97 protein-coding genes and 1 pseudogene (1 of these 98 running past the window's edge) are annotated in these 115,343 nt (G+C 34.1%); 34 read left to right on the top strand and 64 right to left on the bottom strand.

Features of this window, described 5'->3' with window-relative positions:
• Window positions 1-263: 263 nt before the first annotated feature.
• On the bottom strand, window positions 264-866 hold the full coding sequence (locus BUB82_RS04740; protein ID WP_073192462.1) for a lipoprotein signal peptidase: 603 nt from the start codon (window positions 864-866) through the stop codon (window positions 264-266).
• A gap of 58 nt (window positions 867-924) precedes the next feature.
• Window positions 925-1,872: a 2-hydroxyacid dehydrogenase gene (locus BUB82_RS04745; RefSeq protein WP_073192463.1), complete on the bottom strand. Its 948-nt coding sequence runs from the start codon at window positions 1,870-1,872 to the stop codon at window positions 925-927.
• Between the two features lie 223 nt (window positions 1,873-2,095).
• Between BUB82_RS04745 and BUB82_RS04750 the strand changes: the two genes are divergently transcribed.
• On the top strand, window positions 2,096-4,432 hold the full coding sequence (locus BUB82_RS04750) for a T9SS type B sorting domain-containing protein (protein ID WP_073192464.1): 2,337 nt from the start codon (window positions 2,096-2,098) through the stop codon (window positions 4,430-4,432).
• A 109-nt stretch (window positions 4,433-4,541) separates the two neighbouring features.
• Complete coding sequence (lysS, locus tag BUB82_RS04755; RefSeq protein ID WP_073192465.1) at window positions 4,542-6,233, top strand: lysine--tRNA ligase; 1,692 nt, start codon at window positions 4,542-4,544, stop codon at window positions 6,231-6,233.
• On the opposite strand, the gene recO is transcribed toward lysS, so the two are convergent.
• The 4 genes from recO to gdhA form a co-directional block, all read right to left on the bottom strand.
• Window positions 6,230-6,946: a DNA repair protein RecO gene (gene recO / locus BUB82_RS04760; protein ID WP_073192466.1), complete on the bottom strand. Its 717-nt coding sequence runs from the start codon at window positions 6,944-6,946 to the stop codon at window positions 6,230-6,232. The genes lysS and recO overlap by 4 nt on opposite strands.
• Complete coding sequence (porZ, locus tag BUB82_RS11875; protein WP_234949759.1) at window positions 6,946-7,752, bottom strand: type IX secretion system anionic LPS delivery protein PorZ; 807 nt, start codon at window positions 7,750-7,752, stop codon at window positions 6,946-6,948. The genes recO and porZ (BUB82_RS11875) overlap by 1 nt, the downstream gene beginning before the upstream one ends.
• Window positions 7,709-9,244, bottom strand: a complete 1,536-nt coding sequence (gene porZ / locus BUB82_RS04765; RefSeq protein WP_234949760.1) for a type IX secretion system anionic LPS delivery protein PorZ — start codon at window positions 9,242-9,244, stop codon at window positions 7,709-7,711. The genes porZ (BUB82_RS11875) and porZ (BUB82_RS04765) overlap by 44 nt, the downstream gene beginning before the upstream one ends.
• A gap of 84 nt (window positions 9,245-9,328) precedes the next feature.
• The gene (gene gdhA / locus BUB82_RS04770; protein WP_073192467.1) at window positions 9,329-10,678 is read right to left on the bottom strand and encodes an NADP-specific glutamate dehydrogenase; all 1,350 of its coding nucleotides are present in this window, start codon (window positions 10,676-10,678) and stop codon (window positions 9,329-9,331) included.
• Between the two features lie 182 nt (window positions 10,679-10,860).
• Here gdhA and BUB82_RS04775 point away from each other — a divergent pair, with 182 nt between their 5' ends.
• From BUB82_RS04775 to BUB82_RS04785, 3 genes are all read left to right on the top strand, one after another.
• Window positions 10,861-11,631 carry a THC0290_0291 family protein gene (locus BUB82_RS04775; RefSeq protein ID WP_073192468.1) on the top strand — a complete coding sequence of 257 codons (771 nt, stop codon included), beginning with the start codon at window positions 10,861-10,863 and terminating at the stop codon, window positions 11,629-11,631.
• 238 nt (window positions 11,632-11,869) lie between these two features.
• Window positions 11,870-16,210, top strand: coding sequence for a PA14 domain-containing protein (locus BUB82_RS04780; RefSeq protein WP_073192469.1), 4,341 nt, complete (start codon window positions 11,870-11,872; stop codon window positions 16,208-16,210).
• Between the two features lie 81 nt (window positions 16,211-16,291).
• Entirely contained in the window at window positions 16,292-18,784 is a 2,493-nt protein-coding gene (locus tag BUB82_RS04785; protein ID WP_073192470.1) for a zinc-dependent metalloprotease, read from the top strand.
• Window positions 18,785-18,861: 77 nt separating this feature from the next.
• Here BUB82_RS04785 and BUB82_RS04790 read toward each other — a convergent pair whose 3' ends face one another.
• Both BUB82_RS04790 and BUB82_RS04795 read right to left on the bottom strand, forming a co-directional pair.
• Window positions 18,862-19,578: a phenylalanine-4-hydroxylase gene (locus BUB82_RS04790; RefSeq protein WP_234949761.1), complete on the bottom strand. Its 717-nt coding sequence runs from the start codon at window positions 19,576-19,578 to the stop codon at window positions 18,862-18,864.
• 189 nt (window positions 19,579-19,767) lie between these two features.
• Window positions 19,768-21,009 (bottom strand): serine hydrolase domain-containing protein, encoded by a 1,242-nt coding sequence (locus BUB82_RS04795; protein WP_073192472.1) that lies wholly within the window; start codon window positions 21,007-21,009, stop codon window positions 19,768-19,770.
• 148 nt (window positions 21,010-21,157) lie between these two features.
• Here BUB82_RS04795 and serS point away from each other — a divergent pair, with 148 nt between their 5' ends.
• A complete protein-coding gene (gene serS / locus BUB82_RS04800; protein WP_073192473.1) occupies window positions 21,158-22,429 on the top strand; it encodes a serine--tRNA ligase in 1,272 nt (423 codons plus the stop codon).
• Window positions 22,430-22,737: 308 nt separating this feature from the next.
• Here serS and BUB82_RS04805 read toward each other — a convergent pair whose 3' ends face one another.
• Complete coding sequence (locus BUB82_RS04805) at window positions 22,738-23,406, bottom strand: hypothetical protein (RefSeq protein WP_073192474.1); 669 nt, start codon at window positions 23,404-23,406, stop codon at window positions 22,738-22,740.
• Between the two features lie 407 nt (window positions 23,407-23,813).
• On the opposite strand from BUB82_RS04805, the gene BUB82_RS04810 reads away from it, so the two are divergent.
• Window positions 23,814-24,152, top strand: a complete 339-nt coding sequence (locus BUB82_RS04810) for a single-stranded DNA-binding protein (RefSeq protein WP_073192475.1) — start codon at window positions 23,814-23,816, stop codon at window positions 24,150-24,152.
• A gap of 66 nt (window positions 24,153-24,218) precedes the next feature.
• Here the strand turns inward: BUB82_RS04810 and BUB82_RS04815 are convergent, their stop codons facing one another.
• From BUB82_RS04815 to trpS, 17 genes are all read right to left on the bottom strand, one after another.
• Window positions 24,219-25,226, bottom strand: a complete 1,008-nt coding sequence (locus tag BUB82_RS04815) for a LacI family DNA-binding transcriptional regulator (RefSeq protein ID WP_073192476.1) — start codon at window positions 25,224-25,226, stop codon at window positions 24,219-24,221.
• 178 nt (window positions 25,227-25,404) lie between these two features.
• Complete coding sequence (locus BUB82_RS04820; RefSeq protein ID WP_073192477.1) at window positions 25,405-26,745, bottom strand: T9SS type A sorting domain-containing protein; 1,341 nt, start codon at window positions 26,743-26,745, stop codon at window positions 25,405-25,407.
• A gap of 221 nt (window positions 26,746-26,966) precedes the next feature.
• Window positions 26,967-27,887, bottom strand: a complete 921-nt coding sequence (locus tag BUB82_RS04825; protein ID WP_073192478.1) for a glycoside hydrolase family 17 protein — start codon at window positions 27,885-27,887, stop codon at window positions 26,967-26,969.
• Window positions 27,888-27,890: 3 nt separating this feature from the next.
• The gene (locus BUB82_RS04830) at window positions 27,891-30,389 is read right to left on the bottom strand and encodes an MFS transporter (RefSeq protein ID WP_073192479.1); all 2,499 of its coding nucleotides are present in this window, start codon (window positions 30,387-30,389) and stop codon (window positions 27,891-27,893) included.
• Window positions 30,390-30,400: 11 nt separating this feature from the next.
• Window positions 30,401-31,906 (bottom strand): glycoside hydrolase family 30 protein, encoded by a 1,506-nt coding sequence (locus tag BUB82_RS04835; protein WP_083574476.1) that lies wholly within the window; start codon window positions 31,904-31,906, stop codon window positions 30,401-30,403.
• Window positions 31,907-31,930: 24 nt separating this feature from the next.
• Entirely contained in the window at window positions 31,931-33,214 is a 1,284-nt protein-coding gene (locus tag BUB82_RS04840; RefSeq protein WP_073192481.1) for a glycosyl hydrolase family 17 protein, read from the bottom strand.
• Between the two features lie 9 nt (window positions 33,215-33,223).
• Window positions 33,224-36,676, bottom strand: a complete 3,453-nt coding sequence (locus tag BUB82_RS04845) for a hypothetical protein (RefSeq protein ID WP_073192712.1) — start codon at window positions 36,674-36,676, stop codon at window positions 33,224-33,226.
• 91 nt (window positions 36,677-36,767) lie between these two features.
• A complete protein-coding gene (locus BUB82_RS04850; RefSeq protein ID WP_073192713.1) occupies window positions 36,768-37,580 on the bottom strand; it encodes a glycoside hydrolase family 16 protein in 813 nt (270 codons plus the stop codon).
• A 10-nt stretch (window positions 37,581-37,590) separates the two neighbouring features.
• Window positions 37,591-39,534: an Ig-like domain-containing protein gene (locus BUB82_RS04855; protein WP_073192482.1), complete on the bottom strand. Its 1,944-nt coding sequence runs from the start codon at window positions 39,532-39,534 to the stop codon at window positions 37,591-37,593.
• Window positions 39,535-39,540: 6 nt separating this feature from the next.
• Window positions 39,541-42,717, bottom strand: a complete 3,177-nt coding sequence (locus tag BUB82_RS04860) for a glycoside hydrolase 5 family protein (protein ID WP_073192483.1) — start codon at window positions 42,715-42,717, stop codon at window positions 39,541-39,543.
• A gap of 454 nt (window positions 42,718-43,171) precedes the next feature.
• Window positions 43,172-45,967, bottom strand: coding sequence for a helix-turn-helix and ligand-binding sensor domain-containing protein (locus BUB82_RS04865; RefSeq protein WP_073192484.1), 2,796 nt, complete (start codon window positions 45,965-45,967; stop codon window positions 43,172-43,174).
• 176 nt (window positions 45,968-46,143) lie between these two features.
• A complete protein-coding gene (locus BUB82_RS04870) occupies window positions 46,144-46,704 on the bottom strand; it encodes a hypothetical protein (RefSeq protein ID WP_073192485.1) in 561 nt (186 codons plus the stop codon).
• 61 nt (window positions 46,705-46,765) lie between these two features.
• Window positions 46,766-48,028, bottom strand: coding sequence for a hypothetical protein (locus BUB82_RS04875; RefSeq protein ID WP_394331617.1), 1,263 nt, complete (start codon window positions 48,026-48,028; stop codon window positions 46,766-46,768).
• Window positions 48,029-48,039: 11 nt separating this feature from the next.
• Window positions 48,040-48,606, bottom strand: coding sequence for a YceI family protein (locus tag BUB82_RS04880; RefSeq protein WP_073192486.1), 567 nt, complete (start codon window positions 48,604-48,606; stop codon window positions 48,040-48,042).
• Window positions 48,607-48,807: 201 nt separating this feature from the next.
• Window positions 48,808-49,164 (bottom strand): DUF2237 family protein, encoded by a 357-nt coding sequence (locus BUB82_RS04885; protein WP_073192487.1) that lies wholly within the window; start codon window positions 49,162-49,164, stop codon window positions 48,808-48,810.
• 64 nt (window positions 49,165-49,228) lie between these two features.
• Window positions 49,229-50,086: an aldo/keto reductase gene (locus tag BUB82_RS04890; RefSeq protein WP_073192488.1), complete on the bottom strand. Its 858-nt coding sequence runs from the start codon at window positions 50,084-50,086 to the stop codon at window positions 49,229-49,231.
• 1 nt (window position 50,087) lies between these two features.
• The gene (gene trpS, locus BUB82_RS04895) at window positions 50,088-51,056 is read right to left on the bottom strand and encodes a tryptophan--tRNA ligase (RefSeq protein WP_073192489.1); all 969 of its coding nucleotides are present in this window, start codon (window positions 51,054-51,056) and stop codon (window positions 50,088-50,090) included.
• 76 nt (window positions 51,057-51,132) lie between these two features.
• On the opposite strand from trpS, the gene BUB82_RS04900 reads away from it, so the two are divergent.
• Entirely contained in the window at window positions 51,133-51,870 is a 738-nt protein-coding gene (locus BUB82_RS04900) for a lysophospholipid acyltransferase family protein (RefSeq protein WP_073192490.1), read from the top strand.
• A gap of 17 nt (window positions 51,871-51,887) precedes the next feature.
• Here BUB82_RS04900 and BUB82_RS04905 read toward each other — a convergent pair whose 3' ends face one another.
• On the bottom strand, window positions 51,888-52,553 hold the full coding sequence (locus BUB82_RS04905) for a hypothetical protein (protein WP_073192491.1): 666 nt from the start codon (window positions 52,551-52,553) through the stop codon (window positions 51,888-51,890).
• A gap of 81 nt (window positions 52,554-52,634) precedes the next feature.
• On the opposite strand from BUB82_RS04905, the gene BUB82_RS04910 reads away from it, so the two are divergent.
• The gene (locus BUB82_RS04910; protein ID WP_073192492.1) at window positions 52,635-53,498 is read left to right on the top strand and encodes a GIN domain-containing protein; all 864 of its coding nucleotides are present in this window, start codon (window positions 52,635-52,637) and stop codon (window positions 53,496-53,498) included.
• A gap of 1 nt (window position 53,499) precedes the next feature.
• On the opposite strand, the gene BUB82_RS04915 is transcribed toward BUB82_RS04910, so the two are convergent.
• From BUB82_RS04915 to pdeM, 3 genes are all read right to left on the bottom strand, one after another.
• On the bottom strand, window positions 53,500-54,261 hold the full coding sequence (locus BUB82_RS04915; RefSeq protein WP_073192493.1) for a YebC/PmpR family DNA-binding transcriptional regulator: 762 nt from the start codon (window positions 54,259-54,261) through the stop codon (window positions 53,500-53,502).
• Between the two features lie 53 nt (window positions 54,262-54,314).
• Window positions 54,315-55,355 carry a ferredoxin--NADP reductase gene (locus BUB82_RS04920; protein WP_073192494.1) on the bottom strand — a complete coding sequence of 347 codons (1,041 nt, stop codon included), beginning with the start codon at window positions 55,353-55,355 and terminating at the stop codon, window positions 54,315-54,317.
• Window positions 55,356-55,416: 61 nt separating this feature from the next.
• Window positions 55,417-56,049 carry a ligase-associated DNA damage response endonuclease PdeM gene (gene pdeM, locus BUB82_RS04925; RefSeq protein WP_073192495.1) on the bottom strand — a complete coding sequence of 211 codons (633 nt, stop codon included), beginning with the start codon at window positions 56,047-56,049 and terminating at the stop codon, window positions 55,417-55,419.
• Between the two features lie 114 nt (window positions 56,050-56,163).
• Between pdeM and BUB82_RS04930 the strand changes: the two genes are divergently transcribed.
• Genes BUB82_RS04930 through pncA form a run of 3 tightly spaced genes read left to right on the top strand, consistent with a single transcriptional unit; the run spans window position 56,164 to window position 60,603 of the window.
• Window positions 56,164-58,554: a tetratricopeptide repeat-containing sensor histidine kinase gene (locus tag BUB82_RS04930; protein WP_073192496.1), complete on the top strand. Its 2,391-nt coding sequence runs from the start codon at window positions 56,164-56,166 to the stop codon at window positions 58,552-58,554.
• A gap of 49 nt (window positions 58,555-58,603) precedes the next feature.
• Window positions 58,604-60,007: a nicotinate phosphoribosyltransferase gene (locus BUB82_RS04935; protein ID WP_073192497.1), complete on the top strand. Its 1,404-nt coding sequence runs from the start codon at window positions 58,604-58,606 to the stop codon at window positions 60,005-60,007.
• Window positions 60,008-60,009: 2 nt separating this feature from the next.
• Entirely contained in the window at window positions 60,010-60,603 is a 594-nt protein-coding gene (gene pncA, locus BUB82_RS04940; protein WP_073192498.1) for a bifunctional nicotinamidase/pyrazinamidase, read from the top strand.
• A 2-nt stretch (window positions 60,604-60,605) separates the two neighbouring features.
• Here pncA and BUB82_RS04945 read toward each other — a convergent pair whose 3' ends face one another.
• The 3 genes from BUB82_RS04945 to BUB82_RS04955 form a co-directional block, all read right to left on the bottom strand.
• Complete coding sequence (locus tag BUB82_RS04945) at window positions 60,606-63,038, bottom strand: ligase-associated DNA damage response DEXH box helicase (RefSeq protein WP_073192499.1); 2,433 nt, start codon at window positions 63,036-63,038, stop codon at window positions 60,606-60,608.
• Between the two features lie 78 nt (window positions 63,039-63,116).
• Entirely contained in the window at window positions 63,117-63,842 is a 726-nt protein-coding gene (locus BUB82_RS04950; RefSeq protein WP_073192500.1) for a hypothetical protein, read from the bottom strand.
• A gap of 47 nt (window positions 63,843-63,889) precedes the next feature.
• Window positions 63,890-64,504: a DNA-3-methyladenine glycosylase gene (locus BUB82_RS04955; RefSeq protein ID WP_073192501.1), complete on the bottom strand. Its 615-nt coding sequence runs from the start codon at window positions 64,502-64,504 to the stop codon at window positions 63,890-63,892.
• 43 nt (window positions 64,505-64,547) lie between these two features.
• Here BUB82_RS04955 and BUB82_RS04960 point away from each other — a divergent pair, with 43 nt between their 5' ends.
• Together BUB82_RS04960 and BUB82_RS04965 are read left to right on the top strand one after the other, a co-directional pair.
• Window positions 64,548-65,075 carry a CIA30 family protein gene (locus BUB82_RS04960; protein ID WP_073192715.1) on the top strand — a complete coding sequence of 176 codons (528 nt, stop codon included), beginning with the start codon at window positions 64,548-64,550 and terminating at the stop codon, window positions 65,073-65,075.
• Between the two features lie 51 nt (window positions 65,076-65,126).
• A complete protein-coding gene (locus tag BUB82_RS04965; protein ID WP_073192502.1) occupies window positions 65,127-66,272 on the top strand; it encodes a cystathionine gamma-synthase in 1,146 nt (381 codons plus the stop codon).
• 31 nt (window positions 66,273-66,303) lie between these two features.
• Here BUB82_RS04965 and BUB82_RS04970 read toward each other — a convergent pair whose 3' ends face one another.
• Window positions 66,304-66,723, bottom strand: a complete 420-nt coding sequence (locus BUB82_RS04970) for a CBS domain-containing protein (RefSeq protein ID WP_073192503.1) — start codon at window positions 66,721-66,723, stop codon at window positions 66,304-66,306.
• A gap of 186 nt (window positions 66,724-66,909) precedes the next feature.
• Between BUB82_RS04970 and BUB82_RS04975 the strand changes: the two genes are divergently transcribed.
• The 3 genes from BUB82_RS04975 to BUB82_RS04985 all read left to right on the top strand — a co-directional run bounded on the left by BUB82_RS04975 (window position 66,910) and on the right by BUB82_RS04985 (window position 70,180).
• Window positions 66,910-68,712 carry a GNAT family N-acyltransferase gene (locus BUB82_RS04975; RefSeq protein ID WP_073192504.1) on the top strand — a complete coding sequence of 601 codons (1,803 nt, stop codon included), beginning with the start codon at window positions 66,910-66,912 and terminating at the stop codon, window positions 68,710-68,712.
• 1 nt (window position 68,713) lies between these two features.
• On the top strand, window positions 68,714-69,109 hold the full coding sequence (locus BUB82_RS04980) for an HIT family protein (protein WP_073192505.1): 396 nt from the start codon (window positions 68,714-68,716) through the stop codon (window positions 69,107-69,109).
• Between the two features lie 72 nt (window positions 69,110-69,181).
• On the top strand, window positions 69,182-70,180 hold the full coding sequence (locus tag BUB82_RS04985; protein ID WP_073192506.1) for a ligase-associated DNA damage response exonuclease: 999 nt from the start codon (window positions 69,182-69,184) through the stop codon (window positions 70,178-70,180).
• A 91-nt stretch (window positions 70,181-70,271) separates the two neighbouring features.
• Here the strand turns inward: BUB82_RS04985 and BUB82_RS04990 are convergent, their stop codons facing one another.
• From BUB82_RS04990 to BUB82_RS05010, 5 genes are all read right to left on the bottom strand, one after another.
• Window positions 70,272-70,607: a hypothetical protein gene (locus BUB82_RS04990; protein WP_073192507.1), complete on the bottom strand. Its 336-nt coding sequence runs from the start codon at window positions 70,605-70,607 to the stop codon at window positions 70,272-70,274.
• A gap of 317 nt (window positions 70,608-70,924) precedes the next feature.
• Complete coding sequence (locus BUB82_RS04995; protein ID WP_073192508.1) at window positions 70,925-71,497, bottom strand: hypothetical protein; 573 nt, start codon at window positions 71,495-71,497, stop codon at window positions 70,925-70,927.
• A gap of 58 nt (window positions 71,498-71,555) precedes the next feature.
• Window positions 71,556-73,862: a penicillin-binding protein 1A gene (locus BUB82_RS05000; protein WP_234949762.1), complete on the bottom strand. Its 2,307-nt coding sequence runs from the start codon at window positions 73,860-73,862 to the stop codon at window positions 71,556-71,558.
• Entirely contained in the window at window positions 73,852-74,355 is a 504-nt protein-coding gene (locus BUB82_RS05005) for a gliding motility lipoprotein GldH (RefSeq protein WP_073192510.1), read from the bottom strand. The genes BUB82_RS05000 and BUB82_RS05005 overlap by 11 nt, the downstream gene beginning before the upstream one ends.
• Complete coding sequence (locus BUB82_RS05010) at window positions 74,336-75,517, bottom strand: PSP1 domain-containing protein (protein ID WP_073192511.1); 1,182 nt, start codon at window positions 75,515-75,517, stop codon at window positions 74,336-74,338. The genes BUB82_RS05005 and BUB82_RS05010 overlap by 20 nt, the downstream gene beginning before the upstream one ends.
• Window positions 75,518-75,692: 175 nt before the next feature.
• On the opposite strand from BUB82_RS05010, the gene BUB82_RS05015 reads away from it, so the two are divergent.
• Both BUB82_RS05015 and bioB read left to right on the top strand, forming a co-directional pair.
• Complete coding sequence (locus BUB82_RS05015) at window positions 75,693-76,844, top strand: beta-ketoacyl synthase N-terminal-like domain-containing protein (RefSeq protein ID WP_073192512.1); 1,152 nt, start codon at window positions 75,693-75,695, stop codon at window positions 76,842-76,844.
• Window positions 76,845-76,911: 67 nt separating this feature from the next.
• Entirely contained in the window at window positions 76,912-78,000 is a 1,089-nt protein-coding gene (bioB, locus tag BUB82_RS05020; RefSeq protein WP_073192513.1) for a biotin synthase BioB, read from the top strand.
• A gap of 56 nt (window positions 78,001-78,056) precedes the next feature.
• Here bioB and BUB82_RS05025 read toward each other — a convergent pair whose 3' ends face one another.
• The 3 genes from BUB82_RS05025 to BUB82_RS05035 form a co-directional block, all read right to left on the bottom strand.
• The gene (locus tag BUB82_RS05025) at window positions 78,057-78,530 is read right to left on the bottom strand and encodes a regulatory protein RecX (protein ID WP_073192514.1); all 474 of its coding nucleotides are present in this window, start codon (window positions 78,528-78,530) and stop codon (window positions 78,057-78,059) included.
• Between the two features lie 65 nt (window positions 78,531-78,595).
• Window positions 78,596-80,137, bottom strand: coding sequence for an Rne/Rng family ribonuclease (locus BUB82_RS05030; protein ID WP_073192515.1), 1,542 nt, complete (start codon window positions 80,135-80,137; stop codon window positions 78,596-78,598).
• A gap of 254 nt (window positions 80,138-80,391) precedes the next feature.
• Window positions 80,392-80,682: an HU family DNA-binding protein gene (locus tag BUB82_RS05035; protein WP_073192516.1), complete on the bottom strand. Its 291-nt coding sequence runs from the start codon at window positions 80,680-80,682 to the stop codon at window positions 80,392-80,394.
• Between the two features lie 129 nt (window positions 80,683-80,811).
• Here BUB82_RS05035 and mutY point away from each other — a divergent pair, with 129 nt between their 5' ends.
• The 5 genes from mutY to BUB82_RS05060 all read left to right on the top strand — a co-directional run bounded on the left by mutY (window position 80,812) and on the right by BUB82_RS05060 (window position 85,409).
• Entirely contained in the window at window positions 80,812-81,870 is a 1,059-nt protein-coding gene (gene mutY / locus BUB82_RS05040; protein ID WP_073192517.1) for an A/G-specific adenine glycosylase, read from the top strand.
• 37 nt (window positions 81,871-81,907) lie between these two features.
• Complete coding sequence (ssb, locus tag BUB82_RS05045; protein ID WP_073192518.1) at window positions 81,908-82,354, top strand: single-stranded DNA-binding protein; 447 nt, start codon at window positions 81,908-81,910, stop codon at window positions 82,352-82,354.
• Between the two features lie 18 nt (window positions 82,355-82,372).
• Window positions 82,373-83,704 carry a gliding motility-associated protein GldE gene (locus tag BUB82_RS05050; RefSeq protein WP_073192519.1) on the top strand — a complete coding sequence of 444 codons (1,332 nt, stop codon included), beginning with the start codon at window positions 82,373-82,375 and terminating at the stop codon, window positions 83,702-83,704.
• The gene (gene gldD, locus BUB82_RS05055) at window positions 83,697-84,257 is read left to right on the top strand and encodes a gliding motility lipoprotein GldD (RefSeq protein ID WP_449421151.1); all 561 of its coding nucleotides are present in this window, start codon (window positions 83,697-83,699) and stop codon (window positions 84,255-84,257) included. The genes BUB82_RS05050 and gldD overlap by 8 nt, the downstream gene beginning before the upstream one ends.
• A 261-nt stretch (window positions 84,258-84,518) precedes the next feature.
• Window positions 84,519-85,409: a DMT family transporter gene (locus BUB82_RS05060; protein WP_073192520.1), complete on the top strand. Its 891-nt coding sequence runs from the start codon at window positions 84,519-84,521 to the stop codon at window positions 85,407-85,409.
• Window positions 85,410-85,462: 53 nt separating this feature from the next.
• On the opposite strand, the gene BUB82_RS05065 is transcribed toward BUB82_RS05060, so the two are convergent.
• Together BUB82_RS05065 and BUB82_RS05070 are read right to left on the bottom strand one after the other, a co-directional pair.
• Window positions 85,463-87,526, bottom strand: a complete 2,064-nt coding sequence (locus BUB82_RS05065; protein ID WP_073192521.1) for a M16 family metallopeptidase — start codon at window positions 87,524-87,526, stop codon at window positions 85,463-85,465.
• Between the two features lie 5 nt (window positions 87,527-87,531).
• The gene (locus BUB82_RS05070) at window positions 87,532-88,860 is read right to left on the bottom strand and encodes a M16 family metallopeptidase (protein WP_073192522.1); all 1,329 of its coding nucleotides are present in this window, start codon (window positions 88,858-88,860) and stop codon (window positions 87,532-87,534) included.
• A gap of 176 nt (window positions 88,861-89,036) precedes the next feature.
• Here BUB82_RS05070 and BUB82_RS05075 point away from each other — a divergent pair, with 176 nt between their 5' ends.
• From BUB82_RS05075 to rpmA, 3 genes are all read left to right on the top strand, one after another.
• A complete protein-coding gene (locus BUB82_RS05075; protein WP_073192523.1) occupies window positions 89,037-89,483 on the top strand; it encodes a DUF4199 family protein in 447 nt (148 codons plus the stop codon).
• A 63-nt stretch (window positions 89,484-89,546) separates the two neighbouring features.
• Window positions 89,547-90,047 carry a 50S ribosomal protein L21 gene (gene rplU, locus BUB82_RS05080; RefSeq protein WP_073192524.1) on the top strand — a complete coding sequence of 167 codons (501 nt, stop codon included), beginning with the start codon at window positions 89,547-89,549 and terminating at the stop codon, window positions 90,045-90,047.
• Window positions 90,048-90,063: 16 nt separating this feature from the next.
• Complete coding sequence (rpmA, locus tag BUB82_RS05085) at window positions 90,064-90,324, top strand: 50S ribosomal protein L27 (protein ID WP_073192525.1); 261 nt, start codon at window positions 90,064-90,066, stop codon at window positions 90,322-90,324.
• 76 nt (window positions 90,325-90,400) lie between these two features.
• Here the strand turns inward: rpmA and BUB82_RS05090 are convergent, their stop codons facing one another.
• From BUB82_RS05090 to recA, 7 genes are read right to left on the bottom strand one after another with little or no spacing between them, the layout of a single operon-like run.
• Window positions 90,401-90,838 (bottom strand): hypothetical protein, encoded by a 438-nt coding sequence (locus tag BUB82_RS05090; protein WP_073192526.1) that lies wholly within the window; start codon window positions 90,836-90,838, stop codon window positions 90,401-90,403.
• A gap of 18 nt (window positions 90,839-90,856) precedes the next feature.
• Window positions 90,857-91,363, bottom strand: coding sequence for an acyl-CoA thioesterase (locus BUB82_RS05095; protein ID WP_073192527.1), 507 nt, complete (start codon window positions 91,361-91,363; stop codon window positions 90,857-90,859).
• Window positions 91,364-91,417: 54 nt separating this feature from the next.
• Complete coding sequence (locus tag BUB82_RS05100; protein WP_073192528.1) at window positions 91,418-92,362, bottom strand: HU domain-containing protein; 945 nt, start codon at window positions 92,360-92,362, stop codon at window positions 91,418-91,420.
• A 53-nt stretch (window positions 92,363-92,415) separates the two neighbouring features.
• The gene (locus BUB82_RS05105; protein ID WP_073192529.1) at window positions 92,416-93,657 is read right to left on the bottom strand and encodes a hypothetical protein; all 1,242 of its coding nucleotides are present in this window, start codon (window positions 93,655-93,657) and stop codon (window positions 92,416-92,418) included.
• Window positions 93,657-94,202, bottom strand: a complete 546-nt coding sequence (locus BUB82_RS05110) for an RNA polymerase sigma factor (protein WP_073192530.1) — start codon at window positions 94,200-94,202, stop codon at window positions 93,657-93,659. Before BUB82_RS05110 ends, BUB82_RS05105 begins: the two co-directional genes overlap by 1 nt.
• 3 nt (window positions 94,203-94,205) lie before the next feature.
• Window positions 94,206-94,616, bottom strand: a complete 411-nt coding sequence (locus BUB82_RS05115; protein ID WP_073192531.1) for a hypothetical protein — start codon at window positions 94,614-94,616, stop codon at window positions 94,206-94,208.
• A gap of 49 nt (window positions 94,617-94,665) precedes the next feature.
• A complete protein-coding gene (gene recA, locus BUB82_RS05120; protein WP_073192532.1) occupies window positions 94,666-95,688 on the bottom strand; it encodes a recombinase RecA in 1,023 nt (340 codons plus the stop codon).
• 325 nt (window positions 95,689-96,013) lie between these two features.
• Between recA and trhO the strand changes: the two genes are divergently transcribed.
• On the top strand, window positions 96,014-97,069 hold the full coding sequence (gene trhO, locus BUB82_RS05125; protein ID WP_073192533.1) for an oxygen-dependent tRNA uridine(34) hydroxylase TrhO: 1,056 nt from the start codon (window positions 96,014-96,016) through the stop codon (window positions 97,067-97,069).
• Window positions 97,070-97,074: 5 nt separating this feature from the next.
• Here trhO and rfbD read toward each other — a convergent pair whose 3' ends face one another.
• From rfbD to BUB82_RS05160, 7 genes are read right to left on the bottom strand one after another with little or no spacing between them, the layout of a single operon-like run.
• Window positions 97,075-97,923, bottom strand: coding sequence for a dTDP-4-dehydrorhamnose reductase (gene rfbD / locus BUB82_RS05130; protein ID WP_073192534.1), 849 nt, complete (start codon window positions 97,921-97,923; stop codon window positions 97,075-97,077).
• Window positions 97,920-98,474, bottom strand: a complete 555-nt coding sequence (gene rfbC / locus BUB82_RS05135; protein ID WP_073192535.1) for a dTDP-4-dehydrorhamnose 3,5-epimerase — start codon at window positions 98,472-98,474, stop codon at window positions 97,920-97,922. Before rfbC ends, rfbD begins: the two co-directional genes overlap by 4 nt.
• Window positions 98,471-99,484: a dTDP-glucose 4,6-dehydratase gene (rfbB, locus tag BUB82_RS05140; protein ID WP_073192536.1), complete on the bottom strand. Its 1,014-nt coding sequence runs from the start codon at window positions 99,482-99,484 to the stop codon at window positions 98,471-98,473. The genes rfbC and rfbB overlap by 4 nt, the downstream gene beginning before the upstream one ends.
• Window positions 99,477-100,451: a hypothetical protein gene (locus BUB82_RS05145; protein WP_073192537.1), complete on the bottom strand. Its 975-nt coding sequence runs from the start codon at window positions 100,449-100,451 to the stop codon at window positions 99,477-99,479. The genes rfbB and BUB82_RS05145 overlap by 8 nt, the downstream gene beginning before the upstream one ends.
• Window positions 100,435-102,132 carry a DUF6909 family protein gene (locus tag BUB82_RS05150; RefSeq protein ID WP_073192538.1) on the bottom strand — a complete coding sequence of 566 codons (1,698 nt, stop codon included), beginning with the start codon at window positions 102,130-102,132 and terminating at the stop codon, window positions 100,435-100,437. Before BUB82_RS05150 ends, BUB82_RS05145 begins: the two co-directional genes overlap by 17 nt.
• 31 nt (window positions 102,133-102,163) lie before the next feature.
• On the bottom strand, window positions 102,164-103,654 hold the full coding sequence (locus tag BUB82_RS05155) for a GH3 auxin-responsive promoter family protein (protein ID WP_073192539.1): 1,491 nt from the start codon (window positions 103,652-103,654) through the stop codon (window positions 102,164-102,166).
• Between the two features lie 3 nt (window positions 103,655-103,657).
• On the bottom strand, window positions 103,658-104,530 hold the full coding sequence (locus tag BUB82_RS05160; RefSeq protein ID WP_073192540.1) for a M23 family metallopeptidase: 873 nt from the start codon (window positions 104,528-104,530) through the stop codon (window positions 103,658-103,660).
• A gap of 118 nt (window positions 104,531-104,648) precedes the next feature.
• Between BUB82_RS05160 and BUB82_RS05165 the strand changes: the two genes are divergently transcribed.
• The gene (locus BUB82_RS05165; protein WP_073192541.1) at window positions 104,649-104,849 is read left to right on the top strand and encodes a Sec-independent protein translocase subunit TatA/TatB; all 201 of its coding nucleotides are present in this window, start codon (window positions 104,649-104,651) and stop codon (window positions 104,847-104,849) included.
• A 37-nt stretch (window positions 104,850-104,886) separates the two neighbouring features.
• On the opposite strand, the gene BUB82_RS05170 is transcribed toward BUB82_RS05165, so the two are convergent.
• Window positions 104,887-105,651 carry a UDP-2,3-diacylglucosamine diphosphatase gene (locus BUB82_RS05170; protein ID WP_073192542.1) on the bottom strand — a complete coding sequence of 255 codons (765 nt, stop codon included), beginning with the start codon at window positions 105,649-105,651 and terminating at the stop codon, window positions 104,887-104,889.
• Between the two features lie 120 nt (window positions 105,652-105,771).
• On the opposite strand from BUB82_RS05170, the pseudogene BUB82_RS11940 reads away from it, so the two are divergent.
• Window positions 105,772-106,436 (top strand): annotated as a pseudogene (locus tag BUB82_RS11940) (head GIN domain-containing protein).
• Here the strand turns inward: BUB82_RS11940 and BUB82_RS05185 are convergent.
• Window positions 106,423-107,340: a DUF6427 family protein gene (locus BUB82_RS05185; RefSeq protein WP_073192544.1), complete on the bottom strand. Its 918-nt coding sequence runs from the start codon at window positions 107,338-107,340 to the stop codon at window positions 106,423-106,425. The pseudogene BUB82_RS11940 and the gene BUB82_RS05185 sit on opposite strands and share 14 nt — an antisense overlap.
• Before the next feature lie 44 nt (window positions 107,341-107,384).
• On the opposite strand from BUB82_RS05185, the gene BUB82_RS05190 reads away from it, so the two are divergent.
• The gene (locus BUB82_RS05190; RefSeq protein ID WP_073192545.1) at window positions 107,385-107,633 is read left to right on the top strand and encodes a DUF6341 family protein; all 249 of its coding nucleotides are present in this window, start codon (window positions 107,385-107,387) and stop codon (window positions 107,631-107,633) included.
• On the opposite strand, the gene purD is transcribed toward BUB82_RS05190, so the two are convergent.
• Window positions 107,625-108,905, bottom strand: coding sequence for a phosphoribosylamine--glycine ligase (purD, locus tag BUB82_RS05195; protein ID WP_073192546.1), 1,281 nt, complete (start codon window positions 108,903-108,905; stop codon window positions 107,625-107,627). The genes BUB82_RS05190 and purD overlap by 9 nt on opposite strands.
• Before the next feature lie 76 nt (window positions 108,906-108,981).
• Between purD and BUB82_RS05200 the strand changes: the two genes are divergently transcribed.
• From BUB82_RS05200 to BUB82_RS05210, 3 genes are read left to right on the top strand one after another with little or no spacing between them, the layout of a single operon-like run.
• On the top strand, window positions 108,982-110,301 hold the full coding sequence (locus BUB82_RS05200) for a phenylacetate--CoA ligase family protein (protein ID WP_073192547.1): 1,320 nt from the start codon (window positions 108,982-108,984) through the stop codon (window positions 110,299-110,301).
• Window positions 110,294-111,391, top strand: coding sequence for a non-hydrolyzing UDP-N-acetylglucosamine 2-epimerase (gene wecB, locus BUB82_RS05205; protein WP_073192548.1), 1,098 nt, complete (start codon window positions 110,294-110,296; stop codon window positions 111,389-111,391). The genes BUB82_RS05200 and wecB overlap by 8 nt, the downstream gene beginning before the upstream one ends.
• Window positions 111,381-112,580 (top strand): glycosyltransferase family 4 protein, encoded by a 1,200-nt coding sequence (locus BUB82_RS05210; RefSeq protein ID WP_073192549.1) that lies wholly within the window; start codon window positions 111,381-111,383, stop codon window positions 112,578-112,580. The genes wecB and BUB82_RS05210 overlap by 11 nt, the downstream gene beginning before the upstream one ends.
• A 157-nt stretch (window positions 112,581-112,737) precedes the next feature.
• Here the strand turns inward: BUB82_RS05210 and BUB82_RS05215 are convergent, their stop codons facing one another.
• The 3 genes from BUB82_RS05215 to BUB82_RS05225 all read right to left on the bottom strand — a co-directional run.
• Window positions 112,738-114,084, bottom strand: a complete 1,347-nt coding sequence (locus BUB82_RS05215) for an exopolysaccharide biosynthesis polyprenyl glycosylphosphotransferase (RefSeq protein WP_073192550.1) — start codon at window positions 114,082-114,084, stop codon at window positions 112,738-112,740.
• Window positions 114,084-115,070 carry a UDP-glucuronic acid decarboxylase family protein gene (locus BUB82_RS05220; protein WP_073192551.1) on the bottom strand — a complete coding sequence of 329 codons (987 nt, stop codon included), beginning with the start codon at window positions 115,068-115,070 and terminating at the stop codon, window positions 114,084-114,086. Before BUB82_RS05220 ends, BUB82_RS05215 begins: the two co-directional genes overlap by 1 nt.
• Before the next feature lie 82 nt (window positions 115,071-115,152).
• Window positions 115,153-115,343, bottom strand: the 3' portion of a protein-coding gene (locus BUB82_RS05225) for a UDP-glucose dehydrogenase family protein (RefSeq protein WP_073192552.1). The gene runs 1,117 nt beyond the window's last position; 191 of the gene's 1,308 nt are visible here — the last part of the coding sequence; the start codon falls outside the window, past its right edge; the stop codon is at window positions 115,153-115,155.

The following is a 115,343-nucleotide window of genomic DNA, read 5'->3' on the forward strand; positions in this document are numbered from 1 at the left end:
TCTTCTGAATAAATCTTTCGGGGCCCTAAACGCTTTCCGCTTTTTATCATCTTTAAAATGGGTTTAAAACGGTCAACCTATATCAGGGAGTGACAGTTTCATAATAGTTAGGTTTGATTATTTGTTAAATATATGAAAAATTTATAACAAAACCTTTAAAAATAAATTTTTTGACTAGCCATTTTTGAAGCCTATTAACAAAATATGCGGTGTAAAGGTCTTTTTCAAGTATGTTTCTATAAAAGCATCTGAGCTGAAGCAACTTACTTCTCTTCTTTAGGAAACGCCTTTTTATTAAAGACTAATAATAACCCAAAGCCGGTGCTAATGGCGGTGTCGGCAATGTTAAATACAGGCTCAAAAAACACAAAACGCTCGCCACCCCAAATCGGTAACCATTCGGGTAATATACCGTCGTATAATGGAAAATACAGCATATCGACCACGTTGCCTTTCAGCCATTCGCCATACGGTTGTTCAGCAAATAAAGTAGCAACCTGACCATAACTGCCGTCAAAAACAACACCGTAAAACACCGAATCGATAATATTACCCAAGGCGCCAGCAAAGATTAAAGCAATGGCCCAAGCTAAGACTTTTGGCTTATTTTTTTTAATTACATCTAATAGCCAGTAGCCAATAGCGACAATGGCAAATAAGCGAAACACGGTGAGGATAATTTTACCATAGCTACCAGGTATTTTTGCGCCCCAAGCCATGCCTTCATTTTCGATGAATAAGATTTTAAACCAAGAAAAGACTTCAACCGATTCGCCTAACCTAAAACTGGTTTTAATGTAAATTTTAGACAATTGATCTATAATTAGAATAATGGCAATAATTAGGCTGGCTTTCTTTAAATTCATCGGTTAAAAAATTGTAAGTTACAAATGTAATTTAATATTTTATTTTTTAGTCGCCGTGCTAAACTTCATTACTAAAATGTGCGGCAACCTTGTCTACAATAGTTTTGGCAAGTTTATAATTGCTTTCTTGCGTCCAACCAGCAATGTGTGGTGTTAAAATTACATTTTTAGCTTTCGTTAAATAGTTAAATTCGGCTGGTAAATTCTTTTGAGTAAAAAAGTCTTCAAAAGACGATTTTTCAAATTCTAAGACATCTAAACCTGCGCCTAAAATCTTCCCGGATTTTAAAGCTTCAACCAAATCTTTAGTGACAACAGATTTCCCTCTTGCGGTGTTGATAAGCCAAAAATTCTTTTTAAATCTCGAAATAAATTCAGCATTGACCATCTTTTCAGTGAGCTCAGTCAATGGCGTATGCAAACTCAACACATCTACATTTTCTTGTAAAGTTTGGAGGTCGACTTGTGTGGCATTCTCATCTGCAATGTTTTCTTTTATATCATAAAACAACACTTCACAGTCGAAGCCGCGAAGAACTTTCGCAAAGGCTTTTCCCATATTGCCGTAACCAATCAGGCCGATGGTTTTTCCTTCAATTTCAAGACCACGGTTTGCTTCGCGTTGCCACAATCCTGATTGTACCTCAACATGAGCCGTATGTAATTTATTAAACAAACTTAACAACAAACCCAAAGCATGCTCGCCAACGGCATTGCGGTTACCTTCCGGCGCATTAAAGCAAGTGATGCCCATTTTTTTTGCTACTGAAAGATCGATGTTTTCTAAACCTGCACCAACACGGCCGATAAATTTAAGTTGAGTGGCTTTTTGTAAAAAAGTAGCATCTAAAGGAAAGCGACTGCGAATAATCAAGCCTTGATAATCTTGGATTTTGGCTTCAATGGCGGTTTTTGAACTGTTATAATCCATGTGATTTTCAAAACCGAGTTGGGCTAAACCTTCAGCTAATGCAGGATGATTTTGATCGAGATGTAAAACTTTCATCAATATGTTTTAAGCAAATATAAAAGCTTTGTTGTTGAAAAGGTTTTAAATGAAAAAAATCCATCAAATTAATGATAGATTTTTATAGTAAAATTTCTTGTGTTTACTTAATAATCATTTTCTTGGTGATAATCTCACTACTACCACTTACCAAACTTTATAAATAAATCCCTGGTTCAAAATCAGCTTATGAAATTAATTAAATTAATTATATTTGATTAACATGAGTCATAATTATTTCACATATTTTTATTTGTCTTTTTCATTTCTAATAGTCTTAAATATTAATGCTCAAGTACCCACAACTGTTCCACTTGAACTCAGAGCTCAATTTAATGGACAATATGATTATGTCGTTATTGGTAATACATTAAATGAATTTGATAATTTATCTTCTCCACCTCCACCCTGTCAAATGCTTTCCCAATCATCTGCAGAATTATCACTTGAGCCTAATCAAAGCATAGTGGCTGCTTATTTATATTGGTCGGGTATCGGAGATGGTTTGTTTGATCCAGAAATTCAATTAAATGGGCAATCATTATTTGCAGACGAGATAAATGTTGTAGATCCACAACAGTTTAGTTTTAATTTTTACTACGGAAGCTTTAAAAATGTAACAAATCAAATAACATTAACTGGTAATGGAATATATACTTTTGATGATCTTGAATTGAACAATATAATAACTGAATACTGTGCTAACGGCATATATTTTAGTGGTTGGTCATTATTAGTCATTTATCAAGATTCTACTTTACCCACACAACAGATTAATATTTATGATGGTTTAGCTTCTGTTTATGGTTATGAAGATAATGCCTTTAGTGACATTAGTATAAATAATCTTAATATAGTGAATACTCAAAATGCAAGATTAGCATACTTAGCATGGAATGGAAGCCCTAATATATTTTTTAACGAAAGTATTTCTTTTAATGGCAATTTATTAAGCAACCCGCTTTTAAATCCTGTTGACAATCCCTTTAACGGCACTAACTCTTATACGGGAGCTACAGATTTATGGAACATGGATTTAGATGTGTTTGATATTTCTAATTTTATAGCTGTTGGAGATACAGATGCAACTTTGACATTTACGTCTGTACCAGAACGTTTTATTCAAAATGTGGTGACTGTGACCCGCTCAGAATTGCCTGATGCCACGGTACAATTAACTAACTTTTCGGGTATAGGTAATTGTAATGCGCAAAGTCTTAGCTTTGAAGCGACTGTTTATAATCTTAATTCCAGCGACCTTTTACCAGCCAATACGCCCGTTTCTGTTTTTGTGCTGGATGACAATAATGAAGAAGTATTTTTAGACACTTTTTTTACCCAAAATATCATTCCTGTTAACGGTTCTGAAACTCAGTTTTTAACGCTTGATATTCCTCCACAAATCCCAAATAACACAACTTTAATCCTAAAAGCAAATACGCTTGAAGATGACTCACAACCTATTAATGAAGCTAATGTTTTAAACAATAATTTTAGTGCTGACCTTATTATGCCACAAAGCCCAACAATTAACGATCAGCCTTTAACGGTCAATCTCTGTGATGATGTCAGTAATGGTATTTTTATTAATCTCACTGAGTTCGATAGCGATATAAAGATCAATCCTGAGCATGATGTGGTTTATTATCAAAGTCAAACTGATTTTGATAACAACTTGCCAATTAACCAACCCAATAATTTTTTAATCGATGCCAACACCACTCAAGTGATCGCTGAAGTAGTTGATCCAGTCTCTGGTTGCGCTTCTACTACGCAAACTATCATCACAATACAGGTAGCAAACATACCTATTATTGATTTTTACCAAGGTGAAGATTTAGTCATTTGTGTAGATTTTTTAACCAACACCATTATCAGTGCGCCCATACTCAACACCCAACTGAATGAAACTGATTATACATTTGAATGGTTTTTAGATGGTAACATTTTAAACTTTACAGGAAGCAGCCTTCAAGTGCAAGAAGCTGGATTCTATGAAGTTATCGTGACCGAGATTACAACCAATTGCCAAACCAGTTATGTAGCAGAAGTGATTGAAAGTTCAATTCCTGATTTTGAAGTTAATGTGATAGGTCAAAATTTTAATCAGAATAACAGCATCGAAATTACAAATATTCAAGGTGTTGGTGACTTTGAGTTTTCCGTCAATAGTCAAAATTGGCAAAGTTATCAAGGTGAAAGCCAGCTAATTTTTTCAAACTTACCTGGTGGCGAAATTCAAGTCATTGGCAGAAGTTTAGCCGGTTGTGGTCAAAACATCAAAAGCGTTTTACTATTAAATTATCCTGAGTTTTTTACTCCTAATAACGACGGATTTAATGATACTTGGTCGATTACAAATTTGCCCGATGCAAAAGTGTTTATTTTTGATCGTTATGGAAAACTTCTAAAAAAACTCGACTCCAGTAATAATACTTGGGACGGCACTTTTAATGGTAAAGCAATGCCAGCTAATGATTATTGGTTTATCCTAAACTATAAAGACCTTAAAACGGGTGAACCAAAACGTTTTAAAGCTAATTTTACGCTGAAAAGATAAAAAGGATTTAACTATTAAAAACAGGTAATCATTAGCACAATGATGATACTTGTTTAGACTTGATTTTTAGCGAAATCTACGTATCTTTGCGCCCTAAATTTGAGACGACATGCCATTAACAGAACAAGAACAGATTAGACGTGATAAACTAACTAAACTTCGCGAATTAGGGATTAATCCTTATCCTGCAGAAGAGTTTAAGTTATCGCACACATCTCAACAGATTAAATCTAATTTTAAAGAAGGTGAATCTGTAATTGTCGCTGGCCGACTCATGTCACGTCGTATTCAAGGTAAAGCCTCATTTGCAGAGCTACAAGACAGCGAAGGTCGCATTCAAGTTTACTTTAACCGAGACGAAATTTGCCCAGGTGAAGACAAAAGCTTGTATAACGATGTTTACAAAAAACTACTGGATATTGGTGACTTTATTGGGATTGAAGGCGAATTATTCACTACGCAAGTGGGCGAAAAAACCATTATGGTGAAAACCTTTAGCTTACTTAGCAAAGCTTTAAAACCTTTACCACTCCCAAAAGTTGATAAAGATGGTAACGAGTATGATGGCTTTCATGATCCAGAGCAACGCTACCGCCAACGCTATGCCGACTTAGTGGTCAACCCTAAAGTTAAAGAGGTTTTTGTCAAGCGTACCAAATTATTTAATGCCATGCGTTCATTTTTTAACGAACGTGATTATATGGAAGTCGAAACGCCTATTTTACAGTCGATTGCTGGTGGCGCCGCTGCAAGGCCTTTTGTAACACACCACAACGCCTTAGACATTCCTTTATATTTAAGAATTGCGAATGAATTATATCTGAAAAGATTAATTGTTGGTGGCTTTGATGGCATTTATGAATTCTCAAAAAACTTCAGAAATGAAGGTATGGACCGCACTCATAATCCAGAATTCACGGCTATGGAAATTTATGTATCCTACAAAGATTACAACTGGATGATGAATTTCACCGAGCAATTATTAGAACATTGCGCCTTAGCAGTAAATGGCACAACTGAAGCGCAGTTTAAAGAACATCATGTCGACTTTAAAGCGCCATACAAACGCATTACCATGACTGATGCGATTAAAGAATATACAGGTTTTGATATCACTGGAAAAAGCGAAGCCGAACTTCGTGAAGCCGCTTTAAATCTAGATATTGAAGTTGATGATACGATGGGAAAAGGTAAATTGATTGATGAAATTTTTGGTGAAAAATGTGAGCCTAATTTCATACAACCTACTTTTATCACCGATTACCCTAAAGAAATGAGTCCGCTGTGTAAAGAACACCGCGACAATCCAGGGTTAACTGAACGTTTTGAGCTCATGGTTTGCGGTAAAGAAATTGCCAATGCCTATTCTGAGTTGAACGACCCAATCGACCAGCGCGAACGTTTTGAAGAGCAACTAAAACTGGCTAAAAAAGGTGATGATGAAGCTAGTGAATTTATAGATGAAGACTTTTTAAGAGCTTTAGAATATGGCATGCCTCCAACTTCTGGACTTGGTATTGGCATCGATCGATTAATTATGTTTCTCACCAACAATCCATCGATACAAGAAGTCTTGTTTTTCCCACAAATGAAGCCTGAGCAGAAAAAAGTTGAGCTTAACGACGAGGAAAAAGAAGTGATGTCTTTACTTCAAAAGGAATCGCCACAAGACCTCAACAAACTTAAAGAAGCCTCTGGTTTAAGCAACAAGAAATGGGATAAGACCACTAAATCTCTACGAAAAAAAGCCCTAATTAAGATTGAAAAAACCGAAGAAGTTTTACGCGTAAGTTTGGCTTAAGCAAAGACTTGTTCTAGAATCGCTTTTGATTTAGGAATGCGAAATCCATCTAAGTGAATTTCGTAATAATACAGTAGCATATCTAAAAAATCTTGACGCTTTTTTTGGTGAAGATGAAGTGGTTGAAACAAATCTGAAGAATTTAAGCACTGTTCTAAAATTTGAACATTGCTGCCACTAATACAGTATTTAGATAATTCTTCAGATTGAAATGCACCTTCTATTAGGTTGAAGTAAGCATAGCCATTAGGATTAATTTCAGGGTAAAAGCCTAGAAATCGTGTTAGCTCGACCAAAAATTGTAAATGGAAATCGGCATAGGTAGTGGCTTGGTCCAAGTCTTGAAGACTGCTTTCTAAAAATTGATACAATGCAAGATTCTGTTCTTCTTCTTGTATGCTCAACTTCAATACTTCAGCTAAAAACATACACATGGTCGATTTGTAGATATTCTGCTGAAGGTTTTGAAGCGAAATGTGAGTTTTAGCTTCTTTAATAAATTGCATCGATTTGTTATCACGATAGGTAAAATCTAGTGCTAAACAAGATAAAAGCTGAAATTGAGATGACTTCAGCTTGGCACGTTTGGCTTTGCGAATTCCTTTTAAAAAGAAACTAATCACGCCTTTTTCTTTGGTAAATATGCTCACGATTAAATCGGCTTCGCTGTACTTAACCGTGGATAAAACAAGACCTGTGGTTTTAATTTGCATTAGCGAATAATCATGATTTTGGCCACCTTGGTTTCAACTTGGTCAGCGCCAGTAATAAGTACTAAATAAACACCTGAAGCTACCTTGTGCCGTCCAAAAGCCGTCGTATCCCATTGAATGGTGCCGCCATTAACAGTTTCTTCGTAAACCAAATTACCTGAAATATCTGTAATCTTAACATTAGCATCATCCATTAAACCATCAATAGTTACCAAGCCATTATATCCAGGCCGAACTGGATTAGGAAATACACGGACGTTTTCTAAATCTTCATTGCTACCCGTTATATTGGTATTGTAAGACACCAAGCCTTGTGTGGTTCCAAAATAAACAACGCCTGTGTCTTGATCAACACTTACCGAACGCACTGAGTTTGTAGGCAAAGGCGAATTATCTTCTGTAAAAATATTGAGCACCTCTTGACCATTTGCCGAGACCTGAACCACACCAGAATCGGCTGTGGCAATCCACTTATTATTTGCGCCATCAATGGCAATGTCGGTTATAAACTGCTCGAATAACAACTCTTGAGCGAGACCATCAACATCTTCAATAATGATAGGTGCTACTGTAACAAAAGGATCTTCTTCAAAAATACCAGCTGGCGAAAAAGCGACCCTTAAACCCACATTAGTCCCAATCCATAAACGATTATTTTGGTCAAACTCTAAGGCTGTGATTGATGGGTTTTCATTAAAAGCATCTGGAAAATCGACACCATCAATATTAGAGTTTATGGCGCCTGATTTTCCAGTAGCCGCTTCAAAAGCAATAACACCTGTTTTTAAACGAGGCAAAATAAGCATTACCTTGACGGTCTACGGCTATTTTACTGCTAGCTTCATTTGTGGCAGTTACAAAACTTTCAGAAGTGTCTAGCCCTTGAATAGTTCCTGAACTTGAAAGTTGTTTAAGCGGAAATTCAGATAATGAATTGGTAAAATACAAATCACCTTGATTATTAAAGGCAGATGCACCAATGCGATTATCATTAATATTTGAAGGCACACCTTGGATATTTGAGTTTGAAGCTTGATAGTGATTAACGACAACATCATCTTCAATTTCAAGTAGACCATCAAAATAACTGCTTAAAAAAACCCGATTGAAGTTTTGAGGATCGTAAGTGATATCAGAAAGTTCACGGGTTTGGTCTAAATCTTCAAAACTTAAATTAAACCATTCTCCGTTTCTAAAATGACTTGCACCACGAGATGTTAGAGGAAATGGGTTAAAAAACTGGGTATATTCGCCATAAACACACCAAATATGCCCAGGTTGCACTTCTACACTAAAAACCTTATTTGATAAAGGTCCGTCTGGTGTAATGTTAACAAAATCAGTTTGATTTTGATCGGAAATTTTTAAGACGCCTAAATTACGGTCGGCTAGGTACAAACCGTTATTTAAGCTTACGGCAGTGTTTAAATCAAGGTTGGTTTCAGGCAGGTCACTTACAAAGAACTGCAGGTTAAAATTAGCATCGTAAACTTCAACTTGGCCTGGAAAGCAAAGCACGATTTGGTTTTGTTCGGCTCTAAAGTCTCTAACTTCTTGCGGAAAAGCTTCAACTAAACTCAAATTAGTTCCGCTTAATTCAAACAAACGATTATCAAAACGCATGGCGAAAAGCTGTGTTTCAGTCGCTTGGATTTGTTTCCAACTGCCTGAACCTAAACTTTGCCACTCATTAAAATCGACTAAGTCAGGGTTGTTAACAGCTGCATACCTGATTCCGCCTGTGGTTGAAGCAGCATAAATTGTGTTATTAAAGACTTGTGTCTGGTTAATTTGTAGTTGAGCAGCATTATTTCCGATAAAAAAGGAGTCGCCAAACTCTAAGTTTTCTAAATTGTAAACGGCTATGCCAAAATCGGTTGAAATATAGAGCTTATTTTCATATTCAAAAAAATGGTTAATGCGCTTTTGGCTGGGTGAAATACTTACTTTGTTGAGAATATCAACTACAGAAAAGACATTTTGATTATTATCCATCACTAATTGAATGAGTCCAGATTCGTAACCTAAAACCGTTAATTGAAAGCTATTAGAGTGATAAATAGCTGAAATTTTTTCGCCAGATAAACCGTTAATAGTTGAAGTGGTTTCGGTAAAAGTATTAATGGTGTTATAAGTGAAGTAAGCGTTCTCGGCCGCAGCATAAATATTTTGTGGTGAAGTACTTAGCCCAGAGGCATTGAAGTATGAAAAATGCCCTTCCCAATTTTGATTAAATTCTTGTGCATTGCTATAGCTAAAAGTAAAAATACAGCAAATAAAATAGAGGTTTAACTTCATACTTAATTAACTTAAAAAGTGTACAAATATTATAAAAAAAGCCCGACCAAAGTCGAGCTTTTTTAAATTTATACTATTGTGAAATTAAACAGCGCCTTGAGCAAGCATAGCATCGGCAACTTTTACAAAGCCAGCGATATTTGCACCTTTAACGTAATTAACTGGTGCTTGGTCTTGACGACCGAATTTTACACAAGCTTCGTGAATATCACTCATGATTTGCTTTAGTTTGTTATCTACTTCTTCAGCAGTCCAATTGTAACGCATAGAGTTTTGCGACATTTCGAGTCCAGAAACGGCAACACCACCAGCATTTGAAGCTTTTCCAGGCGCAAAGATAACACCTTCTTTATGGAAATGTTCTACAGCTTCAGGTGTACATGGCATGTTAGCACCTTCTGTAACAATTTTTACTTGTTTATTAACGAGCTTGTAGGCATCGTCTTCATTTAATTCATTTTGTGTGGCACATGGCAAAGCAATATCAATTTCAGTACCAACATCCCAAGGTTTTTTACCTTCAAAAAATTCAACATGATCAAATTCTTCAGCCATTTCGTGAATTCTACCACGTCTTTCGTTTTTGAGCGCTTGTAAAAAGTCGAATTCTTTAGAGTGGAAGCCATCTTTACTGTAAACAAATCCTGATGAGTCAGATAAAGTAACAACAATAGCACCTAACTGGATGGCTTTTTGGAAGGCATATTGCGCAACGTTTCCAGAACCAGAAATAGCTACTTTTTTACCTTTTAAGTCGTCATTATTACGTTGAAGCATTTCTTGCGTGAAATAAACAACGCCGTAACCAGTAGCTTCTGGTCTAATTAGTGAACCACCAAAAGAGAAGCCTTTACCAGTTAAAATACCTGTAAATTCGTTTTGTAATCGTTTATACTGGCCAAACATAAAGCCAACTTCTCTAGCGCCAACGCCAATATCACCAGCAGGAACATCGGTATTTGCACCTATATGTCTGTAAAGCTCGGTCATAAAGCTTTGGCAAAAACGCATGACTTCATTGTCTGATTTTCCCTTAGGATCAAAGTCTGAACCGCCTTTTCCGCCACCCATTGGTAAGGTTGTAAGGCTGTTTTTGAAAACTTGTTCAAAAGCTAAAAACTTTAAGATACTTAAATTAACCGATGGATGAAATCTAAGTCCGCCTTTATAAGGACCAATAGCTGAATTCATTTGAATTCTAAAGCCACGGTTAACTTGAATTTGACCTTGATCGTCTAGCCAAGATACGCGAAACATAACCACGCGTTCTGGCTCGACCATTCGCTCTAAGAGCATTTTATTTTGATATTTTTCGTTCTCCTGTATAAAAGGAATTATTGTTTCGGCAACCTCTTCAACAGCTTGAAGAAACTCAGGTTGGTGAGCGTTACGCTCAGACACCTTTTCTAAAAAATCATGAATTAAATTTTCCATTAAACCAATTTTAATAGTGTTTAAATTAAATATTTAGCAAAGTTACTATATATTTTTAAGGATATGATAATTTGAAGTCTTAAAAAAGGCGGCTTATTAAACTTTTTCAATTTTACGCAGTTCATAATTTTATTTTTTGGCTAATTAAAGTTTTATATATTTGTCGAACTAATTACAGTATTATGAAAACCAATCTTTTACGAATCATCCTAATCTTAATTGTATGGTCAAGTTTCAATACTTCAAAAGCACAACAACTTAACCATGAATTAGGTGTAATGATAGGTCCTGTAGGTTTTAGAGGTGACTACGGTGAGCGTGGTGATGCCGAAACAAACTTTGGTAATACAGGCTTTGGCATAGGTTTAAGTCATTACTTAAATTTTGCATACAGTTCACGCTATAACCGTTATTTTAACCAGCATTTCAAAGTAAGAACTCAACTTAGCTTTCATAAAACCAATCTTGAACATTATGGCGTTTATGTGAATGGTGGTAGCGATAATGCGTTTAAACTTCGCGCTATGACAGGTAGCGCATCTGTGTTTGAAATTGGTACAGGTTTGGAATGGTATTGGAAAGATATTAGAGAATTTGAAACAAGCGCTAACCAAATCACGCCTTATGCCGGCTTAGGGATTGGTGTAGCTTTTGCCAACCCTAATAATGAAACCAGCTTACCTGGCCGTTTGGGTTCTATTGATAATACTTGGCCAACATTTTTATGGGATCAAGGTGAAGAACCAAGAATTTCAAACACCAACATAACAACTGGCGCTCTAAATTTTCAACTTGGTGCTAAAATCAAATTAGATGAGATGAGTGAGCTTAACTTAGAAGGCCGCTGGCACGTTTATTTTGATGATATGGTTGAAGGCCTTAACCCAAGCAGTGGAAACAAGTATAATGATTGGATTTTTTGGGTAGGTATTGGTTATATTCAATACTTGTAAATTTAAAACACCCAAACTATTAGCACTTTTTAATTAGTCATTTAAATTTAAAATACTACTTCACTCATAAATTTTAGTTGAAATTTATTAAGATTTATTGTCATGTTATTAAAATTTAACCTTAAAATTTCTTATTTATAGCAATTTTTATAGGTGTCTAGCAATTTTAAAAGCACTTAATTTTCTCATAGTCATATCTTTGCATTTGATAAAGATGATATCGATTAAAATTTTAAATATGAAAACAATATTACCTAACAAATTGTTTTTAAGTTTTGTTTTTGGTTTTTTACTATTAAACAGTTTTCAAACTTTTGCTCAAGCAGAATGTAATTCACTAACTACATCTGTTCGTCAGCTCGGCGATGGACCTGTTGATGACACACAAAATATTAACTTATCATCATTAGGAGTAAGTATAGGTGATCAAATCACTGTATCAAATCTACTTGCTGACGGAGATATGGATGGCGGTACAGAAGTATTTAGTCTTTCTATTAACGGCGGAACTGCTATTACGGGATTGCAAACTGGTTTGCAGTGTAACGGAACACTAGCGCCTTTAACGGCTCCAATTTTCGAAACTGTTAGCGTTATTGACATTGGTGGTGGTACACCTGGTGTAAGTTTACGTATACAATATGATAGTGTTATAAATTTTTGCTCACCAACATTTGAATATACGGTTGATATAGAATATTGTGAAGAAGACGGCGCTTTAGAATTTGCACAAGGTGATGGTAACCCTACTGGAAATGGCCCAATACAGTCAACCTCTATCCGGTTTAGAAATAACCAAGATAATCCTGCAGCTAACACTTTCTCTACTTATACGCCTGAACTAAATGCAGATTTTAATCTCACTAATCACCAATATAATTTCTCAGGATTAGCAGCTTCAGCAACAGGTGCCATTGGTTATACGACTGCTGCTAACTCAATACTTGAAGATATGAACGTATTTGGTGGCGCTGTTAATGAATATTTCACCTCTTATAACTCTGTAGCAGGTTCAGGAATAGCTGTAACAGAAAATCAAGGTGTCCAATTTATGGCTATCTCATCAACCTTAAATGGTGGTCCTGCTACTTCAAGCCGTGTTCAAATGTATGATATCGAAATTAGCTTTGATCGTCCGGTTGATAATCCTATTCTTCATATTGCAGGTCTAGGAGGCGCCTCAGGTGGAACTAATTTTTCAGTAGAATTTGACGTTGTGAATACCAATACTAGCGTAACACTTGAACGCTTATCAGGAACAACACCTTTTGAAGTGGTTGGAAACCAAATTAATCATGCCGATGCAAGTCCTGGCGCTACAGGTGCAACAGCTGGCTCGGGTTCTGTTCGTTTAAATGGTGAAGGCTTAACAAGTTTAACTTTAAGAACATATTTACGTGGTAATGGCTCTGGTAGCTGGTCAGCCAATACAACTGATCCTGCAGGTGATGCCTTCTATTTAGGGTTTTCAGTTGGAGAGTCTAATTTAGAAATTTCTTCTTCTGTAAGTAACACTACACCTGACCCAGGAGATAATGTTACCTTTACATTTACCGCTGAAAATTTAGGAACTTCTAATGCTACAGGCGTTAATCTAGATGCACTCTTACCAGATGGCTATAGTTTTGTAAGTGCCAGCCCAAGTGTTGGGTCCTATGATTCTGGTACAGATTTATGGACACTTGGCGATCTAGACTTTGGCGACACTGAAACACTTGAAGTTGTCGCTACGGTAAATGCCACTGGCGATTATGTTTACTCAGCTACCATTGATGGTGATTTACGTGACCCTGATGAAACTAATAATACGACAATACCGTCTATTACTGTGCAATTAGATACAGATGGTGATGGCGTTTTAGATCCAGACGACTTAGATGATGATAATGATGGTATTTTAGATGTTGACGAATGTAATGCTGTAGAAACAGTTGGGGAATTAAGTTATGAATTGTATGACAGTGCGCCAAGTGGTCTAACGGTAGACAACATTCCTTCTACAGGAGCGGATGAAACTGGAACAATTTCAGATTTTGATGTAACATCACTTGCCAATGCTGCAACTGGTAGTGCTGAAACCTTCTCAATTCGCTATACTGGAAAAATTAAAATTGCAACTGCTGACACGTATACTTTTTATACAAATTCAGACGATGGATCTAAATTATTTATTGACGGCGTAGAAATAGTCGATAACGATGGTGATCACCCAGTACAAGAAGAGTCGGGCGTTGTAAGTTTAAGTGAAGGTTTTCACAGCATTGAGATATTGTATTATGAAAATGCTGGTTTAGAAGTTTTAGAAGTTTTATATGAAAGTCCTTCAATTTCAAAAACATCTATTCCTTTTTCAATTTTATACTCATCGCCAGAACCGTGCGTTGATACCGATGGTGATGGTATACCTGATAATCTAGATTTAGATTCTGATGGTGATGGTTGTAGTGATGCTAATGAATATTACGAAAGCAATAATGCTGACGGTGGAGATGATGGCGTATTCGGAACTGGAACACCAAGTGTAGATTCAGACGGTTTAGTTATTGCCGCTGGTTATGATGGTACAAATCTTTCATCAGTAACTGATGATACGGTAGTTAGTGGATGTGATTTTATTCAAGATGTTGCAGGTGACTGGTCAACAGCTTCCAATTGGAATTTTGACCTCGTACCAACCTTAGATAATAATGCTATTATCCGAGCTAATTCAACTGTTAGCTCTAATCAAGCGGTTAACAACCTAATTGTAGACCCTACATTTACCGTTAGTGTTAATGACGGAAATACTCTTAATGTAAAGGGTAACCTCACTAATAATGGTGATTTCGACGGTGATGGTTATGTCGTATTTGATGGCAATTCTGCTCAATCAATCGATGGTGATGGTTCCGACGCTGGTAGTTTTACTAATATTCGTGTTAACAATTCTGCTGGTGTTACACTTACTGATGACGCCGATTTATTTGAAACTTTAGATTTAGATAATGGTGACTTTAATATTCAAAGTGGTGATTTCTTAACTTTTAAAAGTAATGCATCTGGAACTGCTGTTTTATCTGAAGTAGCTTCAGGTAGTACTATTTCAGGATGTGTTATTGTTGAACGTTATATCCCTGCTAGTAATCGTGCCTTTAGATATACCGCAGCTTCTGTTAACACAACGGTTACCTGTGGTAAAGAAACGATTAGAGATAACGTTCAAGAAGGCAATAGTGTCTCTAATATTGATGATTATACAGGAACTAGTGAAACACCTGGATTTGGAACTCACGTAACTGGCTCTACGGTTGGTGCTAATGGCTTTGATGCCACCATCACTGGAAACCCATCTATGTTTAGCTGGGATGAGGCAACACAACAATGGGGTTCTGTACCTAATACAGATACACAAAGCTTTAATGTCGGTGATCCTTATTCATTATTAGTAAGAGGTGGCCGTGAACTTGACTTAAGAGTAAATAACTTTCAATTAGGCTCTGCAACAACGCTTCGCTTTACTGGTGAATTAGAAACTGGTGATGTAAATGTCACTAACCTTGCAACTGATATAGATCAATATAGCTTGGTCGCTAATCCATATCAAGCACAAGTTGATATGAAAGCTTTACTGGAAAGTTCTGATGCTAACAATTTAAGCTCATCTTTTATGTATATCTACGACCCAACACTTGGTACACGTGGTGGATATGCAACTGTTGACTTAACCACAACTAACGGATCGTCTACGCCTTCTGGTTCTGAGGCTAATAAGTTTTTGCAACCTAATCAAGCCTTTTTTATCAAAAATACAGCAGCCGCTCCAAGCCTTACATTTAAAGAAACTTATAAAAAAGCGGTTGATCAAAGTTTGACTAACGAAACCTTTAGTATTGACCAAACTAGTGTAATTACTGCTAATCTTAAACGCGCGCACGACAATAGCTTTAAGCTCGTTGATGGTATTAAAATTATGCTTAACCAAAACTTTGATAATACCGTCTTAAATAACGACGCTCCAAAATTTTGGAATTCTGATGAATCAATCGCTATTGAACATAACAATAACTGGTTAGCCGTTGAACGTAGACAAATCCCTGAACCTAATGAAAGTATTCAACTATTTATCTGGGATTACAAAAACACCGACTACCAGCTTGAACTTAAACTTGGTAACCTTGATCAAACACAGATTAAATTAAAAGATCATTACACCAATGATATCGTCGAATTACCAACAAGTCAAGCTTTTACTTACAACTTTACAGCGAATTCAAGTATTCCTGAAAGTGTCTCTAATACTAGATTTGAATTGATTTTTGAGCAAGTGAGTTTAAACACTAATGAGCTCACTGAAAACAACATTAGCGTTTATCCTAATCCTGCCACTGATATACTGCATATCGATATCCCACAAATCGCTGGCCAGGAAGTTACCCTAGAATTAGTTGATATGGCTGGAAGACAGATTTCTAAAGAAACACTAACAGCTCAAACCAACACGATCTCTACAAAGGCAGTCCAAAATTTAAGCGCTGGTGTCTACAATGTCAATATTCAATTCAACGATAATAGCTTCAACAAGAAAATTATTGTTAAATAAATTCAATTTCAGCAATTAACATTAAACTTTAGTGCATTTTAGTTGTCATAAAAATCTACATGATAACTAAAATGCACTTTTATGTTTAAAAAAATTATTTATTTATCATTTGTAGCAGTTTTAATGCTTTCGTTTAATTCCTGTTCTATTTTTAAGGGAAAAACAAAAGCTAAATCTTCTGCAAATGCTCAAGCAAAAAGGCCTTCTAAGGGCGACATTAAGCCTTATTCTAAGGTAATTACCAAATCAGCCAAAACAGACAAAGGACTTTTCGATGTTCACCAAGTCAAGGATAATTACTTCTTTGAAATTCCAGACTCACTTTTTAATCGGGAAATGTTAATGGTTACAAGAATCGCTAAGACCGCTCGCGGCATCGGTTTTGGTGGTGGTAAACAAAACGAACAAGTATTAAGATGGCAGCGAAAAGGTGATAAAGTTCATCTAAGAGTTGTTTCGTATCAAGTTGTTGCTAATGATTCTTTACCTGTTCATGAAGCTGTTGTTAACTCTAATTTTGAACCTATTTTATACAGCTTCGATGTGAAAGCTTATAAAAAAGACTCTATCAATAATAACACTGTTGTTGATGTAACTAAATTGTTTACTGATGATGTGCAAGCAATAGGTTTACAGAAAAGAAGCCGAAGACCTTATAAAATTTCGCGCTTAGATAAATCAAGATCTTACATAGACACGATTAGAAGCTACCCTAAAAATATTGAAATTAGACACGTTAAAACCTATAATGCTGGCCAACCACCATCTAACTCAAGTACAGGTTCTGTGTCTTTACAATTCAGCAACTCGATGATTTTATTGAGTAAAGAACCTATGGAACGTCGTTACTTCGACCAACGCGTCGGTTGGTTTACAAGTCGCCAAACCGATTATGGTCTTCCGGCACAAAAGTCTAAAACAGTTGAATACCTTGACCGCTGGAGACTAGAAGTGAAAGAAGAAGATATTGAAAAGTTTAAGCGAGGTGAATTAGTAGAACCTAAAAAACCTATTGTTTATTATATTGATCGTGCCACACCTCAACAATGGCGTAAATACATCAAACAAGGTATTGAAGATTGGCAAGTAGCCTTTGAAGCGGCAGGTTTTAAAAATGCCATTATCGCTAAAGATCCACCTACTAAAGAAGAAGATCCAGATTGGAGCCCAGAAGATGTTCGCTATTCAGTTGTACGCTATTTAGCTTCTCCAATACCTAATGCTAATGGTCCACACGTCTCAGATCCGCGTTCTGGTGAAATATTAGAATCAGACATTAATTGGTATCATAATGTAATGACTTTACTAAGAAACTGGTTTTTTGTACAAACAGCAGCAATTAATCCAGAAGCTAGAGGTGTTGAGTTTAAAAATGAAGTTATGGGGCGTTTAATACGTTTTGTATCGGCTCATGAAGTTGGTCACACTTTAGGCTTACCACATAACATGGGTAGTAGTGTTGCTTATAAAGTTGAAGATTTACGTGATCCAGAATTTACTAAAAAATATGGTACTGCGCCATCTATTATGGATTATGCAAGATTTAACTATATTGCTCAGCCAGGTGATGGCGATGTGGCCTTAATGCCAAACATCGGTCCTTATGATAAGTACTCTATTAAATGGGGTTACCGCCCAATTTTAGATAAAGTTGGTAAAGAAGAAAAACCTGTTTTGGATCAATGGATTTTAGAAAAAGCTGGCAACCCAATGTACCGTTTTGGTAAACAACAAATCGGTGGTGTTATTGACCCTAGTTCACAAACTGAAGATTTAGGAGATGACTCCATGCGCGCATCTGAATTGGGTATTGAAAACTTAAAACGTATTGTCCCAAATTTAATCGAGTGGACAGCTGAAGACGGTAAAAACTATGATGATTTAGAAGATTTATACAGTCAAGTTTTTGGTCAATATAACCGCTACATGGGTCATGTTACTGCTAATGTTGGTGGTGTTTATGAGTATTACAAAACTTATGATCAAGATGGCGCTGTATACGTTCATACACCTCGTGATAAGCAAGTAAGAGCAATTGAATTTTTAAATGAACAACTATTCGAGACACCACAATGGCTACTTGATGATGAAATTTTTAATAAAATTCAATTTGATGGTTATGTGGAACGCTTAACAGCTTACCAAGAACGTACATTAGATAACTTACTTGATTTTGGGCGTTTTGCTCGTATGATGGAAAATGAAGAATTAAATGAAGACGCTTATTCAGCTCTTGAAATGATGGGCGACTTAAGAGAAGGCTTATTTAAAGAGTTAAGGTCAGGACAAACTATTTCACGTGCTCGACGTAACTTACAACGTTCTTACATTAAACGTATGCATGAACTCATGACCGAAGAGCAGCGTTCTATCCCTTCACAATATAGAGCTTACATCAACCAAAGTAATATTGATGTTGAAACAAGTGATATTAGACCATTAGTAAGAGGCGAACTTAATAGCTTACTTAGAGATTTAAGACGTGCTGCTAGACGTACTAATGATACGATGACACTTTACCACATTAGAGACGCCGTAAAACGCGTAGAAAATATTTTAGATCCTAAAGATTAAGTTTTTTTCATGATTAGTTAGGTTAGTTAGTGAAACGCCCGCTGTAATAATAGCGGGCGTTTTTTATGAAAAATGCTTTAGGTAACCAACGCTGATTGCTCCCAGGTTTGCTTTAATTGATGCAGACTATTAAACAAGTCACTAAAATTATTAATCACGTAATAATCTTCTTGCATCACATCTGTCCTAAATGGCTTATTGATAATCTCGTTAATATCATAAGTGTGAAAATTAGCGGCTTGTTCATCAATTTGATTGGTTTCACCAAAAGAAGATAAAATCCCAGCACCATAAGATTTAATTTTAGCATCTTCTTTTAGCACCCCAAATTCAATTGTAAACCAGTACAGACGTTGCAGTTGAACAAGCTTTTCTGAGTCATTTAAATATTGGCAACCTAATTTACCAAACTCATGTACAAATTCTGAGAAGATAGGATTTGATAATAACGGAATGTGCCCAAAGATATCATGAAACATATCAGGCTCTTCTAAATAATCTAGACTATCTTTAGAGCGCAACCAAGTTGAAGAACAAAAGGTTTTTTGGGCAAGTAACTGAAAAAAATCTTCAACTTCAATTAAACCTGGCACCACTTTAATTTCCCATTCAGTTGAAGTTTTAAACCATTTGTTTACCTTTTCAAAATCAGGAATTTCATTTACATTCAACACAGGAGACATCACCTCTAAAGCATCAATATAGGCAGTAGATGCTTTGTTAGGAATGTTTTTTAACTGGCGTTGAGCAAGTGTTTTCCACACCCATAAATCGCTTTCAGTGTAATTTTTCATGTTTTGTTTCATAATTATAGAGCATAAAAAAATCCCGATTCAATTCAGAATCGGGATTTAGATTAATGTATTAAGGTTAAGCCATCACATTATCAACCGATTCTGGTCTGAAACAGTATAATAATAGTAATAAGCTTGTTGATTAAATTTCATATTTACAAATGTAAACGACTCTTTGTAATTGACTAATTAACCATTGTTAAATTTTTGTTTTGAAGAGTTATTTTGAGAGAACTCATTTAATTTAAGGTTATTAAGCATTTTCTTAGCTTGATTTTCAAGGTAGTTTTGAAAATAAACTTTAGACCTGTTTTGCGTATGACTTAATACAATGTAAGTTAACTCGTCTTCAGGAAAGTAATGTAAGCCATTTCTAAAGCCATCCCATAAGCCGTCATGGTAAATTTCAATTTCACCAGATGAATTTACACGCGTTCTAAAACCCATGCCATAATCATATTGCTTAAAAGTATCAAGGTTGAACATTTGGTGAACTGAAGCTTTAGAGAGTAATTTGTAATTTTTTAGTTGTTTAAACCAGATCCACAAATTATTTGCTGTGGTATGAATACCCTTATCACCTAAAGCGCCATTATGAAAACTTGGTGGTAAATTTATATAACTTCGACCATAAGGTTGAAAAGCCGTAATTACATTTTCTCTTGAACGGTTTTGAACGCCAACGTAAGTTTCGTCTAAACAATGTGGACTAAAAAAATGTTGTTGTAAAAAATCTCTAAAACTTTGGCCACTTAGTTTCTCGGTTAAGGCTACTAAAATGGCGTAATTAGTATTATTATAATCAAATCGGCTACCAGGTCTAAAGCTTAAACTGCTCTGGTGCTGGTTAATCAACTCTAAAACTTCAAATTGGTCAGGCGCTTTTTCTTGATGCCAATAAGCTTCAGTTAAATTCATATAATCCCAAAGACCAGAAGAATGCTTCAATAAATCACGCACTTGAATATTTTCAAATTTAAATTCTGGAAAGTAATTCACTAAGGCTTGGTTGATGTCAACTTTACCTAATTCAGCTAATTTTAAAACAGCAGCTGCCGTAAATTGCTTACTTACTGATGCCAGTTCAAATGAAATATCGGTGGTCAGTAAGTCTTTAGCCGTAGGATCTTTGTAGCCATAAGCCTTTTCAAAAATAACTTGATTTTTATAGGCCACTAAAACGACGCCATTAAATCGACTACGCTTAGCTTTATAATCTAGCTTATTCTCAAAGCTTACAAGCTTATTGGAAAGGATCGATTTATAATTAAACTTAGGTTTTTTTTCTGGCTTTACTTCATCAAACACAAGCTTTGAAGCTTCTTTAGCATTTTTATTAACCGTGGCATGACTAAAACTATAGTTTATAAACACTGCTACAATAAGCATAAAGGCGATGAGCAGTAAAATTCGGCGCTTATTCTTTAACATAAACAAAACTTGAACGCCAAATATACATAAACTTAACCTAATATTATTTTGACTTAACATTCTAATCTTGTAATGAATATTGTACAAGACGGCTGAATTGCTAAATTTGTACATTTAGTATAAACCGGAGGCCAAAAGACCATTAATTATGTTAGATGTAAAACAAATTAGTACGCATAAAGACGCTTTTATAAAAGCGTTGAAAAAAAGAAATTTTAATGCCGAAGATCTCTTTGAAAAGCTCTTAAAACTTGATGAAGAACGCAGACAAACCCAAAAACAATTAGACGATACTTTAGCAGAATCTAACCAGCTATCTAAAGAAATTGGCGCGTTGTTTAAACAAGGAAAAGCCGATGAAGCTAATGCTATTAAAGAAAAAACAGGGGCTTTAAAAGAAAACTCTAAGCAGTTAAACCACAAAATGGAAAGCCTTTTAACTGAGCTTCAAGATTTGCTTTACACCATACCTAACGTGCCTCATGAGTTAGTACCTGCAGGACAAACTGAAGATGATAATCAAGAAATTTACAGCAAAGGCGATATCCCAAAACTAAGCCATAAATCCTTACCACATTGGGAGTTAGCTAAAAAGTACGATTTAATCGATTTTGAGTTAGGTAATAAAATTACAGGCGCAGGGTTTCCCGTATTTAAAGGCAAAGGCGCTAAATTACAGCGTGCGCTTATTACTTATTTTCTAGATAAAAATACCGATGCGGGCTATCAAGAAGTACAAGTACCGCTTTTAGTCAATGAAGCTTCGGGTTATGGCACCGGACAATTACCTGATAAAGAAGGCCAAATGTATCATGTTACTGGTGATAATCTATACCTGATTCCAACTGCTGAAGTGCCTATCACTAATATTTTTAGAGGTAACATGCTTAATGAAAGTGAATTGCCTATTCAACTTACCGGCTACACAGCTTGTTTTAGACGTGAAGCAGGTAGTTATGGCGCTCACGTTCGCGGACTAAACCGTTTACATCAATTTGATAAAGTTGAATTAGTAAACCTCACCACACCTGAACAATCTTACCAAATGTTAGATGACATGGTAGAGCACGTCAAAGACATTTTAGACGAGTTGAAGTTACCTTACAGAATATTAAGACTTTGCGGTGGCGATTTAGGATTTACATCGGCATTAACCTACGATTTTGAAGTCTTTTCTACGGCACAAGACCGCTGGCTAGAAATCTCATCTGTATCTAATTTTGAAACCTTTCAAGCCAACCGACTAAAAATACGTTATAAATCGGCCAATCAAAAAAAGCAACTTGTGCATACGTTAAACGGAAGCTCATTAGCGCTACCAAGAGTTATCGCTGGTATTTTAGAAAATTACCAAACCGATGAAGGTATAAAAATACCTGAAGTATTAGTACCTTACACAGGTTTTGAGTGGATCAAGTAGAGGTTAAACATTAATATAGTTTATCATCTTTAGCTGAAGTATTATATTTTATATCATGCAACTTTAAGTTTAATGTACATTATTTCAAAATTTTATGCACATTACTTTGTGAATTAATGTACATTATTTTAATTTTTAATGTACACCATTTAGCTGAATAATGTACATTAAAAAATCTATTACTTACGAAGACTTTAAATAATACCTATAGGTATGCCGAAACTTACTAGTAATTTAAAATAATTTTTATTGAAAAGATTGATTATTGAGACATCATAGAAAGGCTTAAACATTTTTTAAACAAAGGTTCACTTATGCCGATTTTTAAGTGATTCAACCAATTTCTCAATGTAGACTTTTCGTTTGATCAGTTGGCTAATTTCAGCCTCGAATGATTTGGTGTTGCTTATTTTAGGAAATGCTAATCTATTTTTAGCTAATGAATTAGAAATTAAAATATTGAAATAATTATAGCTTAAAATCACTTTTTGCAACACATTGGTTTCAATCACTTGAAAACCTATTTTTTGAGCTGTTCTTTTATTAATCACATAACTTGTGCCTTGAATTTTCATTGATGGATTGTTTTCATGTGTTTCGATGAGTGATAATAATCCAATAAGGTATTGGCGAATGACATAATTTGTGCGTTGTTTTCCAGTCATATTCCAGTCAATTACAAAGTAGTAATCAAATAAAGTTCCACCATGAATTTTTATAATGTTGTTTTTAGGACTTTCAGCAATAAATAAAGACGAATAATACTGCATTTTCCCGCTTTTTTTAAGAGATGGCATATCAAAAAATGGCGCAATAATAGATAGTAGTATGGCGACAAATAAAGCACCTATAAAATAAAATTGAACATAAATCACAACAGCAAGTAAAAGCGTTAAAACCACAAGCGAAGATAAAGCAAGTACAATTTGAAATGTGTTTTGTTCTTTTTTGGTTTTATTATAAAACTTGTGATTCATCTTAATTTAGTTTTGATGTGATATTTAAGTATTGATCGATAAAAATTTATTGACTTCAAGAAATAAATTGCGTTTCACTAACAAACTAGGCCAAATTAAATTAAAATCTTGTTTGGTTTTAATGGTTATGTTATAGAAATGCTTAATTTGAAGCACTCTTATTAATCCACAAACATACTGATTGCTAAGCAAAATTTAAATTGAAACCAACCGATTAAGTTTTTATAATTTACAAACTGATGACACATTTATTCAAATACAAACGCTTACAAACGACTATAAAGGTAAGTAAATAGTTATTAGACGAATACAACTTCAATCATCTATCATCTTTGTCTCGTTGTTTAGTCACAACAGGTTCAGATAGTCTGAATCTATTTATTAAATCATTTTAAATATTTATCGTTATGAGCACGTTAAAAAATTCAGTACAATTAATGGGACACTTAGGACAAGATCCCGAAGTCGTCAATTTAGATTCAGGTAAAAAGCTGGTCAAATTTTCTTTAGCTACCAATGATTATTACACTAAAAAAGATGGTGAAAAGGTTACTTCTACCGACTGGCACAATATTGTTGCTTGGGGTAAAACCGCGGACATCATCGAAAAATATGTAACTAAAGGTCGTGAAGTGATTGTAAGAGGTAAGCTTAGTTCACGGTCTTATGAAACAAAAGAAGGTGATAAACGCTACATTACAGAAGTTGTCTGTGACGAAGTTGTTATGACTGCCCAAAAAGGATAAGTTAGCCTTAGCAATGATTATAAACAAATTCTTAAAATAAAAAGCTGCCCATCATAGGCAGCTTTTTTAAGTTGTTGCTTTTGGGTAAAGCGATGTAGACATTTTAATGGTTTTATAATTAACTGCTTTTTCACTTTTATTTTCTAAACGCCGAATAAGCAGCTCTGTAGCCTCTCGGCCAATATCTTCAGCATTTTGATTAATATATGACATCTGCGGGAATGATAAATACGAAGTTTCCTCATCACCAAAACCTATAATTGCAATATCTTTTGGGACTTTAAAGCCTAGATCTTTGGCAATATTAACGCACATAATTCCCGATGTATTATCAGCTGAAATAACTGCATCAATATCTTGACTTAATAAAAAACGCTTAATATCTTGATGCGCCTCATCTTTTTGATCAATCGTTAAGATTAACTGGTCGTTTGTAGGTAAGCCATTTTCAATTAATGCTTTTGTATAACCTTCTTGACGTAAACCACCAATTTCTAAATGAGCAATATCGCTTACAAAAGCAATTTTTTGTCGTCCACTTTCAATTAAGTATTTAGTAGCGTTGTAAATGGCTTGTTGGTCGTCTATGACTACTTTATCACAATTAATTTTTTCAGAAACCCGATCAAACAAAACAATAGGTTGTTTTATAGAGTGTGATGTTTTTAAATGATTAACGTGATTTTTTTCAAGAGTTTCTGTCGCTAAAGACATAATAAAACCATCAACACGACCATTGGTAAGCACATTGATACTTTGCTGTTCGTTTTGGTAGCTCTCATGACTAATACAAACAATCGTATCATAAGATTTTTCACTGGCTGCTTTTTCAATACCAAACAATACTTTTGCAAAAAAATGATTTAATATATCTGGTACAATAACGCCAATCGTTTTGGTTTGATTAATTTTTAAACCAAGTGCCATTTTATTGGGCTTATAGTTATAAAGTTCGGCAGCATCTCTAACCCGCTTTTTAGTTTCAGGGCCAATATCAGCACTGTCATTTAAAGCCTTAGAAACTGTCGATATAGAGACGTTTAATAGTTTAGCGAGTTCTTTTAGGGTTGTCATACCTGCTGAAATTAATAAGTGTTTACAAAAATTAAACTTACAGTATTAGACTATAATTTAAAAGACAATTTTATATTTTTTTAGCGAAGTTGAAGCTTATAATCTAAATTGAATTAAAAAAAGGCTTGTACAACCAGTGTACAAGCCTAAATCAACTTCAACTTCAAACTAGAAAAAATTAGTTTTTAATCAGTCGGATAGTTTTTGTGCTTTTAGCAGCATTTTCAAGTTGAGCAAAATAAACACCAGTTGGTAAGGCTTCAGATGAAATTGTAGCACGATCAGCATTAATTTCCTGCTCTAAAACTAATTTACCTAAAGTATTATAAACCTTAACTGAAGTCATTTCAACACTAGCTGAAATTGTCCAGTTACTGCTAGAAGGGTTTGGATAAACAGAAAATTCAGCTGTGTTAAACTCATTATTACTTAAAGTGGTGTTTTTGTGTAAATAGATATTATCAACAAAAGCAAGCTGAATAGTACCTGATGGTGTTATTAAAAACTGTGTCAAAGCTGCTCTAGCGTCAATACCATTACCGTTAACGTTGTTAAAATCTGATAATGGCACATCTATTGAAACCCAAGTTTGAACATCATCAGGACCAAGTGCTATTGTTAATTCTCCAGCGTCTGTTTCACCACTTCCATTAGCGTGATTAGACCATTTGGTGTTAAATACTTGTCCTGCTTGAAAATCATCAGACACCCAAAAATCCATGTGAAAATGCGTCATTCCTGTAGCATCAACAACTTGATCAAGATTAGAGCCTAAAAAAGTTCCAAAATCCATTCTCAACATATCATCTCCAGCTTCAGTCACTTCAGTAAAAACAGTTGGATCATCCCAAGGCACGTTTGTTAAACCTGTGTCAGCACCATAAGCATCACCGTAGATTGATATCACATCACCTGCTGGTCTATTAGGTGGTGTCGGCGCTGCTACTGTTGGTACAACTTCACATGGAGGACAAGAACCACCACAATCAACACCTGTTTCATCACCATCTTGAACACCATTGTTACAAGTTGTTTGTACTTCAGTAACAGATACATTATCTATAAAAACAAAACCTACTTCTGCACCCATGTCAAATAACACTCGATCATCAACGCTATCACCATAACCAATGGTAAACTGATAAGTAAAAGTCTGTGAGGTTGATGTTAATGTAGATGTTTCAGTTAAGGCTGCGAAGTCTCCTCCGTTTTTCCCTAAACCAACTACAATATCTCTTGAACCTGTTGTTGCATCCGTAAATGCATCAAAACTTAGCTCATACGTCATGCCATCTTGTAGTGTAATAACTTGACTAAGGTTAACGTCAAAAGGGTTTCCTGCAGCTTGAACATCTGCTTCATTTAACTTATTAGTCCCTTGCGTTACAATATTAAATGCATTACCAAACCATGAACCGTCTGGTGCTGATTCGAAGTCGCCATTAGTGACTAACTCTGTTTGTGCAAAACCTGCTACAGACATTGCGAAAATCATTAAAAAAGTTGTAATTTTTTTCATCATATTAAATTTTGGTTTATAAATTTTAATTAATCATTAAATATAAGATGTATAAATTGTTAATTCAATGTTTACACCACTACAAAAAACATACACTCAACCTAAAACAATTTTACTACTACATCGTTGTAGATAATGCAGTTAGAACAACGCTTGTAGCAAACTCACAATAGGCTTTGTATAGTTAATGTATAGTTCTGTGTGGTTAATATACAGGTGAATTAGTACTTGATTTTTTCATTTTTATCCCATATACCCCAATAAGCACCAACTTCACCTTCGTCACCAACTTTCCAAGACTCATCAAAAGATGAAAAGTAAAAGCTTTCTATGCCAGCTTGTTGACACCAGTTTTGAGTATTGATAAAATATTTTAAAAAATTAATGTCTGAAGGCTGTGCGCTTCCTAAACTTTCTCCTTTACTTGGCCATCCGGTTTCTGTGATAATAACCTTTTTACCTTTTGCAGCGCCTAAAGCCTGACCAAACATTTGCTGCATGTGCGTTAAAGCATAATCAATATGGCAACTTTCCCAAAAAGGGTAACAATTGGCTAAAATTACATCGCACAAATCTGTTAGGTCTGGATGTACCGTAAATTCGTAATAAGCATCTACATAGCCGACTGGGATGTTTTTAGGGATAGCAGCACGAACTTCACGAATATATGTTTTTAATTGTTCTAAAGGAATATCATTTCTGTAAAGCACTTCATTACCTACAGCTGCAATGTCAACCAAGCCATTATTAGATAATTCTATTAAAGCATTTAATTCTTGTCTATTTTTTTTGGGGTCATCACCAATCCAAGCGCCTACAAGTGTTTTTATGCCTTCTTCTTTAGCGGCCTGAGGCACAAACTCGTTCCCTTCAATACATGAAAAAGAACGCACCCACTTTGTATAAGGTTTAAGAATTTTCATGCGTCTTCTTACCTGTTCGAGGGTAATATGATCACCTGGCTCTTGACCATCTTCATACATGCTAAAACAAATACCGTGCATACCTTTAGAAAGTATATTCTTAAAAATAGCTTTCAGGTCTTGAACATCGCTATCTTCTGGGATAAAGCTTTGGTGCTGAATAGAAGCTAAAAAAGCCTCTTGCTTTGGTGTTAATAGTTGATCTTTTCTATATGACATAGGTTACTTAAATTTTAGTTTTTCTTTTTCGTTCCAAATACCCCAACGTTGACCAACATCACCTTCATGATAGATTTTCCATGATTCATCAAAGGAAGAGAAATAGAACATAGGAATATCTTCTTTATTTGACCAATGTTGAACGTTTATAAAATACTTCATTGCATTAACTTTTGAAGGTTCTGCGTTTTCTGTACACTCTCCATCACTTGGCCAACCTGTTTCAGAAATAATAACAGGTTTCCCTTTTGCTCGTATTTCTATTAATCTATACATGTATCTTAGATAAGCTGTTGAAACATCAATATCTGCACCTTCCCAAAACGGATAACAGTTAATTAAGATAACATCTGATGCCTCAATTAGGGCAGGATGTTGGTCAAAAATATAGTAAGCGTCTACATAGGCTACAGGAATTCCTTTTGGAATTAAACTTTTTACACGCTTGAGATAATCTATAACTTCTTCAACAGAAAGCTCGCTGCGAAGTAATACTTCGTTACCAACAACAGCAATATCTACCATGCCAGCTTGAGCAAGTGAGACTAATTTTTTAATTTCGGCTTCATTATTTTGCTTATCATTACTGATCCATGCACCTACAACGGTTTGTAGGTTATTATTTTTTGCAAATTGTGGAATATATTCATTACCATTAGTACAAGAGAACGAACGCACCCATTTAGTATAAGGTTTAATGATACGCATCCTTCTAGATATTTGTTCTTCTGTAAGCTTATCGGTTAAATCTTGTCCTTCTTCATAAGGACTGAAACAAATACCGTGTAAACCTTTTTTTAAGGTTGCAGCAAATAACGCTTTAATTTCTCTGGGGGATTTTTGTACAAAGTCTAAATCATATTCTCGTTCTGGTTGAAGATTAAGCCCTTCAAAAGAGAAATTTTTATGAGCCAAGTAGCCACTTGATGATATAACTTTGGGTTTAACTTTTCTTCGTTTTAACTCTTTGCCAATTTCATTTACGCGCTTTTCGTCTAAATTGTAACTCCACATCACAATAAAAGCAATAGCTGCTGTACCTGCAGGGACAATGATATCTGCAATTCTGAGATTAGTCATGGTTTCAATTGTTTGCACATCTGCATCAGGAACAAAACCAACAATACTTAAAATCACACCGCTTAAGACCAATGCTATTGATTGACCTAATTTAACCATCAACCAATAAATTGCACCAAAGGTTCCTTCTTTTCTTGGCAAGCCATTTTCTAATTCGTCTAAATCACAAACATCAGCCGTCATAGACATCATCAGTGTAAATAAACCACCCATACCAAAAGCAAACAGAGGAATTGGTAAAAAAATAAGCCATGGCACACCATCCTCAACATTAATCGTAAACCAGCTAGCGCCGATACGCTCTAAATAGGGATTTAAAAAGTTAAAAATTGTACCTAGTCCTTCTGTTAATGATTGCCCTAAAGCCGTTTCGTTAAATTGTGCATTCAATTCTACATCAAATCCCCACCATTTGAGCACATACCCAACAATAGATAAAAAGGTAGAAAGTAAGAAGGCATTACGCTTACCGATTTTAGTAGCGATTTTAGAAATGATAGGAATTACAATAAATGCTGTTATGATAGCATTTATGGTATTGAACCAAGCTGGCCAAGTTCCAGCCATATCATAGCTGCCATTATACATATAAAACACAATAATGAAGACACCAAAGGCAGCAACCAATTGAAAACCATTAAAAACTAAAAAGGTAGCGCCGCAAAGCTTCATAAATGGTTTATTTTTTGAAACTTGCAGAATACCTTCCCAGAGTTTTTTTAAGTTTTTGGCTAATGTTTTAAAGCTAATTCGTTCTCGATCCTCCATTTCGCCTGCATCCATACCTTTACAAAACAGCGATGGTAAAACTCCAAAAATAATGGTCATACTACCAACAATTAGCGCCATTGTTCTTACACCTTCAGGTTTAGTGCTAAAGGTTTCTGTATCTGGAATAATAACATAAAGCCATGGTACAATCATCCAAGCAATTTGCCCCATAGTATTAGAAAAAGCCATTAACCTTGTTCGCTCGTGGTAATCTGGTGTCATTTCATACCCCAAACCAACTAACGGTGTGGCAAACATGGTATTTCCAATTAAAAAAAGCAGCTGAAGAATCATGACATGCCAAATAATATAAGACTCAGAAGCATTATCATCTAACTGCCACATTAAAAAAAATAAAATTCCGCTTAAAATTGAACCAAAAAATATGTAAGGTCTACGTCTTCCCCATCTAGATTTTGTATTATCGGTTATAAAGCCCATAATGGGATCGGTAATCGCATCAAAGACTCTGGGTAAACCACCTAACAAACCAGCCCATAAGGGATCAACTCCCCAAGCTGTTAGTAAAAAAAACTGAATAAAAACACCTAAGGTACCTGGCAAGACATTTAAAATAAAATGTCCTGCACCAAAGGCCGCTTTTTGTCCTACAGGTACTTTTGCTTCAGCAGGTGTGATTTTATCAGACATGATTTACTTTTTTAATTAGCAATATTGATGGTTTGAATCGCTTGTGGACTAATAGAGATTGTTTTAGTTAGTTCACCTAGTTGAAGTTTAAATACTTTCTCCTCTTGAGATGGGTTAAATACAATTGCAATATGATTTCCATCCGGATTGGTAGCAGCTGTAACTTGTAAATCTTTATCAGTAGATTCAAAATCGATACGTTTTGCACCTGGACGAACATATCTACTAAAGTGTGCCATCGTGTAATAAAGCGGTGTAAAATAAACTTCATCTTGGTCTGGATCTACAATTACAGGTGCAACACACCAGTTTTTAAACCAGTTGGGACCTCCTTGACGATCGAGAACCATATTCCAATCTACCCAACCATCTACCCAATTATTCATACAGCCGATAATATCTCTAGCATACCGGTAAACTGGTCTATATTTAGGGTGCAAGTATTTTTGGTCTTCAGGTGCCCAATCCCAACCCCAATCGGTGGCTTCTTTTCTCCAGTACCAATCGTCTTCTTGCCAAACGGGAACTTGTGCATCTACACAAGCTTCAGTTTCAATTAAGTACTTATCAGGTGCTTTGTTGTGAGCGTATTGTAGATCTTCTGCAAAAATTTTATACGTACTTTCATACCAGTGTACAGCAGTGCCATCAAAATATTTTGCGTTAGCTTCATTTTTATACATGACATCTACCCATTCTTTTAAGCCAGCTCTGTTTTGGTCGTAACCTAAAATCTTCAAATATCCTTTTCCATCTTTTTCCAGCTTTGGCCCTAAGTGTTCTCTTACAAATTTGGTCATTTCTTCGGGTGTGTAATGCATACTTTCCCAATTATTCCCATTACCATGAGGCTCATTTTCAACGGTAAATCCCCAAAGATTTATTCCTTCAGCTTTATAGGCATCAACGTATTTTGAGAAGAATAACGCCCAAGTGTCGTAATATTCAGGCTTTAATTTACCACCAACCCAATCGTTGTTGGTCTTCATCCAAGGTGGCGCCGTCCAAGGTGATGCAAATAATTTAAAACCGTTTTCAGATGCTGCCATGGCATCTTTAATCATAGGTATTAAATCGGGTTGATCTTCTTTAATAGAAAAATGCTTTAAATTTTTATCGCCTTCTACTGGTGCATAAGAATATTGGCTTAAAGAGAAATCACAAGAATTCATATGTGTTCTCATCAATGAATACTTTGCGCCACTATCAGCAAAATAAGCATCAATAATTTTTTTTCGATTTGCTGGGCTCAATTGATTTAGCAAATAAGCTGAAGACTCTGTGAATGCGCCACCAAATCCCGTAAATGTTTGAAAGGTTTTTTGGGGATTTAGAGTAATGATTGCTTTAGGTTCGACCGTGTTAAATGAGTCGATTTTAGTCAGTTGATGCCCATTTCTAGATGTTTCAACAACCTCAACTTTTAAGTCATTTGATTTATTTTCATTTGTGCTTTTACAAGAACTGGCCATTATTATCACAAATAGATTTAAAATTAAGATGATCAATCGTTTCATAAGTTCTGTATTTCATGATTAGTTTTAATGATTGAGATTAATTTCATTTTTAACTGGTGGTATTAAAACATCCAGAAGAAGGTCGGTTTTTTCACCATTATAGGTCTTTTCTATTGGGTTTCCGTCTCGGGTTAAGCCTTTAAATGTCTTCTGGCCTACTTCATCCCAAAGTGCGTATTTGGCCTTTCCATCAACTGTAAAAAGTCCAAAATGGTTTTCAGAATCTAATGGGTTATGAGCTGCTTTCCAAGGTTCATCAAATGCTTCAAAGTAAAAGCACTTTATTTTGTTTTGCGTTGCCCATTCTCTCATTTTATGATAATACAAGGCTTGTTTGTACTCATCTGTAGCTTTTGAGCCATGTTCGCCATAAAACCCGTTAGAAAAGCTTGCCCAACCTGTTTCACCAATGTGAACAGGTTTATTGATACCTAGACTTTTCATATAACTTACAACACTATCATACTGAGATATGGCATAGCTTAAAGAGCGATTCATCACTTTATCTAACTTTTCTGTATTACTTAGTTGTTGTTCTTTTGGCAGAACACCCCAAAAAACAGGGTTGTAATGGGTATCATGCATTGGGTAAGTATGAATTGACAAGTAGTCTACACTTTTAATCAATTCATTTAGTTCTGGTGTATGATATTGACTTTCGCCACCACCCCAAGAAGCAAAATTATCTGAGCTGGTAATCCAAAGGTCTTGGTCTAGTTTTCCTGCTTGTTTTAATTCTTGTAAATAATTAACCCATTTTAAAATAATATGAGGTTGCACAAAATAAGCTGTAGCCCATTTTACCATGGCTTCATTACCAACCGCTACTATTTTTACAATATCTGGATAGGAGTTGGCTAGCTCTACAGCGCGATTAATTTCTGCTTCGTTATACTCACTTTCCTCGTTGTGGTTTAGCGGTAACTCTGTCCAAGCATTTTTGCAATCTATCCAAGCGCCTAACATCACATACATCTCAAAATCAGGGTTGTTTTGCTTCAATTCATGGATAGCTTTTAAAATATTGGCGGCATGAGGTAAACGCACGTTGTATGTTCTTAAAACACGAATTCCCAAGGCGTGCATAATCTTTAAATCGTCTTTGAGCTGATTTAAAGTTGGTTGGTTATTGCGTGTTTTTGAACGGTAACCACCATAAGAAATGGCTAAATATTCAGGTTTACTGAGGATTTCTTTCGCGGTTAAATTGTGGTTATTTTGCATTTTTTCATTCTCTTTTTGAGATGGTTGACATGAGGCCAATAACTGAAGGCTTATAACTAAAAAAATGTTTGCTATTGACTTCATCATGACATTTTATTTTAGAATAGACGCCTTAAGGCTAACATGAATGGTTTTAATTTTTCCAGACCGACTAAAAACTTTCTGAGCTAAAGTGCTTGTTAATTCTAGGCCTTCAATTTGTAATGAATCAGCATTATATAATTCGACTTTTATTTCATTTTGAGTTGAAATGTTATAAATAATCGGAACTTGACAGAATGTAAATCCTAATGAATTTTCATTTAAATGAATTTGATGTTTTTGATTATTGACATCTACATATCTGAAAATATGCGTTTCATCTAAAAACTCAGATTTTCTTAATAAATGGGGTTTAAATTGAAGCTTTCCTTTTGTAATGTTCACACCCAATTCGCCAAATCGGCTTAAAATATCTTCTTTTACTTGACCTGTCATTCCCGGTTGTTGTGCTCCTTTTCCTAATGGTGTATGCGAATAGGGATCAGTTGGGAAAGCGCCATATAATTTTGGAGTTTTATGAACGCCGATACCTTCATTAATTTCGTAATAATGCTCTAATAATCGTCCAACAGTTTCAGCAGATTCGTTGGTGTTAATAGCTTGTAAACAAGTTTCTAATACCGCTAATTGTAGTTTTGAAACCATGTGCCAATAAATTGATCCTAAACCTTCATAGCCATAAAATGTTCCTGAACGGCCAGTAAAAGCCTTATGGTTAAAAACTTCTTCATAAATTTTAAGAATATGATCTTCTTCTTGTTGCGCTAATGCTGAATAAGTTTCATCTTCTAAAGATTGTAAAGCTTCTTTTAATTTTTTTGAATTATTGAAATTAGCATTGAAATGATAATTCCCTTCGACGTCTTTTTCAATAATTTCTTTATGGCCATCTTTTACTAGTTGTTGAAGTAATACAGAAGAATTAACTGAAGTTTCTGGAACATGATTACGGTCTAAAAAGCCTTTTAAGGATTTGTTTGGATAGAGTAAATAACTGTACTGGTCTTGCCTAAACAAATCGCTGTTTTTAAGCGCATCTAATAATACAAGCGACTGCTTCGCGTCTAGGTAGCCAGAACTTAATACCGCAACCTGACCTTCTAACATTTCAGATAGGTAATCGATAGTAATTTTGTTGCCATCTATGGTCATTAAGTTATATGCATGATATAAATGATCAGTACGCTTGTTTACCTCAATAGCCTGTTCTATGTAGTTAAGGCTTGTACTTATAAATTGCTTAATTGCTTCTGCCGAAACTTTAGTTTTATGACCTGACAGTCCAGATTTATAGACTTCACATCTGTATAAACTAGCAGCATGACCAAGTTCATCTAAAACTTCTTTTCGCTGAACATCTGAGAATGTCCCTTTTGTTAAATCTTGATATCGCTTAAAAGTGGTATGCATTTTAGAGAACATCTCGGCCAACTCTTCTGAAATTTCATAAGTTTCAGACACATCAACCTCATCAATAACAGACTTAAAAAAAGCTAAAAAGCGTCTCAGGTAAAATAATGTTACCATAGAAACACCATTACCCACTAAAGCATTGTTGGCATCGTTCCATTCTGGTCTCTGGGTATTTATCCAAATACCTGCTTCAGGAATAAAGTTTGAAAGTTTAGCTAAGGTCGTCGCTAAAATTTTCTCTATGAAGTTAACATGAATAATCTCACCATTTTTATTTTCTAGTAAAGCACCATCAGCCCCGATTTTGCTGCGCTTACTTCTAATTTGAGCATCAGATTTATGGTCAAATTCTATGGTATCTTTAGGATCTTTTAAAATGTCTTCATAAGACTTGATTTTGTAAGGCACATTGGCATATACAAACTGAGACTTATTAAATAATTGAGATAAACTTTTCGGTTTATAATCTTCACAAAACTCTAAAAATTTCAATAAGTAGATGATTTGGTGATCGCCCCAATAACCAATATAAGACCATGGATCGTCTGGTTCTATAGTTTCCCAATCAAAGCCATCTTTAGTAACGCGATACGGATTGTAGCCATCAAAAGTTGTTGCATTTAAAAATTTATAGATCATGCTTTCAATAAACTCCGGATAAGCATAGGCTAAGCTTTCCCAGTTTTGGAAAATATCACGCCAATTACCTTCATAATCTAAGATTTTACGGCCTTGATCGTCTTTGGTATTAATGGAGAATTGATTCCAAGGTCGGCTAGGATCACCATGTCTACGGCTAAATTTTAGCGGTAAATATTCTATTGAAAGGCGGGAAAAATCTGTATTATTTAATTTTTCAGCTAATCCTTTTAAGTCATTTAAACTGAAAACCTTTGGAAGTGCATTGAGTTCATTTTTATAGGTTTGAGCTAGAGGTTTATTTGCTTTATTTAGATAATTTTTAAAATCTTGACTTTCAATTTGATAATTGTTATCAAAAATACCACCGCGCATAATATTGAACATGGTGTTAGAATAATGCCGTATATCTCTTAGATTATCGTTAGAACGTTGCAGACCATCGGCGGCGCCATTAAGTTGCATTAATTTTTCAGTGCCTAGCTCAATATCATTTTGAATTAGTTCAGCTAGGTTAGTTTGTTTTAGATCTTGTTGAAGTTGAATAACTGCAGAATGATTATAGTTAACATCAGCTACAATAAACCAAGAGGTTTGTTCTTGCGTGTCTAGTTGAAGTGTTTTATTAATAAAAAACGCGCCTTTTTCAGCTTTTACGTCGGTTTCTTGTGAAATTTGTTGTCCTGCTCTAAACTTTTCAAGCTGTAAGGATGAAAGTAGATAAGTTGGATTTTCTAAGCCTAAAGACCATACAACATTAGCTTTTAAAGCTTCACTAGGTTCTGCTTTATCTACTGGAACGGCACTGAGTGCAAAAATCCCTAAACCGTTAACCGTATCAAGTTCGCTTCGTTTATAAGCATCAACTAAGTTACTGCTTTGAGTTTGCAAATCTGGAACTACACCAGCTGGTAGTACATTCTGCAGTCCATCTAAGATTTCAATTTTTACGGGTTTTTGATTTAGGTTTTTAATTTCGACCTGTTTTACAAAACCAAAGCGATCGCTTGTTGACCAACGATAAGAATAACTTAGGTTTAAACTGTGATTAATTTCTTCGAAGACCAGTTTGTCACCATAAATGTTTTTGTAGATATTACGAGTAATTTCGTATTGCTCTACAAAACGGTTTGAAAAAGGTTCCCAAAAATTTAAATCGCCATTTAAGTGAACTTTAAAAATTGATTTGCTTCCCGTATAGTGTGCAGATTCAGTGATTTTATCATCGGTATAATACGGAAAAAGCGCAAATTCTGAATTTCGTCTTCCAGCTGTTAAACCGCCATTACTTGAAATAAACATCCAGTGATTAGAGTCGCTTACAATGCTCATGAAAAATGGTCGCATGGCATCGATATTTGAAATTTTTAAAAATTTTTCGCCATTTAACCTTACTTGTTCTAAATCACTAGTTTTAGACGTTTTATTGTCTAGTATCTTGTCTTGAATCATTTTTATATTGTTTGTTTCTTTATTTTGGGCCTTATTAATAAAAAGCGGCAAGATTTCAGGTTACCGCTTTTTTTAAGCCTTAATTTGAATCTTAATCTTGATAAACTCTTACGTAATCAACTTCTAGTGTTTGAGGGAAAACCGTATTTTCATTAGGTGAACCGACAAAAGTTCCGCCAACTGCCATGTTGATTAAAATAAAAAAAGGTTTATCGTAAACCCATTCACCTGGGACATCAGCCGGTGTAATTTGATTATACAACTTGTCATCAACATAAAAATTGATATAATTTGGTCCCCATTCAATCCCGAAAATGTGATAATCTGTATCAAATCTAGAATTTACCAAGTCGTAAGTTTTTGTGATGGCTTCTCCAGCTGAGTAGCCAGGACCATGAACACTGCCATGAATAATCGTTGGGTCTTGACCGCGATACTCCATAATATCAATTTCGCCCGTTTGCGGCCAACCGACTTGATCTATATCAGCTCCTAGAAGCCAAAAGGCTGGCCATAAACCTTGTCCCCAAGGTAATTTCATACGTGCTTCAAAGCGACCGTATGTTTTCTCAAAATTAACTTTTGTTATGATGCGTCCAGAAGTATATCCAGAACCTTCGTAGGCTTCTTTGCGAGCTGTTATGGTTAATTTTCCGTCTTCAACTTTTACATTTTCAGGCCGATCGGTGTAATATTGTAGTTCATTATTTCCCCAACCATTTTGCCCTGTACCAATTTCATAAGACCATAAACTAGTGTTTAATTCATTCCCATCAAATTCATCTTCTAATACTAAATCATCAAAAGTTGTAACCGTTTGTACATCGTCAGTCTCACAGCTGTAAAAGCTGAAAGCAATCAATACAGAGGTTAGTATTACGTAAATTGATTTATGTCTTTTCATCATCTTTATTTTAATTAGTTGTTTGAATATCATCTAAATAGTAAGTGCTTCCATCTCCTGGTGTACCTTCAATAAATTCAAAGAAGGCAACAATACGTTGATAATCAAGTGAAGCGTTTAATACATTACTAAAATCGAATTCAAGTTCTTCCCATTCATTTGAAGTTGTTGTATTTACATCAACAAAAACTTGATTTCCTCCGCCAGCAGTTTCAAGCGCTAATCTTACTGGAATATTAGCTTTAGGCGAGTAAACCTTCATTTTTAAGGTTTGGCTTGATGTAAAATCTATGGCTTGATCGAGATCTATGCTAGTACCTGCAAAAAATTGAGCCCCGTTTGTTTTAACAGACTGCATAACTGTTGGTGAAGTATTGATGCCATTTGGAAATGGATTATCTTCAATGGTAGTTACGGCGCCTTCAAAACCAGTGAAACTATAATTTGCTGGGTTTGATAATTCAAAATCAAGTGGAAGTGCTACTGTTTCTGGTGTAATATTTTCGCCGTCTTCTCTGTAAAAATAAATATTATCTACATAGAATTCTTCTGGCGGTGTAATTCCGTTGAAGTCAGCTAAAATAATTTGACCTAAATTCGTTTTAGGGTTTAAGCCTGTAATATCCATGTCTATTGAAATCCACTCACCAGCTACCAAACCTTCTGTAAAGCCTTCAGATAAAGTTGTATCGTCGCCACCTGCAAAAGAAGCATCCGCACCAAAGTCTACTAAATCTATTCTTAAGGCCGTATTTGATGACGGTTCATTTGGAATAAAAATATCAAAATGTAAATCTGTTGCTAATTTGCCATTAATTGTCGGTACATTTTGATTGAATTCAATCCCAACAAAGTTAAAATTCAAGTAATATAAAACACGATCACCATTAACTATGAAATCTGATGATGTTGTGGTTTGGAATGGCTGATAAAATCCGTTATAAAAATCAACTGGTCTATTTTCATAAGCCTCACTAAAAATAGAGATAACACTTTCAGGGTCACGCGTTGGTATTGGCGCTGGTGTATAGCTTCCTAAAGATTCTACTGTTAAAGAGCCTTCTGCATCTATACCATTAAGGCTTGCAGTAATTACAGCTGTTCCAGAACCAACGATATTAACTTCTCCATTTTCATTTACCGTAGCGACATTTGTATTTGATGACTCAAACTCGAAATATGCAGGTGATGCAGTAACTGTTACATCACCACTTGGTGAGTTTAAGGTTTGAGTTAAACCACTTACTGTCAAATTACCACCGATAAAAGTTTGGGCTACTGCATCTTCTCCATTTTGAATTTTTGGTCTTGGTTGTGCGAGTGTTCCAAGCTTTTCAAACCTCAATTCGTCAATCCAAAAAGCATAACCATAGCCATTTAAAACGCCGTCAGGATTATCAACAACTTGTTTCGGTGTTGCAACAAACCTAAGCATACCTCTTTCTTGTTTTAGAACTGAGGCGTTAGGAATTGGGATAATAAATTTTTTCCAAGCAGTTGTTAAGCTAACATTTGTAATTGAAGCCATGAACTTATTTTGGTCAAAATCTTCACCAAAACCAAGTTCATCAATTTTAACGCCTTCAGATGCTTTTGCCCAAAAAGTTAAGGCATCATAGCCTGTTAAATTTCTTCCAGCACCATCAATTCTTAAGATACCGCCAGCGTAACCGCTTACAGGGTTATCAGCATTTGGCACATCTATTCTCATAGAAGCTGAGCCTTGATAACTTTCTTCTTCATCAACAGACCAAGCTTCAGGAAAAGCATCAGCGTAAGGAAAATAAAAGTCACTTCCCATACTAACTGGATTATCTGTAAAAATATCAGCCGTACTTGGGAATTCTGCTACTACAGCATCATCAGATATATCTCTTTCACAGCTAAGACTGCATAAAACAGCTACAGTTAATAGCCCTATATTTTTTATTGAATTTTTATAATTAAATTTCATAATAAATTATTTTCCGATATTAATATGAATGTATGTTCTAATTTCCCATTCTGAACCATTAGGAAAGCCAACTGCACTAAGTACTGGCTGTGGTGGAAATACGTTTTCTGGTGGCGTTGCAGGCGCATATCTAGGTGAATTTTGATCAAGCGATCGCCATGTACCTCTGATACCAATTTTAGTACTAGGAAGCATGAACCAGTCTGGTTTTGCTAATGTTGTAGAAACATCTAGCATAAGTTGAAGCGGAAAAGTTAGGTTGAAGTCTCTATGATAATCAAATGGTCCCCAATCATTAACTTTAACCATAGCTTGCGCTTTTACTTTTTTATAAATCATTCTGATATCACCACCAAAGCGCTTGATTAATCTAGGATCGTCACCATTGGCTTGACCATTACCATAATAAAAGTTTCCGATAATACCTAAATCAGGTGTTAATTTAGACACCATTCTGGTATGTGCTTCCCATAAATCTTCAGCTGGTGCAGAATCAGGAAAAGCAAAAAATGTACGGTCTGCTAAGAAACCGATATGACCATCCATCGCAGTAGGATGGTGACGGTAAACAAAACCAGCACTCATAGCAAAAGAAGCATCTTCTGCTCTATCATTATTCCACTCATACATCCATGTTCCTGGTGTTGGGTCAAAAGTTAGTAACAATTCTCCAGCGGTCGTTTCACGATTACTTCTTACCGCGAATGGATCGTCAATAATATTTCTTAATCTTCCAGGAGCATCAATTCCTCTTGGCATCGGTCCTACCAAAGGTTTTTGCCATAAAAAGTTTGGTGCAATTTGCCAGTTACCGATATTATAAGTGAAACCCGATAAAAAGTTAGATTGGTTACCACTTCCAGAATCTTTTAATCGCCAGCCTGTAAATGTTTGCGTTTGATCGGCTCCAGTATTAGCAATAAGTCCCATAATTGCACCTTGGGCATACCAATTAAACTTACCGCCTTCATAAGTGATTTTAGCTTTACCACCCCAATTATCTTCGGGTTTTATTTTATCAACAAGAACAGTATAGTTTCCAGGAGTTCCTCTTACGTCTTGATATGAGCTTCCGTTTAATGGACTTCCGCTCCAAACACCTCCTAAAGTTAAACCGAACTTTCCAAAATCTCTTTCTAAAGCAATTGCAGCTCTTTCTGTTGGCCATGGCGGAATTACACCACTTCGAACCTGATTAAGGTCTAAAACACGCCTTCCATTTTCATCAAATTCTAAATCGGTTTCAATATCTCTATGGTAAATACCTGTGACATCCCATTTAGCGATATTTGTTGAATATTTAAAAAGTGCTGTTGGGTTAGCGCCCCACCAAAGTTGAGGTCCAAAAGCAGCTTTTAAACCTTTAGCTACACCTTTGCCATCTACCTCAAAACCTGAAATTTCACCGCCGTAAATATCTAAATTAGGGCCATAATTAGCCTCTGGATATAAACCAAAGAAATCACCTTCATAGCCCCAATGATAGTGACCTGTTCTATAAAAACCTCTTAAATCGAAATGTTTGGCTTTCCACTCGTATTCTGCTTGATAAACAGCAACGCGATTATTATCGTTAATTACCGTTTCACCATCAGGTGATGCCACCGTAATTGGTCTGGTTCTATTTTCATAAAATATTTCATCAATCGGATTTTGAGCGACACGACCAACAATATTAAAGTCTACATTAGCTCTCATATTAGGTGCTGGTCTACCTTCAATTCCAACAAAATAAGATTGCATATGGTCAAAACCAAGTTGATTCGGGAAGGCATTACTATCCGGATCTGGGTTATCTGGTGTTGTAATTAAGCTTCCACCTGTGTTAAAAGTTGTGAATTGTGCCGATAACCTACTAATACTTATTTTTTCGGAGCTTCCACCACCAAGTGCTGCCTTATCACCTCGAGCTTTTAAAACAGCATCCATTAATTGAATATTATTAAAATAGTTATCAACAAAGTTGAGATTAACGCCTTCTTCGTAAGGGTTGATTTTATGAGCTTCTTTTAATGCATAATAAGAAGCTCTTGGGTAAAGATCATACAAACCTCTTGCATTGGTTGGTCCTTTTGCACAAACGCCAAACCATTCTTCATTCATATTATTTTGACCTTCAACATGATCTCTTTCATAACCGCCATTAGACCATGACGCGTTGCTATCGTGCACATCAAGATTATCAGTTTGACCGTATTTCCACCAACCATCGCTGAACTGGAATGTAAAACCACCAATCGAATTTTCGGCTAACCCGAGACCTGCAGCGTTTTTATAAATTTCTTCCCAATTCTCTACCATATAATAAGCTTGAGATTTTTGATCTTCTTGGTTTTCTATGGCATTAAAAGCATCTGCTCCAAATTCTGTAAAAAGAATAGGTTTTCCATATTCATTTTTAACCCTTTCGAAGGCATCACCAAAAGAAGCGCCACGATACATATTTGTACCGTAAATATCTACATCTGGACATTCCTCTGCTATAATGTCGAGAAAAAGCAAATCACCATTACAAATAGCTACAGGTAAGTTATCATTAATCTGCTTCATTTTCACAGCAGCTTCATTCATAAGCTTGTACATAGGACGACCTCTATTTTCACCTACAGCTCTCTTTTGATCTTCTTCATCTGGAAAATCTTCAGTTTCGGCACCAGCCCAAAACAAGCCGTAGTTATTTTCATTACCAAGAAGAAAAAGCAGTAAACCAGGTGTATTTTGATATTCTGCGGCTAACTGTTCTACCTCTGACATGAGTAAATTTTGTGTCGCTGGATCATCATATTTAGTAACGGGCGTCCAGACGCCATCTATCGTGAGGCCATACCTACCAAAAGAGTGATTTAACATGGTATAAATACCATAATTTTCGTAGATATAGGTAATCCATTTAGGTTGGATTCCTGTATACAATCTTATGGTATTAACACCCATATTTTTAAGCAGACCCATTTCTGAATCGAGTGCGGCTTTTATTAACTCGTCTGATTGATTCCAAAGGCTGTAATTGAAATTTGTTCCTCTTGGAAAGTAATCCCAATTCATACCATTAATAATAAAGTCTTTACCATCGACTTTCAATTTCATGCCTTGATTATTCGAAATTATTTCAACATCATGGCCTTGTGAAAAACTAGATGTTGAGAAGAGTAAACAGACAAAAAAGAATACAATTTTTTTCATGTTAAAGAATTTAAGAAATTCATAGAAACCAAACTTAAAGGATTTAGTTTAGTTATTCTTAAAATATTACACTACAAAAAATATACATTGCAACATAAACAGCTAATTATTGCCGAATCTTTAAAAAATCACACAAAAGCCTTATAATAAACACAATCAGAATCTGGTGCTTTTTTAAGTTATAAATCTATTTAATGAATTTGTATAGGTAATGTATGGTTAAAAATTAAGTTTGTAAAGGTTGTCTTTATGCTTTAATTTATTGAAATTGGATTATAAATCGCTTTGCTTCGCAATCGTTTTCGTTAAGCTATTGAAAATGATGATTACACAGTATGTTCCAGAAGAATTAAATTTATGAAAAATTGCTTAATCTAATATTTAAGCTTTTTATTTTGGCACTAGGTAAATTACAACTTAAAAACCCGTATTAAGTATTTCACTATTAAAGCAATTAAAGTTCTAAAATATAGTTAGTTAGGCTATCATTCCTATCTAAGTTCATCTTTTTACGTAATCGGTATCGTTTTACTTCAACACTTCTAGTTGAAATATTAAAAAGTGGTGCAATTTCTTTAGAAGATAAATTTAAGCGTAGGTATGCACAAAGCCTTAAATCGTTTGGTGTTAAAGAAGGGTGTTTTGACTTGATTTTCTTTAAGAAATCTTTATCTGCATTATTAAAAGCTTCTTCGAAAAAACTCCAATCATCTGAATTGTTTAAGTTTTTATTGATTGTTTTAAGCACATGGTCTAATTGTTTGCCTTTTTTAGCTTTAACTTCTTTGAGGTCTTTTTTTATTGAAGCTAAAAATTCATTTTTCTTAATTAAACTCATTGTCGAAATGGCTAACTCTCTATTTTTATTTTCTATATCTTGCTCAAGCTTTTCATTTTTAATGCGCATAATTTTACGTTGCGCCTCAAGCTCTTTGAGTTCAAGATCGTTTTTGAGTTTTTCTTGTAGTTGCTTTTTTTGCTTTTTGTAATACATTTTATAAAGGAAATGAACAAAAAAGCCAAAACCTATCAGTATAAATACATATAAAACCAACATCTTGTTGGTTAAGTATAAGGGTTTTTTAATTTCAAAACTATAGCTAAGCACATCACTAAGATTTTCTTTACCAATTCTAGATCTTAATTTAAAGGTGTAATTGCCGTGCGGTAAATTTTTAAAGTTAACTTGACCATTTGACTGCCAATCACTCCACTTATTACTATAGTTATCTAACTTGTACTGATATTCACTTTTAAAAACTGACTGATAATTATAAGCTGTAAAAAAGAACGCTATATCGTTATGTTTATTTTTAAATATGTTACGACCAGCAGTTGCAACAAAGGACGTATCCTTGTTTTTAGAAGATACTACAATTTTGTTTAAGTTTACTTCTGGATTTGGTTGTTTAAACTGACTTAGATTAAGTTTCAAATAACCATTACTACTTCCTAGCAAATAACTATCAGAGGCTAATAAACTTACATTCTCATAGCCAGAAATTTGTCGCCTACTTTCGTTGTTAATAGGTAACTTTATAGTCGTGTAACCATTTTTCAGCGAACTTGGCAACAAAAGGGTGATGTCTGATTTAGAAAAAGCCCAAATTTTACCATCTTTTGTTTTTACTAAACGCCCTGAAGTGTATTGATCATAAGAATAAAACTGAGAAAGAATACTGTCTTTTTGAAACTGTTTCTTGGTATTATTATAGCTGAAAATTCCATTTTTGTAAGCATAAAGAATTTTGTCTTGATATTTAATAATAGAAGAATATAAACCCTTTGGAACAGAAAAATCTTTCTTAACTGAAGTTATTTCGGTTAAACTATCATTTAACTTCAATTTGTAAATCCCTTTGTATTCATGGTTAACTAAAATTTCGTCTTTATTGAGGAATTCAAAATATTTCGTAGAGATATTAAAGCCCTCGATTTTTTGTTCATAAACCCAAGTCGTATCTTGTTTTTTATACTTGTGCAAACCATTATAATTCCCTGATATAACCGTGCTTTGATCAACAGCTTTAAACGACCAGGTGCCTTGTACATTACTAATTAATCTGGCTTTGGCATTATCAATTAAAAACGTACCAATATTATGACCACAAAATAACTGATTATTATGATTAAATAATGACCAAACCTGACCTTTAGTACCTTTAATAAAATTAAAATTAGAGCTATTTTTATCTCTGTAAAACAAGCCCTGATTGGTTCCTAAATAAATGGTATCTTTAATTTTAATAGAAGTGTAAACTGTTCCTAAATCACCATTCCCGTCATTATAAATGCTAATTTTAGATGCTGTATTTACGCAGTTAATGCCATTATCTAAGCCTAGCCAAATATTACCTTTAACATCTTGATATAAATTTAAAATTGTGTTGTTATTTAAATTATTTTCTTGATTTAAATGAAATTCGATTTGATTATTAGAGAGTTTTAATAATCCGTGTGAAATTGTACCTAGATAAATGTCGCCATTATCAACCTGAATGCTATTATAAACTGAAATATTTGGCCATAAATCAAGGTAATTATTAGGAACATAGGCCGAATTATCACTTAACTTAATAATGCCGTTGTATTGAGTTTGAGCATAAAGTTTGTCATTTATGTCATATATATTTAAAACGAGACTGTTTTGAATCAATGATGTTGTGTTAACTGGAATTTCTTGACCATTAATAAGCTTAAAAACACCTTCATCAACTTTATGGTAATAAAGAATATTGTTTACAACCATCATTTTGGTAATACCAAACTCAGAAGAAATTACCTCAAAAGATTGATTAGTTGTATTGTAGAGATAAATAGAATGTAAAGACTGGAACACAATAAACTGATTTAACTGATCGATTTTCCAGAATTGCTCATCTTCTGTTAAATCTAAATCTTTAGATAATGAAGTGTATTTGTAATTGTCCTGTTCATTCTTCTCCCATACACCAAAATCCATATAAGCACCACTATAAACAGAATTGTCTACCGCAAAAACAGATCTTAAAATAGTTTTATTAGGTGAACCTAGTAGTTCCCAACGCTCACCATCAAATTTTAAAAGGCCTTTACTGTTAGCAAAAAACAAGTCTTTACTTTTTGTTTGAGTCACAGACCAATTTTGATTATCAGCATTATAATCTTCAGTTGTAAAGCTTAAAACTGGCGGCAGTTCCTGAGAAAAACTAAAAAAGGAAAAAAATAAAAGCGTAATAAGAGTAAAAAAGAAAGGTTTAAAGCAGTTCATAACAATGAGATGGTCTAGTATAAAAATGTTGTGGTAAAATAAACTGAATGTAATTTACAACAATTTAATACTAAAACAATTAAAATACTAAAAACTATTGGCTTAAGCTTAAACTTTAAGAAATTATAATCTCTAAAAGTTAAGTTTGAATATGTAGTGTATAGTTGCTTATCAACTTAATTTACCTCTAAATTTAAATCAAATTCGATATTAATTACAGGATCAACTTGAATGGTTCCAAGTAATTTTCTTGGTGCTTCCATATCAAAATCATTAATATTTAATTTTAAGTTACCTTTATAATTATTATTGTGTTGTGGTAAAATATTAAAAGCGTAAAGATTAGTTTGATGAGCTATTTTAATTAAAGCTTCAACTTCAAATACATCTTCTTTTAAATTAATTTGAGTAAGCGTAATACTTATGTAAGGATAGTCTTCAGATTGCATTAGCTTATTAAAATCACGATTAATCATTCTGCCGCCACAATCAAAAGCTTCACTTTTTAATTTAATTTTAGCATCATCTAAAATGATAGCACTACTAAGGGTATTATAATCTACGATTTGACATCCTGGTGCTATTGAAGTGGTATAAACGCAGGAAAATTTATTAACATTAGATTGTCCGCTAATTGTAATTTGGCTCCCTTTTTTTATGTGAACATCAACTGTATTATTAGTTGATATAAAAAAGCCAAAACTCAAAATAAAAAATAAGTATGGTAAGGCTTTCATAATTTAATAATTAAAAGGGCTTGATCAAACTCAAGCCCTTTTTGGTTAATTCAAACAACTATTAAAAACTGATTACAGCTTCTAGCATCAATCCATCAAATTGTCCGTCAGCTAGAATACTTGTAGCATCAAAATCTGAATAAGACTGTTTAACATATTCAATTTTAGTAAGAATATTTTTAGTCATAAACCAACCAGCGCCAAGCTGAAGTCTATCAACAGAAATATCTTGTCCAGGTGCTTGTTCACCATCAACTAAACTATATCTACCGCCTACATAGAAGTCTTCATTTTCTCCAAAACGATATAGCAAATCTGCTGCATAGTGGTTATAAGTTCGGCTAGGTGGGTTAGGACCAAAACCTTTACCAGAAGCATTTTCATATAGTCCGAAGAACTCTAATCCTTTATATTTTACAAATGGGTTAATCATAATTGAAGTTAACTCTGTTGATAAACCTGGATTAATTCGACCTGAACGAAAGTTACTACTAGAACTTGCATCTACATCTTCCATGACTAAATAATATCTAGAACCTGCACGATCACCATCGTATAGCCATGTTTTAGAAGATTCGCTAGTGGAGTACATAGAACCAGTTAACCTAAACCTTAAGTCATCATTAATTTGCTTATCATAGCCCAATTTTGCTACAAAAGATGCTTTAGTATTAGTTTCTTCAACCGATTGGTTAAGCTTACCATTGGTTACACCTAACATGGCAATCCATCCACTTCTTCTATAATAAGCTTCAAAACCAACTTCAGTTGTGAAAGCATCCATTAAATGGTTACCAATAAATGGGTTGTAAATTGTTGCAGCATTATCAGAACGTCTAAAGTGAGCATCACCATAGTTAATTTCCATGTGACCAAACTTGAATGTTAAATACTTCATTGCATCGGCCATAAAGCCTTCATTAATAAATTCAAGCTTATCAACCAATAAATATCCACCTTTAACATAAGGTTCTGGATGGTGTCGGGAAGATAAGTAAGTTCTTAAGTGCATTCTCACACCATCATAAAGCGCTACATCTAAATCTAAGTTAGCCGTTGCTAAATTAAAGTTATCGCCTAAAGCAATTAATGGTACTGCGCCATTATTTTCATGATCTATCGCTTGAAACTGTAGTGTTGATGCACCACCAATTCGAACTTTTACACCATCAAAAGTAGATGTAGTGTCTTTTGGAGCTTCAAACATAGTGACACCGCGTTGGTCTCGTGGTCTAAAGTTGTCTAAATCGCGCTTCTGTGCGTTTGTTAATTGTGTGATTGCCAAAGCAATTAGCAAAAACACGGTTGTTTTCATGGTTTTCATAAGTAAGTGATTTAATTATTGTAAGTTAAATTAGTCATAACGGTAACATTTTCTCCCGTAGTAATTGTACCAAATAAAGCTTTCGGCGGATCTATGTTATAATCTAGCATATTAATCTTGTAGGTTGAAGAGAGCTTTATTTGATTATTAGTTTTCGAAATTTCGAAAGGTATTTCAACTTTTTTGGTTGTACCAGCTATGGTTAAATTGCCAACAGCAACATAAGTTCCAGCCGATTTTTGTATTGAAGTCGATTTGAAATTAATAAACTTATAGTCATCAGCATCTAAAGCTTTGTAAGTGTTTTTATCCATTCCACCTTTACCACTTTTCATGCTTTTCACAGGAACCTTAAACACAATAGACTGAACTGATAATTCGTCTTGGTTAGCGTTTACCAGTTGAAGTTGACTCACTAAATCTTCAACCTCAATTTCCCAATCGTGAATATTTGAAGTACCTTCAACAATAACATGGCTGTGTTCTACATTGGCCTTAAAACTCTGAGCCTGACTTAAACCAATTGAAGCTAGAAAAAGGAAGCTTAAAAAGCTAAGTTTTAAAATTGATATTCGCATTGCCTTATAATTTAATAGAGTTAAAATTTTTAACTATTGTTTGACAATGCAAATATGAGGCAGTAATTGCTCTTTATTTATGATAAATGTCATCATAATTAAGGTTTAAATGTAGAACGAATCAACTCAAACCTTGTAGTTTACAATGTAGAAATAAGAAGACGCTATAAATGTTGTATGGCTAAAACTTAGGTAAGTATATTAAACGGCGAATGCCTTTAATTCTTCTAAATCTAAATAATCAAGCATTTTTTCATGGCAAGCTTCTAACTTTAACTTTAAAGGATGCCCTGCTTCACGGCTTCGTAGCCAAACGCCCATACAAATGCACCACCAATCACCAGCTTGAAGTCCTATAAATTGCCATTCTGGTTTTGGGGTAATTAAGTCATTACCGCGCGCTTTATTCCACTCCAAAAAACCTTGCGTTACTTGAGCAGCAACAATATGTAAACCTGGATCCTGCTTGGTATAACTGCAATATCCATCTCTAAAGACACCTGTTTTAGGGTTAAAAGAACAGGCTTGCAATTCTGTACCTAATACATTTTTAGCCATAACTAAAGTTTAGTTACTAAAATAGTTGAGGTTTTTCAATCTTAAGCTTAAACTAATCATAAATCTAAGCTACTTCAACGCCACGTGAGGCTTCATAAAGTTTAAACCAGTCTTGACGTTCTATATCAAGTTGTTGCGTGTCAACTAATAACTTCGCTCTATTAATCGATGTTGTACCTATAATTGGCAAAATATCAAACGGTAACTTGTTCAGAAATAACAGTGCAAGTTGAGCTTCTGTGATAGAATATTTCATACATAATTCTGTCAGCATTTTGTTTAATCTAGCATTAGGGCTTAATTTAAAAATATCACCTAAAGGTTGCCAAGCCATAGGTTGAATTTGCCGCTGAGCTAAACCATATAAATGGTCACTTTCAATCGCATCAAGATGTGTTATTGAAATTTGAATTTGATTATAACAAATTTCAACACTAGCACTTAAATAATCAATTTGTGCTAGGCTGAAGTTAGACACACCAAACTGCTTAATTAAACCTTGGCTTTGAAGTTGTTCTACAGCTTCAGCAATTTCATCACTTTGCATAAGCGGACTCGGCCGATGTAATAAAAACACATCTAGATAGTCACACTCTAAGTTAGCAATACTTTGCTTGGCTTGGGCAATGATGTAATCTGCATTATATTGGTAATGCTTCAACTGGTTCTGGCGCTTTTTAGACGGTAATTGCAAGCCACATTTTGATATGATTTGAATGTCTTTTCGATTTATTTTGCTTGCTTTAAAAGCCTTCCCAAACTCAGCTTCTGTGGTATAATCTCCATAAATATCAGCATGGTCAAAACTAGAAATACCGTTTTCAAGATTGGCTTCTATACGTTGGGTAATTTGTTGGGTTGAGAGTTGTTTTCCCCATTTCCCATAAGTCATACAACCTTGAATTACAGGAGATAGCTTCATCTTAATAGCCTAATTTTGTTCTTACTCGGCTTAGTACATCATCAGCCACATGCGTTGCTTTTTGAGCGCCAATCTCAAGTTGATTGTCTAACTCAGCTTTGTCATTCATAAAATCAGTATAAGCTTGGCGTTGTTTTTGGTATTTGTCAACAATAAGTTCAAATAAAGCTTGTTTGGCATGACCATAACCAAAATTACCAGCAAGGTATTTCGCTCGTAAGCCTTCAGTTTCTTTGGGTTTTGCCAATAATTTATAAAGCGCAAAAACATTGCAAGTATCTGGGTTTTTTGGCTTTTCAAGCGGCGTACTATCGGTTTGAATACCCATAATTTGTTTACGTAATTTCTTATCGGTTTGAAACAAGTTAATGGTATTGCCTTTAGATTTACTCATTTTTTCGCCATCTGTCCCTGGAATATATTTGGTGTTTTCTGCAATTTGAGCTTTTGGTAACACAAAGGTTTCACCAAATTTAGCATGAAAACGCTCAGCAACATCTCGCGTCATTTCAATATGTTGCAGTTGGTCTTTTCCGACGGGAATTATTTCAGCATCATAAAGCAAAATATCGGCTGCCATTAGCATCGGATAAGTGAATAAGCCAGCGTTGACATCAGCGAGACGGTCGGCTTTATCTTTAAATGAATGTGCTAGCGTTAGCCTTTGATATGGAAACATACAGTTTAAATACCAGGTTAATTCTGTTACTTGCGGGACATCACTTTGCCTGTAAAAGGTACTTTTATTGACGTCTAAACCAAAAGCTAGCCATGTTGCGGCTGTGGCATAGGTGTTCTCTTTTAAAACTTTAGGGTCTTTTATTTGTGTGAGTGTGTGCAAGTTGGCGATAAACAAAAACGAATCGTTTTTAGGTTGATTGGCCATTTCTATAGCTGGTATTATAGCACCTAGTAAATTTCCTAAATGTGGCACACCAGTACTCTGAACGCCTGTTAATATTCTTGACATGTTTCTTGTTATGTTTGAAGCGTCAAAGATAATTAAAAGCTTTCAGTATCAATAGAGTTTACTAAATTTGGCAACTATGCGATTTATTAAGATTCCATTTATAATTGTTTGGCGACTGTGGTTTTATCTCTTAGTCATTGTACCTATTTTACTTTTATTTCCAGCGCTTTTAGCGACAACCACCAAAGAAAAGCATTATAAATATGCTTACCGAATTGCAAGGTTTTGGGCAAAGATTATTTTGTTTGGCATGGGCTTTATACCAAATGTAAAAGTCCAGCAAGCTTTAGAGCCAGGAAAAAGCTACATGCTTACGGCTAATCACACGAGCATGATTGATATCATGATGATGCTTTATGTAAGTAAATCGCCGTTTGTATTTATCGGGAAAAAAGAGTTAAGCAAATTGCCCGTATTTGGTTTTTTCTACAAACGAATGTGTATTTTGGTAGATCGTAAAAGTCCGCAAAGTCGGCGTGACGCTTTTGTTGAGGCTCAACGCCGTTTAAGTCGTGGTACAAGCATCTGTATTTTTCCTGAAGGTGGCGTTCCTGACGATGTATCGCTTAAGCTAGATGAGTTTAAAGATGGCGCGTTTCGACTTGCCATCGAACATCAAATTCCCATTGTACCAATTAGTTTTATTGATAATAAGAAAAACTTTCGTTACCAGTTTTTAACAGGATCGCCTGGTGTTTTAAGGGCTGTTATTCACCCGTTTATTTCAACTGAAGACTTAAGCTTAAATTTAGCGCATAAAAAACGGCTCAAGGCTGAAACCCGAGCCGCTATTGCTTCTTGTTTAGAATGGTAAATTTAGTTTTTCAAGCTTTAAAATGGAAGTATCACTTGAAATCTAAACATGTGCTGGTCTTCTTCAATTGTATTAATTAATTGAGTATAGTCTGAATCCCAAGAGTTTTGAGATAAATTGAAGTCGTAGCTTACTTGTAATCTTAACCAAGGTTCTAAGTCTTTGTTGTTAAACTGAAAACTCATCACTGGTCCTAAATACCAATTGTTTAAATCTATTTTGGTAAGTTCTCCTAAATTAGATGGGTTGGCTAAATCGGCTTCACTGTTAGTATTATACAATTCGTTTTCAATGAAGGTATAATTAATCTGGGCACCGAGATTAAACTTGTGTTGATTTATTTTAAATAGATTGTATTGATAACCTAAACCTATCATATTACGACTCAACTCATAATTATAACCGTTTTGATCATCTTCGGATTCTGAAGTTGCCCATTCTAAACTATACATACTTTTAGGTGTTTGAACGGTTAAACCAAATGAAAACTCAAAATCGGTCGTTCTAATTTCTGGAAATTCATCGTTTTGAAGTGCTGAAGAAAGATTAAAATCATCGGCAGATTGAAGCCCTAAACCAATATAATAATTAACATTAATTGGTTTTGTTTCTGTAGAATCACTTTGGCTAAAACTCAGGCCAAAACTTAACATAAAGCATAAAGTTAGTAGTGTTGTTTTCATGGTTTTTTATTTTTATGAATAAATATGGTTATATAAAGCTAAAATTTAAGAATTTTGTGTCTTTAATTTTAACTTCATGTTATGACTAACAAACCAATTATTGTGCCATTAATTTTATTAATGTTTGTTTTTTCAGGTTTCTTAAATCTAAATGCTCAATCTAAAATAGTAGGAAACCGCGAGGTTGAAGAACAACAACAAATTTTTGATGAGCCGATTGAAACCCTAATTGTAGGCTCTAATTTAGAGATAGAATTAATTAAATCGGCGCGTGCATCAGTCACTTTAGAAGCTGACGCTAACTTACACTCGGCTGTAGATATTAACTTATCTAATGGCGTTTTAAATTGTTCGGTCAATAAAATTGTCAAACGTTCTAAATCATTTAAATTAATTGTAAGGTATACCGAAGCTTTAAAAACAATTGTACTTAATGATGAAGCAGCTTTAACATCTAAAAAAGGTATTTCTACAACTCAACTTAACCTTACTTTAAACGATGATGCAAGCGTAGATACAGAAATTACATGTAATGAATTTACGCTCAACAACAACAATAATGAAGGTTTTAAGATAGCTACCAATTGCGAGCTTAAGATTGAAAGCCGAAAGACTATTTTGAACTTGAATAAGAAAAGTAATAACAAGATTGAATTAAATACGGATAACTTAACACTTGCTATTAAAGATAAAGCTGATTTAAGTTTAGTCGGTTTTGCTAAAAAAGCAAATGTTACAGCCACTAATTCTTCTAAAATTAAGGCTGAAGAATTTAAAATAATGAATTTAGACCTCTACACTTCTGAAGACGCTGAAGTAACTACTTTTGTAGAAAACCTTGTGAATATTTCTGCCATAGGAAACAGCGTCATTGAACTGTATGGCGAAGCTCGTATTCGTATAGATGCTTTAAAAAATGAAGCTAGCTTATTAAAACAAGATTAAGCTATTGGCCTTCGTTTAAAGCTTCAATTAATTCATCGGTGATTTCAAGCGTATGATAAACGTTTTGAACATCATCATCATCTTCAAATTTTTCGATAAGATTCATGATTTTGATGGCGTCTTCAACTGGTAATTCTGTGGTGTTGAGCGGAATTCTCTGTAGACCAGCATTTTTAGTTTCTATTGATAAGTCTTCAAGCTTCTGGTTCATTTTTCCGAAGTCATTAAAATCGGTATAAACTCTTAAAAAGTCGGTTTCATTTTCAAAGCTAGTTGCGCCACCATCGATTAATTCAAGCTCTAGTTCTTCAAGGTTTAGGGTGATATTTTCTTTAGCGATGGTAAACACACCTTTATGGTCAAATAAAAACTCTAATGAACCATTAGTCCCTAAACTTCCGCCATTTTTTGAAAAAATAGAACGTACTGAAGCCACTGTTCGGTTGGTATTATCTGTTGTGCATTCTACAAAAATAGCGATGCCATTTGGACCATAACCCTCGAAAGTAACGGTTTCGTAATTTTCGGCATCAGCGCCAGAGGCCTTTTTAATAGCACGTTGAATCGTGTCTTTTGGCATATTTACGCCTTTAGCATTGGCAATCGCATTACGAAGTGATGGGTTTGATTCTGGGTCTGCGCCGCCACCTTCTTTTACAGCAACCGAAATATCTTTTATTGCTCTTGTAAATTCTTTTGCACGCTTTTTATCTTGGGCGCCTTTTCTATGCTTAATATTAGCCCATTTACTATGTCCTGCCATAATTTTTGGTTTCTAAATTAAAGGTTATTAAGTCTAATGTTTAATCATTTTATTTAAACATCGTCATAATCTATGGTCAAATTTTCACTTAACGGAAGTCCTTGGCAAGTTAAGATTAATCCTTCAGCAGTATCTTCATCAGTAAGTATTTGGTTTTTAATCATTTCAGCTTTACCTTCAGTAATTTTTGCCACACAGCTACTGCAAATTCCACCTTGACATGAATATGGCGCATCGATATCTTGCGCTAATATTGCATCAAGAATTTTTTGATCTTTTGGCATGCTAAATTCAAATTCTTCATCATCTAAAATCACTTTAACTTGTGTTTGACCGTCATGATTTTGACTTACCTCAGCGTCTTCAGCTGAAAAGAAAAGTTCAAAATTGATATTTTCTTCAGGGATTTCTTGTTCTTTTAGTACTTTAATAGCATTGTTTATCATCGGTTCTGGTCCGCAAAGATAAACTTGATTAAAATTGAAGTTAGCATACTTATTTTTAATCACATAATTAATGGTTGGTGTTTCAATACGACCAAATTGTGCGTTATTTTCTTTGGTTTCGCTATAAACAGACTCAATAAAAAAACGCTCTGGATAACTTTGCTGAAAAGTTAATAACTCTTGTAGATATATACTTGACTTTGGCGATTTATTACCATAAACCAACACAAATTTTGAACGTGAGCTTTGTTTTAAAACAGATTTAATCATACTCATAATTGGCGTAATACCACTACCAGCTGCAAATGCGATAAACTGCTTATCTTCAATTTCTTCCGGCAAAGTAAAATTACCTTCTGGAACATGAACACCTAAACTGTCGCCTGGTTTTAATTGTGTATTAACGTAGTTTGAAAATACGCCTTGGTCTATAGCTTTAACAACAACCGACAAAGCTTCATCTGGTGAAGAGCTAATGGAATAAGAACGTCTTACATCTTCACCTTCAATTGAAGTTTGAAGCGTTAAATATTGGCCAGGTTGATAGCTAAATTCAGACCTTAAGTCTTCAGGGACTTTAAATATGAGTTCGACGGCCTTGTCTGTTTGGCGATTAATATGTTGAATTTGTAGTGTATGAAATTTCATAATTAAAATTTTAAACAAAAATACAATCTTAGCTTAAAATCGAGCTTAAATTAATAGTTCCTTATAAAATTTTAAGTACGTTTTGCTCGGCAATGGCATAAACATGCTCATTTTCTTGTGGTGAAATGATAAACTTACCGGTAAATGCCCCAAAAGCGGGTAAAATAAGTTGCTGAGGCTTGTGATAAAAACAGGCTAACTTTAGCGATTGTTTAGCGGAACCTTTAAGGTGAAAACCAGGGTGAATGTGGCCACAAATATTAAAATAGTCTTCAGTAACCTCAGGATGATGTGTGAGTTTGAAGTCTTGTAAGTAAACTTCGGTTGAAGTTTCTATGCCTAAATTTTCAATTTCTCGGCTTGAAATTACATCATGATTACCTATGACCAGTTGAAATTTTATAGAATGATGTCGCTTAATCCATTTTGTAAAACGTTGCCAATCTGTATTTTTGGTCGAATGAAATAAGTCGCCTAAAAAAATAAGTTGATCAGGTTGATATTGGTTAATCACGTGGTCTAACTCTATATAATTTTTTGCGCTCAAAATAGGTGGAATGGCACTGCCGTGTTTTCTAAAATGTTCAATTTTTCCCAAATGAACATCAGCTATAATTAAAGTGTTCATTTGTTTCATAAATATAGCGCCAGAATAATGCAGCTCAATATTGATGTCGTGAATTTTTAGTTTCAAACTATTATATTTTTTTGTAAGATTTAGGTAAAAGACTAGTAATTAAATCCTTAAATAACTGCTTAACTTTAATAAAAAGTAATAACTTTGAAAGTATAACCAACCAACATATGTATGAAAAAGTTTATAATTAGCCTGCTTTTTTGCATATCAATCAATTTTATGTTTGCCTTTAATCAGCATCCTAAAATTGACAGTTTAAAAACTGAACTCCAAAAAACCGCTTCTAAAAAGGCAAAAGTAGACCTTTTTAATGAAATTAGTTACGAGTACATTTATATCAAGTACGACAGCATTAAACCCAATGCAGAAAAAGCAATTTCAATTGCCAAACAAATTAAATATGAAATAGGTATTGCCGATGCCCAAAAAAACTTAGCGGTTTATTATTATTTTGATGGTAATAGACAAAAAAGTTTTAAGTCGATTAACCAAGCCATTTCAGTTTATAAATATAAAAAAGACACGGCAAAAATTGCTAAAGGCTATAATAACCTCGCCAATTTATATAAAAACTTTGGCCTTTTTAAAGAATCGCTCAAAGCTTATGATTCGGCGATTTATTTTAATACTAAAGTAAAGTCTAATCAAGGCCTTTTTAATAACCATTATAATATCGGTGGCATTTTTTTAAAGCAAGGCGATTTAGATGAAGCTTTAAAAAATTATAATGTCGCTAAAGAAATTAATCAAAACCTTAACGACAAAGGTTCTCGCGCCAGTGTTTATAGTGGCTTTGGTTTAGTTTATTTAGAAAAAGGTAAGTTTGATTCAGCAACAGTTTTCTTAGACAAAAGCTTAAAAATCTTTAAAGAAGTTGGGAGAACTAGAGATGCTATAGCCATGGCAAATAACCTAGGTGACATTGCGCGTAAAAAAGACAATTACTTAAGTTCTATAAGATATTTTGAAGAAGCTTTAGAATCTGCGCGAGCAATAAATAATCCAAGAATGGAAGCCGTTTTATTGCTCAACCTCGCTAATAATTATTTAGAACTCAATGATGATGAAAAAGCTTTAAAACTGTACCAAAAGTCTGCTAAGATAATAAAAGGGATTGACGACTTTACTTATGCAGCAGCACTTTCAAATATTGCTTTAGTTTTACAGGACAAAAATCCAAAAGAATCTCTACGATATTTTGACAAGTCTAATGCCGTTTATAAAAAGATGAATAGCAAGCCGAAGCTTGCAAATAATCTTAATAACAAAGGCAATAACCAATTTAAACTAGGTCATTATCAAGATTCTAAAAACACTTATTTAAAAGCAAAAAAACTTTTAACCAATTTAAATTTAGACTACCTCGAATCTTCTACATTTCTTGGCTTATCAAACGCTAGCTTAGCTTTAAATCAATTAGACTCTGCTCAAACTTATGCTGATAAAGCATTCAAACTTGCTAAGAAAACACAAGCCTTAAGCGAAAAAGCCGAAGCTGCACAATTACTCTATAAGCTCGCTAAACTTAACAAAAACTATAAAACATCTTTAGAGTACTTAGAACTGCATAGACAACTAAAAGACTCCCTTTTTAATCAAGATAAATCGCGTGAATTAGGCAAGCTTGAAGCAAAACTCGAATTTAAAAATTTAAAAGAACAACTTCAACTTGAACGCAATCAAGAAACGGTTGAAAGTGAACTCAAACTGAATTTAAGACGTAATTTCATAATCGGTTTAAGTATAATTTTAATCGGTACTATTATTATTATAATTTTACTACTAATCCTGAAAAAAAATCAAGCAAAAGCTAACCAACAACTTGAAAGTTACTCTAAAGAAATTGAGTTGCGTAATAACAAACTCCAAAAACTACATACCCAAAAAAACCGTTTAATCTCCATTATATCTCACGATTTCAGGCAACCTTTAACTAACCTTGATCAAATCTTAAGTTTTTATCTCACCAATAAAATTTCAAAAGAAGAGTTTGACCAATGGTTACCTGAAATAAAGCACAAGCTTGATTCAACCCAAAACTTAATCAGCAACCTATTAAAATGGGCCAAACAATCTATAAACGAATTCCAACTAAATAAAACCACAATCGGTTTACACGACTTGACAAATTCTATTATCAATGACTTTAAGGATATTATTGAATCAAAAAAACTTAAGGTTATAAACCAAGTTTCCACAAACCAAAATATCTATATCGACAAAAATACACTTGAACTTTGTTTAAGAAACTTAATCTCAAACGCCATCAAGTTTTGTGAAAAAGAAGATAAAATTATTATTACGGCTTCCAAAAGCGTAACTCACACGCGTGTTTGTATAGAAGACACAGGTATCGGAATGAGTAAACAAACAGCTGAAAAGCTATTTGATAGCGATGATATTATTTCTGCTATTGGTACAAGCCAAGAAAAAGGTAGCGGCATTGGTGCCGTGCTTTGTAAAAGTTTTATTGAAGAAAATGATGGTAATATTTGGGTTGAATATTCTGAACCAAATCAAGGCACAAAAATTTGTTTTGAAGTTCCCGTTAAAACTAGCTAAAGCCTTCGTTCCAGCTGAAGTTTTCTCGTATTTTTGATATAAAAACGCTATGCTTCAAATTTCAGGCACTTATACCGACTTGTACCAACTGACTATGGCACAAGTTCACTACCTCAACCATAATAACCAAACTGCCGTATTTGACTACTTTTTCAGGAAATTACCCTTCAAAAACGGGTATGTGATTTTTAGTGGTTTAGAGTCATTGCTTGAAGCCTTAGAGCAGTTTCAGTTTACGACGCAAGATCTAGACTATCTTCAGCAACAAGGTTTTGACTCTAGCTTTATTAACTACCTTAAAGATTTTAAATTTAAAGGTGCTATTTACAGTGTACAAGAAGGCGAACTTGTATTTCCTACACAACCTGTACTTCAAGTTAAAGCCAGTTTAATCGAAGCACAACTCATAGAAACTATACTTCTCAACTATCTTAACTTTCAAACCCTTATTGCTACTAAGGCTAGCCGCATACGTCAAGTTGCGCCACAATCTACTTTAATCGATTTTGGGATGCGTCGAGCGCAAGCCATGGGTGCTTATTTTGCCTCGCGCGCTGCTTTTATAGGCGGATTTGATACCACAAGTAATGTTAAAGCAGCAGCCGATTTCAAGATTCCAGTAACCGGTACCATGGCGCATGCATTTGTACAAAGTTACGATTCAGAGTTAGAAGCATTTCAGTCCTATGCGCAAGCTCACCCCCAAAACTGTATCCTACTAATAGATACGTATAATTGCCTTAAAAGCGGTTTGCCAAATGCCATTAAGGTAGCTAAAAGCTTACAACAACAAGGCGAACAGCTTAAAGGTATTCGAATTGATAGTGGCGATTTGGCCTATCTCTCGCAACAATGTCGCCAACAGCTAGATGCTGAAGGCTTAACCGAAGTTAAAATAGCGGTCTCAAATCAACTGGACGAATATGTCATTAAGAGTTTACAAGAACAAAATGCCCCGATTGATGTGTATGGTGTTGGGACTAATTTAGTTATTGGTCATCCCGACGCTGCCTTAGATGGTGTTTACAAACTGGCTTACGCTAACCAAAAACCACGCCTTAAATTATCTGAAAACATAGCTAAGTCTACTTTGCCGCATCAAAAACAAGTGTATCGATTACGTGACCAAAATCAACAACTCATTGGTGCTAATATTATCGCTAAAGCGGAAGAACAACCAGATTTTAATCAAATGCACCATCCGTTTGATTTAACTAAAACCATGCCTTTAGACCAACTGAAGTTTGAAGCTCTACTACAACCTGTGATGCTCAACGGAAAACGGCAACAAGCGCCAACACCTTTAGTTGATATCAAGCGGTTTGCTGAACAACAATTAGCTGAACTACCGGCCGAATATAAGCGATTTACTAATCCGCACCTCTACAAAGTAGGCTTATCTACCGCATTGCTTGAAGCAAGAGAAAAATTACGAACGACTTATAAATCTTGATGATGAAAACACTACTAATCGTAGACCCACAAATCGACTTTATGCCAGGTGGCCAATTGGCCATTCCTGAGGGTAACGAAATTATACAGCCTATCAATGCCATTATTTATAATTACGATTTAGTGGTAGCCACGCAAGATTGGCATCCCGAACACCACATTAGTTTTGCAGAAAATCATACACAAAAACAGGCCTTTGAAAGCATTCAGTTACCTAACGGCGCATCACAAAATTTATGGCCAAGCCATTGCGTTCAAGGTGAAATAGGTGCAGAGTTTCATCCGGAATTAAACACCAAACCCATCGAAGCTATTTTTAGGAAAGGGCTCAACCCACAAATAGATAGTTATAGTGGTTTTTTTGATAACTTGAAGCAAAAAGACACAGGTCTATCAGGTTACTTAAAGGCAAAAGGCGTTATTGAATTTGATATTTGTGGCTTGGCAGGTGACATTTGTGTATATTTTACCATTAAAGACGCTTTAGAGTTTGGCTTTAAAGTTAACTTAATCGAAGCTGCCACTAAAGCTTTGAATCTGACCACCTATAATCAACAAAAAACTGAATTACATAGCTTAGGGGTTAAGTATCAATAATTCTATTTCCTCAACTTCTTCAACATGGCTTGAATGCGGTCTTCTAACTTTTCAGACGATAGTTTTTCCCGTAGCCGATCTGTTATAATAGGAAATGAAAAAGGCGTAGGTTGTTGACATTGCTTCACCAAAATTTCTTGAGTACTAATCTGTTCTAAGGCTTGCTGCAAACGGCCTTGCTCTAATGAAAACTCAAAGGTTTCGGTCATGGCTTGTTTAAATAAAGGATTATCGGGTTCAAAATCTTTAAATACATCAAAAATAAGCTGCGAGCTGGATTGTAAATGCTTGCTCTTTAGTTGTTTGTTTGGATAGCCTGTAAACACAAGTCCGGCAATAACGGCAATATCTCTAAACTTTCGGCGGGCCATTTCCGTGGCATTTAAACTTTTCTGTAAATCGTCCAGTACATAGGTTGGAGAAAATAAATTATTGTCTAATACGTCTTGCAAATCTACGGGCTTATTGGAGAGCAATTCAAAGCCATAATCGTTAAACGCTAACGAAAAGCTTATGGGTTGCAATAAGCTAATGCGATAGGCTAATAAACTGCCCATGGCTTCATGAACAAAACGGCCTTCAAAAGGATAAAATAAATGATGATAGCCTTCCCGGGTTTTGAAGACTTCAACTAAAAACTGATGTTGTTTGGGAACCGAAGATACTTCAGCTTGGGTTTGTAAAACCGGTGCTAAAGCTTTTATTTCTTTAGCAGTTGAAGTTTGATAGTTATACAATTCGGCTTTTAAGAGTTCACTCATTTGGGACGATAAACTTAAACGGCCGCCCATCCAACTCGGAATTTTTGAAGTTTTTTTGGTTGATTTCCGCACTAAGACTTGCATTTGCTTAATCCGAACCAATTCTAAATTTCGGCCTGCAAATGTAAATACATCACCAGGTTGAAGTTTAGAAATAAACCACTCTTCTATAGTCCCAATAAAGCCACCTTTAAGGTATTTTACACTTAAGACTTGGTCACTTACAATAGTACCTATTTGTAAGCGATGCCGCATAGCAATACCGCGATTATTGACTTTAAATTTGCCATCCTCTTCAATTTCTACCTTGTGATATTCATCATAATTTTCAAGTGATTGTCCGCCTTTGGTAATAAAATTCAAGGCCCAGCGCCAATTATCATCTGTCATGGCTTGAAAGCAAAAAGTCGATTTAATTTCAGGATAAATATCCTTCGGATAAAAGCCATCAGATACAGCTAAAGTGGTTAAATACTGCACGAGGACATCAAAACTGTTAAGGTAGGGCATGCGGTCCTCGACATAATTTTGCTTAACTGCTTTTTGTAAGGCTGCGGCTTCTATGAGCTCAATGGCATGTGTTGGTAAAAAGTAAATACGACTGGTTTTTCCAGGTTGGTGACCACTTCGACCGGCACGTTGAACAAATCGAGCAACCCCTTTAGGGCCGCCAATTTGAATAATTGTTTCAACGGGAGCAAAATCGACTCCTAAATCTAGACTTGAAGTGCAAACAACGGCTTTTAAACTTTCGTTTCTGATGGCTTGCTCTACCCATAATCTCGTGTCTTTATTTATGCTACCATGGTGCATGGCAAATTCACCTGCAAATTCTGGATATTTTTCTAAAATCTTTTGAAACCAAATTTCGCATTGTGAACGTGTGTTTGTAAACAGCAAGGTGGTTTTAGATTGTTTGATAATCTTAACCACATCATCTATTAAATGAAGTCCGATATGCCCACGCCACGGGAAGCGTTCCATTTCCTTTGGAATTAAACTTTTAACTTCAATTGTTTTGTTGAGTTGTGCTTTAATTAAAACAGACGCATTTTGGGTTGAAGGATTTAAACCTAATAGCACGTCTCGCGCTTGCTCTAAGTTGCCAATAGTAGCTGAAATACCCCAAATTTTGAGTGCTTGTTGTTGTACAGCTTTAAGTCGCGATAATGCTAATTCCATTTGGACACCACGTTTAGTACCTAAGAGTTCATGCCATTCATCAACGACTATAGCACGGCAGTTTTTAAAAGTTTTAGGGTAATTTTTAGAAGCTAAAAGTAATTGAAGACTTTCAGGCGTTGTGATTAAAAGATGAGGCATTTGTCGTTTTTGGCGTTGCCGCTCTTTCTGGCTGGTATCACCTGTTCGTATACCAACGCTAAGGTTTAAGTCTAAGTCAGCTATTAAACGTTCGGCCGATTGCTGTATTTCTTGTGATAAGGCGCGTAAGGGTGTAATCCAAACCGCTTGTAAGCCTTTAGGCGAATTAGAATTTTGAATAATTTCTTGAATAATTGGTACCCAAAGTGCATAGGTTTTACCACTGCCTGTTGGGGCATTTAATAAACCGTGTTTACCTTCAGCAAAAGCTTGCCAAGTGTCGGTTTGAAATTGAAATGGCTTCCAAGATTGCTGTGCAAACCAATTTTCAAAAAGCTTAAAATCGCTCATGATTCAAAAGTATAGCAGTTTGAAATAATTAGCGACTATATTTCTTGATTTAAGATTAGTTTAGCGTTAAAGCATCGGTTACTTATCGATTACTTTTAATTTTTTATAGATAGAATTCTCATTATACCCACGACTAATTTCAGAAGTATCTTTACCAACAATTCTGAATCCTAGCCTCATAAAACCCTTAATATCATGGTCTAACTCATTAAGCAAAATGCGCGCATGATTATAGGGTACAAGCGGCAAAGTGCTACTATCTTTTTTAACAATATAATGGCTTCTAGGTTTGTACCTAAATTTCTTCTTTTTTTTAGGTACGACTCCGAAATAATGATGAGCTTCATTATTAATAATCGTATCTTTAAATCGTATAATTTTGTAGTGTTTTAAATAATACCTTTTTTTCTTCTTATTTCCTTGAATACGATAAAAATAGCCTTTTTTAAGATTAGAAGTAACCGTTTTGAGTTGAAGAAAGTCTTTTTTTAATAAACGAAGAAATCCGTACTTACGATGATTAACATGCAATGCATGAATGCTGTCCTTATTTTGCCCTACAATAATTAAATGCTGCTCTAAATCTGAAGGATCGTAAAAATAAGTTCTACTTCGTTGAACAAGTTCTCCATAATCATCAGGATCATAAAAATAAGTTCTATTGGTTTGATGGTGCCTTTCAAAACTTGTATAATAGGTTCGCTCAATAGTGATCGATTTCGTATAGCTTGAAGCTGATTGCTGGCATAAGCAAAGCTGAGTAATTAATAAAAAAATGGATAAAGCTAGGTTTTTTAAAGGCATGTATTTAGATTCTATAGTAGTTAGTTTTATAGCGTAATATTAATAAATTAAGAGAGACTTTTCTTAGATACAAACTTATTTTCTTTAAGATAAAACCGCCAAGGCAGTAAGGCGTCTTCTTCGGCATAATCAATCCCAATACGTGTTGTTTTTACTATATCTTTTTCAGTGATTGAAGTACCTTGACTCAACCAAATTTGATGTTCTGTGACTGTCAAACCATTATGTTGTTTTGTAATCCCAAAAGCTTTTGAAAAATTGCCAGGTCCAGCGGTTAATTGTGGCGTAAGTTTTAATTTATTTCGGCGCTCTAACATATGTTCAACGCCTTCAGTTGGTTCGGCAGCTCTAATTAAAATGGCATCGGCATTTCCAGCTGTATTGGTAACAATATTAAATAAGTGATGAATCCCATAACAAAGGTAAACATAAGCGATACCACCTATTTCGTACATGACTTTTGTTCGCTCTGTAAATCGGCCTAAATGGGCATGACAAGCTTTATCGTTTTTACCTGCATAGGCTTCAGTTTCTGTGATGATACCAGAACAATAATTTCCATTTATTTCTGTGTGAATGTAACAACCCAATAGCTGTTTGGCTAAGCTTACAACATCACTATTCAAAAAGTAAGATTGTGTTAATTTATAGCGGTTTGGCATCTTCAGCTAAGTTTAAATTATAAATTTATAAAAAATGAATGCTATGAAATTGTTCTTTTTACTTTTAATTCCAAGCCTTATGCAAGCTCAAAACTACGACTTTTCGACACCAAAATACCAAAATTCAAAGTATTGGCAAATTGTAAATGATGCTGTCATGGGTGGCGTTTCTACAAGCAACTACACATTTAAAAACGATGCTTTACTATTTAGCGGCCAAGTGAGTTTAGAAAACAATGGTGGCTTTTGCATGCTTCAATTTATGCCCGAACAAATTTCAACCCAAGATTTCGAACGCGTTATTATTGAAGTGAAAGCGGCACCAAAGACCTATCAACTTAGGTTGAAGTCTTCTCAAAGTGATTATTATAACTATTATCAAAATTTTGAAACAAATGGCGAATGGCAACGTTTTAGTTTCAACTTGTCCGATTTTAAGCCTCAGTTTAGAGGTCGCCAACTAGATTTACCAAACTTTGATGCTTCAAGCATTCAAGAAATTTCTATTTTAATAGGTAATAAAAAACCAGAAAAATTTCAATTAGAGCTGAAAGAAATTTCATTTCAATAGGTATGTTTGAAATTCATTCTGGCTTAAAGAACTTTATTAAAAACTGATTTTATGAAATTTAACTCCAAAGCGATTCATGGCGGTCAGGAAGATATTGATCCTGCGTATGGCGCTGTAATGCCTCCAATTTACCAAACCTCAACCTATGCACAAGCCTCGCCAGGTCAACATAAAGGTTTTGAGTATTCAAGAAGTGCCAACCCAACACGAACTGCGCTTGAAAAAGCTTTAGCTTCAATTGAAAACGGAACGCATGGCCTAGTTTTTAGCTCTGGACTTGCAGCTATAGATGCGATAATGAAGCTTTTAAAACCTGAAGATGAAGTCATTTCAACAAATGATTTATACGGTGGAACTTACCGTTTGTTTAATTCGATTTTCAAGGATTTTGGTATCAAATTTCATTTTGTTGGGATGAGCAATCCCGAAACTCTGGCCACTTATATTAACAAAAACACACAAATGATTTGGGTTGAAACACCGACCAACCCAATGATGAATATTATTGATATTAAAGCCATAGCTGAAATTACGCAAAAGCATCATATCAATTTAGTGGTTGACAATACCTTTGCAACAGCTTACCTTCAACAACCTCTAAATTTAGGTGCAGATATTGTTATGCACAGTGCAACGAAATATCTTGGCGGGCATTCAGACCTTGTTATGGGTTCACTTGTTACCAAAGATAAACAACTCGCTGAAAAACTCCACTTTATTCAAAATGCAAGTGGTGCCATTGCTGGACCTATGGATAGCTTTTTAGCGCTTAGAGGCATTAAAACCTTGCATTTACGTATGCAACGCCATTCTGAAAATGCAAAAGCGATCGCTGGGTTTTTAGTACAACATCCTAGTGTAAATCAGGTTTATTGGCCTGGCTTAACATCGCATCCGAATCATGACATTGCGAAACGCCAAATGAAAGATTTTGGTGGTATGGTTTCGTTTTCTCTTAAAGGTGATAATCTTAACGATGCCATTAAATTTTTAGAACGGTTGAAGGTTTTTACTTTAGCTGAATCTCTTGGTGGCGTAGAGTCTTTAGCTGGACATCCGGCAAGCATGACGCATGCTTCTATACCAAAACCAGAGCGCGAAAAATTAGGTATTGTAGATTCGTTAATTAGGTTAAGTGTTGGGATTGAAGATGATACAGATTTAGTAGCCGATTTAGACCATGCTTTAAATTTTTAGAAAAAAGCGGAGTTAACTCCGCTTTTTAGTTTTAGTACTGTTCAACTAAATACTTAATCATATCGGTTGTTGTAACAATGCCAACAAGACTGTCTTCTTTAACCACTGGCAAAGCATGAAACTCTTTTTTGGTAAATACTTCAGCCGCATCTTTAATATTAGCATCGTGAGCGATCACTTCAACATTGTTGGTCATGACCTGTTCTAGTGAAAACATATCATAAACAGTAGTTTCAACTGCTTCTCCATCATCATTTGTTGCATCAGCAAATGAAATTCTCATTAAATCTGTATAGCTTAACATTCCAACTACTTTTTCATTTTTCACCACGGGAATATGCCTAATTTTATGCTTTTTGAATAATGATTCTGCCTTAGTAAGTGAATCTTGAATATTTAGTTTAACAAGATTTTCAGTCATTATTTTAGATACTGGTTCGCGTTGTTTCATGATGTTTAATTTTAAATTATTAATGTAAAAGTCTCATTAATAATGGGTTTAATTTATGATAAACATCAGCTTTTGCCTAATCTTTTTATTTAGGGATCATAGGTTTTATAAGGTGTATAGAGGTCAACTTTATTAACAGTTTAAAAAGGAAAGTTTAGTATATTTACCGATTGCAATTCGCAAATTATGGCCATAGTAACAGCAAAGGAAATTTCAACAGCACTTAAGTTTGATCAGTTTGGTTTTCTCAGCAAGCTAGTTGGGCAAGTGGTCTTAAGTCTTACTAAGCTCAATAAACTTAACGCTATTTACGATAAATACGAGCATCTTGATGGTGTGGAATTTATTGATGCTGTATTAATAGAGCTGGATGCTTCATTTGAGATTCCTGAAAAAGATTTAAAACGTATTCCTAAAGAAGGTCCTTTTATCACCGTTTCTAATCATCCGCTTGGCGGAATTGATGGCTTAATTTTACTCAAATTAATTCTTGAGCAACGTCCTGACTTTAAGATTGTGGCCAATTTTTTACTGCACAAATTAAAGCCTCTGAAACCTTACGTTATGCCAGTGAATCCTTTTGAAACAAGAAAAGATATTAAATCAAGTATCGCCGGCATCAGGCAAGCCCTGAAACAGGTTAACAACGGTCATCCTTTTGGCATTTTCCCTGCAGGTGAAGTTTCAACTTTTAAAGAATCAGGCCTTATTGTTGACAAGCCTTGGATGCCAGAAGCTATGAGGCTTGTACAAAAAAGCCAAGTGCCAATTATCCCTATTTATTTTCATGCTAAAAACAGTCCTGCGTTTTATAAATTAGCACAGATAAGTGATAACTTAAGAACAGCTAAACTGCCGAGCGAAATGCTGTCAAGACCACAGCGAAGAAGTATTAAAGTACGTATTGGTAATGCTATTAGTTTAAAAGAGCAAAATGAATGTGAAAGCTTAGAAGAATTTACCAATTTCGTAAGGCGTAAAACCTATATGTTGGCGAATGCTTATGATAAGAAAAAATTGATTGAGCATTTTCCTAAACAGATTAAATTTCCGCGTTCACCAAGAAATATTATTGATGAGGTTGAAGTTAGCGCTATACAAAAAGAAATTGATCAATGTCGAGAAGATAGCAAGCGATTACTACAAAGTAATAATTACGAAGTTTACTTATCTGAAGCCGATGTGATTCCAAATATTTTACGCGAAATAGGACGCCAGCGTGAAATAACGTTTAGGTCGGTTGGTGAAGGCACTAATAAATCTATAGATTTAGATCATTACGACCATTATTACCACCACATGTTTTTATGGGATAGTAAAGCAAACCGAATTGCAGGCGCCTACCGAATGGGCTTAGGCTCTAAAATATTTGAGAAACATGGTATCAATGGTTTCTATCTCAATGAGCTTTTTAGATTTGAGCCTGAACTCTATAAAGTGATGAGCCAATCTATAGAAATGGGGCGCGCTTACATCACAAAAGATTATCAACAAAAACCGATGCCTTTATTTTTACTTTGGCGTGGTATTGTGCATTGTACCTTACGCTTTCCTGAGCACAAGTATCTAATTGGTGGTGTAAGCATCAGTAATAAATTTTCAAACTTTTCAAAATCTATGATGATTGAGTTTATGAAATCAAATTATTATGACCCATACATGGCTCAATTTGTTAGACCTAAAAAAGAATTTAAAGTCAAGTTAAAAGATGCCGACAAAGATTTTGTGTTTGATGCCACTCAGGCTAATCTGAATAAATTTGATAAAATAATTGATGAAATTGAACCTGATAATCTAAGGCTACCTGTTTTAATTAAAAAATACATCAAACAAAACGCCAAAGTAGTGGCCTTTAACGTTGACCCAATGTTTAATAACTCTGTTGATGGCCTGATGTATATCCGAATTGAAGATTTACCAGAAAGCACTGTAAAGCCTGTAATGGAAGAATTTCAAGCAGAATTAGAACAACAAAACAAAGAAAAATAAAATGGCAACAATTTTTACCAAAATAATTAATGGCGAAATACCAGCATATAAAATCGCTGAAAATGAAGACTTTTTAGCCTTTTTAGATATTAATCCTAATGCTGAAGGCCATACACTTTGTATACCTAAAAAAGAGGTTAACAAGCTTTTTGATTTAGATGAAAACACTTATTTAGAACTCCTAAAATTCACAAAAAAAATAGCTGAAGCCTTACGTAAAACCATCAACTGTAAACGTATTGGGATGTCGGTTGTTGGTTTAGAAGTACCACATGTACATGTTCACTTGATTCCATTAAACCACATGGATGATATTCGTTTTGATAAAAAGGTTAAGCTTACTGAAGCCGAATTTAAAACACTTGCACAGCGTATTTCAGCTGAGGTTAAACTCTAGGCAAACGTTAAATAAGTTTTAAACACTTAAAACAAGCTTCAACTTACCTTAAGTAAAGCTTATGTTTAAGCTATGAAGTCACCACTTTTAGTATTTAATACAAAAGGTATTTACTGTAAAATTGCCGATGTTTACCTTGATCCATGGAAACCCGTTAAAAATGCTATAATCACTCATGGTCACGCAGATCACTCGCGCTATGGCCATCAAAACTATATCACTCATCACGATAATATCCCGATTATTAAACACCGCTTAGGTGATATTTCAGTCACTGGCAAAAACTATGGCGAAAGTTTTAGCATAAATAACGTAAAATTTACCCTATATCCAGCTGGTCATATTATCGGAAGTTCACAAGTAAGAGTAGAACACAAAGGTGAAGTTTGGGTTTTTACAGGCGATTATAAAACTGAAAATGACGGTGTTGCTACACCTTACGAACCTGTAAAATGCCACACACTAATAACCGAATGCACGTTTGGCTTACCTGCGTTTAAATGGAAACCTCAAGCAGAAGTTTTTAAAGAAATTAACACCTGGTGGAAGCAAAATCGGGCTGAAAATAAAACCTCAATTCTTTTTGGCTATTCGCTTGGGAAAGCCCAACGAATATTGAAGTTTCTAGATACTGAAATCGGTAAGATTTATACCCATGGCGCCATAGAAAACATGACAGAAGTTGTTCGCGACATAGTTGAAATGCCAGAAACTATTAAAATAACTAGAGACACTAAAAAAGAAGAACTACGTGGTAATATTGTATTAGCACCTCCTAGTACTCACGGTAGTACTTGGATAAGGAAAATGGTGCCTTATGTAACCGCATCAGCAAGTGGCTGGATGACTTTTAGAGGCGCTCGCCGACGTCGCGCAATCGACAAAGGTTTTGTGCTAAGTGATCATTGTGATTGGGACGGTTTGCTAAAAGCAATAAAACTCAGCAATTGCGAAAAAGTGATTTGTACACATGGTTACACCTCTATTTTTGCACGTTATCTTACAGAATTAGGTTATGATGCCAGAACCCAAGACACCCAATACGAGTCAAGTTTAGATGTTGATCAATAAAAATTACATTAAACTTAAATATTCTTTATCGTAGTAATTCAGGTATATAAGTAGTAAACTTGAAAGATTACAATACAAACTTTGTAAATTATTATAGAATGTTTTTGCCTTTTATTAAGTAGTAATTCATGATTTTTTGAGTTACAATAGCTCCAATTATAGTTCCAATCATACCAAATATTTTAATTACAGTTATTTTACTTAAAATAATTCCAGAAAATAAACCTAATAAAATGCCGATTAATAATATTCCGTGATATTTATAGGCTCTTTTTTTTGCTAATTTTATGTGTTTTCTGTTTTCCAGCTTAAAATCAATGCTATTTTTTAAAAACTGTTCTAAATTTGATATAAACGATTGGTAAAGTGAATTAAATGCAACCGGTGTTACATACCCATTATTAATAACAGTATATTTAACAAGCATTTTATGTTTTTCAATAAGTTCAATCTCAATGACAGACTCCCAATTTAATGGATTGAACTCCCAGCCATGTAATATTGACCATTTTTTTTGAATACAAATTTGCTTTTATCATGACTTAAGATCTTAAAATCATATGACTTAAAATACTCAGTAATTCTATCTTCAAAATTTAAGTTATTAATTATATGAAACTCAAAATTTCGGGTATAATCTCTCATCTAAATTTAATAACAAACTTAGTAGTAAAATTAGCGATTTTTAGATATTTTGATATGACTGAGTGTAAATTTATTGGATAAAATTTATAGTGAAAATTCTTATCTGTATTTCAAATATTGCTTATTTCTCTCCCATCGTTCTGGGTCTACTGTCTTCCAGTAAATATCATAAAACCCTCTTTTCTTTGCATTATTATTTCTAATCATTTCTGAAAAGTATGTAATCAATTTAGTTTTATATTTATTGTCTTCAGTTAATAGATCTCTATTTTGTTTATCAAAAACTAAAATAGAAGCATATATGGTTTTTGAACTTTCCAATCCATTTGCTAATACAGAAAATTTAGTTGAATCGTCTGGAAAAAGTTTTAAATTATTCCATAGTAAAATTGGATGACTATTTTCTTTCAGATAAATTTCTTGATCCCATTTACCAAATTTATCATACATTACTTTCTTGGTGTAGAATGAGTTTTTTACACATTCAAACTTAACTTCAGTAAAAAACAGCGTATCCTGATTTATGATTGTCTCGAATTTCTCTTCAATAATATTTTGAAAGTCATTTTTAACTATTGACGCACATCGTTTTTCAGTAACTTTTTTAGAGGAAGTGCACGAATTTAAAATTAGCGATAAAGCTAAAACAATATATAATTTAATTTTTAACATCAGGTTTATTAAGTTTTGACTTAAAAATAGGTGAATAATAACTATTAAAACCAATTCATCAAAAATCTAATTCAATTTTATTTCTTGAATCTTCTTCTGTTTCATCCTCATTATCAGTTCCACAATCAATTTGAATACTCAGTTGGTCTGGTTTCTCAAACTCTTCTTGTGAAATGTTTAAATTTTCATCGGCATAAATAGCTTTCATATACATGCCCCAGATTGGTAAAGCCATGGTTGCGCCTTGACCGTAAGTAATACTAGGAAAACGTACCGAGCGTTCTTCGCCACCAACCCAAACGCCAGTGGCTAGATTAGGTACCATACCGATAAACCAACCATCACTTTGATTTTGTGTGGTTCCTGTTTTACCCGCAATGGCATTTTCAAACGCGTATGGATAACCTGTGACTGCTCTTTTATAATGCGTTGCGTTTTTAAGATAGTTTGAATTAGTTCTCAAACGGCGACCTGAACCAAAACGTGTAACGCCTTCTAATAAGTTGATGGTAACATAAGCCGATTCTTCATTAAGTACATCTCGACTTTCAGGCTGATGCTGATAAATGATAGTTCCGTTTTTATCTTCAATGCGTTCTACGACAAATGGCTTAACGTAAACACCTTTGTTAGCAAAGGTTGAATAAGCTGAAACCATTTCATAAACGCTTAAATCTGGTGTTCCCAGAGCAATAGCGGCAACTGGTAGAATATTAGAGGTATCTACACCTAATTTATCAACTAAACTCAATACATTTTCAGGTCCTGTACGATCAATCATTCTTGCTGTAATTGTATTAATTGATTCTGCTAAGGCTTGCTTTAGTGTTTTTACACCACCATATTCATTACCAGAATTTTTTGGTGTCCAATCTTCTGTTACGCCATGTTGACCAGCCGGAATTGTATGTTTGGTATTGGGCAACTCTAAACAAGGTGATAAATGTAATTGATCTATAGCGGTTGCATACACAAATGGTTTAAAAGTAGAACCGACTTGTCGCTTTGCCTGTTTAACATGTTCATATTTAAAATGCTTAAAATTGATGCCGCCTACCCAAGCTTTAATTTCACCTGTTTGTGGTGTCATAGACATCATTCCGGTATTTAAAAAAGATTTATAATAACGTATAGAATCTCTTGGTGTTAAGGTGGTGTCTATTGTTCCATTCCAAGAGAATAAGCGCATTTTCCGCTTTTTATCAAAACTAGCTAGAATTTTTTCTTCGCTAAAACCTTTACGCTTCATTTCTTTATAGCGACCTGAATTTTTTATAGACTTATTAATAATTTGATTGATTTCAGCTTTAGAAACACTTCTAAAAGGTGCGGTAGGATTGGTTTTGTTTTGGCGGTTAAATTCCTTTTGAAGCTTTTTCATATGGCGATTAACGGCATCTTCAGCATAAGTTTGCATGCGGTAATCTATAGATGTATAGACTTTTAAGCCATCACTATAGATATTATACAATTCGCCGTTTGGTTTAGGATTATTTTTAACCCAATCTTTTAGAAATTCCTGAACATAAGCTCTAAGATATGTTGCTACACCGTCATCATGTTGTTCAGGTGAATAATTGGTCACCAGCTCTAACTGTTGTAACGAATCTTTTTCTTTTAGAGTTATGTAGCCATTTTTTTCCATTTGGCTAAACACGGTATTTCTCCGATTCAAAGCATTTTCTTTAAATCGATCACGAAGCGGATTATATAAGCCAGGATTTTTAAGCATTGCTACTAAGACAGCTGACTCTTCTATATTAAGTTCTTTTGGTTCTTTATCAAAATAAATACGTGCTGCCGAACGAATACCAACTGCGCCATAAATGAAATCAAACTTGTTTAAATACATCGTTATGATTTCTTGTTTGGTGTATTGCTCTTCAAGTCTAACAGCAATTACCCATTCTTTTATTTTTTGAATAATTGCTTCGGCTAAATTATCAGACCTTATTTTAGTAAAAAGTTGTTTAGCTAATTGTTGAGTAATTGTACTTGCACCACCTTGAGAACCAAGAAAAACGACGGCTCTCAAAGTACCTCGAGCATCAATGCCTGAATGTTGGTAAAAGCGCTCATCTTCTGTCGCCACCAAAGCATTGATTAGATTTTCAGGTAAGTCTTCATATTTAATCGGTGTTCTGTTTTCTTTGAAATATTTGCCCAATGTTTTACCATCAGTTGAAATCACTTCGGTTGCAAGATTAGTTTCAGGATTTTCAAGTTCTTCAAAGGTTGGCATTTCACCTAAAACGCCCCAACTAGCTAATAAAAATAATAAAACTACTAGGCTAATTCCGCCGAAAAATAAGCCCCAAAACCAGATGATATATTTTTTAAAGCTTGGTTTTTTTTTAGTTGTCATTTTCTTGATTTTGTTTTTCGATGCGAAGTCCAACATCTGTGATTCCTTGAAGGCTATCTAAACCATTAATTTCACCAAAAGCACGCATGGCATGTTTAATATTAACCTTATAATTACCGGTTTCTGTAAACTTTACGCCTTGTTTAAGCCAAAGCTTATTTGTTTTTAGCCCAAAACCTTGTCCCATTAATTCGCCATTAGGATAAGCCATTTCATACTCTAAAGTATCTACAATTACCTTACCATTAGGAAAATTTATATCTGAAATTAAGAATAGGTTTCTGTAGGCATAATCTTGCGTATTTCTAAGCATTACAAATACATCATAAACTTCAGTTGTATCTGGCGCTTCAAACGAAAATTCTGCTGGAACTTCTTTTGGCCATGACTCAGGAAAACTTTGGTATTTTGAAAAATACACTGCTTCATCTTGGCAAGAAATACTTACCAAGGCTAAGCTAATGATAATAAACTTAAGACTTTTGCTTAGCATTAGTCGACTTATTTTTTTGTGGTGATCTTTTGCGTTTATGGCGTCGTTTACCTTTATTCTTGTTTCTTCCTTTGGGTTTGTCAAATCGGGTTAAACTATCTTGCCCAACAACATTTTCAAAGTCTACATTAACCACAGGCTTATCTTCAATAAATTCTTCTAAGCTAGCCACCGGTTTATTATTTCTTTGGGCTTTTAAAATGGTTTTTACAGCCTCTGTATCTAACTCAATCCAATTATTATAATCGTCTCTATAAGCGTACCATAGTTTTGATTTAAAGATGTCTATTTTTTGGCAAACAGCTTCTCCTTTTTCAGTAATGAGTTTTTGGTCTTGTCTAGGGAAATCTTTTAAAGCATCTAAATAAGAGTCAAGCTCGTAATTTAAACAGCATTTTAATTTACCACATTGCCCAGCCAATTTTAAAGGATTTAATGATAATTGTTGATATCGTGCTGCCGATGTTTTTACACTTCTAAAATCAGTTAACCAAGTTGAACAGCACAATTCACGACCACAAGAACCTATGCCGCCAAGTCTTGCGGCTTCTTGTCTAAAACCTATTTGTTTCATTTCAATCCTAACCTTAAACTCGTATGCAAATTCTTTAATAAGTTGTCTAAAATCTACACGTTCTTCGGCCGTATAATAGAAAATAGCTTTTGAGCCGTCACCTTGAAACTCAACGTCACTAATTTTCATTTTTAATTGAAGTCTAATCGCTATTTCTCTTGCACGTACTTTTACCTTTTCTTCTCGAGCTTTAGCCTCTTCCCAAACATCAATATCTTTTTGGTTAGCTTTACGGTAAACTTTTGGCAATTCGGCTGCGTAAGGATCTAGTTTCTTTTTACGCATTTGCACTTTAACCAACTCACCTGTAATGGTTACAATGCCAATATCGTGGCCTGGTGAGGTTTCGGTTGCAACAACATCACCAATACTCAGACTAAGATTTTCTGTATTTCTAAAAAAGGATTTCCGGCCGTTTTTAAAACGAATTTCTACCGCATCAAACTTTTCAACACCACTGGGTAATTCTAGGTCTGAAAGCCAATCAAAAACCGTTAATTTATTGCAAGAATCTACACCACAACTTCCATTGTTCTTGCATCCTTTGGGCAAACCATCATTTTTACTAGCACAATTGCTACATCCCATAATTATATATTTTAAATACTAATTTTTAGTATTTCAGATTCATGTTTATTAAATAAACCTCAAAGATATTAAAATATTGCTAGAGGAAATTTTTAAGTCTTAATTTAAAGCTACAAATTAGGTTTTATTTTGAGTTTAAACCTTGTATTTTTATGATATTTGCTAAAAAAATAGGTTGAGCAAACGCATTTACATCAACGGTTTTAGTAGTATTTCTGCTTATGGTTTTGGCCATCAAGAGGTTGAAGATAAACATAGCAAAGCTGAAGCGCTGTTTAGTGATTTTAAATTTCAAGATGAAATCATAAAAGTAACTCGGTTATCGTCTTCAGCTGAAGCAGCCGTTCAAAAATTAATCTCAGAGCAACCAAAATATGCACGCTTAGACCGCAGTGTACTTATGGCAATTTTGTGCACGCGAGCTTGTATAGAAAATCAAAAATTCGACAAAACTTCAACTGGTCTAAATATAGGCTCGTCACGTGGAGCTACTAAGTTATTTGAAACTTATCATCAAGAATTTATTCAGCAAGGACAAGTTTCCGCTTTAAGTTCACCAACCACAACTTTAGGCAATTTAGCCACCTGGCCAGCTCAAGATATTGGTTTAAAAGGTGTTCAAATTAGTCACTCAATCACATGCTCAACGGCTTTACATGGGTTCTTAAATGCTAAAGCCTGGCTGCAATCTAATATGAGTGAGGCCTTTATTGTTGGTGGTAGCGAATCGCCTTTAACCCATTTCACTATTGCGCAAATGAAGGCTATCAAGCTATATTCAAATTTAAATGATGAACTTCCATGTAGAAGTTTAGATTTAGAAAAACAGCAAAACAGTTTGATTTTAGCAGAAGCTGCCGGAACTGCTTTATTAACAAAACAAGCAGAAAACGCATTAGCAGAAGTGGTTGGGTTTGGCTATGCTACTGAAATGATTACCCATAATATTTCAATTTCTACTGATGCGCTGTGCTTTCAAGACGCTATGAAAATGGCTTTAAAAGAAGCCCAATTAGACACTGTAGATGCGGTTGTAATGCATGCGCCTGGCACAAAAAAAGGTGACCAAGCCGAAATTAACGCTGTAAATGCTGTTTTTAAAACCGCACCACTTTTAACCACTAATAAGTGGCAAATTGGCCATAGCTTTGGCGCTTCAGGAATGTTAAGTATTCAAACAGCGCTTTATATGTTAAACAACGGTTTTTATAAAAATCCTTTTTACGAGCAACAAACCACTAAAAACCAACCCATTAAATCAGTTTTAGTAAATGCTGTCGGCTTTGGCGGAAATGCGGTCAGCTTAATTTTAAAAGCTATCAACTAAAAACAGACAAGCATTTTTGAAAATAATACACACATTTTTCTATTTTTGATGAATCAATTAAGAGATTATGACAAGACACGATTGGACTAAAGAAGAGATTTTAGCGATTTACAATAAGCCTTTAATGTCGCTTTTATACGAAGCTGCCACTGTGCATCGCCAACACCACGACCCAAATAAAGTACAAGTTTCTACCTTATTATCTATAAAAACAGGTGGTTGCCCTGAAGACTGTGGTTATTGCCCACAAGCAGCACGTTATCATACAGATATTGAAGGTAATGATTTGATGAGTGTTTCTCAAGTTAAAGCCCAAGCTTTACGTGCAAAATCTTCTGGAAGTTCGCGAGTATGTATGGGTGCTGCATGGCGAAATGTAAAAGATGGCGAAGAATTTGACAATGTGCTAGAAATGGTAAGAACCATTAATAAACTTGATATGGAAGTTTGCTGTACACTAGGCATGGTGACCGAAAATCAAGCCAAACGTCTTGCTGAAGCAGGATTATATGCTTACAATCATAACTTAGACTCATCTGAAGAATACTATAAAGAAGTTATTTCTACACGTGGTTATGAAGATCGTTTAGAGACCATAGACAACGTTAGAAAAACAAATGTGACCGTTTGTAGCGGTGGAATTATAGGCATGGGCGAATCTATTGACGATCGCGCGGGAATGCTTGTTGCCTTAGCAACATTAAACCCTCAACCAGAATCTGTCCCAATTAATGCTTTAGTTCCAGTTGAAGGAACACCACTCGAAGAACAACAAAAAGTTTCTATTTGGGAAATGATAAGAATGGTAGCTACAACTAGAATCGTAATGCCAGAAACTCAAGTAAGACTTTCAGCTGGCCGAACTGATATGAGTAAAGAAGGACAAGCAATGTGCTTTTTCGCTGGGGCAAATTCTATTTTTGCAGGTGATAAACTCTTAACTACTCCAAATCCTGATGTTAATGAAGACATGGAGTTATTTAAAACCTTAGGTTTAGAACCTCAAAAGCCATTCGAGAAAAAATCACAGCCAAAAACCGTAGAAGCTGAACAATCTTTCTATAAGCCTTTAGGCGAAAAACCAAAATGGTCTCGTCCTGGTCATAAAATTGAACGCAACGAAGAAGCTAAATTAAAAGCTAAAGTTGCCAAATAAAAAGTATTCTGTTGACTTTAATCACTGAAGCTTTCATTAAATAATGAAAGCTTTTTTTATGTCTTTAAATTATTGATAGCTTCATAAATCAAATGATTCTCGAAGCCGCGATAGGCTAAGTATTGATAAATTTTCTGTTTATTGGCTTGAGTTAGTTTTTGACCAAGCTGCTTATATTTATAATCAACTAATTCATGTAGGGTTTTTATATAGTCATCTTCATTAATTTCTTTCAATGCCGTATTTAGGTTATAAGTACTAATTTGCCTTAGTTTTAACGCTCTTGTAATTCTTATTTTACCCCATTTTTTAATTCTAAACTTACCTCGAGCAAAGCTTTTAGCAAAACGCTCTTCGTTTAAGAAGTTATCTTCGATGAGTTTAGAAATAATATGTGCTTTAGCATCATGATACATGCCTAATTCATCAAGCTTTTTTTCAACTTCTTTGTGGCAGCGATCTTGGTAAGTGCAATACTGCATTAATTTGAGTAGTGCTTCATGAACAGTAAGTGATGGTTTTTTATTCATTAGCACAAATTTAGTAGCAATTAAGGGCATAAAAAAACCCCTATTAAAATAATAGAGGTTTTTTATTATGGTTTTAAACGATCGCCATTAGCGTCTAAAAAATGATACTCTAGGTATTTATAAGCATCACGAGGTTGAATTTTAACCCATTTTTTATGGTCTAAAAACCATTTAGTACGCATAGAAGGCGTTCCTTTTATTAAATAGGCGCATACAAAAGGATGCGCTGTTAATGTGATTTTCTTTTGGCCTTTAGCAATTAACTTTTGTAAATCGGCATTAATTTTATTGATGAGCACAATTGGTGCTTCAACTTCACCATTTTCGTTTGGGTTTTTTTCTTTAGTTTTAATAGACAACTCAGGCCTAACGCGCTGTCTAGTAATTTGTATGAGTCCAAATTTACTTGGTGGTAAAATTTTATGTTTAGCTCGATCGTCACTCATTTCTTCTTTTAAGTGATCGTAAAGTTTTTTGCGATGTTCGGCATTATTCATATCAATAAAATCGACTACAATAATACCGCCCATATCTCTTAATCTTAGTTGTCGTGCAATTTCGGTAGCACTAATAAGATTAACGTCTAATGCTGTATCAGCTTGATTTTTTGCCTTATTGCTTCTGTTTCCGCTGTTAACGTCTATAACATGCATGGCTTCGGTATGTTCGATAACCAAATAAGCCCCTTTTTTCATAGTGACAGTTTCACCAAATGATGTTTTAATTTGACGTTCGACCCCAAATTTTTCATAAATTGGTATTTTAGAGTTGTAGAGAGAAACGATTGATTCTTTTTCGGGAGAAATTTCACCGACATAATCTTTTATTTGAGAATACAAGGCTTCATCATCTACACAAATAGAAGTAAATGAGTCATTAAATAAATCTCGTAACATAGACGAGGCTTTATTTAACTCTCCTAAAACTTTAAGCGGATATTGAGCTTTCTGAATTTTTTTACACATAGCATTCCATCGTTTTAAAAGATTTTGTAAGTCTTTATCGATGTCAGCTACTTTTTTCCCTTCAGCTACAGTTCTAATTATTATACTAAAGCCTTTAGGTTTAATGCTTTTAACCAGACGTTTAAGTCTGCTTTTTTCTTCTTTATCTTCTATTTTTTGAGAAACAGAAATGCGTTCAGAAAACGGTACCAAAACAATGTAACGGCCAGCGAGTGATAATTCACTGCTTAATCTTGGGCCTTTAGTTGAAATTGGCTCTTTTACCACTTGAACCAAAACAGTTTGGTTAGGGTTAAGCACATCGGTTATAGAACCATGTTTATCAATATCACTTTCAAACGTAAAGTTTTTTAAGTTATAATCTCTAAATTTGGGTGAACTTGCTTTTTTAATAAACTTTGATTGGGTTTGAATTTGTGGACCTAAATCATGGTAATGTAAGAACCCATCTTTTTCATACCCAACGTTAACAAATGCCGCATTAAGTCCCGAAAGGGCTTTTCTAACACGGGCAAGGTAAATGTCACCAACTGCTATATTACTATTGCTAGATTCTTTATGCAATTCGACAAGTTTACCATCTTTAAGCAAGGCAAAATCTACAGCGTCGGAACTTGAACGTATAATTAATTCCTTATTCACGCTTTTAAATTTTCTGTTTAGCAGGTCACGACCTGTCTAAACAATTAAACATTAATTAAATTAAGTAATATGAAGAAATTTATATTCTAAATTTCGTTGTCAAAGAACAGAAAATTGAAAAAGTAGTTTTAAAACTACTTTTTCTTTTTGTGACGGTTAGCTCTACTACGTTTTTTACGCTTGTGAGTTGCTACCTTATGTCTTTTTCTTTTTTTACCACTTGGCATAAGCTATAATTTTTATTGATTAATAATTTATTTTACTTCAACTTTAGTTTTAACACCTTCAACAAAAACCTTTGCTGGCTTAAATGCTGGAATGTTGTGGGCTGGGATTTTAATGGTTGTATTTTTAGAAATGTTTCTACCTGTTTTCTCAGCTCTTTTTTTAATAATAAAGCTTCCAAAACCTCTTAAGTATACATTATCACCGCTTTCTAGCGAGTCTTTAACTTCAGCCATAAAAGTTTCAACAGTGGCTTGAACTTCTGTCTTCTCTAATCCTAACTTGTCTGAAATGTTAGCCACAATATCTGCTTTTGTCATAGTTCAAATATTTAAAAGGGGTTATTAAATTTTAAGTTTGCAAATATACAGAATTTAATAACAATAAATAAACACAAAAGGCTAAATAGTAGTTAGATATACTTTAAGTTTGCTACAAAAACCCTTCAAATGCAATTTGCTAAAGCTTTAATTAATTGGTATAACACTCACCAACGAGACTTGCCTTGGCGACACAGCACGCAAGCTTATGAAATTTGGTTATCTGAAATAATGTTGCAGCAAACCCAAGTAAAACAGGCGCTTCCTTACTATTTGAAGTTTTTAAAGCACTTCCCGACTGTACACGATTTAGCTAAAGCCGATGAAGATCAAGTTTTAAAACTTTGGCAAGGTTTAGGTTATTATTCTCGTGCAAGAAATTTACATTTTACCGCTAAAGATATTAGCAAAAACTATAATGGCAGTTTCCCTACAACATACAAAAATCTGCTTCAATTAAAAGGTGTTGGTGAGTACACCGCTGCTGCTATTGCATCGTTTGCTTTTAATGAACCTAAGGCCGTTGTTGATGGTAATGTTTACCGTGTATTATCCCGTGTTTTTGGAATTGATACGCCTATTAATTCTACAGAAGGTATCAAGCAATTCAAAATAAAAGCAAACGAACTTCTAGACCGAAAAAATCCTGCCACTTATAACCAAGCCATTATGGAGTTTGGCGCTATACAATGCAAACCTAAGCAGCCAAATTGCTTATTTTGCCCATTTCAAAACATATGTGTGGCTTTTCAGCAATCTAAAATAGAGGTTTTACCTGTAAAGTTGAAAAAAACAAAAGTGAAAACGAGATATTTCAACTATTTGATAATAGAAGATGAAAGAGAAAATATTTTACTCAACAAACGCAATCAAAAAGGCATATGGCAAAACTTATATGAATTTATTTTAAGCGATACAACAAAACAAATCGATGATTTTCCACTAGACAAGTTTCAATATTTACCTAAGATAAAATCAAAAGATATTAGACTCCTCAATTCTACGCCTATTAAACATGTCTTAACACATCGTAAACTCTTTGTTCGCTTTTGGCAAGTCAAACTAAGTGAAGCCTTTGATCCTCAATTAGCAGAACATTATGAGATTGTGAAACATGATCAACTAAATGATTATGCGGTACCTGTACTTATTGAAAACTTTATAAAGCAATACGTTTTAAGAGCATAAATCTTTTTATTACTTTTACCAATTAAATTATAATGTTATGGCTTCTGGAACTTTAAATAAAATAATGCTAATTGGTCACACTGGTGATGATGTAAAAATGACTTATTTTGAAGGTGGCGGCTGTATTGGCCGGTTTCCGTTAGCAACAAATGAAGAATACATTAACAAATCGACCAACGAAAAGGTAAGTAATACAGAATGGCATAATATTGTAGTGCGAAACAAAGCTGCTGAAGTTTGTGAAAAATACCTTAAAAAAGGAGATAAAGTTTATATTGAAGGACGCATCAAAACCCGTAAATGGCAAGATGATAAAGGTATGGATCGCTACACGACTGATGTACAATGTACTGAATTTACCTTTTTAACACCGAAAGATAGCGTTAATACACCAACGGCAAATTCTACAGAGCCGCAAAAAACTCAGGCATCTAAGGCACAAAATCCGCCTATCGAAGAAGATAACGACGATTTACCATTTTAATTTAAATTTAGTTTCAAATTGGAACCTGAACCCTCGAGTTTATTTTTATTAGTAAGTCTACCAACAGCCGAAATTATTAAACTTGTAATTTTGGTGATATTATTGCTTTGTTCAGCCTTAATCTCTGGTTCTGAAGTTGCCTTGTTTTCTCTTAAACCAACCGATTTTGATACTGACCACAGCAGTTTAACTCCAAAAGACCATATCTTAATTAGGCTACTTGATCGACCAAAAAAGTTGTTAGCCACAATTTTGATTGCTAATAACTTCATCAATATCGCAATTGTACTTATTTATAGCTCTGTAAGTGATTACTTTTTTCAAGGCACGAATATTTATTGGTCAGGCTTAAGTTTAAAATTACTGATTGATATTGGTTTAGTGACCTTCTTAATTCTTCTATTTGGTGAAATTTTACCCAAAGTTTATGCCAATAGAAATAGTGTTGAATTTGCCCAATTTATGGCCATTCCGCTTGGTTTTTTAGATAAATTCTTCTCTCCATTAAGCTTGCCTATGCGAGCGGTTACCATTAGCATACATAATAAATTTGGTAAACAAAAATCTAACTTAAGTATAGATCAACTTTCGCAAGCGCTAGAACTCACTCATGAAGCTGAAACAACTACAGATGAGAAAAAAATATTGAAAGGCATCGTTTCTTTTGGTAACACAGATGTTAAACAAGTCATGAAACCTAGACTTGATATGTTTGCTCTAGAAACGACAACCAAATTTAACGAGGTATTAATTCAAATTGTAGAAGAAGGTTACTCAAGAATTCCTGTTTATGAAGAGAATGTTGATAATATTATTGGCATTTTATACGTTAAAGATTTGCTGCCGTATCGTGATTTAAACAAATTTGAATGGCAAAATTTGTTACGCGAACCTTATTTTGTGCCTGAAAACAAAAAATTAGATGATTTATTAAACGATTTTAAATCACAAAAAAACCACTTAGCTATTGTTGTAGATGAATATGGAGGCACAAGCGGACTTATTTCTTTAGAAGATATTATTGAAGAAATTGTTGGAGATATTAGTGACGAATACGATGATGAGGATTTGATTTTTTCTAAAATTGATGAACATACCTTCATATTTGAAGGGAAAACAGCTCTAAAAGACTTTTACCGTATTTTTGAACTTGAAGAAGAAGAACAAGAACAGTTTGAAAATGATAAAGGTGAGTCTGAAACTTTAGCAGGTTTTGTTCTTGAAATTTCGAAAAGCCTTCCTATCAAAAATCAAATAATTTCTTACTTGAGCTATAAGTTTACAATTGAAGTTGTTGATAATAAACGTATTAAACAAATTAAAGTCAAAAAACATGCCTCAAATTCCTAAGCTATCATGCGTAATTATTTTAGTATTTGGCTTATTGGGTTGTGAATCTAATGTTCAACCTAAGCAAAAGGCCTTTTTAGCTTTAGAATATCAATCGCCGAGTTATCAATTAATAAAATCTGATTGTCCTTTTCAGTTTGAAATTAACCAAATCGCTAAGATAGAAACGCCACAAAATTTTGATCCTTGCTCCTTTAATATTCGTTACCCTAAACTTGGGGCTACTATTTTTTTTACCTATAAACCGATTCATAATAACTTGAAATCGCTTTTAACAGATGCCCAAAAACTTCCTCTTAAGCACACTATAAAAGCTGATGCCATTGAAGCTGATATTTTCACTAATGACGTTGCAAAAACCTATGGTAACTTTTACGAAGTTGAAGGTGACGCAGCTTCTCAAGCACAATTTTATTTAACCGATAGTTTACAACACTTTGTTACAGGTTCAATTTACTTTAAAACAGCACCTAATTACGATTCAATTTTACCAGCTGCATCCTATATTAAAAACGACTTAAAGCATATTGTTGAAAGTATGCGCTGGAAGTAATTATACCAAATATTCTGTAATATGAGACAAAAAGAAATTGAATTATAATTGTCTTAATCAAGGCAAAAAAATTAATCCCAAAGCATCGGGACTAACTACGTTTCATTTTTTTAACGAAGAGAAAGGCAATTAGAAACTATTTATCTCATTTTATGGGAGATTTGGTATTAGATTTATTATAAAATTTCAACTTGAAATTTTAACCCAAAATTATTAGACAACTTCAATATTAAAATAGACTTTTGCGCAAAAAATTAAATTGTGCCAAATCATTATTTAAAATGGGTGTATTTAATTGCACTATCACTACTTTGGGGAAGTTCGTTTATATTGATAAAAAAAGGACTTGAAGGCTTAACGCCTATTCAATTAGGTGCCGTTCGTGTATTAATTACTGGTCTTTTTTTATCTGCAATTGGTTTTAAAAAGGTAAAACAAATCAAGCAGAAACAGTGGTTGTGGATTGCTATATCAGGTTTTATTGGTACACTTTTTCCGAGCATATTGTTTGCCTATGCCGAAACAGAAATAGATAGTGCAATTGCTTCAATTTTAAACTCAACTGTACCACTATTAGCTTTAATAGTTGGGATTACATTTTTTGGAGCTATGTTTAATAAACAACAATTTTGGGGTGTTTTGGTAGGCCTTTTAGGTTCGGCTTTACTCATTTTTGCTGGAGCATCTTTAAATCCAGGTCAAAACTATTGGTATGCTCTATTACCAGTTATCGCTTCTTTAATGTATGCATTTAATGCTAATATCATTAAATCTTATTTACAAGATATTTCGGCTTTAGGTATTGCAACTGGCTCATTTATCGTTTTAATTCCTTTCGCATTTGGGCTTCTATTAGCTACTAATTTTTTTGATGCAGACAATTTATCTAATGCTGTGGTGCAAGAGTCACTTTATTATGTGTTAGTTTTAGCTTTATTAGGCACAGCCTTAGCAAAAATTATATTTAACCGATTAATTCAATTATCTAATCCTGTTTTTTCAACGTCGGTTACGTATTTAATTCCTGTTGTGGCTTTGTTTTGGGGTGTGATCGATGGAGAATCTTTTAATTCATACCAACTTGGTGCTGGTGGCGTAATATTGCTTGGTGTGTACTTATCTAACCGAAAAAGAAAATTGAAAAAATCATAAAAAAAGCCGTTCCTAATGAAACGGCTTCTTTAATTGAATTTTACTATTCTTAATTATTCAAAATCTTTGTCTGAAACGCCTTCGTTAATTTTAACTTCGTTCATATTAAAATCAAGTTTTCGAGGACCAAAGCTTTGAGTTAGTATATGTGGCATCATAACGCCGTTTACTTCTTTGTAATCATCATACATTACAAGAGTTTCCATACTTCTACCCATTTGCTCTACAACGGTTTTAGTTTGAAGTTTTAAGCCAGTTTCAGTACTGTAATACTCTGTCATATTTTCAGACATTTTAATGGCATAAGCATCTTGACCATTTACATTTTCGATACCTGTTAGTTCAGCATCATCAGAAACGCTAAGTTCAGGAATAGCACCACTTGTAGCTTGATAAGTTTTAATTTGCTCGTCAGTCATTTCAATACGTTGACCCTGTTGAACTATATAACCAGATTCGCCATTAAAGACTTGTAAGCTTAATGGGTTACCATTCATTAAAAGAGCGATGCGCTGCTTACCATCTTTTGTCATTTTTTGTTCTAAAGCGAGCTTCATACCTTGCATACTAGCACTACCTTTCATATAAATTGAGTTGACTTCTTCAGCTTTCTCTCTGCCACCAATTGCATTGATGTAATCTTCATAAATTGTGGCAACTGTTACGCCTTCTGGTAGTGGTTTTTTAAATTCTGGTTTATCTGTTTTATTAGCTTTTTTGTCATAATACAGAACCGGAAGCTTTTTCTCATTAAATTTAATTTTTTCTAAATTTTCAGCAACGTCAACACCTTTACCAGCGATAACAACTCTTACTTTATCAAGCTTAAGGTATTTTTGAGCCACACGTTTAACGTCTTCAACTGAAACCGCATTGATTTTCTCAAGGTATGTTTCATAGAAATCTTCAGGTAAGTTGTTGGTCTCTATGTTTAAAGCATAATTTGCTATTGTTGAAGGTCTTTCAAGACGCATTACAAAATTACCTGCAAATTTACTTTTAACATCTTCGAGCTTTTCAGCATCAACATCTTCAGTTCTAATACGCTTAATTTCTTTTAAAAATTCAACTACAGCGCTATCTGTTACAGCGTTTCTAACACTTGCAGAAGCTGTAAATCGTGAAGCATAACGGCTTGCGCCAATGCTTGATCTTGCACCATACGTATAGCCTTTGTCTTCACGAAGGTTCATGTTTAAATAACTCCCAAAACTACCACCAAGAATTTGATTAGCTACTAAAACTGGAAAGTAATCAGGATTATTCATTTGTAAGTCAACTGTATTTTCTACCGTAATTTGGCTTTGTACTGCATTAGGCATATCAACAAAGTTAATTTGCGCATATTGAGCATTTTTAACAGTTGGCAAACTTACATTTGGTGGTGTTGCTTTTTTCCAATCAGAAAAATACTCCTTTACAAGTTTCTTTGCCTCTCTTTTAGTTATGTCGCCAACAATTACCATGTAAGCGTTTTCTGGCACAAAATAATTTCGGTAAGTATTTTGTACATCTTTAAGTGTAATTGCTTCAACTGTCTCAGGAGTTACAAATTGACCGTAAGGATGGTTTTTACCATAAGCTAATGCAGATGCAACTCGGCTTCCGATGGCTGCAACGCTTTTTTCGTCTGTTTTTAAACCTTCAATAAGTTTAGTTTTTTCAGCTTCAAATTCTTCTTGTGTAAATAAAGGATTAAGAGCTCCTTCGGCCATTAATTCTAAAATTCTAGGAAAATATTTAGATAATGAACTAGCAAAAGCACTTTCTGAACCAAAGCTTACACGCGCACCAAGAAAGTCAATTTCTTCGTTAAATTCATCTTTAGAGATATTTTCTGTTCCTGTACCAAGTAGCGAAGAAACTAGGCTTGATGTCCCTGGTTTATCTGCAGTATAAGGTTTATTATCTATAATTAAGCTTGCTGAAATTCGTGGTAATTTATGATTTTCTACGACTAAAACTTCAAGCCCATTTCTTAGGTTAAAACGGTCTGGCTCGCCAATATTAACCTTTGGTGCTGGACCAGGTTTTGGCATGGTTGATCTATCGATTTGAGCATTGACACTTGTTGCGAAAATGCACAATACAATTAAGGTTATAAGTTTAAATTTCATAGTGCTTATTTTTGTTCTTTTTCTGATTCTGGAAGGTAGTCTAGGTCAAGTCTTTGGTTTTTATTTAAGTACTTGTTAGCAACTTCTTTTATTTCTTCTCGAGTAATACTTCTATAAATGTCTATTTCTTCATTAATTAAATCAGCGTTTCCATATAATACATGGTAGGTAGCTAAAGAAGAGGCAATACCCTGAATACTTGAGTTTGAATTTACAAATTGGTTTTCGAATTTATTTTGAAGTTTTTGGTATTCACGTTCAGAGATGAGTTCTGTTTTTAGTTTATTAACTTCATCATCCATGATTTCGGCAAGTTTTTCAAGTGGTGTATCTCCTAGCGGAAGTGCACCCATGATGTATGTTCCATAATCTTCCATAGGTCTTGGGAAAGCTAAAACTTGTAGCGCAACTTTTTCGTCATCGACCATACGCTTATACATTCTTGAGCTTTTTCCATCGGTTAAGATTGAAGATATCATACTCATTACATATGAATCTCTTTCACTCATACCAGGAATTCTGTATACATGAGCTTTAATTGGAATTTGAATATTACTATCGTACTCAGTAGCTTTAATGGTTTCGGTAATTGGTTTTTCGGTAATTTGTACACGTTCAACTTCAGGTTTTGATTTTACAGGACCGAAATAATCTTTAATCATAGCCTTAGTTTCTTCCATCTCTAAATTACCTGCAACAACTAGAGTTGCGTTATTAGGACCATAATATTTATCAAAAAAAGCTTTAAACTCTTCTAATTCAGCAGCATCAAGGTCTTGCATTGTACCGATAACAGAGTTTTTGTACGGATGCTTGTCAAACATATATTTATTGATTCCTGTAGCGTAGATAATTTTACCGTAAGGTGCATTATCAATTCGTGAACGCTTTTCTTCTTTTACCACTTCATTTTGTGTGTCTACACCAACTTGATTAATAACTGGGTGAAGCATACGTTCAGACTCCATCCATAAACCAAGTTCTAAAGCGTTAGAAGGAAAAGTTTCATAATAGTAAGTTCTATCTTGGGTTGTATTTGCGTTATTACTACCACCATTAGCAGCTACAATATTAAACCATTCGCCTCGCTCAATATTTTTGGTCCCTTCAAATAATAGGTGTTCAAAAAAGTGCGCAAATCCTGTACGTCCTGGAGCTTCATCTTTAGCTCCTACGTGATACATCACACCAACTGTTACAACCGGAACAGAATTATCTTGATGAATAATCACATCTAAGCCGTTGTCAAGTTGGTACTCTTCAAATTCTACTTGCTGAGCAAACATCGTTGTACTGGCGCAAAGCAGAAACAATAAGTTAAGTTTTTTAATCATTTTAAGTTGTTTTAGTTTATATATTAGTTTATCGATAAATGAAGTTGTTACAAATATGACTATATTTTTTTCAAATTTTTAGATAAATTATGAATTTCTTATGGTTTTAGCACAATTAACATGATGTTAAAACACTGATTAATTAATTTATACTAATTTGAAGAAAAAATTAGATTATGACAAAATTTATACTTCCAGTTAGATTTGGTGTTGCTTTAACAACATCGCTTATTGCTTATTTTTTAGTATTATCTTTATTTGATTTACATACAAACCCAATGTTTAGTTTGTTTAATGGCGTAATTACAGGTTTTGCTATTTTTGAAGCTATTAGGTTTAGACGAATAGAATTAAAATCTAATTACAATTACAGTATTGGTTTTAGCGCTGGTATTGTAACTGGATTTATTGGTAGCATTTTGTTTACTATTTTTATGACAATTTATGCTACTGAAGTTGAGCCAAAATTTATCAACCAGTTAGCAACAAATTTTTCTAATAGTTATAACATTGGGCCTGGTATTTTTGCGTTTGTGGTTGCAATTATGGGCTTTGCTACTTCGGTAGTGCTTACTTTATCTTTTATGCAATTATTTAAAAATCCTATTCAAACTGAAAGCTAAATGTTTGTATTTAAAAATTAAGCACTATATTTGCAAACATTTTTAAAATTAAACACTAATATTATGTATGCAATCGTAGAGATAGCAGGGCAGCAATTTAAAGTTGCAAAAGACCAAAAAGTGTTTGTACATCGATTAAAAGAAGATGAAGGAGCTCAAATTAGTTTTGACAAAGTTCTTTTGTTTAATGATGGTACTAACACAACAATTGGCGCCCCAGCTATAGATGGTGCAAAAGTTGACGCAAAAGTCCTTAAGCACTTGAAAGGAGACAAGGTTATTGTCTTTAAAAAGAAAAGAAGAAAAGGTTACAAAAAGAAAAACGGTCATAGACAATATTTGACTGAAATCCTTATTGAAGGCCTTACAGCTAGCGGAGCTAAAAAATCTTCTGCTTCTAAAAAAGAAGAGCCAAGCAAAGAAACCGCTAAAGCTGAAAATAACGAAACGAAAGACTTGAGTAAGCACACAGTTGCTGAGCTTAAAGAAATGGCTAAAGCTCAAGGTTTAGAAGGATATTCTTCATTGAAGAAAGCAGAATTAATTGAAGCTTTAAGTAAATAATTAAAAACTTTTAGACATGGCACATAAGAAAGGTGTAGGTAGTTCTAAGAACGGAAGAGAATCAGAATCGAAACGCTTAGGCGTTAAAATATTTGGTGGACAAGCCGCTATTGCTGGCAATATTATTGTTAGACAACGTGGTACAAAACATAAGCCTGGCGCTAATGTTTACGTAGGTAAAGACCATACATTACACGCTAAAGTAGACGGTATTGTTCAGTTTAAGAAAACTAAAGACGATAAGTCTTATGTTTCTGTTGAACCTATCAATGCATAATAATTGCATTTAATTTAATAAAAAAACCTGTTGAATAATCAACAGGTTTTTTTGTGGTGTATAATTAATCGTTTTTTTAAAACCATGCATCCCAAGGAATTCTTGATAAAACTAAGATTAATGCCAAAGCATAAAAAATAGCAATTGTTCTAAACTTTTTAGTAGATGAAAGCTTCTTTTTGTGCTTACTATAGCCTATTGTAATTAACACAATAGCTATTATCATTGTTAAGGGATGTTCTACTAAGTATAATCTTAGTGTTGAGTCTTTCATAACAGCTCCCATACCTTGTTCTGAAAATGCTACAAAATAGGGCTGCACAAAATAAAGCACTAAGCCAATGAGTAATTGCAAGTGCGAAACAATTAAAGTAAATAACGAGATTCTAAAATCTTTAGCTGCATAGCTTGATTTATTTAAGGTCTTTATAATAGCGTTAAATGTTGCTAGTGTTAAAACAAGCAAAACAAGATAAGCCCAATAAGAGTGAACAATTTGAAAAACTTCGTACATGTGTTTATTTTTTAATGATTATTCAAATAATGCTTTTAATTCAGTCGCATCTTTAGCTTTCATTTTACCTGCTAGAACAAGACTGAGTTGCTTTCGCCTTAAGGCAGCATTATAGCGTTCTTTTTCTAAATCTGTTTGTGGTGTAATTTCTGGGATAGGAACTGGATGCCCGACATCATCAACCGCCACAAAGGTATAAATAGCTTCATTAGCCTTAGAGCGTCTTCCGCTTTCGCGATCTTCTATCCAAACATCTATAACAATCTCCATAGAGGTTTTAAAAGCCCTAGAAACCTTGGCTTCTACAGTCACAACACTTCCTAAGGGAACCGATTTATTAAAGGCAACGTGGTTAACTGATGCCGTAACTACAATTCGTCTAGAATGGCGTCTGGCAGCAATACTAGCAGCACGATCCATTCTTGCTAAAAGTTCACCACCAAACAAATTGTTTAATGGATTAGTTTCACTAGGCAAAACTAAATCTGTTAGAGTTGTTTTAGAATCTTCAGGATATTTATTCATTTCAGAATTTTTCACAAAGGTAAAACTTATACATTTAAGAATATCCTAAATGTTTTATTTTACCAACAACCAAGCCGCTTTATTTTCGGTAAGTCTTATTTCTTTTAAAAATTGTCTAGCTTTAACACGGTCGCTAAAACTTGCGTAAGCTATTTGATGCAAATTGTAGGTATTAAGACCAACATAATTTGCTTTGTATCCATTCTGAAGTAATTCTTCTAAACGCTTATTGGCATTTGACTTTTCTTTAAAAGCACCAGCAATGATATGAAAGGGTTTAACTTCAGTTGGAGCAGAAACTAATTTTTTTTCTGTTTCAATTATAATAGGATCTAGCGACGTTTGAAGTGAAAATTGAGCCGTTTGAATTTTGTTTTCAATTATTTTTTGCGCTTTTTGCTCGTTAGCTAACGAATTTTTTTGAGCAGTGTTATTTATGTAGTTATAACCCCAAACAGAAAAAATTCCTATAAGTAAAATAATAGCAGCTGCATATTTTGTGAAATGAATTGAGTTTTTTGGTGTTTCTTTAGAAATTTCAATAACATTTGAAGGCTCTTCAGCCGTAACTTCATTCTCAGGAACCGTAATCGTTGAAGTTTTACAAGTTTGCAAGCCATAAGCTTCTAACAAAAAGTTTGCTGTTTCATCGGCTGTAAAGACAATAGATTCATTTTGTTTAAAGCTACCTATTCCTTTCAGTTTAACTTCTTCACCTTGCTCAAGACTTGACTTTAAATCTTCTATATAAAAACTAACTTGACGTTCAGCTTTTTGGAAACTTATGTTAAGCGATTTTGCTAAATTATTGGTTAATAAACCATCGTGGTTTTTGATTTGCGCGCTAAACTGAATTGTTTTTTTTGGTGGCGATAATATATGAGATTCTGTGTTGATTTTAGCTGACTTTTCTTGTGTTAAAAAGGCACCAAAATCAGGTAAAATCACACAATCGTGATGGTATAAAAGCTCTATAATATGCTTTGTTATAACAGTCATAACTACAAAAATAATCTATTTTTAGAGCTAAAAAAATTTAAGTGTAAAAAGATTTAAAATTTAAACTGAACGCCTGTAAACACCCCAAAATAATATGGCTGTATATTTGTTGTACCTGATTTAAACGTATTGATTTGATACTTAAATGTAGGTTCAAAATTAAACGACCATTGTTTAGATAAACCATAATTAATGCCTAAACCTAAGTTTGTTGAAAAACTTGTCTCATTTAAGTTGTTAGCTTGACCTATTTCGGTTTGTGTAGTTGTGGTTTCAAAAACCAAAGCGTTATTATTCAGTATTAGGGTACTTGCGCCACCAATTACATTAACTCCAATTTTTTTATTAATGAGTTGATACTCTAACTCTAAAGGAATCTCAATAAAACCTAATTGCTGATTGATATTACCAAAATTTTGCGCTGTTCTAAAATTTTCACCACCATAATTAGCCATTTCTGTTGAAGAAACCACAGCGTAATATTGATTATTAGCGTTTAAATTAATGTTGGCATCACTAAAAGCAGGGTTATCAAAGGTCATTGTAACATCATTAGTGACATAGCTTAAATTAACTTGATTAACGCCTGTTCTTAGTTTAAGTTTTTCAGTTAATTTATAGGCTAAATTGACGCCGTAAGCCATATTAACCGCATTACCTTCTGAAGAAAAATTAGAGCCTAAACTGCTTGTGTTTGTCATAGCATTAGAAAACACAGGTGCAACTTGAGGGTTAAGAGACCAACGATTTTTAAGCGTTTTAACTTCTTTAGCTTTAGTGCTAGCCATCTTAAAATTGAAAATAGGAATTGCTTCAGAATTTATAACATTATTAGAGCTCGAAATTGATTTTTGTTTTAATAAAGAATTTACCGAAGAAACTTGCATTTGTTCTTCAAATTGAGTTTTATCTAAATTTTGATTTGTTACATCAGCTTCTACTGAAGGCCTTGATAATAAACTTAAATCCTGATAAATAATAGAAAAAGCTTCAGGTGAAATTGTACTAATTTCGGTTGTAAAATTAACATCATAATCTATTTCAGAAAAGCCTTGGGAGTTATTTGCAACACTTGTGTTTTGCGTATAATTATAATAAAAACCTAAACCAAACATTAAAACCGCAATAGCTGCAACACCAGCATATTTATAAAACCAAAACGGTATAAGTCTTGATTTAGTTTTAGGTTGAAGCTGAGATTCTATATTACGCCAAGCTTGTTGTGGTGCTTCAGGCTGAAAATCATTTAAACCTTCTTGAAAAACGCGATCTATATGTTTACCCAAATCACTCATTAAGCTTGCTTGATAGATTTTTGTTGAATTAGACGTTCAACTTTAGTTTTTAAAATAGCTCTAGCACGAGATAAGTTAGATTTAGAAGTACCATCGCTAATTGATAAGCAATCGGCAATTTCAGCATGAGAATAGCCATCTAAAACATATAGGTTAAATACTAACCTGTAGCGATCTGGTAATTCTTGAATTAAGCTTAATAACTCTTTAAGTTCTAGGTTTGGTAAGTCTTCTACAATATAATTGTCGTCTTGAATTGTATTAGGAGAAATAAGCTCAAATACTTTTTGATGTTTGTACTTTTGTAAAGCGGTATTAACAACAATTCGTTTCATCCATCCCTCAAAAGAACCTTTGTGTTTAAACTGCTTTATTTTTTCAAAAATAGTTATAAAAGCATCCTGAAGGTTATCTTGTGCTTGCGCATGATTAGATGAATACTTTAAGCAAATTCCAAAAAACTTATCAGCATACAATAAATAAAGCTGCTTTTGCGCTTCAATATTATTGTTTTGACATTGCTTGATAAGTTTTTTTAAAATCATTTGTTATGGCTCTATTACGGTAACCTCATGCTCAATAAAATCTTGATTGCCTGGCGTATTGTCGCTAAGAAATCGAAAAGTGATAGTACCTGATGTTGTCGCTTCATAGTCGTAAGTTCTAATATTAACATCGTCAGAAGATTCACATGAAAGATTATCATTAAAATTTAAAATTGCACCTACAACAATTGTATTTTCATTTACAACTTCAGTCTCAAACCGATTAAATGAGTGGCAATCTGATATTTGGTCAACAGATAAATCAAATTGATATGAATTTCCTAAAACTAATTCATCTGGTAAATTTGCAAAAGAAATTGTACCAACTTCAGTACCGCTTCTGTCATAAAAATCATCTGATTCACAACTGAAAAAGCTAAAAATGACTAATGTAATACTGATAATTTTTTTCATAACCTTTAACTTAAGATGATAAATTGCTAAAATGGTTGCGTAAAAAGTTCTATTCTTCAGCTTTAGCTAATTTAATAGCATCAATAATTTTAGTTTCAAGTTCTTCCATCAATTCAGGATTGTCTTTGAGTAAGGTTTTTACGGCGTCACGCCCTTGACCTAATTTTGTGTCTTCATAACTAAACCATGAGCCGGCTTTTTTTACAATTTCGTAATCAACCCCAATGTCTATTATTTCACCAATTTTTGAAATTCCTTCACCATACATAATGTCAAACTCAGCCATTTTAAAAGGTGGCGCCACTTTATTCTTGACAACTTTTACACGGGTTTTATTACCCATAACATCACTATTACTGTTTTTAATTTGAGTAGAACGTCTAATATCTAATCTTACCGAAGCATAAAACTTTAAAGCATTTCCACCAGTTGTTGTTTCAGGATTGCCAAACATCACACCTATTTTTTCACGTAATTGATTAATAAAAATAACCGTACAATTAGTTTTACTAATAGATGAAGTTAATTTTCTTAAAGCTTGAGACATTAAACGTGCATGAAGACCCATTTTAGAGTCACCCATTTCGCCTTCAATTTCACTTTTAGGAGTTAATGCCGCTACCGAGTCAATTACCACAATATCTATGGCTCCTGAGCGAATTAAATTATCAGCAATTTCAAGCGCTTGTTCGCCATGGTCTGGTTGAGATATAATCAAATTATCAATATCTACGCCAAGGCTTTGTGCATAAGTCCTATCAAAAGCATGCTCAGCATCAATAAAAGCAGCTATACCACCAGCTTTTTGAGCTTCAGCCATGGCGTGAAGTGTCATGGTTGTTTTACCTGACGATTCTGGTCCATAAATCTCAATAACTCTACCTCTAGGATAGCCGCCAACTCCTAAAGCTAAATCTAAACCTAATGACCCAGAAGATATTGCATCAACATCTTCAACGGCTTGGTCACTCATTTTCATAACAGTTCCTTTACCGTAAGTTTTATCTAATTTATCTAAAGTAAGCTTTAAAGCCTTTAGTTTTGCGTCTTTTTCTTTATTGTCTTTTGCCATAATTCAGGTTTTCTAAATAACTTTTGATGTAAAAATACTATTTATATCAATAATCGTATTATTTTCACGCAACCAATTTATAGATAACTCATCTATTATATAGAATTTAAAATGTGCACCTCTTTAAATTCTTATAGAAAGCCAACATTTTGGTAGACGGTTAGCTAGTTTTTTTAGATAAGAAAACTAAGCAATATTTATTTAATTATCTTAATAACGAATTAGCCCGTTAGAAAAAGTCCCCACGAAGCGGGACTTTTTTCATTTCTAATCTTTTAGTTTACATTTGCATTTTAATCTTTCTTTAACTTAAATCTAGTATAGCATGCAACTGTACAATAAACTAAGTGCCAAAGAAAGGGAAGCTTTAATTGAGCAAGCTGGAGAAGAACGCTTGACACTTTCCTTTTACAAATATGCGAAAATTGGCAATCCGCAATTATTTAGAAACCACTTATTTGTTGCTTGGGACAATATGAATGTCCTAGGTCGAATTTATGTCGCTCACGAAGGCATCAATGCGCAGCTATCAGTCCCAGCAAAGCAATTTTCAAAATTTAAAGCCTTCTTAGATGATATTTACTTCTTAGAAAATGTGCGTTTAAATATTGCAATTGAGCAGGATGATAAATCATTTTTAAAACTGAAAATTAAAGTCCGCTCTAAAATTGTCGCTGATGGCTTAAACGACAAGAGTTTTGATGTTACCAACCGTGGTGTTCATGTAGATGCCGAACAATTTAACGCACTTATCGAAGACCCAGATACGGTTTTGGTTGATATGCGAAATCATTATGAAAGCGAAATAGGACACTTCAAAAATGCGGTTACACCAGACGTAGATACTTTTCGAGATTCTCTTGACATTATTGAAGCAGACCTAAAGGCGCATAAAGAAGATAAAAAATTAGTTATGTATTGTACTGGCGGTATTCGTTGCGAAAAAGCTAGTGCATATTACAAACATAAAGGCTTTAAAAATGTATATCAACTTGATGGTGGTATTATTGAGTATACAAGACAAGTAAACGAAAAAGGCTTAGAAAATAAATTCTTAGGTAAAAACTTTGTCTTTGATCACCGTCGTGGTGAGCGCATTTCTAATCACATCATAGCGCGTTGTCATCAATGTGGAGATCCCTGTGATACGCACGTCAATTGCGCTAATGAAGCTTGTCACTTACTATTTATACAATGCGAAAAATGTGCAGAAAAAATGAACGATTGTTGCTCAGACCACTGTAAAGAAGTTATTAAATTACCATATGACGAGCAAAAAAAGCTACGCGCTGGTAAAAGAAATAGTAACAAAATATTTAAAAAAGGAAGATCGCCTGTCTTGAAGTTTAAATCTTTAAATACAAAACTTGTCAACAAATAATATTTTTAGCCGATCTTTTTGATGAGGTCGGCTAAAGTTTCATCCCATTTTTTTAAATAAAAGCCTCTAAAGTTTTGCTTCAACTTATCTTTACTTAAAACAGAATATGGAGGCCGTTTTGCTTTGGTTTTAAAAGTTTCTACTGGTGTTATTGTTATAACTGAATTGTAAAGTTGTTTGATTTTCAAGCTGAAATCATACCAAGTTAATTCGCCTTCGTTACTGAAATGGTACAAACCACATTTTTTTGATTCTGAATTTACTAAATAGCAAATAAATTCAGCTAAATCATTAGCATTAGTTGGTGTGCCAATTTGCTCTGTGGTGATGGTAATTTCTTCAGTTTTGGCTTCAATTTGAGATTTTACAAAGTTGAAAAAGTTCTTATTGTATTGTGAGTAAAGCCAAGAAGTTCTGATAATAAAATGGTGGCAACCGCTGGTTTGTATGGCTTTTTCTCCGTTAAGTTTTGATAAGCCATAAACGTTAATAGGTTGCGTAGTATCGGTTTCTAAATACGGTGTTTGTTTTTGGCCGTTAAACACATAATCGGTTGAAATATGAATTAATACGCAATTATATTGTTTACAGAGTTGTGCTAAATTTCTAACCGCTAAGTAGTTAACCTCATTAGCTTTTTTAGTCTCTTCTTCTGCGGCTTCAACATTAGTGTAAGCTGCGCAATTAATACAGTATTTGGGCTGTTCAGTTTTAAAATATTCAGTAAGCGCCTCAATATTAGTCACATCTAATTCTGAAGAAGTCTTAAATTTCACAATTGATTTAAAGTTAGCAGAAATCGCCTGCAAACACAAACCTAGTTGACCGTTAGCACCTGTTACTAAAACACTCATTTTAAATGACTTAAGTATTGGTTTAAACTAGGGTTGGTTAAATCTTTATCTGATACAACTTGATGGTTTTTAGCTATGCCCCAATCAATATTTAAAGTTTCATCATTAAAAGCAATACCTTGTTCTGATGCTTTATTGTAAAAGTTGTCACATTTATAGGCGAAAATCGCTTCTTCTGAAAGGGTTGAAAATCCGTGAGCAAAACCACGTGGTATAAATAATTGATGATTATTATCCTCATTTAACTTATAGCAAAAACTCTGCTTAAAGGTTGAAGATTCTGGACGTAAATCGATAATCACATCTAAAACTTCACCTTTAACCACACGTACTAATTTAGCTTGGGCAAACTCGCCAGTTTGGAAGTGAAAACCACGTATAGCGCCATATTTAGAAATTGATTGGTTATCTTGTACAAAATTAATTTTGTAACCGATAGCTTGCTCAAGCATACCTGCCTTATAAGTTTCTATAAAACTGCCGCGATGGTCTTTAAATACATTCGGTTTTATAATGTAACTATTATTTAGCGGTGTAGCTTCAATGGTCATTCTTGTGTGTACTTTTGTAAATACCAGTCAATAGTTTTTTTAATACCAGATTCAAAATTTTCGTCAGCCTCCCAGCCTAATTCATTTTCTATTTTTGTGGCATCAATAGCATATCTAAAATCATGACCTGGACGATCTTTGACGAAAGTAATTTGAGTATTGTAAGAGGTTTGGTCTTTTTTAGGATAAACCTCATCAAGGATATCGCAAATTTTCTTTGCAATATAAAGGTTATCACGTTCATTACGACCGCCAATATTATAGGTTTCGCCTAAGTTACCACTTTCTATTGCTAGCATAATTCCTTTACAATGATCTTTAACATACAGCCAATCTCTAATATTTTTACCATCGCCATAAATAGGAATTTCAGCACCGTTAATAGCTTTTCTAATAATGGTTGGAATTAATTTTTCATCATGCTGATGCGGCCCATAATTATTTGAACAATTGGTAGTTACTACTGGTAAGTTATAAGTATGAAAATAACTTCTCACAATAAAATCTGAAGAGGCTTTTGAAGCACTATAAGGCGAGTTTGGGGCATAAGCAGTTTTTTCTGTAAACAAACCTGTTTCTCCTAAAGTTCCATAAACCTCATCGGTTGAAACATGAAGAAAACGGGCTGAATTAAACGCTTGTTTGAGTTGATTTGGACCTGACATCCAAAGTTTATAAGCTTCATGTAATAAGTTGAAGGTACCACGAATATTAGTATCAATAAAAGCGGCTGGATTTGTAATTGAATTATCTACATGTGATTCAGCAGCAAAATGAAATACATACTGAAATTGATATTTATCGAATAATTCTTTGACTAATTTTTCATCACAAATATCACCTTTTACAAAACTGTAATTATTATAATCTGCGACCTCTATATTATTTAAATCGCCAGCATAGGTTAACTTATCTAAATTTACAAAGTGAAATTTTTGTTCTGGAACAAAATGATTGATAAAGTTACTGGCAATAAAACCAGCACCACCAGTGATTAAAATATTAGTCATCGGAGTTGGCTTGTAATTGGTTAGCTTTTTTATTTAAGAAAATTAATAACTTAAGGCCAAAAAATAAGACAATCAACAGAAGCGGTAAGAGTATTTTTTTATGGTCTGTTGGGCTTTTATCTATTTGACTTGTTTTGGCATCGTTAAGAGGTATAATGTAACCTTCTTCTCTTTCTATATCAAGTTTTAAATTATTAATTCCGTCTAAAAGTTGCTTTTTTTCTTCTAATAGTGCAGCAACATTTAAGTTGTTTTCAGAATTATAAAACGACGTTGCTTGACTATTATTGAGAAGCTTTTTGCTATAATTACCTAAAATTGTATCAATTTGACGAATGTTTGTCTCGTAGGCTTCAATACTATTCTTTTTGTTGCTTATCGCAATTTGATGGATTTGCTTTAATTTGGTATTAACTAAGTATTTTTTTTCAATTTGCTGGTAAAGCTCATTAATGTTAATGCCTTCATTATGATAAATAATTAAGCTATGAAGAATGGTATTAGATACAATCGCTTTATTAATTTCTTCTTTATTGATGGCGTCTTGTTCACTTAAATATTCTAGGTAGACACTTTCTTCTTCAGTGATTGACTTAATATTAGTAATTGGCTTTAACTCGAAACTAATATTTTTAATTAAATCCATATCTAGATTTAATTTTTTACTAGCAACTTCAGGTCTGTTTAAAATATCCCAATTTAACTCCTCGATACTTTCATAGAGAAAATCTTTAGAATTATAAATAGCCTGAAGTGTTATGGTAGATTTTAAATTGGCACTGTTTTCTTTGTCTAAATAATAGCCTAAGCCACCACCAACAACAATTAAAGCTATAAACAAAATCGCATTACGCTTTACAAATACAAATAATTTAAGTATTAATAAGCCGAGCTTATTGAAACCTTTTTTTATAAGTTTAAAAAACTCAAATAAATCTATTTCGTCGTTGTTAGTTTTCTCTTGCATCTCTGAATATTTGGTAAAGAATTTTTTCTGTAATTAAATAAGTTGGTTTAACTCCGGTAGTACCTAAACCGCCTGAGGCTAGAGTACTTCCTGTCTCTAAAGGATTATCACTGGCATAATAAGCATAGCGTAATTTTACTTCTGGTGTAATATTATCGCGTAATCGCGCTGCAGCTTGGATCGCTTTTTGATAATGGGCACCTTCCATTTCTAAACCAATTACGCGCCAAGTTGAATCGTGAAAAAAACTTAACAAATCTCTATTTTGAAGTGATGTGCCAAGTACTGTAACCATTGCGCCTTCAAAGGCTTTTAAACTACTATCCTGAAAATCGTTTAATGATAACTCATTTTTAAACGGATAATTGTCTGCCGTCCCTTCAAATAAATGAGCTGTTGGAATCATTAAATCGCCTTTTCCGCCTTCTAAGATTCCTGCTTTACCCATAATTGAAATGGACTCTACGTTCATATGTCTTGGAGCTGAATCATTACTTTTAAATGGTTTTAAAAGCTCATCCATAGTTTCATAAGCCTGTTCTCCAAAAGCGTAATCCATCACAATAATAACCGGTGCATTTTTTGGGTCTTCTAACTTGAAATCTTGTTCTGGATGCTTCAACTGGGCTGTATCAAATACTTGAACATCGATATTTGTTCCACTTGTGTCTTTAATTTGAAACATTCCGCGAGAGAAAGCTTCTTTTGTTACTTTTTCTCTTAATGATGAGTTTTTAGTATCACTCAAAGCTTCATATACTTGAAATCGAGTTTTGTCTTTACATAATTTTTGTAAAGCAATTGGTGCATAAAGTGTATTCATAACACTATGCATATTAGCACTAATTATATGTAAAGGTCTATCAAATAGTTTTTTTTCTAAAAGTTGCTGTTTGATATTATTAGCCCAAATTTCACCATGAATATGATGACCTAAACGTTCTCTAACAACTGGACTAAAGGTAATTGTGCGCTTTTTATGATGTAGAAATTCTTCCAAGGCTAATTGGCCAAGATTGTATATGAGGTGTAAAAATTTATTCTCGTTATTTTTAGTGGCAAATTTTGAATATACAGAAAGGACTTCTTCAAAAGTACGGCCAATGATATTAGCCAAATGTGTAATGGCTATTTCTTTTTCTTTTTGGCTTAACTTACCTGATTTTTTTACAGCTGACTCAAGTTTTAACCAATCGCGGGATAAATTTTCGTCTTTATCAATAACGATGGCTTTCATGATTTTGTGAGACTCAATAAATAGGAAGGTTAAATGCGTTAGAATATCATAGATTTCAGAGCGACCTCTTGTAATTTCGATGTTCATTTGCTCTTCATCAATCCGATAGCAATTACGACGACGCTTAGGAGGAATTATGGGCGTAAAATGTGAATTATTATAACCTTCATCACTGGTTAAGTTAATAAAGCGACAGGCTTCAATACCTTCTGGCAAACGTTCTATCACATAATGTAAACCATTTAACTCAATTTTGTCTTCAGCTATCGTGCCATAAATTTCTGGTCGTAAAGTCAATAAGGCCTCGCGTAAAGTTTCGCCTGAAACACCCATTGGTTTATAAAACCCACGAATAAATAAGTGACGCATGGTTATATACATGCGTTCTATGGCATTTGTGCTTTCTTGAGCTCTATTTCTGCCCGTATGTTTTAATTGTGTCATGGTTTATTTTATGGTGTAAAAGTAAACATTATCACTTAAATTGTTCTAAGCTTTCGGCAATTTTACGGTCGTTAGATAATCGCGGGACTTTATTTTGACCGCCTAATTTGCCAATACTTTCCATATGTTTGGCAAAACTATGCTTAGGTAAGCTTGTTATTTTTAGGCATTGTAGCATTTGTCCTGATCGTAAATCTTTATAATACGAGTTTTGCTGTTGTAATGCTTGGTCTATTGCTTTAGCTAATTGGCTCAAGTCTTTAGGTTTGTTATTAAATTCAATAAACCATTCGTGGTAAGGTAAACCTTCTTTCGGATTGATTTGCGGAGCAACTGTAAATTCTGAAATTTCAATCGGAAATTGCTCCGAGGCGATTTGAAGTGATTCTTCTACCTCTTTTGCTATGACATGTTCACCAAAGGCTGATGTAAAGTGTTTTATACGACCTGAAACTACTAGCCGATACGGATTTTTGTTAACGAACATAACCGTATCGCCTAAATTATAGCGCCATAATCCTGCATTGGTTGAAATAATCATAACGTAATTAACGTTGACTTCAACCGTAGCTATTGTGTAAACTTGAGGGTTTTCATCATAAAATTCTTCTACTTTAATAAATTCATAAAATATACCCGAATTCAATTGAAGTAACATTCCTTTTTCTGTTTGTGAATCTTGAAATGCAAAAAAACCTTCAGAAGCCGGATACAGTTCTATGCTAGCTATTTTACGACCGATTAACTGTTCGAATTTTGAGCGGTAAGGTTCGTAATTAACACCGCCATAAATAAAAAGTTCAAGATTTTTATAAAGTTTACCGATAGGTTGCCCTGAGATTTCTACAAGTTTTTCAAAATAGGTTTGTACCCAAGATGGAATACCGCTAAAAACCGTCATATCTTCTGAAATAGTTTCATTTACAACGGCATTGAGTTTAGTTTCCCAATCATCTATGCAATTGGTTTCCCAGCTTGGTAATCTGTTTTTTTGGAGGTAATTAGGTACAAAATGGGCTACAATTCCAGATAAACGTCCCAATTTTATACCATTTTTTTCTTCGAGTTTAGGGTTGCCTTGTAAAAAAATCATTTTGCCATCTACAAATTTTGAGCGACCCGTTTCTGCAATATAGCATAAAATGGCATTCCGTGCCGCATTGATATGTGTTGGCATAGACGCTTTGGTTAAAGGAATGTATTTGGCGCCACTTGTAGTACCAGAAGTTTTGGCAAAATATAGTGGCTTTCCTGGCCATAAAATATTTGGTACACCTTCAACCACTTGATCTATATAAGGTTTTAAAGCTTCATAATCACGAATCGGTACGTTTTTTCTAAAAGCTTCTGGAGTAGAAATCGTTTCAAAATGATGGTCTTTTCCAAATTGAGTTTCACTAGCCGAAGCGATTAAAGTTTCAAAAACGCGCTGTTGTGTTTCAACGGGTTTTGAAGACCAATTTGCCATTTTCTTGGTAATATGTTTGGCAAATAATTTAGCTGCAATTGATTTTATAGACATAGATTATTCTTCAAACGTTATATAATCTTGCGGATTAACTGGGTAACCGTCAACCCAAAGCTCAAAATGAAGATGTGGCCCAGTTGAGAGCTCACCAGTGTTTCCTGTAATGGCGATTACTTCACCACTTTTTACTAAATCGCCTTGGGTTTTGAGCAATTCGGCATTGTGCTTATAAACTGAAATTAATCCAAAACTATGCTCAATTATAATCACATAACCGGTTGAAGCAGTCCACTCAGAAAAAATAACTGTACCGTCGGCGACTGTTTTTACTGGCTTGTCTTTTACGGTGACTATATCAACGGCATAATGCTTGATTTTTGCATTATAAGTTTCACTTATACGGCCTGTTACCGGCGGAAATAAGGATAAGTTAGTCTTTTGAACGGCTTGCTCTAATAAATTAAATTTATCATTATTTTCAACCTTTTCCCGCAAGTCATTTTCAGCTGGTGTTGGCTGTAATTCTTCAGTATTTATGTTAGAGATTTGAGTTTTATAAGTACTATCTTCATTAAATTCTTCAACGGGAATTTTACCAGATAAAATAGCTCTAATAGATTGGTAATAGTGGTTATTGATGGCAACTTGGTTTTCAAGCGAATCTACCTTTAAACTTAGTCTTGTAGCCTTTTGCTTTAAAGCTGAAGATGAATAGCCTGGAATGTATTCTTTAATAGGTGTAAAAGCTATTAAAACGCTTGTGCCCACAATTAATAAAATACTAAAAATAACGCTTAAGCTAATGACGTTTAAGCGAGATAATTTAAAGGCAACGCGCTCTTCAAAGGTGTCTTCATTTAAAATAACAAGCCGATACTTGTGAAGCAGCTTTTCAGAAAGTTTCTTTTTGTCTTTTTTAGGCTTGGTCATGTAACACTTGTCAATCTTACAAAGATATAATAAAGTTAATTTCTGATTGTTTTTATACTCTAAACCTTTGTTTTGTTTTTTTATTGCTAATTTTGCAATGCAATTTTAAGCTAATTATATGTTACAAGTAATTTACGGAATGATAGGTTGGCCTCAAATCGTTTTGATAGCAGTTGTGATTTTATTGCTATTTGGAGGCCGTAAAATACCAGAATTAATGCGTGGTTTAGGTAGTGGAATTAAGGAATTTAAAGACGCTTCTAAAGATGAAGATGGCGAAGGTAAAGCTAATGGTAATGACGAAAAATCATTAAAATAACAACTTTTCATTTTTAATATCAGCCTGAGTTTTTAACTCAGGTTTTTTTTTGCCAATTCTTTAAATTTAATTGGTGGCCATCAAACTTAGCATAGGTAAAATGCGAAATCCAATCGCCTAAATTTAAATAAGTTGACTTTTCATTGAGTTGAATTTCCATCGGTAAATGCCGGTGACCAAACACAAAGTAATCATAATGCTCAGATTCAAGTTTACGTTTAGCATATTGTGCAAGCCATTCATTTTCTTCACCTAAAAACTTAGCATCTTCATCGCCCGAAATTAATTTATTTTTAACCGATAAGTGTTTAGCTAATCTCACGCCTAAATCGGGATGTAGCCAGCGGAATAGAAATTTAGAAAAAGGGTTGGTAAAGACTTTTTTCATACGCTTGTAGCCTTTGTCACCTGGACCAAGACCATCGCCATGACCAATTAAAAATTTAGTGTTGTTTAGTTCAAAAACTTGCGGTTTATGAAACGTATGAATACCTAATTCATCTTCAAAATAAGCGTCCATCCATAAGTCGTGATTACCAACAAAAAAATAAATAGGAATACCACAGTCTGCAATTTCAGATAATTTTCCTAAAACTCTCACAAAACCTTTAGGCACAACTTGTTTATACTCAAACCAAAAATCGAAAAGGTCTCCAAGTAAAAAAATAGCCGCAGCATCTGTTTTAATTTCATCTAAAAATTCAACAAAAATTTTTTCACGCTTCAAACTTTCAGCTGAAGTCGGCGCTCCTAAATGCTGATCTGAAGCAAAATAAACCTGTTGACCTGGTGGTATTTTCATAAAGACTTAAAACGCCAAATATACTAAAGCTTTTTTAACAGCAAATTGAATATGTCACTGCAAAAAACAAATTACTTTTACCAAAAAAGTAAAAATATGATTTTTAAAATAAGTACAGCCATGTTGATTCTGTTTACATTAACTGGCGTAGCTCAAACCAAAACCTATAAAATTGAAGAAGATTTTAATCGTATTAAAATTACCAATAAAATTAATGCTGAAATCATTCCTGGCGCCAAAGAAACTAAAGTTATAGTTGAAGGTTACGGTAGTGAAGATTTAAAGTGGAATGTAAAGCAAGGTGAATTAAAGCTAAGTTTACCTTTAGATGAGCTTTTTTCAGAAAGCGATACCAAAGTGAAGTTATATGTTAACTCATTTATGGCACTAACCTTAAACAATGGTGCTGAGGTTGAAGTTACCGAAAACTAACCCAGAAGCATCTAGAGATTGATCTTTCTGAAGCTAGCTTTCTCAGCGCAGAATTAGATGTTAAAGACTTAAGGGTTAAAAGTGTAACAGGTGCTACTGTTCAATTAAGCGGTGAAACCAAGCACTATTATTGTACCGTTAAAACTGGTGGAATTGCAAACACTAAGCATTTAATTAGCAGTAATGCTGATGTAAAAGTAAGTTATGGTGGTAGCATTCGTGCAAATGCTACCAAAAGTATTCGAGCTGCTGTTACCGCTGGTGGAACGATTTATATTTATGGTAAGCCTTCAAAAATTAACCAAAAAACAAAATTAGGCGGTGAAATAAAACGGATGTCTAAACTAGACTAAATTGAAAAATGCCCAAACCAATCATCAACCATAAAAACAATTCTTTGTAAATAAGCTTTAAGCCTTTAATTTGAAGAATATTGCCTGTTAAAAAAGCTAAGCCTAAACTTATAAACATAAAATTAATCGGCTTAAAATTAGCACTAAACAAACTGTAAATAGTGTAAAGAATAAGTGAAATAAGCAGTAAACTCAAATTGCGTTGTTGATTAAGCTTTAAAGGTCTATAAATAGGCGACATAAAAATAACTAGAACTATACCTAAAACAATAAGCACATAAAGATTTATAAGTTGCGGCAAATCATGTCTCAAATCAATTTTAAAATCGAAGTTTGGTAAAAGGTTCAAGTAATTTGGCGCAGTATCTTCAAAAACTAAAGCGGTTGCTAAATGAAGAATTAAGCCACATGCAAAGCCTAAAAAACCAAGTAAAAAATATTTAAAATGATGTCCTGCATAAAAAACAGCCGCAACCAAAATTAAGAGTAATAGTAACCAATGGGTTGGATTGCACAATACAGCCCAAAAAACCCAAAAACCAGCATCAAAAAGTTTTTTAGAAATATCAATTTGAGATTTTAAACTTAATAAACGTCTTAAAGCTAAAAGAATAAAAAGTAAACCTAATATTTCAATAGGTGATTTAAAAATCACTTGATTTACATTGCAAAGCACACAAAACATTAATAGACTGTATGAATGTTGATCTTGAAATTTATTTTTCTTTACAATAAAATCGATTAAAAACGCACAACTTAAAATGGCAATTCCGCCTAAAAAACTATTTAAGAAAGTAAGTTCTGAAAGGTGAAAAACAGCATACATACCATAACTTAAACCTAAGTAAGCTAAAAGAAAAACAAGTTGAATAGGTTTTGATTGTGAAAAAAATCTTGTTAGCATGCTTCAATTTATTACTTTTGCAGTGTAATTTAATTTATTTAGTCATGAAAGATTTAATGTTAGCTATACAATCATTATTTGAAGATGTTTTATTTCTACCTTTAGATGCATTACGCACATTACAAGATTCATCTTGGTGGGCTGCTAACGGTTTAAATTGGTTATTCATGTTAATTGTATTTGTAGCTTTTGTTTACTGGATGAAGCAACTTAAAACCTTTAACGATAATAATGAAGAAAATCGCGATCCAAAAGCACATTCATTTTTAGGTAAAGATGCTGACTTAAGCTAAGTCTTTTCCTATATCAGTTCGATAATATTTATTTTTAAATGAAATTTTATCAATGCTGTTGTAAGCTTTATTCAACGCATTTTTAAAATTTAAATCAAACGCAGTAACGGCAATTACACGACCTCCATTGGTTAATGTTTTGCCGTTTTTTTGTGTTGTACCTGCATGACAAATAAAAACATCTTGATCGTTGATTGTTTCTAATCCCAAAATTTCTTCGCCTTTATTGTAAGCTTCAGGATAACCTCCTGAAACTAACATCACAGTTGTAGCACTTTGCTCATCAATATTTAAATGAAGTGAATTGATTTGTGAAGTGGCAGTTTTAGTTAATGCATCAACTAAATCTGTTTTTATACGTGGTAACACAACTTCAGTTTCTGGGTCACCCATTCTTACGTTGTATTCAATTACATAAGGTTCATCTTCAACCTTCATCAAACCTATAAACACAAAGCCTTTATAATCAATTTCCTCTTTTGCTAAACCATTAATCGTTGGTTTTATAATTTTGTCTTCAACTTTTTTCATGAATACTTCATCAGCAAACGGAACTGGAGAAACAGCTCCCATTCCACCAGTATTCAAACCTGTGTCACCTTCACCTATACGTTTGTAATCTTTCGCATTAGGTAAAATGGCATAATCTTTCCCATCGGTAAGCACAAAAACACTAAGTTCGATACCGTCAAGAAATTCTTCAATAACGACTTGTTGCGAAGCAGAGCCAAATTTTTGGTTGGTAAGCATGTTTGAAAGTTCTTGCTTGGCTTCTTCAAGATTATTAAGAATTAAAACGCCTTTACCGCCAGCTAATCCATCAGCTTTTAATACATAAGGTGGTTTTAAAGATTCTAAAAATGCAAAGCCTTGCGCTAATGTTTCTGGTGTAAAGCTTTGGTAGGCTGCCGTTGGAATACCATGAGATTTCATGAATTCTTTAGCGCGCTTTTTACTACCTTCAAGTTCAGCACCTTTTTTTGAAGGACCAATAATCATTAAGTCTTTATAGTTAGGTTTGGCATTAAAATAATCAGTAATACCATCAACTAATGGCGCTTCAGGACCAACAACAAGCATTTTTATATTGTTGCGTTTAATGATATCGGCAATCGCCTCAAAATTACTCAAATCAACTTCCACATTAGTGGCAATTTGCTGCGTACCTGCATTACCAGGCGCAACAAAAATCTGGTTAGATTGCGGACTTAAATGTAATTGATGTGCTATTGTATGCTCGCGACCACCACTTCCTAAAACTAAGATATTCATGATTAAACGACTTAAGGTTATGGCATCAAAAATAATTGTTTGTAAATTGCTACCCTAATCAATTTTAAGAAAATACGTGAATCGGTTTGAACGCGTTTTAAGTTGGCAAGGTTTTCCTATTTCAGCGGCCAAAACAAAGCTTGAGCAAATTAAAATAGCTTTAAAATCTAATGCTCAAGACTATACAGAAACTTCAAAATGGAGTATTTTTAATTATCATAAATCTCATAATTCTCACTACCGTCAGTTACTAAATAATCAACCCATTTCTTGTTGGGAAGATATTCCTATCATGACAAAGCAAGACTTACAAGTTAGTCTTGAGCAACGATTAAGTAAAGATTTTTCGGCTAAATCGGTTTATGTTAATAAAACCTCAGGTTCAAGCGGTCACCCTTTTATTTTTGCAAAAGATAAAGCAGCACACGCCTTAACATGGGCACATATTATTAGTTTGTATCAACAGCATGACATTGACATGAGTCAATCTTATGAAGCCAGATTTTATGGTATTCCAAAAGATTTTATAAGTAACAAAAAAGAACGCCTTAAAGATGTCTTTGCACATCGATTTCGCTTTGATATTTTTGATTTATCTGATGATAAGCTTGAAGATTTTTTAAAGGAATTTAAACGAAAACCATTTGAGTTAATTAATGGTTACACAAGCTCTATTGTTATGTTTGCCAAATTTTTACAATCAAAACAAATTAGTTTAAAAGCGGTTTGCCCTAGTTTAAAAGCTTGCATCACGACGAGTGAAATGTTATTTGACTCTGACCGAAAATTATTAGAAGACGTTTTGGGTGTAACAATTATAAATGAATATGGCGCAAGCGAACTCGATGTAATTGCTTTTGAAAATACTGAAGGTGAATGGCAAATTAACAACAAAACCCTGTTGGTTGAAGTTGTAGATGATCACCATAAGGTGCTGCCAAATGGTGAAGAAGGCCATCTAGTGGTAACAAGCTTGTATAATAAAGCGCATCCTTTTATCCGTTATAAAATTGGGGATGTTGGTGTTATTAGTAAAAAGAGTACAGCTGAACATCAAATTTTGAAAAAGTTAACAGGACGCACAAATCAGTTTGCTATTTTACCTAGCGGAAAACGTATTCCAGCCCTAAGTTTTTATTATGTTACCAAATCGGTTATCGAAGACTCTGGCGATGTAAAAGAAATTAAAGTTATTCAAGAAACTGAAGCCGAATTTAAAATTGAATATGTTTCTGAAAATGAATTAACTGATCGTCAAAAAAGTAAAATTACCAAAGCTATTGAAACTTATTTAGAACCTAATTTAAAGGTTAGTTTTAAAAAATTCACGACCTTAGAGCGCTCTAAAAGCGGAAAGCTAAAACAATTTATATCTAAACTTAACCAACATGCTTAAAATTACAATTATTGCAGGTGCAAGACCTAACTTCATGAAAATTGCACCCATCATTGCAGCCATTAACAACGCCAAATCTAAGGGTAAAGCTATTGATTATAGATTAGTGCATACAGGACAACACTACGATAAAAACTTGAGCGACACCTTTTTTGAAGAGCTTAATATTCCGCATCCAGATGTAAATTTAGAAGTTAAAAGCGGTTCTCAAGCTGAACAGACGGCTCAAATAATGACAAAATTTGAAACAGAATTGTTATCAAATCCTGCTGATTTAGTTCTTGTTGTAGGTGATGTAACCTCAACCATGGCTTGCGCAATTGTAGCTAAAAAATTGCATGTTGATGTTGCCCATGTCGAAGCTGGCATACGTTCGGGCGATTTAAAAATGCCGGAAGAGATTAACCGCATGGTTACCGACAGCATTACAGATTACTTCTTTACCACAACCAAATTAGCCAATGAAAATTTGCTAACTTCTGGTAAAACCAAAGAACAGCTATTTTTAGTAGGTAATGTCATGATTGATACCTTATTCAAAAACATGAAGCGTCTTAAGCAACCTGATTTTTGGAATGAACTCGGCTTAGAAAGTAAGTCCTATTATGTCATGACACTTCATCGTCCATCTAATGTTGACGAAGAACAACAATTAACCGACTTAATTTCAACCATCGTCGAAAAATCTGAAGGAAAACCAATTATTTTCCCAGTTCACCCTAGAACCAAAAAACTACTTCAAAATCTTAATCTCAACTATGATCAGCTTCATTATGTAGAGCCACAAGGTTATTTAAATTTTATTTATTTAATTAAAAATGCTTTTGCTGTACTCACCGATTCAGGCGGAATTACTGAAGAAACAACCATGATGAATGTACCATGCATAACCTTTAGAGATTCTACCGAAAGGCCTGAAACTTGTGAAATTGGCTCTAATGAATTAGTAGGTTCAGACATTTCTAAAATTGAGAAAGCTTTTGAACGTTTAAATGCTGGACAGTGGAAACAAGCTGAAGCGCCAGATTTATGGGATGGAAAAACTTCAGAAAGAATTGTAGATGAATTGCTGAAGTTATATGAAGTCTAAAGACGATATTTTAATTATTACAAGTTATTATCCACCAGAAACAGGTGCTGCTTCAAACCGTATTTTCGCGCTTTCAGAACAACTAAAGCATCATAAATATAAAGTGAAGGTTATATCGCCTTTACCTAATTATCCTTATGGAAAGGTACTTGAAGCTTATCGCAACAAATTCAAGGTAAACGAAGTATTTAAGCAAATTCCTGTCACGCGTCTTTTTATTTTCGCCAGCAAATCTAATAACAAATTTATTCGTTTATTTTCTATCCTTAGCTACGCCATTAGCTTGTTTTTTTATTTATTGGTAACTAAAACACCTCAAAGACAAATCATTCAATGTTCGCCTTTATTTGTTGGTTTTTTTGCTGTTCTTGCTGGTAGATTAAGAGGTAAAACACTTATTTTAAATGTATCTGACTTGTGGCCACTTGCTGGACTTGAAATGGGTATTTTATCTAAAGGTCTGTATTATCGCATTTTAGAGTATATTGAAGGTTTTATTTACAAGCATTCAGACCGGATTATTGGTCAATCTGAAGAAATTTTAACCCACATTAAAAAAAATATTAAAACCTCAACAAAACCCTTATTTTTATATCGAAACTTTCCACAATTTAATTTACCAAAATCATCAGTTGAAGTACCTCAAGATGAAATTAAGTTTGTCTATGCTGGTTTAATAGGCATTGCTCAAGGTATTGAAGAAATTTGTAAGCAAGTCAATTTTCCAGAAAATTCAAGCTTTCATATTTATGGTGACGGCCCAAAAGCTAATGAAGTTAAAGCATTGGCTAAGGATAATAAGCGCATTTTTTATCATGGGAGTTTATCAAGAAACGAGCTACATAAAACCTTAATGCCGTATGATGTAACTATAATTCCACTTAAAAATCGAATTTACGGCTCGGTTCCATCAAAAATATTTGAATATAGTAAGCTAGGCTTACCTATTCTATTCTTTTCTGATGGTGAAGGTGCTGATGTTGTGGAACAATTGGGTTTGGGAATAGCACAACGTGAAGTAAATTATAAAAGCTTAGAGCGAAATATTGAACAAATCGTACAACAAGAAATCAATCTGCCAACAAAAGCTGAAGTTTTAGCGATTTCAAAACAAGCCTTTAATTTAGAAACGCAGTTTAAAGCTTTTGAGCAAAGCTGTTTAAATTATACCAAATCTCCCATAAAATAAGACTAATAAATAGTTTCTAATTGCCTTTCTCTTCTTTAAAAAAATGAAACTTAGCTAATCCCGATCCCGAAACGTCGGGACGGGATTAATTTTTTTGCCTTGATTTAGACAATTATAATTCAATTTCTTTTTATCTCATTTCAAAGGATATTTGGTATTAGTAAGCCTTTTTATCACCCTTAATGGCGTTAACAAGTGTTTGAATAATTACTTTTGAATCCATTAAAACCGACCAATTTTCAAGATAGAAAATATCATACTTAACCCGATTAATAATATCTTGTTCTGTTTCAACTTCGCCTCTATAACCATTCACTTGTGCTAAACCTGTAATGCCTGGTTTTACAAAATGCCTTACCATAAACTTATCGATACTTTCAGCATACATGTTGGTATGGCTAACCATGTGTGGTCGAGGTCCTACAACGCTCATATCGCCTAATAATACATTATAAAATTGTGGTAGCTCGTCTATACTAGTTTTACGCATAAATCGACCAATAGCTGTTATACGTCTATCGTTTTTTCTAACTTGGTGAATATCGGCCTCAGGATTGGGCTTCATCGACCTGTATTTAAAACAATAAAATTCTTTGTTATTTCGGCCGTTACGTTTTTGCTTAAAAAATACTGGACCTTTAGATTCTATTTTGATAATAATCGCTAGTAAAGGTGTTAACCATGACAATAAACCAACTAAAACTACAGTAGCAAAAACAAAATCGAAAGTCCTTTTAATGATTCTGTTAACATTATCGTCTAGTGGAATTTTACGCAATGATATAATTGGTAAAACACCATAGTAATCATACTGAATTTGTTTAGAATAAACATCTTTATTGTCTGGAATAAACTTAAGCACCTTCAGATTATTATCGGCAAAATCAATAAGTAAATTGACTTGTTCATCACTTAGTTGGCCGACTGATGCATAAATTTCATCTATATCATGATCGATCACATAACTAAAAATTTCACGGAGAATTGGTTCTTTAATTTGAAATACTTTTTGACATTTATAGCCATAATCTGGGTTGTTTTCGAAAAAACTATACAGTTGAAGCGAACGTTTTGAGTTTCCTATAATTATTGTATTTCTAAAGTTGCCACCTAATACTTTTCGATAGCGTTTTAATAAATAATAAACCGATAGCTTAGCGATACCAATACTTGACATCACTGCAACAACAAACCATATTAAGTAATTATTAGGTACTTTTATGGCGTCTGTAAAGCCGTAAAAAGCAAAAACAACTAAAGCAAAAACAATAGTTTGAATGGCTATTAAGCTGAGTATTCGTGTTACCCTTGTAAATCTGTAGACCTCGTAAAATTTGGTTTTAAGGGAAAAAATCAGCCAACATATAAAAAGATAAGCAAAAAATAGACCGTAATCTGCTAAATTGAGCTGTAAGAAATAAGCAAAAAATGCGATGATGAAAAAATCTATCGCATATGAAATTGGCCTAAGATAACCAGAATATCTGCCTATTCGTTGTTTCATTACTTTTTGTTGTGTGCTGAAAAATCTTTGTGTTCACTTCTTTGTAGCTCTTCGGGCGTTAAAGATTTGAAGTAATTATAAGTTGTTCTCATACCTTCTTCACGATTGACTTTTGGCTCCCAGCCTAAAACCGATTTGGCACGCTCTATATTGGGTTGCCGTTGCATTGGGTCGTCTTTTGGAAGTGGTTTAAAAACAATTTTTTGTTTTGTTCCTGTGAGCTTTATAATTTCTTCTGCAAAGTCTAAAATTGATATTTCGTGAGGATTTCCAATATTAACAGGCTCTGCATAATCACTTAGTAGTAACTTATAAATACCATCAACTTGATCATCGACATAGCAAAATGAACGGGTTTGTGAGCCGTCACCAAAAACAGTTAAATCTTCACCTCTTAAGGCTTGACCGATAAAGGCTGGAATTACGCGACCATCATTTAAGCGCATACGTGGACCATAAGTATTAAAAATTCTTACAATTCTAGTTTCAACACCGTGAAATCTGTGGTAAGCCATAGTGATTGATTCTTGAAAACGCTTAGCTTCGTCATAAACGCCTCGTGGACCTATAGTATTTACATTACCATAATAATCTTCGGTTTGTGGATGAACTAAAGGGTCGCCATAAACTTCAGATGTTGATGCGATTAAAATTCTAGCATTTTTTTCTTTCGCTAAACCTAACAAGTTATGTGTTCCTAAAGAGCCTACTTTTAAGGTTTGAATAGGAATTTTAAGATAATCTATCGGACTTGCTGGTGAGGCAAAATGCAAAATATAGTCTAGCTTACCAGCTACATGAACAAATTTTGAAACATCGTGATTGTAAAACTCGAATTGTTCGAGTTTAAACAGATGTTCAATATTTTTTAGATCGCCTGTAATAAGGTTATCCATCCCGATCACGCGGTAACCTTCTTTTATAAATTTGTCGCAAAGATGAGATCCTAAAAATCCTGCAGCGCCGGTAATGAGTATGCTTTTCATGTAAAATTTATTTTTATGCTAAGGATGAATATTATCAGAGAAACTTCAACTGAAACTGATCACCCAGCACAGATGTTTTAATCTATACAGCTGTTCTGCCGATAGATGTATATTTAAACCCTGCTTCAGTCATTTCATCAATATCATATAAGTTTCTTCCGTCAAAAATAACAGCATCGTTCATTTGCGCTTTCAATTTACTGAAGTTTGGTGTTCTAAAGATACTCCATTCTGTACATATAAGCAATGCATCAGTATTTTGGGTTGCCTCGT

Origin of the sequence: Psychroflexus salarius (genome assembly GCF_900129035.1) — a bacterium.
Taxonomy (GTDB): Bacteria; Bacteroidota; Bacteroidia; order Flavobacteriales; family Flavobacteriaceae; genus Psychroflexus; species Psychroflexus salarius.

Excerpts from the sequence above, each read along its gene's own strand:
- BUB82_RS04740 (WP_073192462.1), bottom strand. The coding sequence starts at position 866 with ATGAATTTAAAGAAAGCCAGCCTAATTATTGCCATTATTCTAATTATA.
- BUB82_RS04745 (WP_073192463.1), bottom strand. The coding sequence starts at position 1,872 with ATGAAAGTTTTACATCTCGATCAAAATCATCCTGCATTAGCTGAAGGT.
- BUB82_RS04750 (WP_073192464.1), top strand. The coding sequence starts at position 2,096 with ATGAGTCATAATTATTTCACATATTTTTATTTGTCTTTTTCATTTCTA.
- lysS (WP_073192465.1), top strand. The coding sequence starts at position 4,542 with ATGCCATTAACAGAACAAGAACAGATTAGACGTGATAAACTAACTAAA.
- recO (WP_073192466.1), bottom strand. The coding sequence starts at position 6,946 with ATGCAAATTAAAACCACAGGTCTTGTTTTATCCACGGTTAAGTACAGC.
- porZ (WP_234949759.1), bottom strand. The coding sequence starts at position 7,752 with ATGCTTATTTTGCCTCGTTTAAAAACAGGTGTTATTGCTTTTGAAGCG.
- porZ (WP_234949760.1), bottom strand. The coding sequence starts at position 9,244 with ATGAAGTTAAACCTCTATTTTATTTGCTGTATTTTTACTTTTAGCTAT.
- gdhA (WP_073192467.1), bottom strand. The coding sequence starts at position 10,678 with ATGGAAAATTTAATTCATGATTTTTTAGAAAAGGTGTCTGAGCGTAAC.
- BUB82_RS04775 (WP_073192468.1), top strand. The coding sequence starts at position 10,861 with ATGAAAACCAATCTTTTACGAATCATCCTAATCTTAATTGTATGGTCA.
- BUB82_RS04780 (WP_073192469.1), top strand. The coding sequence starts at position 11,870 with ATGAAAACAATATTACCTAACAAATTGTTTTTAAGTTTTGTTTTTGGT.
- BUB82_RS04785 (WP_073192470.1), top strand. The coding sequence starts at position 16,292 with ATGTTTAAAAAAATTATTTATTTATCATTTGTAGCAGTTTTAATGCTT.
- BUB82_RS04790 (WP_234949761.1), bottom strand. The coding sequence starts at position 19,578 with ATGAAAAATTACACTGAAAGCGATTTATGGGTGTGGAAAACACTTGCT.
- BUB82_RS04795 (WP_073192472.1), bottom strand. The coding sequence starts at position 21,009 with ATGTTAAAGAATAAGCGCCGAATTTTACTGCTCATCGCCTTTATGCTT.
- serS (WP_073192473.1), top strand. The coding sequence starts at position 21,158 with ATGTTAGATGTAAAACAAATTAGTACGCATAAAGACGCTTTTATAAAA.
- BUB82_RS04805 (WP_073192474.1), bottom strand. The coding sequence starts at position 23,406 with ATGAATCACAAGTTTTATAATAAAACCAAAAAAGAACAAAACACATTT.
- BUB82_RS04810 (WP_073192475.1), top strand. The coding sequence starts at position 23,814 with ATGAGCACGTTAAAAAATTCAGTACAATTAATGGGACACTTAGGACAA.
- BUB82_RS04815 (WP_073192476.1), bottom strand. The coding sequence starts at position 25,226 with ATGACAACCCTAAAAGAACTCGCTAAACTATTAAACGTCTCTATATCG.
- BUB82_RS04820 (WP_073192477.1), bottom strand. The coding sequence starts at position 26,745 with ATGAAAAAAATTACAACTTTTTTAATGATTTTCGCAATGTCTGTAGCA.
- BUB82_RS04825 (WP_073192478.1), bottom strand. The coding sequence starts at position 27,887 with ATGTCATATAGAAAAGATCAACTATTAACACCAAAGCAAGAGGCTTTT.
- BUB82_RS04830 (WP_073192479.1), bottom strand. The coding sequence starts at position 30,389 with ATGTCTGATAAAATCACACCTGCTGAAGCAAAAGTACCTGTAGGACAA.
- BUB82_RS04835 (WP_083574476.1), bottom strand. The coding sequence starts at position 31,906 with ATGAAACGATTGATCATCTTAATTTTAAATCTATTTGTGATAATAATG.
- BUB82_RS04840 (WP_073192481.1), bottom strand. The coding sequence starts at position 33,214 with ATGAAGTCAATAGCAAACATTTTTTTAGTTATAAGCCTTCAGTTATTG.
- BUB82_RS04845 (WP_073192712.1), bottom strand. The coding sequence starts at position 36,676 with ATGATTCAAGACAAGATACTAGACAATAAAACGTCTAAAACTAGTGAT.
- BUB82_RS04850 (WP_073192713.1), bottom strand. The coding sequence starts at position 37,580 with ATGAAAAGACATAAATCAATTTACGTAATACTAACCTCTGTATTGATT.
- BUB82_RS04855 (WP_073192482.1), bottom strand. The coding sequence starts at position 39,534 with ATGAAATTTAATTATAAAAATTCAATAAAAAATATAGGGCTATTAACT.
- BUB82_RS04860 (WP_073192483.1), bottom strand. The coding sequence starts at position 42,717 with ATGAAAAAAATTGTATTCTTTTTTGTCTGTTTACTCTTCTCAACATCT.
- BUB82_RS04865 (WP_073192484.1), bottom strand. The coding sequence starts at position 45,967 with ATGAACTGCTTTAAACCTTTCTTTTTTACTCTTATTACGCTTTTATTT.
- BUB82_RS04870 (WP_073192485.1), bottom strand. The coding sequence starts at position 46,704 with ATGAAAGCCTTACCATACTTATTTTTTATTTTGAGTTTTGGCTTTTTT.
- BUB82_RS04875 (WP_394331617.1), bottom strand. The coding sequence starts at position 48,028 with ATGAAAACCATGAAAACAACCGTGTTTTTGCTAATTGCTTTGGCAATC.
- BUB82_RS04880 (WP_073192486.1), bottom strand. The coding sequence starts at position 48,606 with ATGCGAATATCAATTTTAAAACTTAGCTTTTTAAGCTTCCTTTTTCTA.
- BUB82_RS04885 (WP_073192487.1), bottom strand. The coding sequence starts at position 49,164 with ATGGCTAAAAATGTATTAGGTACAGAATTGCAAGCCTGTTCTTTTAAC.
- BUB82_RS04890 (WP_073192488.1), bottom strand. The coding sequence starts at position 50,086 with ATGAAGCTATCTCCTGTAATTCAAGGTTGTATGACTTATGGGAAATGG.
- trpS (WP_073192489.1), bottom strand. The coding sequence starts at position 51,056 with ATGTCAAGAATATTAACAGGCGTTCAGAGTACTGGTGTGCCACATTTA.
- BUB82_RS04900 (WP_073192490.1), top strand. The coding sequence starts at position 51,133 with ATGCGATTTATTAAGATTCCATTTATAATTGTTTGGCGACTGTGGTTT.
- BUB82_RS04905 (WP_073192491.1), bottom strand. The coding sequence starts at position 52,553 with ATGAAAACAACACTACTAACTTTATGCTTTATGTTAAGTTTTGGCCTG.
- BUB82_RS04910 (WP_073192492.1), top strand. The coding sequence starts at position 52,635 with ATGACTAACAAACCAATTATTGTGCCATTAATTTTATTAATGTTTGTT.
- BUB82_RS04915 (WP_073192493.1), bottom strand. The coding sequence starts at position 54,261 with ATGGCAGGACATAGTAAATGGGCTAATATTAAGCATAGAAAAGGCGCC.
- BUB82_RS04920 (WP_073192494.1), bottom strand. The coding sequence starts at position 55,355 with ATGAAATTTCATACACTACAAATTCAACATATTAATCGCCAAACAGAC.
- BUB82_RS04930 (WP_073192496.1), top strand. The coding sequence starts at position 56,164 with ATGAAAAAGTTTATAATTAGCCTGCTTTTTTGCATATCAATCAATTTT.
- BUB82_RS04935 (WP_073192497.1), top strand. The coding sequence starts at position 58,604 with ATGCTTCAAATTTCAGGCACTTATACCGACTTGTACCAACTGACTATG.
- pncA (WP_073192498.1), top strand. The coding sequence starts at position 60,010 with ATGAAAACACTACTAATCGTAGACCCACAAATCGACTTTATGCCAGGT.
- BUB82_RS04945 (WP_073192499.1), bottom strand. The coding sequence starts at position 63,038 with ATGAGCGATTTTAAGCTTTTTGAAAATTGGTTTGCACAGCAATCTTGG.
- BUB82_RS04950 (WP_073192500.1), bottom strand. The coding sequence starts at position 63,842 with ATGCCTTTAAAAAACCTAGCTTTATCCATTTTTTTATTAATTACTCAG.
- BUB82_RS04955 (WP_073192501.1), bottom strand. The coding sequence starts at position 64,504 with ATGCCAAACCGCTATAAATTAACACAATCTTACTTTTTGAATAGTGAT.
- BUB82_RS04960 (WP_073192715.1), top strand. The coding sequence starts at position 64,548 with ATGAAATTGTTCTTTTTACTTTTAATTCCAAGCCTTATGCAAGCTCAA.
- BUB82_RS04965 (WP_073192502.1), top strand. The coding sequence starts at position 65,127 with ATGAAATTTAACTCCAAAGCGATTCATGGCGGTCAGGAAGATATTGAT.
- BUB82_RS04970 (WP_073192503.1), bottom strand. The coding sequence starts at position 66,723 with ATGAAACAACGCGAACCAGTATCTAAAATAATGACTGAAAATCTTGTT.
- BUB82_RS04975 (WP_073192504.1), top strand. The coding sequence starts at position 66,910 with ATGGCCATAGTAACAGCAAAGGAAATTTCAACAGCACTTAAGTTTGAT.
- BUB82_RS04980 (WP_073192505.1), top strand. The coding sequence starts at position 68,714 with ATGGCAACAATTTTTACCAAAATAATTAATGGCGAAATACCAGCATAT.
- BUB82_RS04985 (WP_073192506.1), top strand. The coding sequence starts at position 69,182 with ATGAAGTCACCACTTTTAGTATTTAATACAAAAGGTATTTACTGTAAA.
- BUB82_RS04990 (WP_073192507.1), bottom strand. The coding sequence starts at position 70,607 with ATGCTTGTTAAATATACTGTTATTAATAATGGGTATGTAACACCGGTT.
- BUB82_RS04995 (WP_073192508.1), bottom strand. The coding sequence starts at position 71,497 with ATGTTAAAAATTAAATTATATATTGTTTTAGCTTTATCGCTAATTTTA.
- BUB82_RS05000 (WP_234949762.1), bottom strand. The coding sequence starts at position 73,862 with ATGACAACTAAAAAAAAACCAAGCTTTAAAAAATATATCATCTGGTTT.
- BUB82_RS05005 (WP_073192510.1), bottom strand. The coding sequence starts at position 74,355 with ATGCTAAGCAAAAGTCTTAAGTTTATTATCATTAGCTTAGCCTTGGTA.
- BUB82_RS05010 (WP_073192511.1), bottom strand. The coding sequence starts at position 75,517 with ATGGGATGTAGCAATTGTGCTAGTAAAAATGATGGTTTGCCCAAAGGA.
- bioB (WP_073192513.1), top strand. The coding sequence starts at position 76,912 with ATGACAAGACACGATTGGACTAAAGAAGAGATTTTAGCGATTTACAAT.
- BUB82_RS05025 (WP_073192514.1), bottom strand. The coding sequence starts at position 78,530 with ATGAATAAAAAACCATCACTTACTGTTCATGAAGCACTACTCAAATTA.
- BUB82_RS05035 (WP_073192516.1), bottom strand. The coding sequence starts at position 80,682 with ATGACAAAAGCAGATATTGTGGCTAACATTTCAGACAAGTTAGGATTA.
- mutY (WP_073192517.1), top strand. The coding sequence starts at position 80,812 with ATGCAATTTGCTAAAGCTTTAATTAATTGGTATAACACTCACCAACGA.
- ssb (WP_073192518.1), top strand. The coding sequence starts at position 81,908 with ATGGCTTCTGGAACTTTAAATAAAATAATGCTAATTGGTCACACTGGT.
- BUB82_RS05065 (WP_073192521.1), bottom strand. The coding sequence starts at position 87,526 with ATGAAATTTAAACTTATAACCTTAATTGTATTGTGCATTTTCGCAACA.
- BUB82_RS05070 (WP_073192522.1), bottom strand. The coding sequence starts at position 88,860 with ATGATTAAAAAACTTAACTTATTGTTTCTGCTTTGCGCCAGTACAACG.
- BUB82_RS05075 (WP_073192523.1), top strand. The coding sequence starts at position 89,037 with ATGACAAAATTTATACTTCCAGTTAGATTTGGTGTTGCTTTAACAACA.
- rplU (WP_073192524.1), top strand. The coding sequence starts at position 89,547 with ATGTATGCAATCGTAGAGATAGCAGGGCAGCAATTTAAAGTTGCAAAA.
- rpmA (WP_073192525.1), top strand. The coding sequence starts at position 90,064 with ATGGCACATAAGAAAGGTGTAGGTAGTTCTAAGAACGGAAGAGAATCA.
- BUB82_RS05090 (WP_073192526.1), bottom strand. The coding sequence starts at position 90,838 with ATGTACGAAGTTTTTCAAATTGTTCACTCTTATTGGGCTTATCTTGTT.
- BUB82_RS05095 (WP_073192527.1), bottom strand. The coding sequence starts at position 91,363 with ATGAATAAATATCCTGAAGATTCTAAAACAACTCTAACAGATTTAGTT.
- BUB82_RS05100 (WP_073192528.1), bottom strand. The coding sequence starts at position 92,362 with ATGACTGTTATAACAAAGCATATTATAGAGCTTTTATACCATCACGAT.
- BUB82_RS05105 (WP_073192529.1), bottom strand. The coding sequence starts at position 93,657 with ATGAGTGATTTGGGTAAACATATAGATCGCGTTTTTCAAGAAGGTTTA.
- BUB82_RS05110 (WP_073192530.1), bottom strand. The coding sequence starts at position 94,202 with ATGATTTTAAAAAAACTTATCAAGCAATGTCAAAACAATAATATTGAA.
- BUB82_RS05115 (WP_073192531.1), bottom strand. The coding sequence starts at position 94,616 with ATGAAAAAAATTATCAGTATTACATTAGTCATTTTTAGCTTTTTCAGT.
- recA (WP_073192532.1), bottom strand. The coding sequence starts at position 95,688 with ATGGCAAAAGACAATAAAGAAAAAGACGCAAAACTAAAGGCTTTAAAG.
- trhO (WP_073192533.1), top strand. The coding sequence starts at position 96,014 with ATGCAACTGTACAATAAACTAAGTGCCAAAGAAAGGGAAGCTTTAATT.
- rfbD (WP_073192534.1), bottom strand. The coding sequence starts at position 97,923 with ATGAGTGTTTTAGTAACAGGTGCTAACGGTCAACTAGGTTTGTGTTTG.
- rfbC (WP_073192535.1), bottom strand. The coding sequence starts at position 98,474 with ATGACCATTGAAGCTACACCGCTAAATAATAGTTACATTATAAAACCG.
- rfbB (WP_073192536.1), bottom strand. The coding sequence starts at position 99,484 with ATGACTAATATTTTAATCACTGGTGGTGCTGGTTTTATTGCCAGTAAC.
- BUB82_RS05145 (WP_073192537.1), bottom strand. The coding sequence starts at position 100,451 with ATGCAAGAGAAAACTAACAACGACGAAATAGATTTATTTGAGTTTTTT.
- BUB82_RS05150 (WP_073192538.1), bottom strand. The coding sequence starts at position 102,132 with ATGACACAATTAAAACATACGGGCAGAAATAGAGCTCAAGAAAGCACA.
- BUB82_RS05155 (WP_073192539.1), bottom strand. The coding sequence starts at position 103,654 with ATGTCTATAAAATCAATTGCAGCTAAATTATTTGCCAAACATATTACC.
- BUB82_RS05160 (WP_073192540.1), bottom strand. The coding sequence starts at position 104,530 with ATGACCAAGCCTAAAAAAGACAAAAAGAAACTTTCTGAAAAGCTGCTT.
- BUB82_RS05165 (WP_073192541.1), top strand. The coding sequence starts at position 104,649 with ATGTTACAAGTAATTTACGGAATGATAGGTTGGCCTCAAATCGTTTTG.
- BUB82_RS05170 (WP_073192542.1), bottom strand. The coding sequence starts at position 105,651 with ATGAAAATACCACCAGGTCAACAGGTTTATTTTGCTTCAGATCAGCAT.
- BUB82_RS05185 (WP_073192544.1), bottom strand. The coding sequence starts at position 107,340 with ATGCTAACAAGATTTTTTTCACAATCAAAACCTATTCAACTTGTTTTT.
- BUB82_RS05190 (WP_073192545.1), top strand. The coding sequence starts at position 107,385 with ATGAAAGATTTAATGTTAGCTATACAATCATTATTTGAAGATGTTTTA.
- purD (WP_073192546.1), bottom strand. The coding sequence starts at position 108,905 with ATGAATATCTTAGTTTTAGGAAGTGGTGGTCGCGAGCATACAATAGCA.
- wecB (WP_073192548.1), top strand. The coding sequence starts at position 110,294 with ATGCTTAAAATTACAATTATTGCAGGTGCAAGACCTAACTTCATGAAA.
- BUB82_RS05210 (WP_073192549.1), top strand. The coding sequence starts at position 111,381 with ATGAAGTCTAAAGACGATATTTTAATTATTACAAGTTATTATCCACCA.
- BUB82_RS05215 (WP_073192550.1), bottom strand. The coding sequence starts at position 114,084 with ATGAAACAACGAATAGGCAGATATTCTGGTTATCTTAGGCCAATTTCA.
- BUB82_RS05220 (WP_073192551.1), bottom strand. The coding sequence starts at position 115,070 with ATGAAAAGCATACTCATTACCGGCGCTGCAGGATTTTTAGGATCTCAT.